We start from the raw sequence: 111,469 nt of genomic DNA, 5'->3' as shown, positions 1-111,469 counted from the left end.
ACGTTGCATCAGCGAATGCTTGGCCAGGTTGTCAAGGTAACCGGAGACCTCGAAGTACATGACCCCCATGAGGATCGCGCTCCAGGCCACGAACAGCGAACTGTACAGCGCCAGCAAGCGGCTGCTGGAGGAACGCCAACCGTCAGACGGGTTCGGCAATGACATAACCCGAGCCTCGCACCGTGCGGATCAGCGGGACATTGCCCGGCGGGTCGATCTTCTTGCGCAGGCGGCCGATGTGCACGTCGATCAGGTTGGTGCCAGGGTCGAAGTGATAGCCCCAGACTTCCTCGAAAATCATCATCCGCGACAGGATCTGGCCGCTGTTGCGCATCAGGAATTCCAGCAATTTGTACTCGGTCGGCAACAGTGTCAGCACCTGCTCGGCGCGCCGCGCTTCGTGGCTGATCAGATCGAGTTGCAGATCCGCCACCTGCAACGTGGTCGGCTGGGCGCCGTTGCTGTTCTGCCGGCGCAGCAACACTTCGACCCGGGCGGCCATTTCATCGGTGGCGAACGGTTTGGTCAGGTAGTCATCGCCGCCGGCGCGCAAGCCGCGTACACGCTCGTCGACATCGGAGAGGGCGCTGATCATCAGGATCGGCGTGGCCACGCCCATGGTGCGCAGGGTGGTGACGATGGCCAGGCCATCGAGTTCCGGCAGCATGCGGTCGAGGGTGATCAGGTCGTAGTTGCCGCTGACGGCGCGGTCCAGGCCTTCACGGCCGTTGTCGACCCAGTCCACGTCGAGGCCGTGGCTGCTCAATTCGGCGACAATTTCCCGGGCGGTCACGGCGTCGTCTTCGATGGTGAGGATGCGAGTCATGGTGGGCCTGCTGGTCTGTTCAAACGCAATGGCAGCATTTTGCCAAGATTTTGCTCGGACGCTTTAAATTAACTTTCATGTTTTAGCGGATACAAACCCTACGACCGGGCTTTTGTGCCAATGCATAAAACCCGCTGTTATCGACCCGTTGTTGCAAATTGCATGGTCCTGGGAAGTTCAGACTTTTTAACTGATTGAATTCAAACGATTTATTTAATGTTGGCGACTGGCACGGTCACTGCAATTCCTCTGATGACGAGTTGTAACACCATTTTTCATGCCTGGAGCACTACAACAATGAATAGATCCTCTGATGGGTTTTATCCTGCCTACGAAGGAGAGTCGAGCAACGTCTCGGGGGTGTCCTGGGGCGCGATCTTCGCAGGGGCTGCCGCTGCGGCGGCACTGTCGCTGATTCTCGTGCTGCTGGGCTTCGGTCTGGGCTTCTCCGCCGTTTCACCGTGGGCCGGGGAGGGCGTTAGCGCAAAGGGCCTGGGCATTTCCACCATTATCTGGCTGGCTGCCACGCAAATCATTGCTTCGGGGCTCGGCGGCTACATCGCTGGTCGCTTGCGAGTGAAGTGGGCCAACATGCACGGTGACGAAGTGTATTTCCGCGACACCGCCCATGGCTTCCTTTCCTGGTGTGTAGCGACGCTGGTCACCGCAACGCTGGTGGTCGGCTCGGTCAGCAGCATCGTCAGCGGCGGCGTGCAGGCCGGTGCGAGTGTTGTCGGCGGCGCGGCCGGTGCCATGACGCAAGCGGCCGGTACGGCGGCCGGCAACACCGACAGTGACCAGTACGGCTACTTCGTCGACAGCCTGTTCCGCGACGATCGTCCCGCCGCCGTCAGCGATGACGCCGCCCGTGGCACCGTGACCCGGATCTTCGCCCAGAGTCTGGCCAACGGTCAGCTCAGCGCCGAAGACCGCACCTACCTCGCCCAACTCGTGGCCCAACGTACCAACCTGACCCAGGCCGATGCCGAACGTCGGGTTGATGAAATCTACGCCCGCACCCAGAAGGCAATCGCCGACGCGAAAGTGAAAGCGCAACAAGCCGCCGACACTGCCGCCAAAGTCGCTGCCTGGACCACGCTGTGGATGTTCATCGCACTGTTGGCCGGTGCGTTCTTCGCCAGCCTCTCGGCCACCTTCGGCGGTCGCCGCCGGGATGCAGTCGAGTACGTCGAAGTCGAAACCTACACCACGACCACGCTGCCGCCAGTCCGTTAATCAAGGAGAATCACCATGCGCTCACTACTGCTGTTTTTCCTCGGCGTTCCAATCCCGATCATCATCCTGATCGCCCTGTTCGTGCACTGATTCCTTGAGGCACATGCCTTGGCCGCTTCCACCTTCGGGTTGAAGCGGCTTTTTGCTTTCTACGCGGGGCCGAAGGCGCAGAACCGTACAGTCATTTCCATGGCCTGGATCAATATTCGTCGGCGCAATATCCCCTAACGTGAAATTTCCAGGCCCTTGCCGCTGGATCGACTACATTGCTTGCGCGCACTCTGCTGCGCGAGCAAAACCCGCCTGCCGGCCCGATAGAGAGCGATAAACCCCACGAGCCGGCGAGGTGTAGTGCAGCAAGGAGCTGTTTCAACCTCACCTGAACTTTTCACGGATGATTATCGCAATGCACTGCCTAGAAAGAACCTTCGATATCCAGCCTTTGGCGCAGGCGGATATGACTGTCCACATCAACGGCCAGCCGGTCACTGCCGCTATTGGCGAAACCGTGCTCAGCGTCATTCAGTCCCTCGGCGTGCGCCAGGTCGCGCGCAACGATCACAACCAGATCAGCGGCGCCTATTGCGGCATGGGCGTGTGCCAGTGCTGCCTGGTGAAAATCAACGGCCGGCACAAGCGCCGCGCCTGCCAGACCGTAGTGCGCGACGGCATGTTGATCGAAACCCGGGTCAACCGCATTCACGGGCAGGAGGTGCTATGAGCCAGAATCCGGTGATCGTCGGAGGTGGTCCGGCGGGAATGGCGGCGGCCATCGAACTGGCCCTGCACGGGGTGCGCTGCACCTTGTTCGAAGAAGCATCGCGCCTGGGTGGCGTGGTCTATCGCGGGCCGCTGCGTGACGGTGTGCAGCTGGACTATCTGGGGCCGCGTTATTCCGAGGCGTTGGGCAAACTGCACGGTGATTTTCAGGAGCAGTCCGGGCTGATCGACGTGCGCCTCAATCATCGCGTGGTCGGCACCGAAGGCACACGCTCGCTGGTGGTGCTGGACGGCGACGAGCGTCTGCACGAAATCGAATACCCACAGTTGCTGCTGGCCGCCGGTTGCCACGAACGCAGCGTGCCGTTTCCCGGCTGGACCTTGCCCGGCGTGATCATGCTCGGTGGCCTGCAATTGCAGATCAAAAGCGGGGTGGTCAAACCGCAGGGGCCGGTAGTGATCGCCGGCACCGGGCCGCTGTTGCCGCTGGTGGCGACCCAGTTGCACGCGTCGGGGGTAAGTGTGGCGGGGGTCTACGAGGCTTGCGCATTCGGCAAGATCGCCAAGGAAAGCCTGGCGCTGCTGAACAAGCCGCAGCTGTTCCTCGATGGTTTAAGCATGCTCGCCTATCTGAAATTGCATGGCATCCCGATGAACTACGGCTGGGGCGTGGTCGAAGCGCACGGCGACGGCGAACTGAAAAGCGTCAGCGTGGCGCCGTACTCGGCAACGTGGGAGCCGGACATGAGCCGCGTCGAACGCTTCGAAGCGAAGACCCTCGCGGTCGGCTACGGCTTCATTCCGCGCACCCAGTTGAGCCAGCAAATGGGCCTGGACCACGGCTTCAGCGACGACGGTTACCTGCGCGCCAACGCCAACATCTGGCAGCAAAGCAGCGAGCCCCACGTACACCTGGCCGGTGACATGGGCGGGATTCGCGGCGGCGAAGCGGCGATGCTCGCCGGCAAGATCGCCGCCACTTCGATCCTGCTGCAACGCGGCGTGCTGGAAGAAGAGCTGGCGCGGGTCCGTCGCGACCGCTACTTGGGCAAACTCAAAGCCATCGTGCGTTTCCGCGCAGCGGTGGACCGTTACACCGAACGCGGCGTCGGGCAAACCGCATTGCCAGCCGCCGACACGGTGATCTGCCGCTGCGAACACGCGACCCGCGCCGACATCGACCGGGCGCTGGAGCAGGGCGTGCAAGACATCGCCAGCCTGAAAATGCGCACCCGCGTGAGCATGGGCGACTGTCAGGGGCGGATGTGCGTCGGCTATTGCAGCGACCGCTTGCGTCAGGCCACCGGGCGCAAGGATGTCGGCTGGCTGCGACCGCGTTTCCCGATCGATCCGATTCCTTTTTCCGCGTTCCAGTCCCTCGGCACGGAGGCCGTTTCCCATGAGTAAGTTCTATGACGTGGTCATCGCCGGCGGCGGTGTGATCGGCGCCTCCATCGCCTATCAGTTGTCCAAACGCAAGGGCTTCAAGGTTGCGCTGATCGACGCCAAGCGTCCGGGCAACGCGACCCGCGCTTCGGCCGGTGGCTTGTGGGCGATTGGCGAGTCGGTGGGGCTGGGCTGCGGGGTGATTTTCTTCCGCATGATGTCGGCCAACCGCAAGCGTGAAACCCAGGGCGCGGCGGTGGCGGTGGACGCCAGCACGCCGCACATTCTGCCGCCGTCGTTTTTCGATTTCGCCTTGCAGTCCAACGCGCTGTACCCGGCGCTGCACCGCGAACTGCGCGACAACCACGGGATGGATTTCAAGTTCGAAAAGACTGGGCTCAAATTCGTGATCTATGACGATGAAGACCGGTTGTACGCCGAGCACATCGTCGGCTGCATTCCGCACCTGGCCGATCAGGTGCGCTGGCTGGATCAGGCGGCGTTGCGCGAGTCCGAGCCGAGCGTCAGCCATGAAGCGCGCGGGGCGCTGGAGTTTCTCTGCGACCATCAGGTCAGCCCGTTCCGCTTGGCCGACGCCTACACCGAAGGCGCCCGACAGAATGGCGTGGACATGTACGTCAACACCAACATCACCGGCGTGCTGCATCACGGCACCCGGGTGACTGGCGTGCAGACGGCCGAAGCCGGGGTGTTCCACTGCAAAACCCTGATCAACGCCGCTGGCGCCTGGGCGGCGGACTTGAGCGAATGGGCCACGGGCATCCGTATTCCGGTGAAACCGGTGAAAGGCCAGATCCTGCTGACCGAACGTCTGCCGAAAATCCTCAACGGTTGCCTGACCACCAGCGATTGCTACATGGCGCAGAAGGACAACGGCGAAATCCTGATCGGCAGCACCACCGAGGACAAGGGCTTCGACGTCACCACCACCTGGCCGGAAATCGCCGGGCTGGTGCAGGGCGCGGTGCGTTGTTTGCCGGAACTGGCGGACATCAACCTCAAACGCACCTGGGCCGGATTGCGGCCGGGCTCGCCGGACGAGTTGCCGATTCTCGGGCCGATGGCCGGGGTCGACGGTTACCTCAACGCCTGCGGGCATTTCCGCACCGGGGTGCTGACGTCGGCGATCACCGGGGTGTTGCTGGACAAACTGGTCAACGATGAACCGCTGCCGCTGGACATCACGCCGTTTCTGGCGGACCGGTTTGCAGTGGCGCCCCTGAAGGAGGAGCGGGCGCTGGAGATGGCCTGACTGTAAATCTGAGCTGCTTCTCTGTGGGAGCGAGCTTGCTCGCGAATGCGATCTGTCAGCGACGAATAAGCTGCATGACACTCCGCTATCGCGAGCAAGCTCGCTCCCACAGGTTTACAGGGGCTCAGGACTTGCCCGATTGTTCTTCCAGTTGATCCGACTCGAACAATCGGGCCAGTTCCGCCCGCGCTTCCTGGGCGGTCTGCAGGACTTTGGCCGCGTCGTCGTACACCGCGTGTTGAGCCTCGAGCACCTGTTCGTCATGGTGCTTGAAGCGCTTGATCCGCGCATCGGCCTGGGCCTGGGTCAAGCCGAGGCCAACCAGGGTGCGGCGGCTCATTTCCAGGCTTGAGTAATAGGTCTCCCGAATCGGATCGGCCCCCACATCCACCAACCGATGAACATGCTGCCGGTTACGTGCCCGGGCGATGATCTTCATGTCTGGGTAGAGCTTGCGCACGATCTCGGCAGTCTTGATGTTGGTCTCCGGATCGTCCGTGGCAATCACGAAATACTCCGCTTCCCCGACCTTGGCGGCGCTGAGGATTTCCGGACGCATCGGGTCACCGTAGAACACCGGTACGCCACCAAAACTGCGCGACAGTTCGATGGTTTCCACCGAGGTGTCCAGCGCGACGAACTTGATGTTCTGCGCCCGCAGAATTCGCGCCACGATCTGACCCATCCGACCCATACCGGCAATCACCACCCGTGGCGATTCGGTCTCGATCTGACGGAATTTCTCCGGCACTTCCACCGGCTGCACCTTCGGGCTGACCAGTCGTGCGCAGACCAACAGCAACAGCGGCGTCACCGCCATCGACAGGGTGATGGTCAGTACCAGCAGATCGTACAGACGCGGTTCGAACAGACCCTGATCACGGCCGATCTTGAACACCACAAACGCAAATTCACCGCCCGCCGCCAGCACGATGCCGAGGCGAATCGCACTGACTTTGCTCAACCCGCCTGCCAGACGCCCGACCACAAACAGCAACGGCAACTTCAGGGCGATCAGCAACAGCGTCAGCCCCAGCACCGTGATCGGCGCGCTGAGCAGCAGACTGAGGTTGGCGCCCATGCCGACACTGATGAAAAACAGCCCCAGCAGCAGACCCTTGAACGGCTCGATCTGCGCTTCCAGCTCATGGCGATATTCCGAATCCGCCAGCAGCAACCCGGCGAGAAACGCGCCCAACGCCATCGACACACCGACCATGTCCATCAGCCATGCGGTGCCGATCACCACCAGCAACGCGGTGGCAGTGGAGACTTCCGGCAGACCGGTTTTCGCCACGATGCGGAACACTGGACGCAACAGATAACGTCCGCCGATCACCACCACCGCGATACCGCCAAGCACCTGCAAACTGTGGCGCACATCGTCGGCGGTGCTGGTGTGGTGATCGACCCCCGCGAGCATCGGCACCAGCGCGATCAGCGGGATCGCGGCGATGTCCTGGAACAGCAGAATCGCAAACGCCAGCCGCCCGTGGGGGCTGGTCAGTTCCTTGCGCTCGGCAAGGCTTTGCAGGCCGAACGCGGTGGACGACAGCGCCAGACCGAGGCCCAGAACAATCGCGCTGTTCAATGGCTGGCCAAACACCGACAGTGCCAGCACACCGATTACCGAACCGGTCAGCAGCACCTGCGCCAGACCCACGCCGAACACCGATTTGCGCATCACCCACAAACGTCGCGGCGACAGCTCCAAACCGATGATGAACAACAGCAGCACCACGCCCAGTTCCGAAATATGGCTGACACTTTGCGGATTGCCGATCAGGCCGAGCACCGATGGGCCGATGATCACCCCGGCGAACAGATAACCGAGCACTGCGCCCAGTTGCAGACGCTTGGCCAAGGGAACGGTGAGCACGGCGGCGAAGAGAAAGACGACGGCGGCTTGTAACAGATTGCCTTCATGGGGCATGAGCGGAACTCCAGTAACGCGGTACGGCGGGGGGCGACAAGGATAAAGGTTGCAACGATGGCAGATCTACCGCCGGCCCCGCTTGAGCAGATGTGCTTCTGTAATAATTTGCATCAATTGGTTACATTTATAACCTCAACGAATCAATTCCTTTGAGTCTTCCATGGCCATCAACTTCGACCTCAACGACCTGCAAGCCTTTCGCGCGGTGGTCGAGCAGGGCAGTTTCCGCAAGGCCGCCGACACCGTGCGCCTGTCGCAACCGGCCCTGAGCCGGCGCATCGAAAAGCTCGAAGACGCTCTCGGCGTGAAGCTGTTCGAGCGCACCACGCGCAAGGTCAGCCTGACCCAGGCCGGACGCGGTTTCATGCCCAGCGTCGAACGCTTGCTCGACGATCTGGACGTCGCGTTGCTCGGCATCAGTGAGGTCGCCTCGAATCGGCAGGGCCACGTGACCGTCGCTTGCGTGCCGTCGGCGGCGTACTACTTCATGCCGAGCGTCGTCGCCCGTTATCACCGGCAGTTTCCGCGAATCAAAGTCAAAGTCCTCGATTCCAGCGCCCACGACGTGCTGAGCGCAGTGGTCAATGGCGAGGCGGATTTCGGTCTGAGTTTCATGGGCACCCAGGAGGCGGGCGTGGATTTCGAACCGCTGGTGCAGGAGAGCTACGTGGTTGCCTGTCGCCGCGACCACCCGCTGGCCGGGCGTAGCAGCGTGACCTGGGACGAGTTCTACCGGCAGGATTACATCTCGCTGGACAAGACTTCGGGCAACCGTTTTCTGCTGGATCAGGCCCTGGCCAAAGTGGTGCCGCAGCGCCCGAGCATCTGCGAGACGCGGCATGTGACGACCATGATCGGTCTGGTGGAGGCGGGTTTGGGGGTGGCGGCGGTGCCGTTGATGGCGATGCCGGCGGCGGATCATCCGATCCTGACGCGGGTGCCGCTGACCGAACCGCAAGTGATGCGCAGCGTTGGCATCATCAAACGCCGGGGTCGTACGCTGACCCCGGCGGCACTGGAACTGGAGCGGCTGGTGGTGGAAATGAAAGTCCAGCCGCCGACGGTCAGCGCTTGACCGAATCCAGACCGGTAGCCTGCACGTCAGGCTGGGCGGCGGGTGCGGCCAGATAAGCGAGCAACGCCTTGGCTTCCTGCGGGTGCTGCGCGCTCACTGGAATGCCCGCTGCAAATCGGGTCACCGACTGCACCGACTCCGGAATCTTTGCCACAAAACTCACCCCCGGCACCGGCAGCAATTCGCTGACCTGCTGGAAGCCCAGCTGATAGTCGCCAGTGGCGACCACCGAACCCACCGGGATTTTCGGGATCATCTTCGCCTTCGGTTTCAGTTGATCTTCGATACCCAGTTTCTTGAACAATTGCTGCTCGATGTACACGCCGCTGGCGCTGTCGGAGTAGGCCACCGATTTTGCATCCAGCAGGGTCTTCTTCAGGGCATCGACGTTGCTGATGTCCGGTTTTGGCGCGCCCTCGCGCACCACCAGGCCGATCCGCGAATCCGCCAGTTCCACTCACGAAGCCGGGTCGACCTTGCCTTGTTTGATCAAGTCGTCGAGGGCGTAACCGACCATGATCACCACGTCGGCCTTTTCACCACGGGCGAGGCGATTGGGAATTGCCTCCGGCGCCTTGCCCATCGACGGGCCGAGCTGGGTGTCCAGCGTGTTGCCGGTGGCGGCGGCGAATTTTGGTCCGAGGATCTTGTAGGCGGCGGTGAAGCCGCCGGAGGTCATGACCCGCAGTTCTTCGGCCTGGGCCGCAACGTTGAACGCAAGACCGGCGAGCAGGGCGGTAACGGTAAACAGTTTTTTCATGGTGATGTTCTCAGGCAGTAACAGGTTGCAGACGACCGCCGGCCCGGCGATACAGATAAAGCGTCGCGCCCAATGCGCAGAGCGCGCCAATGCTCATCCAGTAACCCGGTGCGGCTTTGTCTCCGGTGTACTGGATCAGGAAGGTCGACATCGCTGGAGTGAACCCGCCGAACACGGCAGTGGCGAGGCTATAGGCCAGGGAGAAACCGGCCACTCGCACTTCCACCGGCATGATCTCGGTCAGCGCCGGAATCATCGCGCCGTTGTACAAACCGTAGATGAACGACAGCCACAATAGCGACAGCAGCATGTGACTGAAGCTCGGCGCCTGCACCAGGTACGACAGCGCCGGATACGTGGTGGCCAGGGCCAGCAGCGACATGGCGATCAGCACCGGACGGCGTCCGACGCGATCGGACAATGCACCGCCAATCGGCAGCCAGAAGAAGTTGGAAACGCCCACCAGCAGCGTCACCAGCAACGCATCGGAAGTGCTCAGGTGCAGCACGGTTTTGCCGAAGGTCGGTGCGTATACGGTGATCAAGTAAAACGCGGTGGTGGTCAGGGCAACCATTAGCATCCCGCCCAGCACCACGCCCCAGTTCTGACCGAGGGTGCGGAACACTTCCTTCATGCTTGGACGATGTTTGCGAGCGGCAAACTCTTCGGTTTCCGCCAGATTGCGCCGCAGAAAGAAGATGAACGGAACGATCATGCAGCCGACGAAAAACGGAATCCGCCAGCCCCAATCGGCGACCGCTTCCGGCGCCATCCACTGGTTCAAACCGTAACCGAGCGCGGCGGCGACGACGATGGCCACCTGCTGACTGGCCGACTGCCAGGCGGTGAAAAAGCCTTTGCGACCGGGCGTGGCGATCTCCGAGAGATACACCGAAACCCCGCCCAGTTCGGCACCGGCGGAGAAGCCTTGCAACAGGCGCCCGATCAACACCAACGCCGGGGCAAACAGACCGATGGTTTCGTATCCAGGCACCAGCACAATCAAGATCGTGCCGCTGGCCATGATCGAAAGGGTGACAATCAAACCTTTGCGCCGACCGACGTCATCGATGTACGCGCCGAGCACGATGGCCCCCAGCGGACGCATCAAAAAGCCTGCGCCGAACACTGCAAAAGTCATCATCAGGGACGCGAACTCACTGCTCGCCGGAAAGAACACCGCCGCGATCTGCGTGGCGTAGAAGCCGAACAGAAAGAAGTCGAACTGTTCGAGGAAGTTACCCGAGGTCACCCGGAAAATGGCGCCGGCCCGCGAGCCGCCGTGTGGGATTGAGGCTGTCATCGAAAAATACTCCACCGCTTTTATGACGTGCGCGACGGGGAGGCGGCGCACGGTTCTTATTGGGGCGGATAGTGGCGCGCAGGGATCGATTTGTTAATTGCATTGTTGGCATGGATTGATGCGTATGTCGGATTAATCGGTGACTTTGTGGTGGCTGGCAGGCAAGTGATGGTGTGTCAGACAGTGCAAGTTTTGAATGTGCCGGCCCTATCGCTGGCAAGCCAGCTCCCACAGTTTTGATGGTGTGCTCAGCGATTCTGTAAACACTACAACCATTGGGGGAGCTGGCTTGCCAGCGATGGCGGAATGGTCGGCGACTGCAATCTCCCAGACAGTCCGGGCAAAAAATACAAGGAATGATTCCAGAACCCCGCAGTCGGAGTTCAGGTATCACACATCTGAAGGAGGTTCACCGATGAACAACAAGACCCTAATCGCCAGCCTGGCCCTCGTCGCCAGCATCGCCGGGATCAGCCCACTCGTTCAAGCGGCGCAAACCTCGAACGACACTGTCGAACAATCACCGACCGGCAACCGCGAACTGAACGTCAACGACCGCGCCCCGGATATCTACCAGCGCAGCGAAAAAGCCATCAAAAACTGGAAACAGAAAGGCCTCAAACAGCCAGAGCCACAGGCGCAGTGGGTACAGATCAACGATAAATACGTGATGGTGATGATCACCAACGGGACGATTGTGGCGATTCAGCCGGTGGAGAAATAGCGCCGAGTTTAATCAGCCCTGCCATGACTCAGCGCCTGCCCGCCCCCCAATCGATATTGATTGTTCCCGCTGCGTTTGGCCTCGTACATCGCCAGATCCGCAATGTGCAGCAACCGATCCATGGTCGGTGCGTGGTCCGGGAAGACGGCGACGCCGAGGCTGGTGCCGATGTGGCGTTGTTCGTTGCCGATGGGAATTGGCGGGGACAGTTCGATAAAGATTTTCTGACAGATGCTGCGGGCTTCGTCCTGCAGGTTCAGTCCGGGGGCGAGGCCTTGCAGGATGACTACGAATTCGTCGCCGCCGATGCGCGCGACGGTATCGCTGACCCGCAGGATGCGTTTCAGGCGCGTAGCGGTGGTGATCAGAACGCGGTCGCCGGCGGCGTGGCCGTAGCGGTCGTTGATCGCTTTGAATCCGTTGAGATCGATAAACACCAACGCTACCCGCGTCTCGGTCACGCGCGCATGTTCCAGTGCTTCCGATAGCCGTTCTTCCAGCACCAGCCGATTGGGCAGGCCGGTCAGCGGGTCGAAGTGGGCCAGGTGCTGGAGGTAGCTGGCCGAGGCCTTTTCTTCGGTGATGTCGCGCACCACCCCCATCATCTTGATCACCGCATCGTGATCGTTGCGCACTACATTGCCGGTTTCTCGCAGCCAGCGGATTGTGCCGTCGGGCCAGACCACGCGGTACTCCTCGTCGTGGTTTTCGCCGGTCTCCAGGCATCGCAATTCCCCGGCGCGCACCCTGGCGCGGTCATCGGGGTGTACGCAGGAACAGAACAGCGCGTAGGAGGGCGTCACTTCGCCGATCTTGAACCCGAACATGCCGAAGATCGCGTCGGACCAATATAGCCGATCGGTGTCGACCTCCCAGTCCCAGGTGCCGATCCGGGCGAAATACTGGCTGCGTTTGAATCGGTCGGCGTCACCATCCTGACGGATGTTCTGGCCCTCGGCGGCGCGGGTGAGCAGATCGCGATATTCGGCGAGTTGCTGACGAAGCGCGCGCACTCGGCGGATCAGAACGGCGATCACGACCAACAGCACAACGACAATGGCGAAGCTGATCCAGAGTTGAGTCATTCAAGCGTCGCTGACATAGCGTATCGATCGGGCTTGGTAGCGGGTGGCCATCATCCATCACGGCCAACGTGGGGTCAAACGGTTGCCAATGTCCGGCATTTCTGGGAAAACGGCGGCCAGCGGAACAATAGAGTGAATGTTATGAATGATGAACTGCAGATAATCGATCTTCAGCCCGGCGACGGAAAAGCCGCCGTCAAAGGCGCATTGATCACCACCCAATACACCGGTTGGCTGGAAGACGGCACCGAATTCGATTCGTCCTGGAGCCGGGGCAAACCGTTTCAGTGCGTGATCGGCACGGGCCGGGTGATCAAGGGTTGGGATCAGGGGATCATGGGCATGCAGGTGGGTGGCAAGCGCAAGCTGCTGGTGCCGGCGCATCTGGGTTATGGCGAGCGGACGATGGGCAAGATTCCGCCGAATTCGAATCTGGTGTTCGAGATTGAGTTGCTAGAGGTTTTGACGCGGGAGGATTGATTGCCCGTTTCATCGCTGAAGTCATAACACCCGCTGTCTCTCTTCACGGAGCCAGCGGGTTTTTTCTTGCCTTTTACCTGAGGTGTTACGCAGCCATTGCCATCTCATCCAGCGTTGCGGCAACCGTGCTGGTCAGGCTTGGAAATCTGCGCTTTACGCTGGTGAGTGCCGGCAGCAGGCGATTGCGATCCAGTTCGGCATGGTCACGGGCGAGTTGGGTGAGGGCGGTGAGGGCGGCGCTGACGATGGATTTCCGTTCACTCTCGAGCAGCAGCAGGCAGGCTTTCTGGGCCCATTGGCTGTCTTTCTCGTTGAGGCCGATGGAGATCAGGGCGGCGACGATGTGTGCATCGGATTTGCTTTCCATGGGTGTTCCTCAGGTCGTGGCATCGAGAGTGTCCAGCGCCCGGTTCACGGCGAGTTCGCCACACATCACCACTTGGGCGATGCCCAGCACGGTGCTGCGGTAGGGCGGGTCCAGCAGCGCGGCGAAGTCGCTGAGCATCACGCTGGCCGAAGTCATCGATTCGCAGGCGTGGGCCAGCAGGGCATGTTGATCAAGGTCGGGGGCGACGAGGAACATGCGGCCGGGGCAGTGTTGTTTCGGGGCGGTGGGTTTCAGGTAATGGTCGAGGGCGCGCTCGGCGGCTTCGTGGAGTTTTTTTGAGTCGGTTGTGGAGTAGGGGGAAGTTGGGTCGGATTCGGACGGTGAGTCTGTTTCCGGTGGATTAGGCGTTGGCTTGATCATTTGCTCAGAGTCTCCAGTAATGCTGGCTCCCATTTCGCGACTAAACGATTGGGTGGCAGCTATGCGCAGGTTAGTCGACCGGGACTCCAAGCTTTACCGGCGCACCCGAAGGCGCCCTGCGCACAGCTACCATTGAGCGCAGGCACAAAAGCACCTGACTGAATGACTGCATGCGAAGTTGGAGAACACCGAGCGACTAAACCCGTTCACTGACCATTCAGTGATGCGAATCAAGTTACGGGCAGGCTCCAAACCGCACAAGCCGGCGGATTCTGGCGTAGTTGTAGGCAAAGGCGCAAGGCAATGTAGCCTCCCGGATGGGGGCAAAATGATGCGTCATTTTTCAGTCCGCCATCGCGAGCAGGCTCGCTCCCACAGGGTTCTGTGTCGGCTTATCAAGTGTGCCGACTCGCGAATTTCTGCTTTGTGCTACCAAATGTCAGATAAGCCAATTCAAACTTGATTTATATCGATTTCGATATAATCTGCTGGTATGTGATCGCTGCCATTCCTTGCAACACACCGCCGCGACACGATTCCGTCCGGGCTATTACGCTTTTCCTTCGAACACAGGAGAAGCCAATGCCAAGACACAAGGACGTGGTATTTGTCGGGAGTGCGCTCAAGGATCTGAGAGCTTTTCCCCTCGATGCTCGCAGAGCTGCCGGATTCCAATTGGATCTGTTGCAGCAGGGTGACGAACCCTTTGACTGGCGCCCCATGAAGACCGTCGGGCGGGGCGTCAATGAAATCAGAATCACCGAGGATTCAGGAGCGTTTCGAGTGTTTTATGTGGTCAACCGGCCTGACGCGATTTATGTGCTGCACGCCCTGCAAAAGACCACGCGCAAAACCGAGACGCGAGACATAGAACTGGCACGGGCCAGATACCAGGAAATAGGTTGAACCATGACGGATCATCAAAACTCTTCCCAGCGTTTCGCAAGCGTCTGGGATGCACTGGAAGACACGCCGCAGGAAGCGGCCAACATGCGCCTGCGGGCCAAGCTGATGCGCACGTTGTGCGAAACGATTCGTGCCTGGGAGCTTCCGCAGAAGGAGGCGGCCAAGCGTCTAGGCATCACCCAGCCGCGCCTCAACGACGTACTCAACGGCAAAATCGACAAGTTCTCTCTGGATGCGCTGGTCAACCTGTCGGCTGCAGCGCAACTGGACGTAGACCTCTGCTTCTCGTCGTCCTCGCCACTGCAATGGGCCTGACAGACGAGGGTTCCCAACGATCCTGCCTCTGAAACACCTTCCAGAGGCGGTTGCCGACTGACGCTCCGCCTCAATCCTTTCACGTCAAAAATTCAAGCTGCGACGGATGGTCGAAAACAGGCCTTGCCCCTCTCGATCGGAACAGCGACCATGCTCGCCATATAGGGGTAGGGGGTATAGGTATGTCACACACACATGAACACAAAGGCGAGTTGCTCAACCGGGTTCGGCGCATTGCCGGGCAGGTTCAGGCTGTTGAAAAAGCGCTGGAATCCGAGGCCGATTGTGCCAAGACGTTGCACCTGATGGCGGCGACTCGCGGCGCGGTCAATGGCTTGATGGAGCAGTTCATCGAGGCCCACGCCCGCGAGCATGTCGCCCGTCCCGACCTCAGTGATGAAGCCCGCGCCCAGGGCGTGGAAGAGTTGCTGCAAGCCATCCGTCGTTATTCCAAGTGAGCCCCCACACCATGAATCTGACGACGCGCTCTAAAGACTTTTCCCACGACCACCAGTTTCTCGGTGCTTCGCACGATGAAAACGCCCGCCGCACCCTGTGGGTGGTGGTGCTGACCTTCGTGATGATGATCGGCGAAATTGCCGCCGGTTATCTCACCGGTTCCATGGCATTGCTGGCCGACGGTTTCCACATGGCGACCCACGCCGGCGCCTTGGGCATCGCGGCGGCAGCCTATGGTTTTGCCCGGCGTAACGCCAACAACCGACGCTACAGTTTCGGCACCGGCAAGGTCGGTGATCTGGCGGGTTTTGCCTCGGCGATGGTGTTGGGGCTGGTGTCGCTGGGGATTGCCGGGGAATCGGTTTTCCGTCTGTTCCAGCCAACCAGTGTGGCGTTCGGAGAAGCAACCTTGATCGCCGTGGTCGGCCTCGGCGTCAACCTGCTCAGCGCCTTTCTGCTGGCCGGTCATCATGGTCATCATGACCACGGCCATAGCCACAGCCACAGCCACAGCCGCGATCATGGCCATCACCACCATCACGACAACAACCTGCGTTCAGCCTACGTGCACGTATTGGCGGACGCGTTGACGTCGGTGCTGGCGATTGCCGCGCTGCTGGCCGGTCGCTATCTGGGCTGGGTGTGGATGGATCCGGTGATGGGCATCGTCGGTTCCATCGTCATCGCCAGATGGGCCTGGAACCTGATGCGTGACAGCGCCGCCGTGTTGCTCGACACCACCGATGAACCCGTGGCCGAGGAGATCCGCGAACTGCTGGAAACCTCCGATGATGTGCGCATCAGCGATTTGCACGTCTGGCAGGTCGGCCCGCAGGCGCGGGCGGCGATTGTCAGTGTGGTCGCGGTGGCGGGCGTGACTGCCGACGCGATCCGTGAGCGCCTGGCGCCGGTGCATGAGCTTTCGCACCTGACCATCGAATTGCGCAACGCTTAAGGCTGTGCCTCGCTGAACATCGGAATTCGTCCATTCAGCGAAGGCCGGTAGTGCCAGGTGAATCTTCCCGGATCAATGTCGCGGGCGAGGATTTCAGTGAGCGTGGCGCTGGCAATCGTCATCGCCAGCATCTGTCCGGGACATTGATGCCGACCGTTGCCGAACGTGAAACTGCGGCGATTCGGGCGAACCGGCATAAAGCAATCCGGGTTTTCATTCGGTGCCGGGTCTCGATTGGCCGAGGCCAGCAGCACCAGAATTACGTCGCCTGCTTCCAGCCGCACGCCGTCGATTTCGCAGCTGTTTGCCACAAATCGACGGGTGTTCTGTACCGACGGATCGAAGCGCTGGACTTCAGCCAGCAACGAATCCACCGAAGCCGCGCGTAACTCAGGCTGCCGCTGTAGCGCCACCAGCGCATTGCCAATCAACCCGGCGGTAGCCTCGAACGTCTGCGAACAGAGGCCGATCAGGTTGGCGAGCAACACGTCCACATCGCCGACAAAACGCTGGCGAATGTCGGCGAGAAACAGATTCGGATCCGCCAGCAATTCGATGAAATACCCGCGCAATTGCTCCGCCGCACGATGTGCTGCTGCCAGTTGCAAGTCATTGCTCAGCGGCGACAGGCATGCCGCGAAATCCGCCGTCAGTTCACTGATGACCCGCGCCTGCGCCGGGGTGAACCCGAGCAGCGATGCAACCACGCACACCGGGCCGCGAAACATGGCTTTATAGAGCCCGTCGGCATCGTTCGTTATCAACCGCGCGGACACCAGAGCGCTGACTTCTTCCCGATCAATCAACCCCAGCGGTGGCTCGATGGCCGAGCGCGGGCAGCGCTGAGCTTCACCGTCATTCATGCGCATCAATTGGCTGAATACCTTACCCGCCATGCCATCGGCGATCGCCTTGGGCACCGGCTCCTGCACCGGACGTACCCGGCAATCCGCATGCGCCAGCACCGCGCACACCGCCCGGGCGTTGCTGGCGACCCACAGTTTCAGTCCGTGATGAAAAGTCAGCCCGCCCGCCGCGCGCAGTTCTGCGTAATAGGGGGAGGGGTCGGCGTGAGTCGCCGCGATGATCGGGTCCATGGATCGCAACCTTGTCGGTGGGGAAAGTGTTGCTACTATCTCCAGTCCTTGAGGGCGATGATTCGTCCGGGAGCGAAATATGCACGCAGGACATCAAGACATCGGCGTCTCGCAAGTGGCCGCCGCCATCGCGGAACCGGCGCGGACCAAAATGCTGTGCTCGCTGATGGACGGCCACGCCCGCACCGCCACAGAGCTGGCAACCCTCGCCGACGTCAGCCCATCGACCGCCAGCGCGCACCTGGCCAAGCTCAAGGACCTGGCGCTGGTGCGCCTGCACGTGCAGGGCCGCCATCGTTATTACAGCCTTGCCGACAAGCGCGTGGCCCAGGCGCTGGAAGCGCTGATGGTGATCGGCCAGAACCCCGCGCCGACCTTCAAGCCGCACACCCCGGATCGCCTGCAATTCGCCCGCACCTGTTACGACCACATGGCGGGAACGCTGGCGGTGTTGCTGCATGACCGCCTGCTTGAGGCGGGATGGCTGGTGGAAACCGATGAGCAGGTTTATCGCCTCAGTGAAAGTGGCGAGGCGTTTTTTGAAGGGTTGGGCATTGAGATCAAGGAACTGTCGACGATGCGCCGCCGCTTTGCCTGCCCGTGCCTGGACTGGAGCATGCGCCGACCGCATCTGGGCGGTGCGCTCGGGGCCGCGTTGTTGCAGACCGCGCTGAAGCGCAAATGGGTGACCCAGGATCTCGACAGCCGGGCGCTGACATTGACGGTGCAGGGGCGCCGGGAACTGGCGTCGCGCTGGGGACTGGTTTTGCCCGAGTCCGGGCGGGATTCGTCAGCTCGTCTGCTGAAGAATTCCACGCCCGGATCGCTGCATGCGCGTTAGCTTAAGGTGTATCCGCTATCGACCACCCAATCCTGACCGATGACGCCGCGAGCACCATTGCCCAGCTGGAACAGAATGACGTCGGCCACTGCCGCAGGTTCGAGGAATTGTCCGCCCAACAGTCGTTTGTTGACGCCTTGGGCCACGTCGCCGAGCGCTTCATCACTCAGGCCCAGCGTTGACCAGATCGGCGTTGCGGTCGGGCCGGGGGAGACACAATTGATGCGCACGCCATGGGGTGCCAGCTCGACCGCAAGGGTTCGGGCATGGGCGATCAACGCTGCTTTTGATGCGATATAGGCGGCCAGTCCCGCGAAACTGATTTCGGCCAGAAAAGTACCGATGAACACCACTGACGCCTTGTCTGCAAGGTGCGGGCGCAGGGCGGCCAAGGTGTTCAGGGCGCCGGCGCCGTTCACTGCCCATTGGCGATCGAACGCCGAGCTGTCGAGCCCGTCAGCGAGCTCCGCAATACCGGCGTTAGGGATTACGAAATTCACCGGACCGAGGCGTGCAGCCTGTTCGGCCAAAGCGTTCAGGTCGGAAGCTTGAGTGACATCGCCGGGTTTCCACACCAGTTGCTGCGGATACCGCTCAAGCAGTTCGGCCAGTGGGCCGAGCTTTCGCGACATGGCCAACACGCGTGCGCCTTGATCCAGCAGTCGTTCGGTAGCGGCCAGGCCTATACCCGAACTGGCACCGGTGAGGACGGCAAGCTTGCCCTGAAAAACTTGATCCATGTTCAACTCCCGTTTTTGGTCTTCAGCCAAATGGCTGCCGGAAGTCAGTCAATTTTCGGGCCATGCCGGACAGCCTTTGATATCAAGGGCTGCGCAGGGTTGATAGTCATTATGACGCTTGTGGGATCGAGTCAATCTGACTGCTGCTGGGTCAAATTGACCTGACTGCTGCGGCGCGACATTCCGACGAAGAGCGGCATTGCACCTTGTGTGAGCCAATCGCCCTCTATACTGTATATGCGAACAGTATCGAGTCCGTGCCATGCAAATCATCGACAAACTCAGCATCCTCGCCGACGCCGCCAAGTACGACGCTTCCTGCGCCAGCAGCGGCGCGCCCAAGCGTAGTTCCGAAGGCAAGACCGGGCTGGGTTCGACCGATGGCATGGGCATCTGCCACAGCTACACGCCGGACGGGCGTTGCGTATCGTTGCTCAAGATTCTGCTGACCAATTTCTGTCTCTACGACTGCCAATACTGCGTGAACCGCCGTTCCAGTGACGTGCCCCGTGCGCGTTTCACGCCCGAGGAAGTGGTGACGCTGACCCTGGATTTCTACCGGCGCAATTGCGTCAGCGGGTTGTTTCTCAGTTCGGGGATCATTCGTTCGTCGGACTACACCATGGAGCAACTGGTGCGCGTCGCGAAGCTGTTGCGCGAAGAGCACGAGTTCCGTGGCTACATTCATCTCAAGACCATTCCCGATGCGGATCCCGCGCTGATCGAAGAAGCCGGACGTTACGCCGACCGCTTGAGCGTCAACATCGAATTGCCCACCGATGCCAGCCTGCAAACCCTGGCGCCGGAGAAGCACATCGGTTCGATCAAGCAGGCGATGAACACCATCTATACCGGTGTCCAGACCGTACTCAACGAACCCCGCGCGCCAAAGTTCGCCCCGGCCGGGCAGAGCACGCAGATGATCGTCGGTGCCGATGACACCGACGACAGCACCATCCTGCACAGCGCTCAGGCGCTCTACGGCAACTTCCGACTGCGCCGGGTCTATTACTCGGCCTTCAGCCCGATTCCCGACAGCCCGAAAAGCGTGCCGTTGGCCGCACCGCCACTGATGCGCGAGCACCGCTTGTATCAGGCGGATTTTCTGCTGCGCGGTTATGGCTACACCGCCGGTGAATTGCTTCAGGGGCCGGGCAATCTGGCGTTGGATATCGATCCGAAACTGGCCTGGGCGTTGCAGAATCGCGAGGTGTTTCCGCTGGATCTCAATCGCGCCGAACCGGCGTTGATTTCACGCATCCCCGGTATTGGCCTGCGCACCACCGAACGTCTGGTGGAGCTGCGTCGACAGCGGCGCATCCGCTACGAAGACGTGGCGCGCATGCGCTGTGTGCTCGCCAAAGCCAAGCCCTTCATCATCACCAGCGATTACCACCCTCAGCAGGCCGAGGTCACCAGCCAGATGCTTTATCAGCAATTGCGCGACCGACCAATGCCGCAACAGATGGGGTTGTGGGGATGATCAACCTCGATTGCAACGATCTGTTCGACACCTGGCGCCAACAGGCGCGCTGGCTGCTCAGCCATGAAATCGATCCGAGTCTGGTGAGCTGGGCGTCGGAAGGCGTGAGTGATCTGTTTGCCAGTGACGTGTCGGTGCCCGAGGGGCAGGGGCCGTTTCAGGCACGTATTCCGCGAACGTTGCTCGACACTCTGGAACAAGCTTCGCGCTACCGTGGCGATCAACGCTGGAGTCTGTTGTATGAAGTGCTGTGGCGGGTCAGCCATGGCGACCGCACGGCAATGATGGCCGGCGACAAGCTGGGCAGCGAATTGCAGCGGCGGATCAAGCAGGTGCAGCGCGAAGCCCATCATCTGCATGCGTTCGTGCGTTTCATCGAGCGTCCGGCAGAGCTGCCGGGCCCGCAATACGTGGCGTGGCACGAACCGGCCCACGACATCCTGCACAGTGCAAGCGAACACTTCGTCGGGCGCATGGGCCGGCATTGCTGGCTGATCGCCACGCCCCGCGACGGGGTTTATTACGATGGTGAACAACTGATCCATGAACGTCAGTGTCCGCTGGAGTGGCAGCAATTGGCGCAGAACGTCGACGATCCCCACGGTGATTTATGGCTGACGTACTACAGCCACATCTTCAACCCGGCGCGGTTGAACGAGAAAGTCATGCAGGGGCATTTGCCAACGCGGTTCTGGAAGAACCTGCCGGAGGGGGAGCTGATTCCCGGATTGATTACCCAGGCACGCATGGGTAAGCAGCAGAACGGACAGGCGAGCGGGATTGCCGGTCGCGCGGGCAAGCGGATTGCCACGAAGGCCACCGAGCCAAACGAATAAAAAAGCCCCCATCGATCACTCGATGGGGGCTTTTGTGCATCTGGCCGTCAGATCAAACCTTGACGATCCAGCCTGCTGGCGCTTCGACGTCGCCGGTCTGCACGCCGGTCAGCTCTTTGTAGAGATTCTGGGTCACAGGGCCGACTTCTGTTTCGCTGTGGAATACGTGCAGGTGGTCGTTGTAGCTGATGCCACCGATCGGGGTGATCACGGCAGCGGTACCGCAAGCACCGGCCTCTTTGAAGTCCGACAGCTTGTCGATGAACACGTCGCCTTCGACCACTTCCAGGCCCAGACGGGACTTGGCCAGTTCGATCAGCGAAAGACGGGTGATGCCCGGCAGTACCGACGGCGAGTTCGGGGTCACGAACTTGTTGTCGTGGGTGATCCCGAAGAAGTTGGCCGAACCGACTTCCTCGATCTTCTTGTGGGTCAGCGGATCCAGGTAGATGGCGTCAGCGAAGTGCGCTTTCTTGGCCTGGGAGCCCGGCATCAGGCTGGCAGCGTAGTTGCCACCGACCTTGGCGGCACCGGTGCCTTGTGGCGCGGCGCGGTCGAAGCTGGAGATCTGGAAGTTGTGCGGGGTCAGGCCGCCCTTGAAGTAGGCGCCGACCGGGATCGCGAACACCGAGAAGATGAACTCCGGTGCGGTACGCACGCCGATGTTGTCACCCACGCCGATCACGAACGGGCGCAGGTACAGCGCGCCGCCGGTGCCGTAAGGCGGGATGAAGCGCTCGTTGGCGCGTACCACTTCCTTGCACGCTTCGATGAACTGCTCGGTGGACACATGCGGCATCAGCAGGCGGGCGCAGCTGCGTTGCATGCGCGCGGCATTCTGGTCGGGACGGAACAGGTTGATCGAGCCGTCCTTGCAACGATAGGCCTTCAGGCCTTCGAAGCATTGCTGGCCATAGTGAAGAGCAGTGGAGCCTTCGCTGATGTGCAGCACGTTGTCTTCGGTCAGGGTGCCTTTGTCCCACTCGCCATTGCGAAAGTACGACAGATAGCGTTTGTCGGTCTTGATGTAGTCAAAACCCAGCTTGTCCCAGTTGATGCTTTCGTTACCCATGACACCCTCTATCACTGAACAACCGCCGAAGCGGTTCAAGGCTTCTGACGTTTTTTTGGATGGGCACAACAATACTTCATTCTTGAGCGGTTTCGCAGCCCGGGCGATGGGGGGAGCAGCAGATTTATTAGCCTGCTTATGAAAAAACTCCCCCGTGTCGGGTTTTTACAGGTGCAACGCGTGTCCAAGCGCACGCAACGCCGCTTCCTGCACCGCTTCACCCAGCGTCGGGTGCGCATGGATGGTGCCGCCGATGTCTTCCAGTCGCGCGCCCATTTCCAGGCTTTGCGCGAACGCGGTCGACAATTCAGAGACCCCAACACCGACCGCCTGCCAGCCGACAATCACATGATTGTCCCGACGAGCGACCACCCGCACGAAACCGGTTTTCGATTCCAGGGTCATCGCCCGGCCATTGGCCGCGAACGGGAAGTTCGACACGATGCAGTCAAGTCCCGCCGCCTTGGCCTCGTCCGGCGTCTTGCCGACGACCACCAGTTCCGGGTCGGTAAAGCACACGGCAGCGATGGCGGTCGGGTTGAATTCGCGGGTTTTGCCGCTGACCAGCTCGGCGACCATTTCGCCCTGGGCCATGGCGCGGTGGGCCAGCATCGGCTCGCCGCTCAGGTCGCCGATGGCGTAGACGTTGCGCATGCTGGTCTGGCAGCGGCTGTCGATCTTGATCGCCGAACCGTTCATGTCCAGGTTCAGCGCTTCAAGGTTCCAGCCCTGGGTATTGGGTTTGCGACCGACGGCCACCAGCACCTGATCGGTTTCCAGATTCAGCGTGTCGCCGTTCGGATCGCGCACCTGCAACGTACCGTCGAAGCCCAGCACGCTGTGCTTGAGGTAGAGCTTCACGCCCAGTTGCTTCAGCGCGTCGTGCACCGGTTGAGTCAGTTCGGCGTCGTAGGCCGGCAGGATCCGATCCTGCGCCTCGACCACACTGACCTCGGCGCCGAGCTTGCGATAGGCAATGCCCAGCTCCAGACCGATGTAACCACCGCCAACCACGATCAGACGTTTCGGCACGGACTTCGGCGCCAGCGCTTCGGTGGACGAAATGATCGGCCCGCCGATCGGCAGGATCGGCAAATTAACGCTTTTCGAGCCGGTGGCCAGCACCAGATGCTCGCACTGGATGCGGGTGTCGCCGACTTCCACGGTCTTGCCGTCGATGACCTTGGCCCAGCCGTTGATGACCTGAACCTTGTTCTTCTTCAGCAGCGCGGCGACGCCGGTGGTCAGGCGATCAACGATACCGTCCTTCCACTCGACGCTTTTAGTGATGTCGAGGGTCGGCGCCGAAACGCTGATGCCCAGCGCCGAATGCTGGTTGTGATGTTGAGTCTGGTGAAACTGCTCGGCCACGTGGATCAGCGCTTTCGACGGAATACAGCCGATGTTCAGGCAGGTACCGCCCAGCGATTCACCCTCTACCAGAATGGTCGAAATGCCCAGTTGCCCGGCACGAATGGCCGTCACGTAACCGCCAGGACCGCCGCCGATGATCAGCAGCGTGGTGTTCAGAGATTGCATGCCATCACTCCACAAACAGGGTCGCGGGTTGTTCGAGCAGGCCACGAATGGCCTGGATGAAGAGCGCCGCGTCCATGCCGTCGACCACGCGGTGATCGAAGGAGCTGGAGAGGTTCATCATCTTGCGGATCACCACCTGGCCTTTGACGACCATCGGACGTTCGACGATTTTGTTCACGCCGACGATGGCCACTTCCGGCAGGTTCAGCACCGGGGTACTGACGATGCCGCCAAGGGCGCCGAGGCTGGTCAGGGTGATGGTCGAGCCGGACAGTTCATCGCGGCTGGCCTTGCCATTGCGGGCGGCGTTGGCCAGGCGGGAGATTTCCGCCGCGCTGTCCCACAGGCTGCGCGCCTCGGCGTGACGCACCACCGGCACCATCAGGCCGACATCGCTTTGGGTGGCGACGCCGACATGCACGGCACCGAGGCGGGTGATGACCTGGGCTTCGTCGTCGTAACGGGCGTTCATCTGCGGGAAGTCGCGCAGGGCGACGACCAGTGCGCGCATCAGGAACGGCAGCAAGGTCAGCTTGCCACGGCTCGCACCGTGTTTTTCGTTCAGGTGGGCACGCAGTTCTTCAATCGCGGTGACGTCGATTTCTTCTACATAACTGAAGTGCGCAGCACGCTGAGTGGCGTCCTGCATGCGTTGGGCAATCTTGCGGCGCATGCCGATCACTTGAATCTGTTCTTCATCGTTACGCCGGGTGTACGCAGCGGCGACCGGCGCCGAAGCATTCGACTGACCCTGCGCCATATAGGCGTCGAGGTCTTCGTGCAACACGCGACCGGCCGGACCGGAACCGCGCACCAGACGTAATTGAATGCCCAGATCCAGCGCGTGTTTGCGCACGGCCGGCGAGGCCAGCGGGCGCTCATTGGCTTCGCGGGCAACCATAGGGCCCTGGCAAACCGGAGCCGTTCGGGGCGCGACGGGTTTGCTTTCAACGACAGCTTCAACTTTTGGTGCGACAGGTGTTTCTTTTGTCGCGACAGGAGCCGGTTTGTCGGACTCCTTCAGGTTACCGGCGCCTTCGACTTCGATGCTGATCAGCACACTGCCGACCGCCATCACTTCGCCCGGCTGACCGCCGAGTGCAATCACCTTGCCGTGGACCGGCGACGGAATGTCGACCATCGCCTTGTCGGTCATCACGTCCGCCAGCACCTGATCTTCAACGACCAGGTCGCCGACCTTGACGTGCCACTGCGACAGTTCTACTTCTGCGATGCCTTCGCCAATGTCCGGCATCTTGATAACGTGCGTGCCCATTCAGACCTCCATGACCCGTTTCAGCGCCGCGCCCACTCGGGACGGCCCAGGGAAATACGCCCACTCCTGCGCGTGCGGGTAGGGGGTGTCCCAACCGGTGACGCGCTCGATCGGCGCTTCCAGGTGATGGAAGCAATGCTCTTGCACCAGCGACACCAGTTCGGCGCCGAATCCGCAGGTGCGGGTGGCTTCGTGAACCACGACGCAACGGCCGGTTTTCTTCACGGATTTGACGATGGTTTCCAGGTCCAGCGGCCACAGGCTGCGCAGGTCGATGACTTCAGCGTCAACGCCGCTTTCTTCAGCAGCGACTTGCGACACGTACACGGTAGTGCCGTAGGTCAGCACGGTCACGTCCTTGCCCGGACGAGTGATCGCGGCAACGTCCAGCGGCACGGTGTAGTAACCGTCCGGCACTTGTGCGGCGGGGTGCTTCGACCACGGGGTTACCGGGCGGTCGTGGTGGCCGTCGAACGGGCCGTTGTACAGGCGTTTCGGCTCGAGGAAGATCACCGGATCATCGTTCTCGATGGAGGCGATCAGCAGGCCTTTGGCGTCGTACGGGTTGGAAGGCATGACGGTGCGCAGACCACAGACCTGAGTGAACATCGCCTCGATGCTCTGGCTGTGGGTCTGGCCGCCGTAGATGCCGCCGCCGCAAGGCATGCGCAGGGTCATCGGCGCGGTGAATTCGCCGGCCGAGCGATAACGCAGGCGGGCGGCTTCGGAAATGATCTGGTCGGACGCCGGGTATACGTAGTCGGCGAACTGAATCTCGGCCACCGGACGCAAGCCATAAGCGCCCATGCCCACGGCGACACCGACAATGCCGCTCTCGGAGATCGGTGCGTCGAACACCCGCGAGGTGCCGTACTTGGTCTGCAGGCCTTCGGTGCAACGGAACACGCCGCCGAAGTAGCCGACGTCCTGGCCGAACACCACCACGTTGTCGTCACGTTCAAGCATCACATCCATGGCCGAGCGCAGGGCCTGGATCATGGTCATGGTGGTCGTGGTCATGGCGGTTTCCAACTGAATATTGTTGTTGTGATCGTTCATGTCAGATCCCCAACTGCTGACGCTGGCGCTTCAAGTGCTCCGGCATCTCTTTGTAGACGTCTTCGAACATGGTCGCGGCGCTTGGAATCTGGCCGCCGGCCAGGGTGCCGTACTGCTCGGCCTGTTTCTGTGCAGCAATCACTTCGGCTTCCAGCTCGGCGCTGACAGCGGCGTGCTCTTCTTCCGACCAGTGGCCGACTTTGATCAGGTGCTGTTTCAGGCGGGCAATCGGGTCGCCCAGCGGGAAGTGGCTCCAGTCGTCGGCAGGACGGTATTTGGACGGATCGTCGGAGGTCGAGTGCGGGCCGGCGCGGTAGGTGACCCATTCGATCATGGTCGGGCCGAGGCCGCGACGGGCGCGTTCTGCAGCCCAGGCGGAGGCGGCGTAGACCGCGTAGAAATCGTTGCCGTCAACCCGCAGCGAGGCGATGCCGCAACCAACGCCGCGTCCGGCGAAGGTGGTAGCTTCACCACCGGCGATGGCCTGGAACGTCGAGATCGCCCACTGGTTGTTGACCACGTTGAGGATCACCGGCGCACGATAGACGTGAGCGAAGGTGAGGGCGGTGTGGAAGTCCGATTCGGCGGTGGCGCCGTCGCCGATCCAGGCCGAGGCGATTTTGGTGTCGCCCTTGATCGCCGAGGCCATGCCCCAGCCCACGCCTTGAATGAACTGGGTGGCGAGATTGCCGGAAATAGTGAAGAAACCGGCGTCCTTGACCGAATACATGATCGGCAGCTGACGGCCCTTGAGCGGGTCGCGCTCGTTGGATAGAAGTTGGCAGATCAGGTCGACCAGTGGCACGTCGCGAGCCATCAGAATGCTTTGCTGGCGGTAGGTCGGGAAGCACATGTCGTCGATGTTCAAGGCCAGGGCCTGGGCACTGCCGATGGCTTCTTCACCAAGGCTTTGCATGTAGAACGACATTTTTTTCTGCCGCTGGGCAACCACCATGCGGTTGTCGTAGATCCGGGTCTTGAGCATGGCGCGCATGCCTTTGCGCAGGATCTCGACCGGCACGTTTTCAGCCCATGGGCCGAGGGCGTTGCCCTGGTCGTCGAGCACGCGAATCAGGCCACGGGCCAGGTCGGCGGTGTCGGCGGGTTCAACGTCGATGGAAGGTTTACGCACCGTGCCGGCATCGGTCAGATGCAGGTAGGAGAAATCGGTTTTGCAGCCTGGGCGGCCCGAGGGTTCAGGGACGTGCAGACGCAGCGGTTCATACGCTTGGGTCATGGCTTCTACGCTCGATCTTGTGAATTTCTTGTAGTGAGCTGACAGTCATTCTTCGATAAAAGAAATCTTGTCCTACAACAATCATAGGCCCGGGCAAGAAGAATATTTCTCTCTGTTTCGTTGCGCTGAAGATCATTTGCAGATAGAAATTCTGCATAAACATAAAAAGCAGGTGGTTTTGTCTCATGCGCAAACTGGACCGTACCGACATCGGCATTCTCAACAGCCTTCAGGAGAACGCGCGCATCACCAACGCCGACCTGGCCCGTTCGGTCAATCTGTCGCCGACACCGTGCTTCAACCGGGTCAAGGCGATGGAAGAGCTGGGGCTGATCCGCGAGCAGGTGACCCTGCTCGATGCCGACCTTCTGGGACTGCACGTCAACGTATTTATCCACGTCAGTCTCGAGAAGCAGGTAGAGGAAGCGCTGCAGCATTTCGAAGAAGCCATTTCCGATCGTCCCGAAGTCATGGAGTGCTACCTGATGGCCGGCGACCCTGACTACTTGATCCGGGTGCTGGTGCCGACCATTCAGTCGCTCGAACGCTTCATGATGGACTTTCTGACCAAGGTGCCGGGCGTGGCCAACATTCGGTCAAGTTTTGCGCTCAAGCAGGTGCGCTATAAGACGGCATTGCCGCTGCCGGCGAACGGTTTGACGCTGGGCAACTGAATCCGGTGCCGTTCACAGGTATTCATATCGATAACCCAGTTCTTCGGTAAAAAGAGTCTGCTCAATGGTGAAGTTTTGAGGCCACGGAGCGAGTTCGTTTTCGGGGTGAAAGACCAGTGTCGAGTGGCTCAGTTCCTCCTGCGGGAAAGAGGGAACGTTCGGATGCTGGTGTTTCCAGCGTTCCCAGAGCAGATCCAGATAACAATGATGCAGGAAGAATATCGGGTCATTGGGAGAGGATGCCTCCATCATGTTGCCTCCGATCCAGGCATGCACGGGATTGTGCAGTTCACGTTCGGAAAAGTTTTCCCAACCGCCCGGCTCCATCCAATAGGACGTTCTGTTCAGGGCCGAGATGACGGTTTCTGGTGACGGCAAGGCGCCGGCAGCCCCGAGATTGCGACGCAAGCCCGCGTCACCGACGCCCTCGTCCCATACCGAGACAATGAATGGCGACTGGTTATTGGAAAAGGGTCCGCTGGTTACCAGCTGATTCTGGGTGTTGTCACCGTTGCCGCCCATGAAGTCCGAGGTGAATGGATTGTCGGCGCCGCCGATTTGCCAGTTCCAGTAGGGCAGTGTGATGCGAGGGTCATCGGCGGCGGCCTGCAGCGCCAGTTCGAACTGGCGGATCAGGACCCGGTGCCACGGATAAAACAAGGGGCTTTGATGAGGGCTGGGTGCGAGCGGATTGCCACGTCCCATTGAGTTTTTGTGGATCTGAACGAAGTCATCGTAACGGCTTTGCTGACCGGGACGCAGCACGCTGTTGACGTTGTTTTTCAGCCTCAGGACTGCGTTGATGAAGGCGGATTTCTCTTCCCGGGACAGATCCCGGTGGTTACGGCGAATATCCATATTGCCAAGTCTCCATGGGTTGATTACCCCATGAAGTCTGCCTGTCGGCCGAGATTACGCCCAGTTCATGGGATCCGACGTGACAGGTACGAATCCCCTTGATTCGAATTACTTCACTGATCTTTTCTTACACGGAGTTGATCGGAATCTTCAGGTAAACAACGCCATTGCCTTCTGCCGGTGGCAAATTTCCCGCCCGCACATTCACCTGAATCGCCGGCAACAACAGTGTCGGCATTCCAAGTCCGGCATCCCGTTTGGTACGCATCTCGACAAACGCGGCTTCGTCGACGCCGTCATGCACATGGATATTGCTTTTACGCTGTTCACCCACGGTGGTCTGGCACTGCGAGTCGCGGCCTTGCGGCGGATAGTCGTGGCAGACGTAGAGCTTCACGCTGGCAGGGAAGGCCAGCAGCTTTTGAATTGAATTGAACAACTGATGAGCATTGCCACCGGGGAAGTCGCAACGGGCGGTGCCGACGTCGGGCATGAACAGCGTGTCGCCGACCAGGATCTGTTCGCCATCGATCAAGTAGGCCATGTCCGCCGGTGTGTGGCCGGGGACATGCAGGGCGGTGGCCTTGAGATTGCCGATCCGGAATGACTCGTTGGGTGCGAACAGGTGATCGAATTGCGAACCATCGACGCGAAATTCCGGTTCCAGGTTGAACAGCGCCTTGAACACGTTCTGCACTTTGCTGATCGATTCGCCAATGGCGATTTTCCCGCCCAGTTCCCGGCGCAGGTAGGGCGCGGCGGACAGGTGGTCGGCGTGGGCATGGGTTTCCAGCAGCCATTGCACTTGCAAGTGATGGGCACGCACGAAGGCGATGATCCTGTCCGCCTGAGCCGTGCAGGTGCGGCCGGCGGCGCTGTCGTAATCAAGCACCGGATCGACGATTGCGCACTGCCCGCCGTCGGCCTCGTAGACCACGTAGCTGTAGGTCGAAGAGGCGGGGTCGAGGAAAGCTTCAATCAGCGCGGGCATGGACGCGGTCCTGTGCAGGAAGGTGAAAAGTCAGGTTGCAACACTTTATGTAAACACATAATGTCCGCAGCTTAAGTGACGTTGAAGGCATCCTGCAAATGCAATCCAGTCTGACCGAATGTGAAGTGGCGCAACTGCGCGCCTCGGCCTCCAAGGCCTGTTCGCTGCTCAAGGCCCTGGCCAACGAGGATCGACTGTTGATCCTGTGCCAGTTGACCCAGGGCGAGCGCAACGTCGGCGAACTGGAGAAAATGACCGGCGTGCGTCAGCCGACCCTGTCCCAGCAACTGGGCATCCTGCGCGATGAAGGGCTGGTCGCGACCCGTCGTGAAGGCAAGTACATTTTTTACGGTCTCGCCAGTCACGAAGTGATCCAGGTGATGAAAACCCTCTCGGGACTCTACTGCGGAGCCGTGCTCAAAAGCTGGGCGCAATAGACCCGGCTATCCTTGCGTGCAGCCATAAGGAACAAACAATGAACGATCAACACTGGGGCCCATCCATCAGTGCGGACATCGTGGTCATCGGCGGCGGCACTGCCGGCATCGGTTTTGTCGCGAGCCTGCTCAAGCGCGATCCCGGCCTTAAAATCACGGTGATCGAGCCGAGCACCCTGCATTACTACCAACCGGCGTGGACGCTGGTCGGCGGTGGCGCCTATGACGCCAAAGACACCGCCCGACCGATGAATAAAGTGATGCCGCGCCAGGCCACCTGGATTCAGGCCGCCGTGACCGGCATCGACCCCGACCAGCGCCGTCTCATCCTCAACGATCAACGCACGGTCACCTATCAGAACCTGATCGTCTGTCCCGGCCTGCGCGTGGCGTGGGAGAAGATCGAAGGCCTGCAGGACAGCCTCGGCCAGCACGGCGTCACCTCCAATTACAGCTATCAGCACGCGCAATACACCTGGGATCAGGTGCAGAAACTGGGCGGCGGCAAAGCGCTGTTCACCCAGCCGCCGATTCCGATCAAGTGTGCCGGCGCGCCGCAAAAGGCGCTGTACCTGTCCTGCGATCACTGGCTCAAGCGCAACGTGCTGAGCAAGGTCGATGTCGAGTTCAACCTGGCCGGTGCCGCGCTGTTTGGCGTGCCGACCTTCGTACCGCCGCTGATGAAGTACATCGAGAAATACAACGCACGGCTGGCATTCAATTCCAATCTGGTGAAGGTCGACGGCCCGGCGAAAACCGCCTGGTTCGACGTCAAGGATGCGGACGGCAACGTTACCCGTCAGGCCAAGACTTTCGATTTGTTGCACGTCGTCCCGCCGCAGGTTTCACCGGATTTCATCGCACAAAGTCCGCTGGCCGACGCCGCTGGCTGGTGCGAGGTCAACCCGCACACGCTACAACACCCGCGTTATCCCGAAGTGTTTGCCCTGGGCGATATCTGCGGCACCACCAACGCGAAAACCGCCGCGGCAGTGCGCAAGCAGGTCGTGGTGGTGGCGGAAAACCTGCTGGCCCTGCGCAAGGAACTGGCGCTGCCGCTGAAGTACGACGGCTACGGCTCCTGCCCGCTGACGGTGGAGAAGGGCAAGGTGATCCTCGCCGAGTTCGGCTATGGCGGAAAATTGCTGCCGACCTTTCCGCTCGACCCGACCGTGCCGCGCCGCTCCGCGTGGTGGCTGAAGGCGACGCTGCTGCCGTGGTTCTACTGGAACGGCATGCTCAAGGGCCGCGAATGGCTGACAAGCCTGTCCAGGGTTGACTGAGAACACACTATGTTGCTGGCAAGCCTGTTTGGCGTGGTGATGGGGTTGATCCTCGGTCTGACCGGGGCCGGCGGCGGGATCCTCGCCGTACCGGCACTGGTACTCGGGCTGGGCTGGACGATGACGCAGGCAGCGCCCGTGGCGTTGTTTGCGGTGGGCAGCGCGGCGGCAGTCGGCGCGATTGATGGTTTGCGCCACGGTCTGGTGCGCTATCGCGCGGCGCTGCTGATTGCGGCGCTCGGTGCGGTGTTTTCGCCGGTAGGGATCTACTTTGCCCATCAGTTGCCGGAAAAGGTCCTGATGATCCTGTTCAGCCTGCTGATGGTGATGGTGGCGTGGCGCATGCTGCGCCGCGAACGCCAGCAAGAGGGGCCGAGCGACCATGGCCACGCCAGTTGGGGCCAGAAGAACTGCATGCTCAATGAACAGACCGGCCGTTTCGACTGGACCGCCAAATGCACCGCGACTCTCGCGGCACTGGGCGCGGTCACCGGCGTGGTGTCCGGTTTGCTGGGCGTTGGCGGCGGGTTCCTGATCGTGCCGGCGTTCAAGCAACTGACCGATGTGCAGATGCGCGGGATCGTCGCCACTTCACTGATGGTCATCAGCCTGATTTCCGCTATCGGCGTGATCGGTGCGTTCCATGCCGGGGTGCGGATCGATCATCTGGGTGCGTCGTTCATCGTAGCGAGCATCGTCGGCATGATCATCGGCCGCAAACTCTGTGCGCGAGTGCCGGCGAGGACGTTGCAGGTGGGGTTTGCCAGTGTGTGCCTGGTGGTCGCCGCTTACATGTTGCTGCGTGCGTGAGACAAAACCTGTGGCGAGGACCAGGCGTCCTCGCCACGGCGTCAGCGTCACAACACCAGATGCGGTAACCACAGCGACAGCGCCGGAACGTAGGTCACCAGCATCAGCACCAGGAACAGCACGGCGTAGAACGGCAGCAGCGCCTTCACCGTGCTTTCGATACTGACTTTGCCCACCGCCGAACCCACGAACAGCACGGCTCCCACGGGCGGCGTTATCAGGCCGATACCGAGGTTGACCAGCATGATCATGCCGAACTGAACCGGGTCGACGCCGATACCGAGGATCACCGGCATCAGGATCGGTGTGAGGATCAGGATCAGCGGTGCCATGTCCATCACGGTGCCGAGCAACAGCAGCATGACGTTGATGCACATCAGGATCACGTAGCGGTTGTCGGACAGGGTCAGGAACAGCGTGGTGATCTTCGCCGGGATCTGCATCAGGGTCATGATGTAGCCGAAGCTGGCGGCGAAGCCGATCAGGATCATCACGATGGAAATGGTGCGCACCGTGCGATGCATCAGTTTCGGCAGTTCACTCCATTTGTAGTCGCGGTAGATGAACATGGTGACGAAAAACGACCACAGCACGGCGATGGCCGCCGACTCGGTGGCCGTGAAGATCCCCGAGAGAATGCCGCCGAGAATGATCACCATCGCCATCAGTCCCCACAAGGCTTCACCACAGATCTTCAGGGCTTCACGCAGCGGGATCACTTCACCTTTGGGATAGTCGCGTTTGCGCGCGAAAATCAGGCACAGCACCATCAGGCACGCGCTCATCAGCAGGCCCGGCACCACGCCGGCCATGAACAGCGACGCAATGGAAACGGTGCCACCGGCCGCCAGCGAGTAGAGCACCGAGTTGTGACTCGGCGGGGTCAGCAGGGCCTGTACCGAGCCGCTGACGGTGACCGCTGTGGAGAATTCCCGAGGGTAGCCCTTGCGCTCCATTTCCGGGATCAGCACCGAACCCACCGACGCGGTGTCGGCCACCGACGAGCCGGAAATCGCGCCGAAGAAGGTCGAGGCCATGATGTTGACCAGCGACAGCCCGCCACGCACGAAGCCCACCAAGACCCCGGCGAACGCCACCAACCGCCGAGACATGCCGCCCTCGGCCATGATCGCGCCGGCCAGCACGAAGAACGGAATCGCCAGCAGCGAGAATTTGTTCACCCCGCCCGCCACCTGAATCATCAAGGCCTGGAACGGGATGTCGATCCACCACGCGCCGATCAGCGCCGACAGTCCGAGGGCATAGGCAACCGGCATGCCGATCAGGATCAGTGCGATAAAACTGCCCAGCAGAATCAATGCGTCCATCAGGCAGCCCCTTCGTTTTCTTCAACCAGGTCGAATCGCACCACGCGGCGATTGCTTTGATCGCCGAGCAAGAGTTTTTCCAGTACGAATACCAGCGTCAGCGCACCGCCAACCGGGATCGGCATGTAAGTGATGCCGACCCGCAATGTCGGCAGGGCGCTCATGAACTGGTTCCACGTCGACAGGCACAGCTTGGTGCCCCAGATGGTCATGAACAGGCAGATGGTGCCCATGAGCACTTGCGAAACGATGCTCATGGTTTGGCGCATCTTCGGTTGCAGGCGGTCGGTGACCATCGCCACCGCCATGTGCGCGCCGGCGCGATAGCTGGCGGCGGCGCCGATGAAGGTGAAGACCATCATCAGCAGAATGGCGGTGGGCTCCGGCCAACTCGAACCTGTGCCGAGGACGTAACGGGCGAACACGCCCCAGGGGATGATCAGGGAAATGGTCAGCACCGACAGACCGGCGACCCAGATGCAGGCCATGTAGATCCGGTCATTGATGCGCAGCAGCAAATTCTTCATCGGGTTCCACCGTAACCGGGCACGCGCGGACGTCAGGCGACGTCAGCGCTGCCGGGCCTTTTGCAGAGGGCTGGGAGGTTTACTGAACGGCTTCGATGCGCTTGATCAGGTCGGCATAGGGGGCGCCGTATTTTTCACGGATCGAGGCGGTGGCCTCGTAGAAGGGTTTCTTGTCGACGGTGATGAACTCGACGCCGGCCGCCTTGAGTTTTTCCTCGCTGCTGACGGACTTGGCGTCCCACAGCGTGCGCTCCTGAGCCTGTGCAGCCTTGGCGGCTTTTTTCACCAGCGTCTGCTGATCGGGGGTGAGTTTGTCCCAAGTGATTTTCGACATCACGATCGGCTCGGGCAGGATCAGGTGCCCGGTCAGGCTGTAGAACTTGGCGTTCTGGTAGTGGTTGTGTTCAAGCAGGGTCGGTGGGTTGTTTTCCGCGCCGTCGATGACGCCGGTCTGCAGCGCACTGAAGATTTCGCCGGTGTCCATGGCGATCCCGTTGCCGCCCATGGCGTTGATGGTTTCGATGAACATCGGGTTGCCCTGCACACGGATTTTCATGCCCTTGAGGTCTTCAAGGCTGCGCACCGGTTTCTTGGTGTAAATGTTGCGCGTGCCGCCGTCCATCCACGCCAGAGCGACGAGGTTGAATTCGGATTGAGTGATCTTGTCGAGGATCTCGTCACCGATTTCACCGTCGATGATCTTGCGCATGTGCGCCTGGTCACGGAACACGAACGGCATGTTGAACACGTTCACGTCCGGCACCACCGGGCCGACGATGCCGAGGCTGACGCGGGCCATTTGAATGGCGCCGACCTGAGCCTGCTCGACCACTTCCTTTTCCGAGCCGAGCACGCCGCCGGGAAACATTTTGAAGGTCAGCTTGCCGTCACTTTCGGCAACCAGGGTCTTGCCCAACTGTTCTTCGGCGACCACGGTCGGATACCCGGCGGGGTGGATGTCGGCGAATTTGATTTCCAGCGCCTGGGCGGCGCTGCCGAAGGTGAGCGCGAGGGGGAGAGCGGCGGCGAGCAACGTGCGTTTGAAGTCCATGAGGGGTTCTCCAGTCTTGTTATTTTTGTGTTCAAGGCACAGCGATGCAGCAGGGGGGTTACAGCAGGTCGTCGAACAATGGCTCCGGCAGGCCTTTGACGCCGGGGTTGAGGGCGAACACGCCGCCGGCCAGGGAGTGGGGATCCTGGTCGTCGACGGGGCGGATCGAGGTCACGAACAAGGTGTCCATCCGGCTGCCACCGAAGGCGCACATGGTGGGTTTTTTCACCGGTACCGGCAGTGAGCGGTCAAGGCGACCTTCCGGCGTGAACCGGTGGATCAGGCCGACATCGTTGGCGCAGATCCAGTAGCAGCCATCGGCATCCACGGCAGCGCCGTCGGGACGGCCGTAAAAATGGTTCATGTCCACGAACACCCTGCGGTTGGAGGGTGTGCCTGTCTCGGTGTCGTAATCGAAAGCCCAGATCAGTTGCACGCTCGGGTGCGAGTCCGACAGGTACATGGTTTTGCCGTCCGGGCTGAAGCCCAGACCATTGGGCACGATGAAGCCATCAAGCTGTGCCTCTATCACGCCTGTTTGCCCGGCAGCGTAACGATAGAGCCGGCCCTCGGGCAGATTCAGGCCCATGTTCAGCACCATGCTGCCGGCCCAGAACCGGCCCTGACGGTCGCAGCGGCCGTCGTTCAGGCGCATGTCCTGGCGACTGTGTTCCACGGTCGCGAGCAGGTCGCTGTCAAGGCTGCCATCGCTGTGGGGGCGCAGTTGAAAGAACCCGCTCTCCATGCCGGCCACCCAGCCGCCCCGGCTGTGTCGGGCGAGGCAGGCGAGCATCTCGGGAGCCTTCCAGGCGTGAACATGGCCAGTGTCGGCATCCCAGCGTTGCAGGCCACCGTTGGGGATATCGACCCAGTACAAGGCGTTTTCCTGCGGCACCCACACCGGGTTTTCACCCACCGCGTTGCGGGCGTCGACGATCAATTCGGCTTGCATACTCATTCCCTTGGTTTTGTTGGAGAGGTGAAACGCGCCGGTCAATCGCCGAACGGGCCCGCCGCGACAAAGGCCCCGCCCTGATAGATCCGCGCCGGGTCATCGCTGGCGGGCATCGGCTGCGCTTCGACCTTGTCGCGAAACACTTCGGAGGTGTCCTTGGCCTCGAAGCCGAGGTGGCTGGCGAAGCGGTTGTCCCACCACACATCCTTGTTGGCGGACATGCCATAAACCACGGTGTGGCCGACGTTGGGGGTGTACAGCGAACGCTCGAGCAATTGGGTGAGGTCGTCGAAGCTCAGCCAGGTGTGCATCATTCGGCGGTTCTGCGGTTCGGGAAATGACGAGCCGATGCGGATGCTGACGGTTTCGATGCCATAGCGATCGAAGTAGAAACTGGCCATGTCTTCGCCGTAGGACTTGGACAGACCGTAGTAGCCATCGGGGCGGCGAGCGGAGCTGGCGTCGAGATGCTCATTCTGTTTGTAGAAACCGATGACATGGTTGGAACTGGCGAAGATCACCCGTTTGACGCCATGCCGGCGTGCCGCTTCATAGATATGGAACACACCGCAGATATTGGCACCAAGGATTTCTTCGAAGGGGCGCTCCACTGAAACGCCACCGAAATGCAGGATCGCATCCACGCCTTCGACCAGTTGATGCACGGCGGTTTTGTCGGCGAGGTCGCAGAGCACGATTTCTTCCCGGTCATCGATGGCTGGGGCGAGGGCGGCGATGTCCGACAGGCGCAGCACGTTGGCGTAGGGGCGCAGACGTTCGCGCAAGACTTTGCCCAGGCCACCGGCGGCGCCGGTCAGCAGCAGGCGATTGAACGGAGTTGGGGCGGTGGAGGTGAACGTCATGGCAATCCCTTACACGTTGTTATTAGGTTTGTTGTAGGTTGTCGTATGACTGCGTTGAAGTATCGGTAGGGTTTCCGGAACTTGTCAACGCGACTTTCGGTGTAAATGACGGAAGGCGGATTCACCTTCCGCTCACGCCATGTTCGGGTTTACAGCAAGGAAATCGGGTAACTGATGAAGATCCGGTTCTCGTCGAATTCATTGGTGCTGAAGTCCCGGCGAATCGTCGCGTTGCGCCATTTGACGTTGAGGTTCTTCAGCGGGCCGCTCTGCACGGTGTAGGCCAGTTCCGATTCGCGACCCCATTCCTTGCCGTCGGTGGTGGTGCCGGTGTGCACGTTGTCGCCGCTGATGTAGCGGTTCATCAGCGTCAAGCCGGGGACGCCGAGGACGACGAAGTTGTAGTCGTGGCGAATCTGCCACGAGCGCTCCTTCGCGTTGTCGTAACTGGCGTTGTAGCTGTCGTTGGCCAGGGTGCCGCCGCTGGTGCCGTTGACACGCATCCAGGCATCGTCGCCGCTGAGCTTTTGCAAGCCGATGTAGAACGTGTTGCCGCCGTATCTGGCCGAAAGCATGGCGAACGCGGTTTTGTTGTCGAGGTCGCCGGCCTGGGCGCTGCCGTCCTCCTTGCCGGTGAAGAAACCGAGGTTGGCGCCGAGTGTCCAGTCGCCCAGTGGCTGGCTGTGGCTGAGGTTGAAATACTGCTGTTGGTAGATGTCGCTGAGTTCGGCGTACCACACACCGACAAGCGTGCGTTTGTCGTTGAAGGTGTATTCGCCGCCGCCGAAGTTGAAACGGTCGGAGGTGAAGGCGCCGCGGCCGTTCATCGACATGTCTTCCATGCTGGCATCGTTGCGCGGGCTGTTGCCCCGGAACTGACCACCGTAAAGGGTCAGGCCATTGATTTCGGTGGACGTGATCTGGCCGCCGCGAAACGTCTGGGGCAGGGAGCGGCCATCATCCGAGCGCAGAATGGGCAGCACCGGCATCCATTCACCCACCTTCAATTCGGTCTTCGACACCTTGGCCTTGAGCGCCACGCCCAAGCGCCCGAAATTGTCCGCCGGGCGCCCGTCATCGTGGATCGGTAGCAGTTGCGTACCGCCGGTGCCTTTGCCGCCATCGAGCTTCTGCGAATACATGCCCAGCACGTCCAGGCCAAACCCGACGGTGCCCTGAGTGAAACCGGATTTGGCGTCGAGGATGAAGTTCTGTGTCCACTCTTCAGCCTTGCCCTGCGGGTAGTTGGGGTTGACGAAGTTGCGATTGAAGTAGGCGTTGCGCAGGTTCAGCGTGGCTTTACTGTCTTCGATGAAGCCCTCGGCATCGGCGCTCATCGGCAAGAAGATAGCCAGACTGCTGCAACCGATCAGGCTCAGGGTGGAACGCGGGCGGGGGATAGAAAAACGGGACGTGCGGACGGAATTGCAGACGAGTGTGCTCACTGTGACGCTCCCTGTTTCATTTGTTGTTTTTATTATTTGTTATACGTCGTCGTACAACATGGTTGCGGATATTTGCGAGGTTTTCCGGAAATGTCAACAGGGCGTCGTACGATGACTTTGGGTGAGCGGGCAGCCCTCAAAGCGCTGTGAAGAGGGCTGCTTTCGGCACATTTACTGGTTGTAGAGCGCTTCAGTGTTATCGATCAGGGAATTTTTTTCGGTCAGCACGATCTGCGCGATCTGATCCTTGCGCATGAAGCTCACCTTCGGATGCGACTGGGCGTACCGGATGAAACGCTCCATGGCCTCGACCATCGCCGGAGTACCGCCGATGCGATCGTGCAGACTCACCGACATCATCCGCCGCTTGCTCGCGCCTTCGGCGTAGAGGCGATCGAATTCCAGCACCAGTTGCTGGTAGAACTGCTCGGCGGAGAAATGCCGGCCCTCGACCAGCACGATGTCGTTGTTGCGCAGGGTGTACGGCACCACGGCGAATTTACGCCCGCGAACCATGGTCACGAACGGCTCGTCACGGCTGACGTCGTCAATGTGGTAGGTGAAATTCAGATCCTGCAGCACCTTCAGCGTATTGGGGCTGCGGCGCAGCCAGTTGGCGTTGTAGCCGACCGAGCGCTGGCCGGCGATTTTTTCCACCGCAGCGACGCCATCACCGATGAACTGTTTTTCCTGGGCGTAGTTCATGTTGTACGAATCGGCCCAGCGCATGCCGTGGGCCGCCAGTTCATGGCCGCGTTCGGCGATGGCTTTGGCGAGTTCCGGGTGCTTGAGCGCCGCTTCGCCGACCACGTGGGAGGTGACTTTGATGCCGGTGCGATCCCACAGATCGAGCATGCGCCACAGGCCTTCCTTGTAGCCGTAATCGAACCAGGTCTGCGCCGGCAGGTCCGGATAACCTTTTGGCAGCGGTGTGCCGGAGAACGGACTTTCGGCGCCCTCGGGCTGACCGCCGGTTTCGAATTGCATCGACACCGAAATCACCAGTTGCGAGCCATCCGGCCACGGGCGTTCCTGGGCGAAGGCGAGGGCGGGCAGCATCAGCGCGGCGGCCAGCAGGTTTTTCAGCAGACGCGGGGAGCGTTGCCAGCGGGGAGTGGTCATATCGGGCACCTTGCAGGTTGAGAAGTGCTGCAAGGTTGGCATCCGCTACGCTTGGGAAAAATCCGCTGCGGGCGAGATGACCTTTAAACAATATTTACGAATCCACTCCGGATCCGGGGGAGCAGAATCCCACAGGGATATGGGTTTGGCTGCAGTTTTGCGGCACACTCAAGCCATCACCGCACAAGGCCTTTCAATGGATCAATACGCCCCGCGCAACTGGCAGCCGCACGAGAAGCCCAGTCTGCCCGGTTCCCCCTCGACGCCGCTGCATTCCAACCCCAAGCGCCTGGCTTATGCGCTGGTGGGCGTGCTTGTCGCGGTGACCGGTGGTCTGGGCAATGCGCTGGTGGTCGCCAACCTGCCTTACCTGCAAGGCGCGCTCGGGGCGACCACGGCGGAGATGGCCTGGCTGCCGGCGGCGTATGTGATGACCAACGTGTCGATGAACCTGCTGCTGGTGAAGTTTCGCCAGCAGTTCGGCCTGCGGGCGTTCACCGAGGTGTTTCTGGTGCTGTATGCGCTGGTGACCTTCGGCCATCTGTTCGTCAACGACCTGAATTCTGCGATCGCGGTGCGTGCAGCCCACGGCATGGTCGGCGCGGCGCTCAGTTCACTGGGCCTGTATTACATGGTGCAGGCGTTCCCGGCCAAATGGCGGATGAAGGCGCTGGTGTTGGGCCTCGGCACCTCACAGCTGGCCTTGCCGCTGGCGCGATTGTTTTCCGAAGACCTGTTGCAGATCGCCGAATGGCGCGGCCTGTACCTGTTTGAATTGGGCATGGCACTGCTGTCGCTGGGCTGCGTCTTGTTGCTCAAACTGCCGCCAGGTGACCGCTTCAAGACCTTCGAACCCCTTGATTTCCTCACCTTCGCGATCCTCGCCAGCGGCGTGGCTTTGCTGTGCGCCGTGTTGTCCCTGGGCCGGATCGACTGGTGGCTGGAGGCCGACTGGATCGGTATCGCCCTGGCCGCGTCGATTGCCCTGATTCTCGCGGGGCTGGCCATCGAACATAACCGCAGCAACCCGATGCTGATGACCCGCTGGCTCGGCAGCGGGGTGATGATCCGTCTGGCGTTGGCAGTGATCCTGATTCGCATGGTGACCTCGGAGCAATCCACCGGCGCCGTGGGCTTCATGCAAAACCTGAACATGAGCAGCCAGCAGCTTCATAGCCTGTATGTGGTGATGCTGATCGGCAGCGTCGCCGGGCTGCTGACCAGTGCGCTGACCATCGACCCGAAACACCTGCTGATGCCGCTGATCGTTTCGCTGGCGTTGATGGCCAGCGGCTCGATCATGGACAGCTCATCGAACAACCTGACCCGCCCCGGCAATCTGTATTTCAGCCAGTTCCTGCTGGCGTTCGGCAGTACCTTCTTCCTCGGCCCGACCATGGTGCTGGGCACGCGCAACGTGCTGACCAATCCGCGCAACCTTGTGAGTTTTTCGGTGTTGTTCGGGATCTGCAACAACCTCGGCGGCCTGATCGGCGCGGCGTTGCTGGGGACGTTCCAGATCGTGCGCGAGAAGTTCCATTCCAGTCACATCGTCGAGCAACTGGTGATGTCCGATCCCAGGGTCGCCGCCCGGGTTCAGAGCGGCGGTTCAGCAGTCGGCTCCGTGATTGCCGACCCGAGCCTGCGCAATCTGCAAGGCATTCGCAGCCTGGCCAACGCCGCCACCCGCGAAGCGAACGTGCTGGCTTACAACGATGTGTTCATGCTGATCGCGGTGATCGCGATCCTGACCATGATCTGGATTTCCATCCGTGCGCTGTGGCTGATCAGCACCACCCGAGCCGTCGCCCCGACATCTTCCGTACCTTCCAGCGGTGCCACCTCTTCATGACCGAACCGACCACCACAACCACCAATGCCATCGCCGCCACCCCTGAAGGCGTGGCGCCGCCGTCATCACCGAACACCGAGCCGCGCTCGTTGCGGGTGCGGATCATCTCGTCGCTGGGGTTTGCCGCGATTGCCATCGTCGGCGTGTTGATCGTGCTTTACGCCTGGCAGTTGCCGCCGTTCAGCAGCGCAGTTGAGACCACCGAAAACGCCTTGGTGCGCGGTCAGGTGACAATCATCGGCCCGCAGCTCAGCGGCTACGTGTTTGAAGTGCCGGTACAGGACTTCCAGTTTGTGAAGGAAGGGGATTTGCTGGTGCGTCTTGATGACCGCATTTATCAGCAACGCCTCGACCAGTCGCTGGCGCAACTGGCGGTGCAGAAGGCTTCGCTGGCCAACGTGGTGCAGCAGCGCAACAGCGCCGAAGCCACGATCAAACTGCGGCAGGCGGTGGTGGCCGACAGCGAAGCGCAGTTACGTAAAAGCGAGGCGGATCTGCGTCGCAACAAGGCGCTGGTCAATGACGGTTCGGTGTCCAAGCGTGAGATGGACGTGGCGCTGGCTGCCAATGCGCAAAGCATTGCGGCGGTGGCGCAGGCCAAAGCCAATCTGGAAATCGCCCGACAGGATCTGCAAACGGTGATCGTCAATCGCGGTTCGCTGGAGGCGGCGGTGGCCAGTGCGGAGGCGGCGGTGCAGCTGGCACGGATCGACTTGTCCAACACCCGGATCATCGCCCCGCGCGACGGTCAGCTCGGGCAGATCGGCGTGCGCCTCGGCGCCTACGTCAACTCCGGGGCGCAGTTGATGGCGCTGGTGCCGAACCAGAAATGGGTAATCGCCAACCTCAAGGAAACCCAGATGGACAACGTGCGCGTCGGGCAACCGGCGAGCTTTACCGTCGATGCCTTGAACCACCGTAAATTCACCGGCCACGTTCAGCACATCTCGCCGGGCACCGGTTCCGAATTCGCGTTGTTGCAGGCCGACAACGCCACCGGCAACTTCGTGAAGATCGCCCAGCGGGTGCCGGTGCGCATCACCATCGATCCGGATCAGCAGGAGAGCGAGCGCTTGCGGCCGGGGATGTCGGTGGTGGTCAGCATTGATACTGCCGCCGGTGATACACAACCTCACTGATCAACATATCAATTTGTGGGAGCCTTCAGGCAGCGATCATCGGCGGCAGGGTGCCGAGCACGGACACCGCCGCCACGGCGCCGATGCCCAGCAGCCATTCGAGCATGACGCTGCGCTTGAGGGTGTCGATCCGCTGTTCGCAATCGTTGATCCGCAGGCGATTGAACAGCGCGAGTGCAAGCATGCCGGACACCAGCAGCGCCTTGATCAACAGGATCAGGGCGAATCCCGAGAACAGCGGTGTCGGCCACCACTGGCCGGTGAGCACGCGCACGTTGATCAACCCGGTGATCAGCAAGCCGGCGACCAGCCCGTAACCGAGCCCGCTGAATCGCCGCAGGATTTCGCGAATGTTTTTGTCAGGTTGGCGCAGGATCATCACCAGCATCAGCAACCCGCCAAGCCAGGCGCCGACGCACGTCAGGTGAATGACCTGATTGAGGATCAGCATCTGCCCGCTGAAACCATCGAGCATCGCGCCGTGACCGACCGGTGCCAGCGTCATCAGCAACAGTGCGCTCAGGCCCAGCCGCAATGGCCGGTTTGAACGCCAAGGCGTAAACAGCAAGGCCAGCAACAAGGCGTTGATCAACAGATGCCAGCGCCAGACCTGACCGAAAAACGTGTGCCCCAGCACTAGCTCGACGGTGGCCGGATCAAACGCCGCAGCCGCCGAACCGGCCATGCTGGCAGTAATCAACAACGCCCAGATGGCGCCGCTGAACAGAGCAATTGCCGCCAGCCAGCGCACCATCCGCGCCAAGTGCCGATCCAGCAACGGCGCTTCACCCTTGAGCAGCAGCGGCCGGAACAGCCAGGCCCCGAACAGCATCAACACCACGATGAAATGCAGGAACCGGCACAGCACCAGCGCTTCGCTCATGAATTACTGGCCAACCTTGAACTGATAGGCGCCTTCGCTCTTGTGCGTGTCGACCGACACCGCATGCCATTCGACCTTGTATTCGCCAGCGTTCAGCGGTGCTTCGGGGGTGACGATCAGGGTTTTCTTGTCACCTTCGGTGGTCAGCGGTTTGACCGCCACAGGCTTGCCATCACGGGTCACGGTAACTTTGGTGAAGCTGGCTTCGACGCCTTCGGAAAACACCAGACGCAGATCTGCCGATGCCGCGACGGTGCTGTCGGCGGCCGGAGTCTGGCTTTTCAGATGGGCATGGGCGAACGCCTGGGAAGTGACGATCAGCGAGGCCAGCAGCGCGCCAGCGGTGAGCAGGTTTTTCAGCTTCATGGGAAATCCCTTTTCAGTGAGTGACGGTCGACAGTATAGGGCGTGCCATGCACGTTACCTTGAGTGAGGTCAGGTCGGCGGGGCGATCCTAAACCAGAAAAAAGCCCAGGTGTGTGAAGAATCGTTCGCGGCTGTCGCCCCATGCCCAGAGCGGATGCTAGTCTTCAACAACGTTGTCTTCAGGGAGCCCTCATGGGCAATCACAAGATCGAAATCCGCCGCACCAACGTCGACAAGATCCTGCTGGCGGCGGAAAAAGTCTTCGCCGAAAAAGGTTTCGGCGGCACCGCCATGGCGGACATCGCCGCTGAAGTGCAGCTGCCGCGTTCCAACCTGCATTACTACTTCTCGACCAAGAGCGAGCTGTACAGCGCGGTGCTGTTCGACCTGCTGGAAGTGTGGAAGCAGGACGCGCTGTGCTTCGAAATGTTTGACGATCCGCGCGTGGTGCTCAGCAGCTACATCCGCGCCAAGATGAACCACTCGCGCAGCCGGCCTTACGGCTCGAAAGTCTGGGCCAACGAAATCATCCACGGCGCGCCAACCCTCGGCGAGGCGCTGGATGTGAGCCTGTATGACTGGGCCAAGATGAAAGAGGCGAAGATCCGCCAGTGGGTCGAGGACAAGCGGATTCTGCCGGTGGAGCCGTCGAGCCTGCTGTACATGATCTGGGCGTCGACGCAGCACTATGCGGACTTTGATCATCAGGTGAATATTCTGAATGAGCATCAGCCGCTGTCGGACATGCAGTTCGAGCGGGCGGTGCAGACGGTGACGAGTGTGATTTTGCGGGGGATCGGATTAGAACCTTGAAAGTCAAAAGCTGGCCCTCACCCCAGCCCTCTCCCGGAGGGAGAGGGGGCCTACCGAGGTGTCTTGCGAGCTACATCGACCTGCAAGACCGGGTCGATTATGGATTCAAAGCGCAGCTCTAGCAGCTTCGGTTATGGATTCAACGCAAGACTTTCACGTCGGTGTAATTCATCAATATCCCCCAATCAGTCCCCTCTCCCTCGGGGAGAGGGTTAGGCGGGCGGCGTTCCGATGAGGGGACTTCTGGATCAGCAGGCAATCTAAACAGCAACGTGATACGGATTCCTCGGATCATGATTCCAGTCCAGAAACGGCTTGCCCGTCTCCATCGGCACCATCTCGATGCAATCCGCCACCGGACAAGTGATCTGGCACAGATTGCACCCCACACACTCATCATCGATCACTTCATATTTATGGGTGCCATCGGCCTGCTTGAGGCTGCTGATCGCCTGGTGTGACGTGTCTTCGCAGGCAATGTGGCAACGCCCGCAACCGATGCACGCCTCCTGATCAATCTTCGCAATCACCTGATAGTTGATGTCCAGGTACTTCCAGTCGGTCGTATTGCCGACCGCGCGCCCGGAAAACTCGGCAATGCTGGCGTAACCCTGACTGTCCATCCACCGCGACAAGCCGTCCTTCATCTCCTCGACAATCCGAAAACCGTGGAGCATCGCCGCCGTACACACCTGCACCGCACCGCTGCCCAAAGCTATGAACTCCGCCGCATCGCGCCAGCTGCCAATGCCGCCAATGCCGCAGATCGGCAGGCCCTGGGTCTGTGGATCACGGGCGATTTCCGCGACCATGTTCAGCGCGATCGGCTTCACTGCCGAGCCGCAATAACCGCCGTGGGTGCTTTTGCTGCCGACGGTGGGCAGGGCGACCATGTGTTCGAGGTCGACGCTGGTGATCGAGTTGATGGTGTTGATCAGCGACACCGCATCGGCGCCGCCACGGTGTGCAGCGCGGGCGGCGACGCGGATATCGGTGATGTTCGGTGTGAGTTTGACGATCACCGGCAGCGAGCAATAGGTCTTGCACCAGCGCGTAACCTGCTCGACATACTCCGGTACCTGACCAACCGCCGCGCCCATGCCGCGTTCCGGCATGCCGTGGGGGCAGCCGAAATTCAGTTCGATGCCATCGGCGCCGGTGGCTTCCACCAGCGGCAGGATGTGTTTCCACGACTCTTCGACGCACGGCACCATCAGCGACACGATCAGCGCGCGATCCGGCCAGTCCTTTTTCACCTGAGTGATTTCCCGCAGGTTGATTTCCAGCGAGCGGTCGGTGATCAGTTCGATGTTGTTGATGCCCAGCACTTCGCGGTTGGCGCCGTAATGCGCCGAATAACGCGACGACACGTTGACCGCCGCCGGGTCTTCACCCAGGGTTTTCCAGACCACGCCACCCCAGCCGGCCTCGAAGGCGCGTACCACGTTGTAGGCCTTGTCGGTGGGCGGCGCGGAGGCCAGCCAGAACGGATTGGGGGCTTTGATACCGGCGAAGACAATCGAGAGATCGGCCATTTACGCAGCCTCCACGTTGAGCATCAGTTGAGCGTTGATCGCCTCGGCGGCGCGCTTGCCGTGTTGCACCGCTTGCACGGTCAGGTCCTGATCGAGGCTGGTGCAGTCACCGCCGGCATACACGCCGGGGATGCTGGTGCGCAGGTTTTCATCGACCTGGATGCGTTCGCCCTGACGCTTGAGTTCGCGGGCCAGCGGATCGGCGAGGGCGCTGCCGTCGAAGGCCTGGCCGATGGCCTTGAAGATCGCATCGGCGGCCAGTTCGAACGTCCCGCCAGTGGTTTGCAGGCGACCGTCCACCAGATGGGTGCGGGCGAAACGCATGCCGCGCACCTTGCCTTGCGCGTCGAGCAGCACTTCGTCCGGTTGCGCCCAGGTCAGCAGTCGCACCTGATTGGCCTTGGCGATGTCCTGTTCATGGCCGGTGGCGCCCATGTCTGCCGCGCCACGGCGATAGACCAGATTGACGTCGCGGGCGCCGAGGCGGGCCATTTGCACGGCCATGTCGATGGCGGTATTGCCGGCACCGAGGACGATGCAATGTTCGGCCAACGGCAGTTGCGACAGGTCATCGGCCTGGCGCAGTTCGCGGATGTAGTCGGTGGCAGCGAGCAGGCCGGGGGCGTCTTCGTGGGGCAGGCCGAGTTGCTTGCTGGCGTTCAGGCCGAGGCCGAGGAACACCGCGTCGAACTGTTGATGCAGTTCGCTGAGGGTCAGATTCTCACCGAGTTTCTGGCCGTGACGGATTTCGATGCCGCCGATCTGCAGGAGGAAATCCAGCTCCTTCTGCGCGTAGTCGTCGACCAGTTTGTACTTGGCGATTCCGTATTCGTTGAGCCCGCCAGCCTTCTCCCGCGCTTCGAAAATCACCACGTCATGCCCGTGCATGGCGCTGCGATGCGCGCAGGACAAACCCGCCGGACCGGCACCGACCACCGCGATGCGTTTGCCCGTCGCGGCGGCGCGCTGGAATGGATGTTCGGTGAAGTTCGCGTTATCCACGGCATAACGCTGCAGCAGGCCGATCAGCACCGGCGCGCATTCGTGGGCGTTGTTGCGCACGCAGGCTTGCTGGCAAAGGATCTCGGTCGGACAGACCCGGGCGCAACTGCCGCCGAGGATGTTCGCCGAGAGGATTTTCTGCGCCGCGCCGGGCACGTTGTCCTGATGGATATTGCGGATGAACGACGGAATGTCGATCTCGCTCGGGCATGCATTCACGCACGGCGCGTCGTAGCAATACAGGCAGCGCGAGGCTTCCAGATGCGCCTGGCGGTCGTTGAGCGGCGGTGCCAGATCGGTGAAATGGCCGGCGAGGGCGGCGGCACTTTCGTGCGGGTGCGGGAGATGGTTCAGGGTCTCGATCACGGTTTTTTGCCTCACGGTTAATTGAGGTTTTCTGCCTCTGTCGGGCAGTGGTTTTTTGTGGTGTCTGAACTGGCCTCATCGCTGGCAAGCCAGCTCCCACAGGGATCTATGGCGCGCATAAAAACCTGTGGGAGCGGGCTTGCCCGCGATGAGGCCGAAGGCCGCTTTCAGCGTTTCACAGCAGTAGGCTTGTGTTGCTCAGCCCGCTTGCTCAGCAAATCAAACACCGCCGGATACGCCGGCCGTTCGATATACCGGCCCGCCCCACGCTCGGCGCGCAGCTCTCCGTCGGCCCAGACCACACGGCCCTGGCTGACGGTATGGCTTGGCACACCGGTCACGGTCTTGCCTTCGAAGATGTTGAAGTCCACCTGCTGATGGTGGGTCTTGGCGGAGATGGTGCGGGTGCCTTGCGGGTCCCACAGCACCAGGTCGGCATCGGCGCCGACGCGGATCGCGCCCTTGCGCGGGTAGAGGTTGAAGATCTTTGCAGTGTTGGTGGAGGTGAGGGCGACGAAGTCCTGCATCGACAACCGCCCCGAATTCACCCCTTCATCCCACAACACCGCCATGCGGTCTTCGATGCCGGCGGTGCCGTTGGGGATCTTGCTGAAGTCGTCACGGCCGGCGGCTTTCTGCTCGGCGCAGAAGCAGCAGTGGTCGGTGGCGGTGGTGTGCAGGTTGCCGCTCTGCAAGCCATGCCACAGCGCATCCTGATGCCCGCGCGGACGGAACGGCGGGCTCATCACGTAACCGGCGGCGGTCTGCCAGTCCGGGTGCTGATAGACGCTGTCGTCCAGCAGCAGATGCCCGGCCAGCACTTCGCCGTAGACCGGTTGGCCCTTGCTGCGGGCATAGGTGATTTCGTCGAGGGCCTCTTTGGTCGAAACATGCACCAGGTACAGCGGCGTGCCGATGGTTTCTGCGATACGGATCGCCCGGCTCGCCGCTTCACCTTCGACCTGCGAGGGGCGTGACAGCGGATGCGCTTCCGGACCGGTGATGCCCTGGGCCATCAACTTGCGTTGCAGGTGATAAACCAGCTCACCGTTTTCCGCGTGCACGGTCGGCACCGCGCCGAGTTCCAGGCAGCGCTCGAAGCTCGCCACCAGCGTGTCGTCGGCGGCCATGATCGCGTTTTTGTAGGCCATGAAATGCTTGAAGCTGTTGATCCCGTGATGGCTGACCAGCTCGGCCATTTCCTCACGCACCTGCTCACTCCACCAAGTGATCGCGACGTGGAAGCCGTAGTCGGAGGCGGACTTTTCCGCCCAGCCGCGCCACTGGTGAAATGCTTCAAGCAGCGACTGCTGCGGATTGGGAATCACGAAATCGATGATTGACGTAGTGCCGCCGGCCAGGCCAGCAGCGGTGCCGCTGTAGAAGTCTTCGCTGGCCACGGTGCCCATGAACGGGAGTTGCATGTGGGTGTGCGGATCGATGCCGCCGGGCATCAGGTATTGACCGCTGCCGTCGAGCACTTCGGCGCCGGCGGGAATATCCAGGTTTTCACCAATGGCTTTGATCACGCCGTCAGCGCAATAGACATCGGCGCGGTAACTTTCATCATGGGTAACAACGGTGGCGCCACGGATCAACAAAGACATTCCGAGTTCCTCGCAGGCATGACCGACTTGTGCCGGTTCTAGTGTTTTATTGCTTGCAGCGCCAAGTGCGTAATCTTGTCAGCGCTGTCAGGAATAGACGCTAGTCGCAGTTCTGCAATTGATCAAGATTATTTTTTATAAGCTTATGGCTGTTTTAAGTAATTGAAAAATAACGATAAAAATACAGAATCACCAAAATGGTGAGGCGCTTCACCATTTTGACGCACTTGACAGGTTGGAAATATGAGCAAGATTTCCTATGTGAAATCAGCCGCTTGAAGTTGAGCGGAGAATGAGGCGTCCTGAAGAAAAATAATGCAGTGCACCAGATTGAGTCCTGACAGTTCGGACAACTTGCCTGGCATTTGGCCTGAGTGTTCAGTCAAGTTTTCGCGGCCTCACCAAGTGAATAATTAAAACTGATAAACATCAGTAAGTTGCAGGAAATAGAAAGCACGGCCCGATGCGCAAGCGGGGCACTCGGCACGTTTATTGATGCCGCCGCTGACACCATGGCCGGTGCATGAAAGTTGTCAGTTCCTCCGGCCATCGTTCGGCTCGCACCTGCGTGTGCAGTCGCCTGATGAGCAAAAAAATAATCAGAAGAACAGTGGAGCGGCCATGCAACAGAACAGATCGCAAGTGACCGAGCGCGACGGCTTGTTCGAACTCGAAGCCGGCAGCGACGTCCTCGACAGTCCCCGTTACAACCACGACATGGCACCGACCAAGGTGCGCGAACGAACCTGGAACAAATGGCACATCACCGCGCTGTGGGTCGGCATGTCGATCTGCGTGCCGACTTACACGCTCGGCGGTGTGCTCACCGCGTATTTCGGCCTGAGCGTCGGCGAAGCCTTGCTGGCGATTCTGTTTGCCAACGTCATCGTCCTGATTCCCCTCACACTCAATGCGTTTCCCGGCACCAAGTACGGGATTCCGTTTCCGGTGCTGCTGCGCTCGTCGTTCGGGATTCTCGGCTCCAACGTGCCGTGCCTGATCCGCGCGCTGGTGGCGTGCGGCTGGTTCGGCATCCAGACCATGTTCGGCGGACTGGCGATTCACCTGTTTCTCGGCTCGGTGTTCGAGGGCTGGAAATCCCTCGGCGGCACGGGGGAGGTGATCGGTTTCATGATCTTCTGGGCGCTGAACCTGTGGGTGGTGATCCGTGGCGCCGAGTCGATCAAATGGCTGGAAACCCTGTCGGCGCCGCTGCTGGTGGCGGTCGGCATCGGGTTGCTGGTATGGGCCATGCCGAATGTGTCGATGACCGAGTTGCTGGCGATTCCGCCGAAGCGTCCCGAAGGTGCGAGCGTGGTCAGCTACTTCGCCGCCGGGCTGACGGCGATGGTCGGTTTCTGGGCCACGTTGTCGCTGAACATTCCTGACTTCAGCCGGTATGCCCGCAGCCAGAAGGATCAGATCCTCGGGCAGATTTTCGGTCTGCCGCTGACCATGTTCCTGTTCGCCGCACTGGGCGTGGTGATGACCGCCGCCTCGGTGAAACTGGTGGGCGTCAGCGTCTCCGATCCGGTGACGTTGATCGGCCATATCCAGAGTCCGGTGTGGGTCGCGGTGGCCATGGCGCTGATCATCATCGCCACGCTGTCGACCAACACCGCCGCCAACATCGTTTCGCCAACCAACGACTTCCAGAACATCGCGCCCAAAGTCATCAACCGCACCAAAGCGGTGATTCTCACCGGGTTCGTCGGGCTGGCGCTGATGGGCCATGAACTGCTGAAAAAACTCGGCCTGATCGTCTCCGATGTCAGCCTGGAAACCGTGTATTCGAACTGGCTGCTGGGCTATTCCAGTCTGCTCGGGCCGATTGCCGGGATCATGGTGGTGGACTATTTCCTGATCAAGAAACAGCAACTGGACCTGGCCGGCCTGTACCGCGATGACGTGTATCCGGCGTGGAACCTGGCCGGATTCACCGCTTTCGGCGTGCCGGTGGTGCTGACCCTGCTGTCGCTGGGCAGCAGCGCATTCAGCTGGTTCTACAGCTACGGCTGGTTCACCGGCTCGGCGCTGGGCGGGTTGATCTATTACGGGTTGTGCGCGATGCGTGCGCAGCCCTCTGCCGTGAAAACAGCGGTGTAGCGACAGGCCTCATCGCTGGCTTGCCAGCGATAGCGGTCTACCAGACACCACAGCGACATCCATAAGAACAGCAGCCTGAGGAGATCCCCATGAACGCAGCCGTAGACGTTCTGCAATCGACCCATCAGCACATCAACCGCGACCGCTTATGGACGTCGCTCATGGAGCTGGCCAAACTCGGCGCCACGGTCAAGGGCGGAGTCTGTCGCCTGGCCCTGACCGACCTCGACCGCCAGGCCCGCGACCTGTTCGTGCAGTGGTGCAAGGACGCCGGATGCAGCGTCACGGTCGATGAAGTCGGCAACATCTTCGCCCGTCGCGCCGGCCGCAACCCGAACCTGCCACCGGTAATGACCGGCAGCCACATCGACACCCAGCCCACCGGCGGCAAGTTCGACGGCTGCTTCGGCGTGCTGGCCGGGGTCGAAGTGCTGCGCACCCTTAACGACCTCGGCGTGGAAACCGAGGCACCGCTGGAAGTGGTGGTCTGGACCAACGAAGAAGGCTCGCGGTTCGCCCCGTGCATGATGGGCTCCGGCGTGTTCGCGGAAAAATTCACCCTCGAAGAAACCCTGGCCAAGGTCGATGCCGACGGCGTGACGGTCGGCGAAGCGCTGAACGCCATCGGCTACGCCGGGCCGCGCAAAGTCAGTGGCCACAAAGTTGGCGCCTACTTTGAAGCACACATTGAGCAAGGCCCGATCCTTGAGGACGAACAGAAAACCATCGGCGTGGTGCTCGGCGCACTGGGGCAGAAGTGGTTCGACCTGAAACTGCGCGGCGTCGAAGCCCACGCCGGCCCGACCCCGATGCACCTGCGCAAGGACGCCCTGGTTGGCGCCTCGGTGATTGTCGGTGCAGTCAATCGTGCAGCGCTCGGTCATCAACCCCACGCCTGCGGCACGGTCGGTTGCCTGCAAGCCTATCCCGGTTCGCGCAACGTCATTCCTGGCGAAGTGCGCATGACCCTCGACTTCCGGCACCTGGAACCGGCGCGCCTCGACTCGATGATCGCCGAGGTCAAGCAAGTCATCGAAGCGACCTGCGAAGAACACGGCCTGACCTACGAGTTGACCCCGACCGCCGACTTCCCGCCGCTTTACTTCGAAAAGGGCTGCGTCGAAGCCGTGCGCGGCGCCGCCAAGGGGCTGGGCCTGTCGCACATGGACATCGTCAGCGGCGCCGGCCACGACGCGATTTTCCTCGCCGAACTGGGCCCGGCCGGGATGATCTTCGTGCCGTGCGAAGGCGGCATCAGCCACAACGAAATCGAGAACGCCGCGCCGGACGATCTGGCGGCGGGCTGTGCGGTGTTGTTGCGGGCGATGCTGGCGGCTTCGGCGGCGGTGGCGGGAGGACAGCGGGCCGCGTGAGTCGGTCATAAAAATGGGGCGCATGGCTGAAATCAGAATGCGCCCCAGCAGTCACCGCTCAGACATCGGAATCCATTTTAACTGTCACATTTTCGTAATGAGAGTGTGCGATTTTGCCCCTGCCTGAAACATGATGTAACAGGTGGTGACGGGGCCAAGGCTCTGTTTTGAAAGTGGAAAATGGATTCTAAGGAAGAGTGATGTCGACGTTTTGCCAGATTATGGATAAGTCTGAGAGTGGTGGATGCGGATGCAAGATCCCATCTAGTGTATTAACCAAAATCCTGTCGGAAACAGCCTCCGCCAATACCGTCTCGGATGACAGAGTTGTATTGGGATTCGAGTCCTCCGACGATTGCGCGGTCTATGACAACGGCGACAACTACCTGTTGTTCACCACCGATTACTTCTCCCCGATCGTCAATGATCCCTATGTGTTCGGCCAGTTGGCTGCCAGCAACGCGGTGAGCGATATTTTTGCTTCGGGCGGCTATCCGTTGATTGCCAACTCGATCATGGCGTTCGATCCGGAGCAAGTACCGGTCGAGCAGGTGACTCAGATGATCCTCGGCGCGCAGTCGGTGATGAACAGGTTCAATGTCAGCATCGTGGGTGGGCACACAATCAAGAACAGCCAGCCGCTTTACGGCTTCTCGATTATTGGAGAAGTGGAAAAACACCGTCTGAAGAAGAACAACACCGCCAGGGCGGGTGATGTCTTGGTCATGACCCGGCCGATAGGTGTCGGAATTCTTGCAAGTGCGCTGAAAGCGGGGATTCTCGAACAGTCGGACCTTTCTGCACAGACATTGGAGCGGATTACCGGCGACAACGAATTCGGTCGTACCCTGAGTGCAAGTGCCGAGGTGAGTAGCCTGACCGACATCACCGGGTTCGGTCTCATCGGCCACATCAGCGAAATGGTGGGGCTGGGGCAGCTGGATGTCGTGCTCGACACCGACGCGCTGGCGTTCTATGACGACGCACAAGCCCTTGCAGTGGCGGTGACCTCCGCTGACAGCGGCGTTTTTGCCAATATCAAAAAATACACCCAACACGTCGAATACCTCAGCGATCTTTCCCTGGCCAAGAAGTTTCTGCTACACGATCCGCAAACCAACGGAGGGTTGCTGTTCACCGTGAGCGAAGCGTGCCTGGCGGATAACCGTGAGGCCTGGCAGGCGCTGTGCCCCGACTTGATGGTGATCGGGCGCGTGACGCAAGGCGCGGGCAAGATCAAGGTTCGCTGACATGGCCGCCATGACGTTCTACCCGGTCATGACCGGTGTGGGGGTGATGGCCGGGTTCATGTCGGGGCTGTTCGGTATTGGTGGAGGCATCATTGTGACGCCTCTGTTGGTGCTGATCTATCCGATGCTGTCCGGTCAGAAACTGCCGATCGAAGTGGTGACCGGTCTGTCCTCCGCGCAGGGTTTTTTCTCCTCGCTTGTTTCGTTCGCGCTGCACCGTGTGCGGTTCCAGCCGGATTGGCGAGTGATCAGAAACTTCGCGGTGCCGATGGCGATTGCCAATTTTTTCGCATCGGTGCATGCCGATGCGTTCAGCGAGAACTTCATTCTCTTCGTGTTTGGATTGCTGGGATTGTTATCGCTATTGGTGACGTATCTGTTCCGCAAGCCAGTCGCCCTGTTGTGCAACCACCCGGCGCTGTCATTGCCGCTGACAGGCCTGGTGCTCGGCGTGTTGTGCGGTCTGGTCGGGCAGGGCGGCGGGTTCATCTACCTACCGGTTCTGATCAGCCTGTTCGGCTTGCCAATCAAGCAGGCCATATCGACCTCTGCGCTGATCGGCATCATCGGAGCCAGTGGTGCGCTATTTGGACGGATGGGTACGGCGGGAGACTTTCTCGGTTACACCGGTGAACTGGTGATCGGGATTTTACTGGGTGGCTTCCTGGGGGCTGCCTTGTCCCATCGGCTGGATGCCAAACACCTCAAACGAGCACTCAACGCTTTTGTTCTGTTGTGCTCGATCCAACTGATGGCGCGTTTGATTATCTAGAAACAGAACGATTGTCCGTCTTTTGCGGGCAGCATCCTGAACGACATAAAACAGAAAACTGGACGTGTTTGAAATGGATATCACTGTGGATGCAATTTATGCCGACGTATGCGGTTCGGCCCCCATATCGAAGGGTGTCAGCAGCATGCTTCAAACGTTGTTTTCGGCCCGCCAATGCGCCAATCCGAACGCCAATCATGCCCTCGGAATTCAATTGCTCGAGAGGGTTGAGCGGGCGCGGGGCAACATTGCCCGACTGTTGAACGTCGATACGCAATGCCTGATTTTCAACAGTGGCTCCAGCGAGGGTTGCGCGCAGGTTTTTCATGATTTTTTCGAGCGTCACAAACACGAGCATCCCGTGGTGCTCTACTCGGCGATCGAGCACGCCTGCACACTGCAAAACATCAAACGCTACTGCCTGGATGGTTTGTGCGCCGTTGCGATCGGCCACCACCAGGACGGCCTGCTCGACACCGATCAATTACAGCAGTCGCTGCAAGCCCATGCCGGGCGACCGATCCTGGTTTGCGTCATGGCCGTGCATAACGAAACCGGTGTGATCCAACCGATCGAAGCGATCGCCCGGCAGGTAAAAGCCCATGGGGGATTACTGTTTTCGGACATGACGCAAGCCATTGGTAAAATCCCGGTGGATTTACAGGCATGCGGCGTGGATTTTGCCATTGCCTCGGGTCACAAGTTCGGCGCGTTACCGGGTGCGGGTTTTCTCTATGCCAGAGACCGTTTTGGCTTGTCGCCGTTGATTGCCGGTGGGGGGCAGGAAGGCGGCCTGCGCGGCGGTACGCAAAATTATCCGGGCATTCTTTCGATTGAAACGGCGTTGCAGGAAAAACACATCAAGTACGCTGCTAACCAGCGCTCGGTGCAGTCGGCGCGGGAACATTTCGAAACCCGGTTGCAAACCATGCTTGGTGAAGTGGTGGTGTTCGGCCAGAGGGCACCACGTGCGCCATGTGTCAGTTTTATCGCGCTGCCGGGGATCAATACCAAGAAACTGCAGTGGTCGCTGAACACTCAAGCGATCTACATCACGGGTGGTTCGGCGTGTTCCGACAAGAAAAACAACGTGTCCAATACCGTCATGCAACTGGGTTTTTCGGAGCGGGTCGCCGGGAGCACCGTGCGTATTTCGATCGAAGAGGAGGGCTGCGGAGTGGCCTATGAGCGAATTCTTGCAGGCATTGCTCGGGCGCTGGATCTGCCGTCGAATGCTCCCGCCCACCCGGCGCTGGAGCCGGTCTGATGCGGGTCGTGACGTCGGGAGGTGCCTATCTCGACATCGATGCGTACGCGTGTTGCATTGCGTACGCTGAACTGTTGAACCGCCAGGGCATTCAGGCCAGGGCGGTCAGCAGCGCGCCGCTCAACGCGAGCATCACCGACAATGTGCTGAAAGGAGCCTCGTCGCTCGACGACTACCTGCCGCAACCGGATGACGAGTTTGTGTTGGTGGATGTTTGCGACTACCACCATTTCGACCCGATTGTGGTACTCGATCAGGTGGTGGAAGTCATCGACCATCACCCAGGCTTTGAACAGTACTGGGCGCAAAGGCTCGGGCCTTCAGCTGATATCCGAGCGATTGGTGCAGCGGCAACCCAGGTCTTTGAACGCTGGGAGGCGGCAGGTCAGTTGCCGCTGATCAGCGAACACAGTGCATTGTTGTTGGCCACGGCCATTCTGGACAACACGTTGAACTTTACCGGGCAGATGATTACTGCTGCGGACGTTCGCGCGTATGACGTACTGGCTCGTCGAACAAGGCTCGGGGCGGATTGGCCCGAGCAATATTTCCTCGAATGCCAGACCGCTATCGAGTCAGACATCTGCGCCGCATTGGCAGCGGACTTGAAACGGATGAAACCCGACAGCCTCCTGCCGCAGGTCTTCGCTCAAATGACGGTGTGGGATGCTGATGCCTTGCTCGAAAGGCATCGCTCGGCGATCAACGATTGGATGGCCGGGGAGGGCAAAGACTGGTTGTTGAACCTCATCAGCATCCGCGACCGCAAAAGCTGTCTGCTGGCCAAACCCTTGGTCTCCCAACAGAAGCTGAGCCATTTGTTGTCACTCGACTGGCACGCTGGAGTCGCGTTTCTAGAGCCCTCAATGCTGCGCAAAGAACTGGTGAGGCTTTCTTTACAGACCCCACGTCACAAACCCGAAAGCTGAATCGTCATCCCGTTGAATCCCTCAAACACGGAGCAACGCGATGTCGTTCAACACCCAAGCCGTCAACCTGCAACAAACCATGCCGCAAGTGTTCGGGTGTCGAGGCACTGATCGATGAACTTCGCTGAAAAAACCGTCGCTGTGTTCGAGCAGCGACGACCCTTTCTGCTGGGGCTGGCGTACCGCATTCTGGGTTCCCGCGCGGAAGCCGAGGATGCGGTGCAAGAGCTGTTTATCAAATGGCTGGAGGCCGATCAGGCCTCCATCACCACACCGGCCGCGTGGCTGACCACCGCTTGCATCCGCCACTGCATCGACCTGTTGCGCTCGGCGCACAAGTCCCGTGTCGACTATGTCGGCACCTGGCTGCCGGAACCGATTCACACCACTCACCACCAGTCGCCCGAACACATGCATGAACTCAGTGCGTCGCTGTCCACCGCGTTTTTACTGATACTCGAACGGCTGATCAATGGGGCGCAAGGCGTGGTTATCAAGGCGGACGGCCTCATCACCGCTTCGATGACGTTCGGGTTCGATGGAGCAGGGCGGGTGAACCGGATCTTCATCATGCGTAACCCTGACAAGCTGGCAGGGTTGCAGGCTTCGGCCAATATCCTGTAGCCGGGCACCTGCGGGAGCGAGCCGCTCCCACAGTTTTTTGTACCGGCCGGGGAGGTGTTATTCCTTTATCGCCGAACCCTTGCGACGGTTACTGCCGTTCGGGTTGCCAACGTCCAGCAATCGTCTTTCCACCAGCACATTCTCGAGCGCCTGACGTTCGGCCGGCGCCATCTCGTGCTCGCGCTTTTTCAGCTCCAGCAGGATGGGGCTGGACCAGCTGCGATAGGTCTGTTCGATGAGGCGGCGGGATGTCATCAGTCTCTCCTTGATCAAGAGCCCGGTGTGGCTGGCAGGGGCTCAATCCGATGAGGTAATGACGTTAGTCGAGAAACCGTCGGCGCGCGAATGTCCGCGCACCCTTACGGATCACAGAGATTGCGGCGTGTCCGAGATTGTCGGCACGATCACAACGGCCTGCGGTCGTAAACTTCACATGCGCGAACTTGTGGAGAACCAATGAGCCGGGACGTCCTGACCACCGAAACCAATCGCCGCCAGTTGCAGCAGATCATTGCCGGCCTGTCCGACGGGGTGATTCTGCTGGAGCTCGACCAGACAATTCTCTGGGCCAACGAAGCCGCGCTGGCGATGCATGGCGTCAGCCGGATCGGCGAGCTTGGCAACAACGCCGGGGAGTACGTCGAGCGCTTCAATTTGCGTTATCGCAACAACCACACGTTGACGCCGGAGCAATACCCGATCAGCCGTGTGGCGACCGGTGAAACGTTCAGTGATGTGCTGGTGGAGGTTTCCCCGCGCAGCGATGAAGAACGCACCTGGGTGCACAGCGTGCGCAGCATGGTGCTGACCGATCGGGACGGCGACATCGAGTCGTTGGTGCTGATCATGAGTGACGTCACCGATTGGGCCAACGCGGAGCAGCGTTTCGAAAAGACCTTCAATGCTAACCCGGCGCCGGCGGTGATCTGCCGCCTCAGCGACCTGCGCTACATCAAGGTCAATCCGGGGTTTCTGGAAATGACCGGCTACACCCGCGATCAGGTGATCGGCGCCTCGACCTATGAGCTGGATATTCTCGAACAGGCCGAGCGCAAGGACCTGGCGATCCAGCGCCTGCGCGATGTAGCGACGATCCCGCAGATGCAGGCGGAGCTGCGATTGCCGGACGGTGGCAGTAAACAGGTGATCGTCGCGGGGCAGCCATTGGTGCTCAATGACGAGGATTGCATGCTGTTTTCGTTCGTCGACATGGAGCTCAGGCATAAGGCCGAAGTCGCCCTGCGCCAGAGTGAAGAGCGGTTCGCCAAGGCCTTTCGCCTGACGCCGGTACCGATCCTGATTTGCAGCGCCGATGAGCAGCGGCTGATCGACGTCAATCAAGCCTTTCTCGATACCCTGGCTTACGAGAGCGACGACGTGCTCGGCAAGACCGTCGCGCAACTGGACTTTATCGATGAACCGGCGGAACGCGCCCGGTTACTGGCGGCACTGGAGAAAACCGGCCGGGTTGACCGCGTCGATATGCGGATCCGCAGGAAAGACGCCGAGCTGTTGGAGTGCGCGGTGTCCGCCGACACGGTCAACATCCAGGACGCGGAGTGCTATCTGCTGGTGCTGATGGACATCACCGAGCGCAAGCGCACCGAGCTTGAGCTGGTGGCGGCGATTGAAGAGGTGATGAAGGATGCATCCTGGTTCAGTCGGACGTTGATCGAAAAACTGGCCAATGTGAAGAAGGTCAACTCGCCGCAGCTGCCGAGCGTGTCGTTCACCGATCTGACGGCCCGGGAGCGTGATGTGCTGGCGCTGATTTGTGAGGGGCTGGCGGACAAGGAGATTGCTGCGCGGCTGAAGCTGGCGCCGAACACGGTGCGTAATCATGTAGCGACGGTGTATTCGAAGCTCGATGTGCACAGTCGAAGCGAGGCGATTGTCTGGGCTCGCGAGCGTGGGTTGTTCTCGGGCAGCAGCCGGGGACAGCGGTAAGGTGCAAATGCACTAGTTCATGGGGTGCAAATTCGGGTGTCTGGCGGAGCGGGCTGTTCTTAGTCTGGTGGAGTGCGATGCGGGTTTTGTTCGTGATCGTGTCCCCTCCGTCGTTGTTAATGGATTTGACCATGAATGTGTTGTTTGTCATTGAACCTGGCGTGTTGCGTCGATTGTCGGAGCTGGCGCGATGATTTATCTGGCGCAGTTGCGGGCTCGGCTTGAGCGCAGTTTTTCGCCGTTGGCTTGTGAGTGTGTGGTGGATGGGGATCATTCGCTGACTGTGAAGCTGTATCACCCGGCTTCAGGGCAGGTTGATCTGGTGATCAGTGGTTTGAGTCTGGATGCCTTGCGTACGGATGAGGCGGTGGATGCTTTGATTGGTGAGTTGCGGTATGAGCTTGAGAGTAATTCTCTGCGTTCGCCCAGTTGAACTTGGCGGCCTTTGGGCCGACCAGGTTCTTGTTCGGTTTGGGTGAATATCCGTTTCTTCGGGTGCAGCCGCTGGCGGTTTCGCCCTTACGGCGAGTCACCTTTTCCAAACGCCGGAGTGCCGGCCCAGCGAAAAGGTAACCCAAAAGGCTTTACCCTGACGTACGGCCCTCGCTGTGGCTCGGGTTCCTTCGCTCCGGGATTGATCCGGGGGCATCGCCTACGGTTTGCTTCGCTGCACCTCCTCTCGATGTGTTTGGCTTCGCCAAACGGTCGCTGCGCTCCCACCCCCGGATCAATCCCTCCACTCAGCCTGCCGACGGGGCCAGCACGTCAAAAGCCTTACTCGAGCTAACGCTCATCGTGTTGAGTGGTGAGGAGCGCGAAGCCGACTTGTGTGTTCTTCAAAGCTTGAGTTCGCCTCGATGGTTCAGGTCGATGTAACTCGAATGAACAACTCCGTAGGCTCCCTCTCCCTCCGGGAGAGGGCTGGGGTGAGGGCTGGCATCTTGAGGCTTTCCCCGATTTGTCGGAACCCACGATCCATTCTGTAAACCCACCCCAAAATCGACAGCCAATTCCCCCCAAACCCACCATTTCACTGGCACTCACCCCCCACTGGTCTATAAGGAATGAGTGGTTCGGTTTCCATAACCGGGTGTTGTCCTGCTCGGCGACGGGAGTTTTCTTCCATTCATCGCGGGTCATCCTATGAACAATCCTGGGAAACGCGAGTGTTCTTCACTGCTGTCGGCTTTCGGTCTGGTGCTGCTCAGTGGTTGTGCCAGTCCTCCACCGCCTCCGCCAGCCGCGCCGCCTCCGCCACCTGAGCGGACTTGTCAGGTCATGGAAAATACCGAGGTCGCCGGTGATGCGTATGCCGACGGGCAAGTGACTCGACACATCACCAAGACCCGTTGCGTCACTCAATAAGCCGGGCGCCGTTGAAGGCGCGGGTCGAGTGGATTGTGCTGGTGGCCGACCTGGTCGGTACGGCGGTGTTTGCGGTTGAAGGCGCAATTGCGGCGATGCGCAGTCAGCTCGATCTGCTCGGGGTGATGGTGATTGCGTTCATCGTTGCGCTCGGTGGCGGGGTGACCCGTGATCTGCTGATCGGCGCGACGCCGCCCAAGGCTGTGGCGGACTGGCGTTATCCGGCGCTGGCGTTTGCCATGGGCGGGGTGGCGTTTGTTTTTCATGAACAAGTGCTGGGCTGGTCCGGTTCGACGCTGATCGTGCTGGATGCGGCGGGGTTGGCGTTGTTTGCCGTGGCCGGGGCGCAGAAGGCCTTGAATTTCGGCATCTCGCCGTTTGTGGCCATGCTGATGGGCACGATTACCGGGGTCGGTGGCGGGGTGCTGCGTGACATTGTGCTGGCGCGAGTGCCAGTGGTGTTGCAGGCGGACTTGTATGCCAGTTCGGCGTTTGTTGGCGCGGCGGTGTTGATTGTCGGGCGCAGGCTGGGTGTTCCGCCGGTGGCAGCGGCGCTGCTGGCCGGGGCGGGGTGTTTGTTGTTGCGGTTGTTGTCGGTGCATTTCGGCTGGCAGTTGCCGAAGGTGCTGGGGGCATGAAAAAGGCAGCCCTTGGGCTGCCTTTTGTTTTGCCTCAGAAGCGGATCAGGACAGGAAACCGCCGTCCACGTTCAGCGATACGCCGGTGGTGTAGCTCGAGGCATCGCTCGCCAGGTACAGCACGGCGCCGGCCATTTCGCTCGGGTCGGCTACGCGTTTGAGCGGGATCTGCGTCAGCGCTTGCTTCAGGATCGCGTCGTTCTTCACCAGCGCCGAGGCGAATTTGGTGTCGGTCAGGCCCGGCAGCAGGGCGTTGCAGCGGATGCCGAACTGCGCGCATTCCTTGGCGAAGACCTTGGTCATGTTGATCACGGCGGCTTTGGTCACCGAGTAGATGCCCTGGAAGATCCCCGGCGAAATGCCGTTGATCGAGGCCACGTTGATGATGCTGCCGCCGCCGTTTTCGCGCATCAGCTTGCCGGCTTCCACCGACATGAAGAAGTAGCCGCGGATGTTCACGTCGACGGTTTTCTGGAAGGCGCCGAGGTCGGTGTCCAGCACGTTGCAGAACTGCGGGTTGGTCGCGGCGTTGTTGACCAGGATGTCCAGGCGCCCGAACTGTTCCTTGATGCCGGCGAAGACCTGGCTGATCTGTTCCATTTCGCCGATGTGGCAGGCGATGGCGGTGGCCTTGCCGCCGGCGGCGATGATGGCGTCGGCCACATGTTGGCAGCCTTCGAGTTTGCGGCTCGAAACGATGACGTGGGCGCCTTGCTGGGCCAGCAGTTTGGCGATGGCTTCACCGATGCCACGGCTGGCGCCGGAGACGAAAGCGATTTTGCCGTCGAGGTCGAACAACTGAGTCTTGGACATGGGATTCCCTTGTAGTAAGCCTTGTTATAACGCCGTCATCAGAGGCTGGATTTGGCAATGACCTGCAGGCTCATCTGCTCCAGCAGTTTGTTCATGTGAATGAACTGCGCGAAGCGTTTGTCCTGGGTCTGGCCATGGAAGAAGCGGTAGTAAATCTGCTGCACGATGCCGGCCAGACGGAACAGGCCATAGGTGTAGTAGAAGTCGAAATTGTCGATCTGGACGCCCGAACGCTCGGCGTAGTAATCGACGAATTCGCGGCGCGTCAGCATCCCCGGGGCGTGGCTCGGCTGGCGGCGCATCAGTTGCACCGGTGCCGGGTCGTCGGCCTGGATCCAGTAGGCGAGGGTGTTGCCCAGGTCCATCAATGGATCGCCGAGGGTGGTCAGTTCCCAGTCGAGCACGCCGATGATCTGCATCGGGTTGCTCGGGTCGAGGATGACGTTGTCGAAGCGGTAGTCGTTGTGGACGACGCTGGAGGTCGGGTGGTCGGCCGGCATCTTGTCGTTGAGCCAGGCTTTGACCTGTTCCCAGTGCGGTGCGTCCGGGGTCAGGGCTTTCTCGTAGCGTTCGCTCCAGCCTTTGATCTGGCGGGCGACGTAGCCTTCCGGCTTGCCCAGGTCGCCGAGACCGCAGGCTTGGTAGTCGACCCGATGCAGCTCGACGAAACGGTCGATGAAACTCTTGCACAGGGCTTCGGTTTTGGTCGCGTCCAGGCCCAGTTCCGGCGGCAGGTCCGAGCGCAGGATGATCCCCTTGACCCGTTCCATCACGTAGAACTCGGCGCCGATCACCGAATCGTCGGTGCAGTGCACATAGGCTTTCGGGCAATACGGGAAGCCGTCGCGCAACTGGTTGAGGATGCGAAATTCGCGGCCCATGTCGTGGGCGGATTTGGCTTTGTGGCCGAACGGCGGACGGCGCAGGACGAATTCCTGGTCCGGGTATTCCAGCAGGTAGGTCAGGTTCGACGCGCCGCCGGGAAACTGGCTGATCTGCGGGGTGCCGGTCAGGCCCGGAATGTGCGCCTTGAGGTACGGATCGATCAGGCTGGCATCGAGTTCTTCGCCCGAGCGGATACGGGTGGACTGGTCAGTAAGCGCCATGCTTATCCCTTCTGCTTATTTTGGAGGCCAGACATCATTGGCTAATCTAATGGCGCGCTCAGGCGGTCACAAGCGCGGCTCGGTCTTATAGGTTAGCGTGTTGGACGGTAATCAACTTTGGGAATGGGCGTGTCAGGCCGCCGCCCAACGCCGCCACGTCTGGCATGATTTCGGCAGACGTCGAATCCCGGCGTCTTGAATGTTGCCCGGCGTGCTTCAGTGCACGCGCTGATTGTTCAGTTTCGGCGGCAACTGGAGCGGCGTCAGCACCGGTTGCCCGGAAAAGAACGCCACCAGATTTTTGCCCACCAGTTCCACGGTGCCTTGGGTGGCTTCCGGTGACAGGCCGGCGACGTGCGGGGTCAGAAGCACATTGCTCAGATTCTTCAGCGCATCGGGCACTTGCGGCTCGTGGTCGAAGACATCGAGGGCCGCCCCGGCGATTCGACGTTGCTCCAGTGCGCTGATCAGGTCGGCAGTGGCAATCACACTGGCGCGGGCAATGTTGACGATAAAGCCGTTTGGCCCCAAGGCGTCCAGCACCGGGCGAGTCACCAGATGCTGGCTGCCGATGCCACCGGGTGTCGAGACCACCAAAAAATCCGATGCCCGGGCCAGTTCGGTCGGCGTTGAACAAAACGCGTAAGGCACATCACTGCGCACCTGGCGATTGTGATAGCTGATCTCCATGTCGAAGCCCAGGCCCGCGCGTTTGGCAATCGCCATCCCCACTGCGCCCAGCCCGAGAATGCCCAGGCGCTTGCCGGCCAGCGAAGGGCGCATGATCTTCGGCCACTCGCCCCGACGCACCGCCGCATCGCAGCGCGGGATGTCGCGCACCAGCGCCAACAGCATCGCCATGGCGTGGTCGGCCACCGACGAAGCGTTGACGCCGGCGCCGTTGGTCACGGTCAGCCCACGGTCGCTGGCGGCTTGCAGGTCGACCTGCTCGTAACCGGCGCCGATCACGCAGATGATTTTCAGCGCGGGCAATGCTGCCATTTCTTCGGCGTATAAGCCCAGCGGGCCACGGGTCAGTACCGCGTCGATCCGTGCCCCGTGGGTGGCAATGGCTTGCGCGCGTTCGGCTGGGGTCGGCGCGAGAATCAGATGAAAACCCTGTCGTTCGAGAATCGGCAAATAATCATTGATGGTTTCAACCAGTACCAGAACGGTGGCGGGCATTGCTCGGCTCCTGTGATCGTCGGTCTTCGGGCGCAAAAGTCGGTTCAGAGTGCTGATTCCAGAGCGGTTTGGCAATGGCTGGCGCGGCCCCGCATCAGGCAGTGTAGGAGCTGATGCGGGGAGCGCGCGGGTGGTTCGTCAGAAGATGATGTCGGCGCTCGCAGTCACAGAATCAGGTCACGTACTGGGCGATGCCGTTGCCGAATGACCAGTTCTCTTTTTTCACTTCGACCAGATTGATGAACACGTCTTCCTGACGCACGGCCAGCTGCTGGTTCAGGTTGCGCGCGATGGTCTGGAACAGCCGTTGTTTCATTTCCACGGTGCGGCCTTCGCTGATGGTCAGCTGGATGAACACGATGCCATCGCTGCGCTGGATCCCCAGGTATTGCGGGTCATAGACGAAGTGCTGGTCGTCGTGCTCGGCCAGCACCTGGAAATTGTCGTGTTCCGGCACATTGATCTCGCTGCGCAGGGCGGCGTAGATCACTTCGCCAATGCGTTTGGCGAACGTCGGGTCCGGGTTTTTCTTGATGTCGACGCGGACGAGAGGCATGGGATGGCTCCACAGGCGAGGGGACTGGACGGGTATGTCAGTCAATTCGCCATTGGGTATAGCCGAAAAATGCCAGTCGGTGAGGTTGTTTAAAAACGTTAGGAAATGGACGCACCGTCCTGCGGGATTTACGGATGTTGCCTACGAGTGTCGCCGGACTCATCCGCTATACGGCGGGGGAGAAGCGCGGAACCATAGAGAGCATGACGTGATGCGCTCTTCAGGACGGAGCGGCAACCCGGACGGAAATTGCCATCAGCCAAGGAAGGCGAATGCTTCAGAACAACCGTGAAAACCTGGAACTCGACAGGCTGCATAACGAAACGCGATAGCTGGTGGCTGAAAGGCAAAAGCTTTTGGCGGAAGAAAAGAAGCTGAGGTGGGAGACGTATTTTTATCCAGTCGCAGTTGTGGCCGGCGTGTTGACGGCAAGCGCGGCATTGGCGGGCGTCTTCTTCAAGTTTTGAGCATTCGTTTTCGCAATCTTCAGACACATGACCCAAAAGGAAATCAACATGAGCACCTATGACGCCAAAGCCAGAATGGAACAATTGGAACGGGAACACGATGAGTGGGCCGAAAAAATACGCATCAAAAACAGGAAAGAAATGCGCCCGATCTGGGCGTTGATGGGTCTGGGCATCTTTTGCATGTTCCTCGGCTTCATATTGGCCCGATCGATCTGATCGGGTTTTCCCATGGCACATTCGGCGCCTGCGCATGCCATAAAACGACATGTGGCGTATCTGGCGCCGACAGGCTTTTTCCCAAAAACGACAAGCCTCCGATCTGCTCCGCATAACCATTCCTCAGCTAAGTCTTTGCTTCTGCTCATTTATCGCGGAGAATCGCGCCCCTGTTTCGGCCGGAGCATGTCTGTCGGTTTTTTCCGACGCGTCCTGACCGAGTGGCAAGTGACCGGAATGCGGAGATCCGACCGGATGAATGATCAGGCCAATAGCGTCGAACAACGCTTTGAAGCGGCAGCACCAGCCGAACTGTCGAGCTGGAATCGCCATGACACTACCTGGATGTTGGGACTGTTCGGGACCGCCATCGGCGCCGGTACCCTGTTTTTGCCGATCAACGCAGGTCTGGGTGGTTTCTGGCCTCTGGTGATCCTCGCGCTGCTGGCGTTCCCGATGACGTTCTACGCACACCGCGGTCTGACCCGCTTCGTGCTCTCCGGTCGCGAAGGCGCCGACATCACTGACGTGGTGGAGCAGCATTTCGGCATCAAGGCCGGCGCGCTGATCACGTTGCTGTACTTCTTCGCAATCTTCCCGATCCTGCTGATCTACAGCGTAGGCCTGACCAACACGGTCGCCAGTTTCCTCGAACACCAACTGCACATCACGCCGCCGCCGCGCGCGCTGCTGTCGTTCGTGCTGATCCTCGGCCTGCTGGCCGTGGTGCGCTGCGGCGAGCAAGTGATCGTCAAGGCCATGAGCCTGATGGTGTATCCGTTCATCGTTGCGCTGCTGTTCCTGGCGGTGTACCTGATCCCGCACTGGAACGGCGGCATCCTGACCACCGCTTCGCAAGTGCCTGCACCGTCGGCGCTGCTGCACACGTTGTGGCTGGCGATTCCGGTGATGGTGTTCTCGTTCAACCACTCGCCGATCATCTCGGCATTTGCGGTGGATCAGAAGCGCCGTTACGGCGTCCACGCTGACGAGCGCAGCTCGCAGATCCTGTCCCGCGCGCACCTGCTGATGGTGGCTATGGTGCTGTTCTTCGTGTTCAGTTGCGTGCTGACCCTGTCGCCGGAACAACTGGCGCAAGCCAAGGCGCAGAACCTGTCGATCCTGTCTTACCTGGCCAACCACTTCAGCAACCCGACCATCGCGTTCGCGGCACCGCTGATTGCGTTTGTGGCGATCTCCAAGTCGTTCCTCGGCCATTACATCGGTGCCAGCGAAGGCCTGAAGGGCTTGATCGTCAAGAGTGGCAAGCGTCCTGGCGCCAAGGCGCTGGACCGCATCGTGGCGGCGTTCATGCTGGTGGTGTGCTGGATCGTGGCGACCCTGAACCCGAGCATCCTCGGCATGATTGAAACCATCGGTGGCCCGGTCATCGCGGCGATCCTGTTCCTGATGCCGATGTACGCGATCCGCAAAGTGCCGGCGATGGCCCGTTATCGTGGGCAGATGTCGAACGTGTTTGTCTCCGCAGTGGGTCTGGTGGCGATTTCGGCGTTGATCTACTCGCTGACTGCCTGATTCCAGTCCGGCAGTACCAGACGGGGGCGAGCCATGCGCTCCCGTTTTCTGCAAATCCTCCCCGATGCCTGATCCAGGGCACACTTCTCAAGGCATAAACGGCTACGCTTGAAAGGCACTTTTCCCGGAGATGCCTCATGCCCCGAGCCCGACCGCAACTGATCAGCGCCAAACTGGAAAAACTCCATCCCACGCAGCTTACGGTGGGCCTCGCTGAAGTCGCCGACAAGCGTCAGGAATGGAAGAAGCTCAAACGCAAGGAGCGGGCGGCAGCGCTGGATAATCACTGGTTCCCCAGTGTGCTTGGGCCTGAAGGCGTCTACTACATCGTTGATCACCATCACTTTGGTCTTGCGCTGATTGAGGAAGAGGTCAAAAAGGCTTCGCTGCTGGTGCTCAAGGATCTTTCGTTTGTCGACACGGTAACCTTCTGGAACGTGATGAACTTCAACCAGTGGGCGCACCCCTACGACGGTCGGGGCGTCAGGCGCACCTTTGAAGCCATTCCCAAGTCCATTGCCGATCTGCAGGACGACCCTTATCGCAGCCTCGCCGGACGTTTGCGGCGGGCCGGTGGCTACGCCAAGGACGCCACGCCCTACAGCGAGTTTCTCTGGGCGGATTTCTTTCGCAGCCGCATCGCCAGCGATCAGATCAGCGACCTCAGTCCCAAATTGCAGACCAAAGCCATGAACCTGGCGCGCAGCCAGGAGGCTCGGTATCTGCCAGGGTGGGTGGGGCCGATTGTCAACTGAACCGCTGAGTACCGCTTCCCGGCCCGAAGTACCCAGTCGCAGTCAGGACCTGCTGGCCGGGCTGTCGATTGCCGGTCTGTTGCTGCCTGAAGCGGTGGCGTATTCCAGCATTGCCGCTCTGCCACCCCAGGCCGGAGTGATCGCGTTGTTCGCGGGGCTGCTGTGTTACGCGTTGATGGGCACCAGCCGCTTTGCCGTGGTCTCGGCGACGTCGTCATCGGCGGCGGTGCTGGCGGCTGCGACGGCTTCGCTGGCTGGCGGGGATCCGGCATTGCGCCTGAGCCTGGCGGTCGGTCTGGTGATGATGACCGGTGTGCTGTTTCTGCTGGCGGGGTTATTCAAGCTCGGCAGTGTGACGTCCTTCATCGCCAAACCGGTGTTGCGCGGCTTTGCCCTGGGGTTGGCGGTGACGATCATCCTCAAACAGGTAGCGAGCGTCGTCGATATCCACCTCACGGACAGCAACCTGATCCGTTTCCTGCCGCAACTGATCGAGCAGTGGCCAAAATGGAACCTGGCCGGTGCTGTAGTAGCGCTGGTGGCGTTGCTGGTGCTGATGGCCTGCGCCCGCTTTCGTCGGGTGCCGGGTGGGCTGATCGTCGTGGCGCTGGGCGTTGCCGCCAGCCAATGGCTGAACCTGCCGGCCTATGAGGTGAAGCTGATCGGAGTCATCGACCTGGCGCTGGAGATGCCACAGCTGCCGAACATGCCGTTTGCCGATTGGCTGCGCCTCGGCGAGCTGGCGTTTGCCATGGTGATGATCCTGTACGCCGAGTCCTATGGGTCGATCAGCTCGTTTGCCCTGAAGCACGGTGACCGGGTTTCCTCGAACCGCGATCTGCTGGCTCTTGGCGCGTCCAATCTATTATCGGGCCTGTTTCACGGCATGCCCGCCGGGGCCGGGTATTCGGCGACTTCGGCCAATGAAGCGGCGGGCGCTACATCGCGGTTGGCGGGCGTTGTCGCCGCGGCAGTGGTGTTGCTGATCGTGTTGACCGTGCTGCCGTACATCGCCCTGACCCCGGAACCTGTGCTGGCCGCGATCGTGATTCACGCCCTGGGACGAGCGTTGAGCCTGCAACCGCTGGGCCGCTACTTCATCTGGCGCCGTGATCGCTTGCTGGTGATCTGCGCGGTGGCAGCGGTGCTGGTGCTGGGCGTGCTCGACGGCTTGCTGCTGGCGGTGGCGATCAGCGTGGTGCTGATGCTGAAGCAGATGTCTTCGGCGGAAATTCAGGTGCTGGGGCAAATGGGCGGCGGTCACGATTATGTCGATCTGCAACGTCATCCGGATGCCCGGGAAATCCCCGGCGTGCTGATCGTGCGGCCGAGTGAAGCGCTGTTCTTTGCCAACGTGGAACGGATTCTCGGCGGCGCGCTGCGGTTGGCTCGTCATGCGCCGGCGGCGGTGCACACGATCATCCTGAGTCTGGAGGAGTCACCGGACCTGGACGGCACCAGCATCGAAGCGCTGGAAGCGTTCTTCCTGCAAGTGCGGGCCGAGGACAAACTGTTGATTCTGGCGCGCCTCAAAGATCAGGCGCAGATCGTGCTGGCGCAATTGCCAGAGTTGGAACGCGAGCAGGTGCTGTTGAGCGGTTTGAGTGTGGATGAGGCGGTTCAGCAGGCACTCAAGCTCAATGCCTGAATGTCAGAGGGCATAAAAAAACGCCGCTCATCTCGCGATGGGCGGCGTTTTTCATTGCGTTGCAGCGTTAGGCTTGAACGACAGGGATCTTGGCGTTCGCAGCAGCTTCACGGAACTCGGCAATCTGGTCGAAGGACAGGTAGCGGTAAACGTCGGCCGCCATGCTGTCGATCTTGCCAGCGTATTCCATGTACTCCTCGACGGTCGGCAGGCGACCCAGGATCGAAGCAACGGACGCCAGCTCGGCCGAGGCCAGGTAGACGTTCGCGCCGTCGCCCAGACGGTTCGGGAAGTTACGGGTCGATGTCGACACCACGGTGCTGTTCGGCTCAACGCGTGCCTGGTTACCCATGCACAGCGAGCAGCCTGGCATTTCCATGCGGGCGCCGGCCTTGCCGTAGATGCCGTAGTAGCCTTCTTCGGTCAGTTGGTGAGCGTCCATCTTGGTCGGTGGCGACAGCCACAGACGGGTTGGCAGCTGACCCTTGACCTGATCCAGCAGTTTACCGGCAGCGCGGAAGTGACCGATGTTGGTCATGCACGAACCGATGAACACTTCGTCGATTTTCTCGCCAGCAACGCTGGACAGCAGACGGGCGTCGTCCGGGTCGTTCGGCGCGCACAGTACAGGCTCGCTGATGTCGGCCAGATCGATTTCGATGACTTCGGCGTATTCGGCGTCGGCATCGGCTTCCATCAGTTGCGGGTTGGCGATCCAGGCTTCCATCGCTTGGGCACGACGCTCCAGGGTACGCGCATCGCCGTAGCCTTCGCCGATCATCCAGCGCAGCAGGGTGATGTTGGACTGCAGGTACTCGGTGATCGACTCTTTCGACAGCTTGATGGTGCAACCGGCAGCCGAACGTTCGGCCGAGGCGTCGGACAGTTCGAACGCCTGTTCCAGGGTCAGACCTTCCAGGCCTTCGATTTCCAGGATGCGGCCGGAGAAGGCGTTTTTCTTGCCTTTCTTCTCGACGGTCAGCAGACCGTTCTGGATGGCGAAGTAAGGGATGGCATGAACCAGGTCACGCAGGGTGATGCCAGGTTTCATTTTGCCTTTGAAGCGCACCAGGATCGATTCCGGCATGTCCAGCGGCATGACGCCGGTGGCAGCGGCGAACGCGACCAGACCGGAACCGGCCGGGAACGAGATGCCCATCGGGAAACGGGTGTGCGAGTCACCACCGGTACCGACGGTATCCGGCAGCAGCATGCGGTTCAGCCACGAGTGGATGATGCCGTCGCCCGGACGCAGGGAAACACCGCCGCGGGTCATGATGAAGTCAGGCAGGGTGTGGTGGGTGGTCACGTCGATCGGCTTTGGATAAGCCGCGGTGTGGCAGAAGGACTGCATCACCAGATCAGCGGAGAAGCCCAGGCACGCCAGGTCTTTCAGTTCGTCACGGGTCATTGGACCGGTGGTGTCCTGAGAACCTACGGTGGTCATCTTCGGTTCGCAGTAGGTGCCAGGACGAACGCCTTTGCCTTCTGGCAGACCGCAAGCCTTGCCGACCATTTTCTGCGCCAGGGTGAAGCCCTTGGTGCTTTCGGCCGGTGCTTCCGGCTTCTTGAACAGATCGAACGCTGGCAGACCCAGTTCGGCGCGAGCCTTCTCGGTCAGGCCACGGCCGATGATCAGCGGGATACGGCCGCCGGCACGGACTTCGTCCAGCAGGACCGGGGTCTTCATTTCGAAGGTGGTGATGACTTCGTCGGTACCGTGCTTGCAGACTTTGCCAGCGTGCGGGTACAGGTCGATCACGTCGCCCATGTTCATGTTCGATACGTCGAACTCGATTGGCAGTGCGCCGGCATCTTCCATGGTGTTGTAGAAGATCGGAGCGATTTTGCTGCCGAAGCAGAAACCGCCAGCGCGCTTGTTCGGCACGTAAGGGATGTCGTCGCCGAAGAACCACAGTACCGAGTTGGTCGCCGATTTACGCGAGGAACCGGTACCGACCACGTCACCGACGTAGGCGATAGGGAAGCCCTGGCCGCGCATTTCTTCGATCTGCTTCATCGGGCCGGTCTTGCCTTGCTCGTCCGGAACGATGCCGTCACGGGCCATTTTCAGCATGGCCAGGGCGTGCAGCGGGATGTCTGGACGCGACCAGGCGTCCGGGGCAGGGGACAGGTCATCGGTGTTGGTTTCGCCGGTGACCTTGAAGACGCGCAGGCTGATCTTGTCGGCCAGTACAGGGCGCTTCTTGAACCACTCGCCGTCAGCCCAGGATTGCAGCACGGCCTTGGCGTGAACGTTGCCGTTCTTGGCTTTTTCAGCCACGTCGTGGAAGGCATCGAACATCAGCAGGGTGTGCTTGAGTTCCTCGGCGGCCACTGGCGCCAGCTCGGCGTCGTCCAGCAGTTCAACCAGGGTCACGATGTTGTAGCCGCCCTGCATGGTGCCGAGCAGTTCTACAGCGCGCTTCTTGTCCAGCAGAGGGGAGGAGACTTCGCCCTTGGCCAGTGCGGAGAGGAAACCGGCCTTGACGTAGGCGGCTTCGTCCACTCCTGGTGGTACGCGATTGGTGATCAGGTCAACGAGGAAAGCTTCTTCGCCAGCCGGAGGATTCTTCAGCAGCTCGACCAGGCCTGCAGTTTGTTCGGCGTTAAGCGGCTGGGGAACGATACCCAGGGCTGCACGCTCTTCGATATGTTTGCGGTAGGCTTCAAGCACAGTTATTACCCTCATCAGTGGTCCCAAATGGGTGTCCGGGACGCTCATCCCGAAATGCTCGTACTCATGCGCCGCGTGGCGTTGTGGGCCGCTTAGCCAGAATTACCGGGCATTCCTTACAGAAGCTGCTTTCAAAGTTTTACGCCTGCAGAACGGGGAGCTGATGAGGGTTGGCGTTGGGCTTTTCCCCGCTGGAAAAACCCTACGCCAACACCGCTCTGAAGGAACGACTGTGCTCGTGACGCTTTGAAAACAGCTTCTAACGGACATTGGCGCCTAAAAAGGCTGGCTGATTCTACGGCAAAAAAAATTTAAAGGTAAGTCGCGCTCTATTGGACTTTGGTTGCGTTGTGCGCGGCAGCGGCAAACCCTGATCCAGCGCTTGCCCCTGATGTTTGAGGGGTGATGAATGGCGGACAAAGGGCTAACATGCCGCCCTGTTCCGCGTTTCAAGTGTCTTGCCCATTTATGCCCAATCAGACCATCAAGACCCCCTGCGTCGGCCTCTGCTCCACCGTTTACGGTGATCTGGTGTGCCGTGGCTGCAAGCGTTTCCACCACGAAGTGATCCATTGGAACGGTTACAACGAGGAAGAAAAGCGCGCGGTCTGGCTGCGTCTTGAACAATTGCTGTCACAAGTGATGGCGAGCAAGGTCGAGGTCTTCGACCCGGCGCGCCTGCGCCTGCAACTGGAACAGCGCAAGATCCGCTTCGTACCGCATCAATCGGAATATTGCTGGGCGTATCAGCTGATCGCCCGGGGCGCGCGGGTGATCATTAATCTGGAAGCCTACGGAATGGTATTGCTGCCGGAGTTTCGCGACTGGAACCTGCCGGAACTGCGCGATGCCATTGATCGGGAATTTTTCCTGCTGTCGGAAGCGCACTATCAGCGCTACATCGCACCCGGTTTCCTCAAGGACGCCCTCGGCGACTGATCTATTGCTATCGCTGGCAAGCCAGCTCCCACAATGATGGTCTAAAGCTCTCCATGGAGTGCACACCTAAGTCCCTGTGGGAGCTGGCTTGCCAGCGATGACGGCCTTGCAGGCGCCCCAATACTTAATGCTTCACCGCCAACTCCACCAAATGGTCTTCAACCTCCTGCGGTTTGAGCACCAGCACATCACTCTCCAATTGATCCAGCACCTGCTCTGCCGTATTGCCGATCAACGCCCCGGATACCCCGCTGCGCGCCACGGTACCGATCACCGTCACCGCCGCCTGCAGCTTGTGCGCCATGAACGGAATCAACACGTCCGCCGGGCCTTCCTCGACATGCAAATGCTCGTCATCGATGTCGAACTCAGCCTGAAACGCCCGGCATTGCTCGCGATAACGCGCCTCGATGGTTTCCTTGAGCTGGAACGTAGGGTCGGCCGCCGACAGCATCGGTGACGGATGGGCGGTAATCACGTGCAGATGCCCCTTGGCCAGGCTGGCGATGTCGAAGCCGTGGTCGATGATCGTGGTGTGCAGATGACGATGTTCGCCATCGGCATTGCCCACGTCGACCGCCGCCAGAATCACCTTGTCCTTCCACGAACCGGCGGTTTTCACCAGCAGCACCGGGGTAGGGCAGTGGCGCAGCAGTTTCCAGTCCGCCGGGGTCAGCAGGGCCTTTTTCAACGGGCTGTCGGGGAAGTGCTGCTTGATCACCAGCCCGCAGCCTTCGGCCTGCTGCACATCGATGATGGTTTCGTGCAGGCTCTCGTTCCACGCCTGTTCGGTGGTGACGCTGTAGCCGTCCGCCAGCAGCGCAGCCTTGAGCACGCTGAGCATGCCGGCGTGATCGTGCCTCTTGTCACAGACCAGCAGGTGCAGATGGGCCTGGGTCACCCCGGCGATCAGCTTGGCGCGCTTGAGCGCCAGGCTTTCCGCGTGTTCGGGTTCGATGACTACCAGAATGCTGCGAATGGCTTGCATGAGCGGAGTCTCCAGCAATGAAAAGGCACGGCGTTGCACAACTATAGTTGTTGCTGCCGTGCCTGCGACTTGATGCATATCAACGCAGGCCGCTGGTGGTCTGCGGGCAGGCCGGTATAATCGGCGCCCTTCGCTCGAACACCTTTTGACCGTGAGCCCCATGATCCTTCCCGAAATCCACGAATTCCTTGGTTGCCGCACGCCTGACGCCTGGGTCCAGGCCGCGCTGGCCGATCAGGAAACCCTGCTGATCGACCACAAGAACTGCGAGTTCAAGGCCGCCAGCACCGCGTTGAGCCTGATCGCCAAGTACCATTCCCATGTCGATCTGATCAACATGATGTCGCGTCTGGCCCGGGAAGAGCTGGTGCACCACGAGCAGGTGATGCGCATCATGAAGCGACGCAAGATCGAACTGCGCCAGCTGCATGCCGGCCGTTATGCTTCCAGCCTGCGCAAAGTGGTGCGCAGCCATGAACCGGTGAAACTGGTCGACACCCTGGTGGTCGGCGCCTTTATCGAAGCGCGCAGTTGCGAGCGATTCGAAGCGCTGGTGCCGCATCTGGACGAAGAACTCGGCAAGTTCTACTTCGGCCTGCTGAAAAGCGAGGCCCGGCATTTCCAGGGTTACCTGAAACTGGCCTACCAGTACGGTGACGCCAAGGACATCGCCCAGGTGATCGAGAGAGTCCGCGCCGCCGAGCAGGACCTGATCGAGTCGCCGGACGAGGAATTCCGTTTCCACAGTGGTGTGCCCGTCGCGGCATGAATTGTTAAAAACTCTTAAGAGTATGAAACATCAACGAAAACCGGCCCAAGTGGCCGGTTTTTGCTGCCCGCAATAAGCGTCTCGCCTGTGAATGCCGCCATAATGTCGCCCACTTCACTGAGGGTTGGCGGCGGTTGTTATGGATAACCTGGGTTTTGGCAGAGTCCTGCTGGTGGAAGACGATGAGCGCCTGGCCGCGCTGATCGCCCACTTTCTCGAACAACACGGCTACGAGGTGCACACGGTGCATCGCGGCGATCTGGCCGTGGCCGCGTTTCTTGAATTCAAGCCCAAAGTCGTGGTGCTCGACCTGATGCTGCCGGGGCAGAGCGGCCTGCAAGTATGCCGGGAAATCCGCAGCGTGTCGGACACGCCGATTGTTATCCTGACGGCCAAGGAAGATGACCTTGACCATATTCTGGGCCTGGAGTCCGGCGCCGACGACTACGTGATCAAACCGATCAAGCCGCCTGTTCTGCTCGCACGCCTGCGCGCGCTGCAACGTCGGCAGGTGCCGGACAGCGGTGTGGTCAGCTCGCTGGAATTCGGCAATCTGCTCATCGACCGCAGTTGCCGCGAAGTGCGTCTGGCGGGCGAGCTGATCGAACTGACCACCATGGAATTCGAACTGCTGTGGCTGCTGGCCAGCGCTGCCGGCAAGATCCTGTCGCGCGATGACATTCTCAACCGCATGCGCGGCATCGCCTTCGATGGCCTCAACCGCAGCGTCGACGTGTACATCAGTAAATTGCGCAACAAACTCAAGGACAACCCTCGCGAACCGGTGTGCATCAAGACCGTGTGGGGCAAGGGTTACCTGTTCAATCCGTTCGCGTGGGAGTTGTAGATGCTGCGGTTATTTCTCGGGCTGTTTCTGGTGATGACCGTCGGGCTGGTAGCGGCGCTGCAAACCGTCGAACACACCTTCAACGCGTTGCTCGACAACCAGATGCAGGCCTACAACCGCGAGGCGGTGCGCGGTCAGGCCTGGTCGCTGATCGAACACATGCGCGACCAGCAGGGGGCGGCGCGCGAGGCGCAACTGGAGGCCTTGCGGCCGCACTACGGGCTGACGTTGAGCCTGGTCGAGGCTGATCAACTGAACCTCAACGATCAGGAAAAAGCCGAGCTGGCTCAGGATCTGTTGGTGATCCGCGACGACTACACCCAGTTCATCAGCAACATCGACGGTGGTTCGCAGTTGCTCAGCATCAAGCTGCCGCCCGAGCCGAGCCTGATGCCGTTCTACATTGCCGGGGCCTACCTGATGCTGGCCGTGTTGCTGGGCATCGTCCTGTACTTCTGGGTTCGCCCGCACTGGCGCGATCTGGAAAAACTGCGCCTCGCCGCCGAGCGTTTCGGCGACAACGACCTCTCGGTACGGATCCAGCTGTCCAAACGCTCGAACATCCGCGACCTGGCCGGCCACTTCAACCTGATGGCGGCGCGCATCGAAGGGCTGATCGCCAATCAGCGCGAACTCACCAACGCCGTCTCCCACGAACTGCGCACGCCGATTGCCCGGTTGTCGTTCGAGCTCGACCAGCTCAAGCAGCAACCGGACGCCAGCCAGAACCGCGAACTGATCGCCGATATGTACGCCGACCTCGGCGAGCTGGAAGAAATGGTCTCCGAACTGCTGACCTACGCCAGCCTCGAACGCGGCGCGACAGTGATCACCCGCGAAAACATCCAGGCCGCCAACTGGCTGGACAGCGTGGTCGGCAGCGTGGCGCTGGAAGCCGAGGCGGTCGGGGTGCAGCTGTTGATCGTAGATTGCCGGGTCGACGAAGTGCGGATCGAACCGCGTTTCATGGCGCGGGCGGTGATCAATCTGCTGCGCAATGCCATCCGATATGCCGAGCAGCGGGTCGAGGTGTCGCTGGTGCGCATCGGCGATCAATACGAAGTTCAGGTCAACGACGACGGGCCGGGTGTGCCACTGGCAGGGCGGGAGAAAATCTTCGAACCGTTCTCGCGTCTGGACGCCAGCCGCGACCGCCGCACGGGCGGCTTCGGCCTGGGCCTGGCGCTGGTGCGACGGGTGTCGCAATCCCATGGCGGGCAGGTCGAGGTCGGCGACTCGCCGTGGGGCGGGGCGTCGTTTCGCATGACCTGGGCGCATCTGGATTAATTGAATTTCCTCCCCCTAAGGGGGAGGCGTCGGATCAACTCAGCACGTAGTCCACCGGTTTCAGCGCCGGCGGCAAAGGCTCGGTGCCCAGCTCCGAGAGAATATCCCGCTCGATACCCCGCACCAGCGCATCGGTCGGCAAATCGTTTTCATCCCGGCCGAACGGGTCTTCCAGTTCATCGGCAATCGCATCCAGGCCGAAGAAGGTGTAGCTGACAATCGCCGTGAACAGCGGCGTCAGCCACCCCAGCGGTTCGGCCATGGCGAACGGCAGCAGGATGCAGAACAGGTAAATCGTGCGGTGCAGCAGCAGGGTGTAAGGGAAGGGCAGCGGCGTGTTCTTGATCCGCTCGCACACCGCCTGCGCCTGGGTCAGGCTGGTCAGGTGATTGGCCAGCAGCATGTAGCGCCATTCACTGAGATCGCCCGCCTCATGCAGATCGGAACATTGCTGACCCACCGTCTGCAGGATCCGCCCGCTGTAGTCCGGCACCTGCGCATCGTGCTGCGGGGTGATCCACTCGGCGCTGGCGGCGGCTTCGTCTTCCCGGCGCAAGCGCGCATTCAGCGCGTGGGCGAAACCAGCGAGGTTGAGCAGCAATAACCGACGCTGGGCCGATTCGCGGATCACATGGGTTTCGCGGATCACCGAACGCACATGCACGATCACTTCGCCCCAGGCCTTGCGCGCCTCGTACCAGCGGTCGTAGCAGGCGTTGTTGCGAAAATTCATGAAGATCGACAGCGACAGACCAAGCAAGGTGAACGGCGTGGCGTTGACCTTGGTGAAGTTGCTCGGGTGGAGCATTTCCACCAGCACGATGGCCGACGCCAGCAGCGTCACCATCAGGGCGCGCAGGGCGATGCGCTTGGCAATCGAGCCCTTGAGGGTGAAGAGAATGGCGAATTGATTGACCTTGGGTCGGATGATCATGCGGCTCTCTGCCTTGCAAACGTGGCGGATCAACCGCCGGTCATGTTCATGAAGCGCACCACTTGCACGTCGTCGTTCACTTCAAAATTGTGCCGGTAAGGCTTGAGTTTCATCGCTTCGATGATGGCTTTCTCCAGCCGTTCCGGTTGGCCTGGATGAGCGCGCAGCACCGCTTTCAGATCCACCGAATGCTCGTTCCCCAGACACAGTAGCAAACGCCCCTCGACGGTCAGCCGCACCCGATTGCAGGTGCCGCAGAAGTTGTGGCTGTGGGGCGAAATGAACCCCAACCGAATGTGCGGCGCTTCGGCCAGCCGCCAGTAGCGCGACGGGCCCTGGGTCGATTCGGCGGAGTCGATCAGGGTGTAGCGCTCGGCGATCTTTTCGCGCACCTGGTGGCTTGCGAAGAACGACTCGGCGCGGCTGTGTTCACTGATGATCCCCAGCGGCATTTCCTCGATAAAGGAAATGTCCAGATCGCGCTCGATGGCGAACTGCACCAGATCGTTGATCTCGTGATCGTTGCGGCCCTGCATCACCACGCAGTTGAGTTTAGTGCGGGTAAATCCGGCGGCGCGTGCGGCGTCGATGCCGTCGATCACCTGGGCCAGGTCACCGGTGCGGGTCATCTGCTTGAAGCGCTCGGCATCAAGGCTGTCGAGGCTGACGTTGAGGCGTTTGACCCCGGCGTCGAACAGCGGACTGGCGAGTTTGCCGAGCTGCGAGCCGTTGGTGGTCAGGCACAGTTCGCGCAGGCCGGGCAGGGCGGCGATCTGCTTGCACAAGCCGACGACGCCGGGACGAATCAGCGGCTCGCCGCCAGTCAGGCGAATCTTGCGGGTGCCCAATGCAACGAAGCTCTGCGCCAGTTGATAGATTTCCTCCAGCGTCAGCACCCGTTGGCGCGGCAGGAACTGCATGTCTTCAGCCATGCAATACACGCAGCGAAAGTCGCAGCGGTCGGTGACCGACATGCGCAGATAGTCGACGCGGCGGTTGTAACCATCGATCAAGACGCGCTCTGACATGACAGCCTCGCTTGGGTGAGATCCGCTATTGAAGGGGTCGGGTCGGTGCAGGTTATGAGCAACTTGAGACAGCGTCCAATCACTCTTAATGACCGGCCGATTGATGCTGTCGATGATGAAATAATTATTGCGGATTTATCGCTTCCTGATTTTGCAAGTGCCCGAATTTAAAGGGTTTAAGTCCGTGATAGATGCTTTCGATAACGCAGTCATTAATAGCGATTAGACAAGTTTTTGCAGCGGTTCCTATCCTTGGCCCCGTCAAACGAAACGACCGCTTTTTTAACTTGAAAGTCAGTCGTCGCTGTTTAAACCCGATCAGGTTTTTGCCTGTGTGCATCGTCATGGAGAAGTCCCATGTCACAAGTCGACCGTTACAAACCCTACAAGGGCGCCGCTGCGGGTTGGGGCGCTGTGATCAGCCTCACCAAGAACTGGCTGGGCAGTGAAAACGCCCTGAAAAACATCCGCGCCATGCTCAAGACCAACCAGAACGGCGGCTTCGACTGCCCCGGTTGTGCCTGGGGTGAAGCACCCGGCGCGAGCATGCTGAAGTTCTGTGAGAACGGCGCCAAAGCAGTGAACTGGGAAGCCACCGGGCGCCTGGTCGATCCGGCGTTCTTCAACAAGTACACAGTCTCGACCCTGGCCGAGCAAAGCGATTACTGGCTTGAGTATCAGGGCCGGATCACCCATCCGATGCGTTACGACGCGCGGGTCGACCGCTATGTGGAAACTACCTGGGACGATGCCTTCGCGCTGATCGCCAAACACCTCAACGGCCTGAAATCGCCCCACGAGGCCGAGTTCTACACCTCGGGTCGCGCCAGCAACGAAGCGGCGTTTCTCTATCAGTTGTTCGTCCGCGCCTACGGCACCAACAACTTCCCGGACTGCTCGAACATGTGCCACGAGGCCAGTGCGGTGAGCATGGGCGAGAGCCTGGGCGTCGGCAAAGGCACGGTGGTCTATGAAGACCTGCACCACGCCGACGCGATTTTCGTCATCGGCCAGAACCCCGGCACCAACCACCCGCGCATGCTTGAACCGCTGCGAGAAGCGGTGAAGCGCGGCGCGCAGGTGGTGTGCATCAACCCGCTGAAGGAGCGTGGGCTGGAGCGATTCCAGAATCCGCAGAACCCGATCGAAATGCTCAGCAACGGCTGGGAAGCGACCAACACCGCATACTTCCGCCCGGCACTGGGCGGCGACATGGCGATGATTCGCGGCATGGCCAAGTTCCTGCTGGAGTGGGAGCGCGAAGCCCAGGCTACCGGCGGCGAACCGGTGTTCGATCACGCCTTCATTGCCGAGCACACGTCGGGTCTCGACAGCTATCTCGCTGAAGTCGATGCCACGAGTTGGGAGCACATCGTCGAGCAGTCCGGCGTGCCGCTGCATGACATCGAACTGGCAGCGCGCATGTACGCCCGCGCCAAGCGCGTGATCATGTGCTGGGCGATGGGCCTGACCCAACACGTGCACTCGGTGCCGACCCTTCAGGAAGTCATCAACCTGCAACTGCTGCGCGGCAACGTCGGCCGTCCGGGCGCCGGGCTGTCGCCGGTGCGCGGCCACAGTAACGTGCAGGGCGACCGCACCATGGGTATCAACGAACTGGCCCCGACCGAGCTGATGGACGCCCTGGAAAAACGCTTCAACTTCAAAGTGCCACGCATGCACGGCCACAACACGGTGATGGCGATTGGTGCCATGGAGCGGGGCGAAGCCAAGGTGTTCATCGGTCTGGGTGGCAACTTCGCCCAAGCCACGCCGGATACCCCGCGCACCCATGAAGCGATGCGCAAACTCGAGCTGACCGTGCACATCTCGACCAAACTCAACCGCAGCCATCTGGTGACCGGGCGTGATGCGCTCATCCTGCCGTGCCTGGGCCGTACCGACATCGACGTCCAGGCCGAAGGCCCGCAAGGCGTGACCGTGGAAGACACTTTCAGCATGGTGCACTTGTCGTTCGGCCAACTGAAGCCGAAGTCGGCGCACCTGAAATCCGAGCCGGCAATCATTGCCGGGATCGCCGCCGCCACGCTGGGCAAACACCCGATCGACTGGGAATGGGCGGTGGGCGACTACGGGCGTATCCGCAACCTGATCGCCGACGTGATTCCGGGCTTCGAGAATTTCAATGAGAAGCTGCTGACCCCCGGTGGTTTCCACCTCGGCAACAACGCTTCCGACCGGGTCTGGAAAACCGAATCCGGCAAGGCCCAGTTCACCCCGTGCGTGCTGCCGGAGCATCTGATCAGCGAAGGCGTGCGCAACCTGCCGGTCAAACCGCATCTGATCCTGCAAACCATGCGTTCTCACGATCAGTACAACACCACGCTGTACGGCCTCGACGACCGTTATCGCGGGGTCTACGGCATGCGCGACGTGGTGTTCGCCAACGAACAGGACATCCGCCGGCTCGGTTTCGAACCGGGGCAAAAGGTCGATCTGGTGGCGCTGTGGGGCGACGAGCGCGAACGTCGGGTCAGCGGTTTTACCCTGATCGCCTACGACATTCCCGCCGGGCAGGCTGCCGCGTATTACCCGGAAACCAATCCGCTGGTGCCGTTGGAAAGCTACGGTGATCGCACTTGCACGCCGACCTCCAAATTCGTGGCGATCCGTCTCGAAGCGGCCGAGGCGAGCAACCTGATCCCGTCGTCGGTGGCGTAGCCGACCCACTCGATCCAACCCTTTTGCAATTTGACTGGCTGCAGGCGTTTACGCCTGGCGGTGGCCCGGCCGTGTGCTGTCGCTTTTCAGCCTGGATGAGGACATCATCATGTTCAACCCGGAGGCACTGGACCTGGCACGAATTCAATTCGCGTTCACGGTTTCGTTCCACATCATTTTCCCGGCGATCACCATTGGTCTCGCGAGTTTCCTGGCGGTACTCGAAGGCCTGTGGCTGAAAACCGGTAACGACACTTACCGCGATCTCTACCACTTCTGGTCGAAGATCTTCGCCGTCAACTTCGGCATGGGCGTGGTTTCCGGCCTTGTCATGGCGTACCAGTTCGGCACCAACTGGAGCGGGTTCTCTGATTTTGCCGGCAGCGTCACCGGGCCGTTGCTGACCTATGAAGTGCTGACCGCGTTCTTCCTCGAGGCCGGGTTCCTCGGGGTGATGCTGTTCGGCTGGAACCGTGTGGGCCGTGGCTTGCACTTCTTCGCCACAGTGATGGTCGCCATCGGCACGCTGATTTCGACCTTCTGGATTCTTGCCTCCAACAGCTGGATGCAGACCCCGCAGGGTTTCGAAATCGTCGACGGCCGGGTGATGCCGATTGACTGGCTGGCGATCGTGTTCAACCCGTCGTTCCCGTTCCGGCTGGCGCACATGGCGATTGCCGCGTTCGTCGCCACGGCGTTCTTCGTTGGTGCTTCGGCAGCCTGGCATTTGCTGCGCGGCAATGACACCCGACCGGTGCGCAAGATGTTTTCCATGGCGCTGTGGATGGCGCTGATCGTCGCGCCGATTCAAGCGGTGGTCGGTGACGCCCATGGCTTGAACACCCTGGAGCATCAACCGGCAAAAATCGCCGCCATCGAAGGTCACTGGGAAAACGCCGACAACGGGCCGACCCCGCTGGTGCTGTTCGGCATCCCGGACATGCAGGCGGAAAAAACCAAATACGCGATCGAGATTCCGTACCTCGGCAGCCTGATCCTCACCCACAGCCTCGACAAGCAGATCCCGGCGCTCAAGAGCTTCCCGAAAGAAGACCGGCCGAACTCGACCGTGATTTTCTGGAGCTTCCGCGTGATGGCGGGGCTGGGCATGTTGATGATCCTCGTCGGTGTGCTGGGTCTGGTGTTGCGACGCAATGGCAAGGTCTACCGGCATCGCGGCTTCCAGCGACTGGTGCTGCTGATGGGGCCGAGCGGTCTGATCGCGCTGCTGGCAGGCTGGATCACCACCGAAGTCGGCCGTCAGCCGTGGGTGGTGTATGGCCTGATGCGCACCCATGACGCCGCGTCCCATCACTCGGTGGCGCAGATGAGCACCTCGCTGGCGCTGTTCGTCGTCATCTACTGCTCAGTGTTCACCGTGGGCATCGGCTACATGATGAAACTGGTGAGCAAGGGCCCGCAGCCGCACCATGAACATCCGCCCGAAGGCACCCCGTTGCAGACTCCGCGCCGGCCACTTTCGGCGGTCACCGACAACCTCGAATCCGCGACCCGGATCCACTGAAAAAGGAGCGCTGAGTCATGGGTATTCAAGGTATCGATCTCTCGTTGATCTGGGGCGTGATTATTGCCTTCGGGGTGATGATGTACGTGATCATGGACGGCTTCGATCTGGGCCTCGGGATCCTGTTCCCGATGATCAGCGACGGGCAGGAACGCGACGTGATGATGAACACCGTCGCACCGGTCTGGGACGGCAACGAAACCTGGCTGGTGCTCGGCGGCGCGGCGTTGTACGGCGCGTTTCCGCTGGCTTACGGAGTGATTCTGGAGGCGCTGTATCTGCCGCTGATCTTCATGCTGGCGGGGTTGATTTTCCGTGGGGTGGCGTTCGAGTTTCGCTTCAAGGCGCCGGCTGAAAAACGTCATCTGTGGGACTGGGCGTTCATTGGCGGTTCGCTGCTGGCGACGTTCTCTCAGGGCGTGGTGATCGGCGCGTATGTGGCCGGGATTCCGGTGGTAGATCGTCAGTTCGCCGGTGGCGGTCTCGACTGGCTGGCGCCGTTCCCTTTGGTCTGCGGCGTCGGTCTGGTGATTGCTTACGCCTTGCTCGGCAGTACCTGGCTGCTGGTCAAGACCGAAGGCATGCTGGAGTCGCGGATGCGTCACTACAGCCGTCCGCTGGCGTGGCTGTTGCTGGCGATGGTGGTGGTGATCGGCGCGTGGACGCTGCAACTGCATCCGGAACTGGCCAGCCGCTGGTTCAACCATGCGCACCTGACCGTGTTCGCCGGGCTGGTATTGTTGGCGGTTCTGTCGCTGTTCGGTCTATTGCGCTCGCTGCGTCAGCGCCACACCCACTGGCCGTTCGTGTTCACCCTGGTGCTGATGTTCCTCGGTTACATCGGCCTGGCGCTGAGCATCTGGCCGAACATCATCCCGCCCTCGGTCAGCCTTTGGGCGGCGGCATCACCGGCCACCAGCCAGTTGTTCGCCCTGATCGGTGCGCTGTTCATCCTGCCGGTGATCCTGATGTACACCTTCTGGAACTACTACGTCTTCCGCGGCAAAGTGAGGATTGGCGATGGCTACCATTGAAATGCGTGAAGTGAAAAGTCGCTGGTACAAACGCCTGGGCTGGCTGTTGCTGATCTGGTCCGGCAGCGTGGCCTCGTTGGCGGTGGTGGCAAGCCTGTTGAAACTGGCGATGTATGCGGCGGGGATGAGAACCCACTGACCATAAAAAAACCGGAGCCTGGCTCCGGTTTTTTTGCGTCCTGAGTACACCGCATAACTTGTGGGAGCTGGCTTGCCAGCGATGACGGCGGATCAGTCAATGAAAATGTTGACTGTGCTGGCCTAATCGCTGGCAAGTCGAATCGTCGCACCGCAGCTCCCACAGGGGCCGCGATGTATTCAAGTCATCATTCGCCGCCAAACATCGCCGTCCAGTAAATCCCGGCATTGCTCTTCGGATCGACTGCGTAAGCAGCGCCCAGCTCGCGGTACTGCGGGTTCATCAGGTTGGCGCAATGGCCGGGGCTGGCGAGCCAGCCGGCGACGACTTTCTGCACCGTGTCCTGCCCGGCGGCGATGTTCTCGCCGACCTGCTGACCGCTGTAACCGGCCAGTTCCGCGCGGTCGCCGGGAGTACCGCCGTTGCGGTCCTTGTGGTCGAAATAATTGTTGTTGGCCATCTCGCGGCTGTGCTCCTGGGCAACGCCGCCGAGCACCGCGTTCCACGCCAGCGGCGCAGTCGCTGCGAAGGCCTGACCGCCGCACTGGCGCGGCTGGGCGCGGGCGGCATTGAGTTGTTCGAGGAGTTTCTGGCCTTCAGCCTGACCGTCGCCGAGGCGGGCGGACAGCAGTGGCCGGGCGAGGGTGATGCGCCAGTCACGGTCGGCGCGACTGACGCCGATATCGACGAACTGCGGATCCAGCACCACCTGACAGAAACTTTCCTGAATCGCCTTCATCGCCGACGCGGCATCCCGTGGCCCGTTCAGGGTGATCGCCTGCACGTTGACCATCGGGTAGCGCGCGCTGGACATCGCCTGCTGCAAATCCACCACGCCGCTGGCCGGCAGAATCAGACGCGGATCGGCCGACAGCGGCGGCAATTCGCTGGACGCCTGGCTGCCACAACGCTGCGGCTGGCTGCGGTAGCTGTTGATCGATTCGATCAATTGCGACTCGTCGGTGGCCATGGCCGAAGTGGCCAGCGCCAGGCCCGTGGACAACGCGGCGAGTCGCAGAACGGATGGCATGAAGCGCATGGAAATCTCCCTTGGGCTGAGTGCGCACATCATGCGCGAAAGGGCCCCGGTTCGTGCAATGTCTTTTTCTTCATAACGCGGTTTTTTCTGCGGAACGATGCCGTGAAAATTGCCGTCTACACTTCGCCAAGGCCCCGGAAACCGGGCGTCTCAACCACGTAACACTTCGCCCGCATCGGGCCCTGCCGGAAGAATGATCATGGGATTGAACGGGTTGCTTTGCTGTCTTGCGTTGACCCTGCTGAGCGGTGCTGCACTGGCCACCGATCAGGCGCCGATCAAGGAAAAAGCCGAGGCCAAAGCCGAGGTTCTGGAAGCGAAGGCCGCCGACAAACCCGACGCGCCTCCGGCACCCAAATCCGAAGCCATCACCCCGACCGAAGCGCAGGCGGTCGACCCCGCAGGTGCCGCACCGCTGGACGATCCGATCACCTGTCTGGCGCGCAGTATCTATTGGGAAGCCAAGGGCAAGGACAATGCCGACATGGAAGGTGTGGCCAGTGTGGTGATGAATCGCCTCGGGCATGACGGCTTTCCAGGCACAGTCTGCGAGGTGGTCAAGCAGGGCTCGGAAAGCAAGAGTTGCCAGTTTTCCTGGTGGTGCGACGGGCGTCCGGATCAGGTCAAGGAAGATGCCGAATACGCGCTGGCCAAGGAAATCGCCGGCAAGGCGCTGAACCGTCAACTCACCGATCGCACTCACGGCGCGCTGTATTTCCACGACCGCAACGTACATCCGAGTTGGGCCAAGGAATACAGGAAAACCGCCGAGACCAGGAAATTCCTGTTCTATAAACCCGCGGGCGGGGATGCGCGTTAGGCGCAGACTTCCCGCACGCAATTGCGCAACCAGCGATGCGCCGGGTCGGCGTCCATGCGCGGGTGCCAAAGCATCGACACGCTGATGTCCGGCATCCGCAAGGGCAGGGCGAAACTGTGCAGGCCCGTGCGCAGTTTGCTGGTGTGACGTTCCGGAACGGTGGCGATCAGGTCCGATTCACGGACCAGCGTCAGCGCTGCCGAAAATCCGCCAAATGAAGTGACGATGTCCCGCGTCAGGCCTAAGGCGAGCAGCGCTTCGTCCACTGATCCGCTGCTGCGTCCGCGCCGTGACACCAGAATGTGCTGGCCTGCAGCAAAGCGTTTGGCGCTGACCTTGCCGCTGCTCAATGGATGCCCCTCACGCACCACACCGATCCACTGATCGCGGAACAGGATGCGGCTGTGCAGCGTCGGGTCGGTGCTGTCGTCGACCACGCCGGTTTCCAGATCCACTCGGCCTACGCGCAGCAGCGTGCTGTCCTTGTCAGCCTTTTGCACAAAGCGCAGGCGCACGCCGGGCGCCTCTTCGGCGATGCGGGCGAGCAGGGCGGCAGCGAAGGTTTCGACAAAACCGTCGGTGTTGCGCAGGGTGAAGGTGCGCCGCAACTGGGCTGGATCGAGCACTTCTGCCGGGCGCAAAACCGCTTCGGCTTCCTGCACCAGATAACTGACCCGGTCGCGCAGCTCCAGCGCACGCGGGGTCGGCACCAGCCCGCGACCGGCGCGCACCAGCAGCGGATCCCCGGTGGTTTCGCGCAGCCGGGCCAACGCGCGGCTCATGGCGGAAGGGCTCAGACGCAGGCGCTCGGCGGCACGGGCGACGCTGCCTTCGCTCAGCAGCACGTCGAGAGTGATCAACAGGTTCAGATCCGGTGCATTCATGACATGGCGTTCCATGCAGGTATCAAGTGCAAAGCATGCGTCTTGCGCCCTGTATTGTCGAGGCTCAGGCTATGCCGCATGACATCTGCCCTGTGAGCCCTCCATGCACCGAGAACCCCTGAGCCCTTCAGCCCGCTGGGCGCTGACCAGTCTGGCGCTGTCGATGCTGATGCCATCGCTCGATACCAGCATCGCCAACGCCGGATTGCCCACGCTGGCGGCGGCGTTCGATGCGACGTTTCAACAAGTGCAGTGGATCGTGCTGGCCTACCTGCTGGCGATCACCACGTTGATTGTCAGCGTCGGGCGGCTCGGTGACGGCTTCGGTCGGCGGCGCTTGTTGTTGATCGGCATCGGCATCTTTACCGCCGCTTCGCTGGCTTGCGCACTGGCGCCGAGTCTGGCCTGGCTGATCGGTGCGCGGGCGGTGCAAGGTCTTGGCGCGGCAATCATGTTTGCGCTGACGGTGGCGCTGGTGGCCGATGCGGTACCCAAATCCCGGGCCGGCAGTGCGATGGGATTGCTGGCCACGATGTCGGCCACCGGCACCACCCTCGGGCCGTCGCTCGGCGGGCTGTTGATGGCGCATGTCGGCTGGCAGTCGATCTTTGAGATCAACGTGCCGTTGGGCTTGCTCAATGCGTGGCTGGTGTACCGCTATTTGCCGAAGGATCGAATCGTGCGCTCGGGTGTTGCATTTGATTATCCCGGCACCGCCGTATTGATGCTGACGCTGGCGGCCTATGCACTGGCGATGACGGTTGATGGATTCACCCCGACGTTGCTGTTGCTCAGCCTGTTGGGCGTGGGGGTGTTCATCCTGGTCGAGAAGCGGAGCAAGGCGCCGCTGATTCATCTGTCATTGTTCACCGACACGCGAATCAGCAGCAGTCTGGCGCTGACCTTATTGGTCACGACGGTGATGATGACCACGCTGGTGGTCGGGCCGTTTTACCTGAGTCGAGGTTTGGGTCTTTCCAGCACTCAGGTCGGTCTGGTGTTGTCGATCGGGCCGTTGCTGGCGGCGTTCAGCGGCGTGCCGGCCGGGCGTCTGGTGGATCGTTTCGGCGCGCGGCGGATGGTGCCGGGTGCGTTGTTCGGCCTGGCTTGCGGGTGTGGTCTGTTGGCGCTGTTGCCAATGAGTGTCGGACTTCTTGCGTATGTACTGCCGATCACGGTGGTGGCCTTGAGTTATGCGCTGTTCCAGGCCGCCAACAACACCGGGTTGATGTCCGGCGTTGCTCAGGATCAGCGCGGCGTTGTTTCGGCCATGCTCGGGCTGTCGCGCAATCTGGGCTTGATCACCGGGGCGGCGGCGATGGGCGCGGTGTTTGCACTGGCCACGGACGATCCGACTCAGGCACCGGCCGAAGTTATTGCGGCCGGCTTGCACATGACCTTCGGCGTGGCCACAGCGTTGATGTTCGCGGCGTTTGCGCTCGGCGCCTTCACGCACCTGCGTCTCGCGTCTCCCGTGCCGGAAAGAACAGTTCAAAGCAGGTAATGCCGTCGGCGCTGCTGACGCTGTAGCGGCCCTGATGCAACTGCATGATGGTCGCGACTATCGACAGGCCCAGTCCGTTGGACTGGGCGGAGCGTTCGCGTGACGGATCGACGCGGTAGAAGCGTTCGAACAGTCGCGACAGGTGTTCGGCAGGAATGGTCGTGCCCTGGTTGCGCACCCGCAGGTAGCTGCCGTCCGTTTCGGCGATGGCCTCGACCTGCAACGTCGAATCCGCCGCGCCGTACTTGATCGCGTTGGCGCACAGGTTGGCCAGGGCCCGCCGCAGCAGCATCGGCTCGGCCCAGATCACGCCGCTGCCACTGGCCTCGATGCTGATGCCGACGTCGGCGGCAAGGCCTTCGAAGTAATCAGCGATACGTTGCATCTCATCGCCGGCGTCCAGCTCCTGCCGCTGGCTCAGCGCGCTGGCCGGGTCGGTGCGGGCGAGAAACAGCATGTTGTCGAGCATCCGCGCCAGCCGTTCGAGTTCTTCGACGTTGGAGGCGAGCAACTGCTGATAAGCGTCGATGCTGCGGTTCTGCTGCAGGGCAACCTGGGTTTCGCCGAGCAGGTTGTTGATCGGCGTGCGCAGTTCGTGGGCCATGTCGGTGGAGACCTGACTCAGTTGCGCAACCCCTCGGTCGAGCCGGTCCAGCATCGCGTTGAAGGCTTCGATCATCGGCTGCAATTCCCGAGGCGTGCCTTGGCGGTCGAGGCGTTCGCCAAGGTTGGCGATGCCGATCCCGTGGGCATGTCGGGCCATCCGCCGCAACGGCAGCAGGCCGCGATACACCAGCAGACAGCCCACCAGCGCCAGCACAATCGCGGCCAATGACGCGAGGCCGTACACGCTGAGCCGGTAATTGGCGAGCATCGCCGTGCGCTCGCTCATCACCTTGGCGATGAGTACCTGCAGATTGCCCTGGTCGCCGGAGTCGATACTGGCCGCCACCGCCGAAAACGGCACGCCGTTGAGGCTCGGCAGATGCTGCACGTCGTTGAGGGCCATGACATGGTCGACCGGCACGGCGGGCACGCTAGGGAGTGCCAGGTCGCTGGGGTTGACCACGAACAAGGGCGGTTTCCCTGGCGCGCCGATGGTCAACAGCGCTTCGCGGTTGCCCAGCATGTTCTGAAACAGCGCCGGTTTGGTCTTGATCAACTCCAGCGTGTTGCTGTCGTTGAGGATGGTGCGCAACTGATCGATGCGGCTGACCAACTGGATGTCGTCGCGGCGGGTCAGTTGCTCTTCCAGCTGGTTGTAAAGCGCCGCGCCGAGGCCCGCCAGCGCGGCGAAGGCGAGCACGGCGAAGACCAGCGCCAGACGCAATGTCAGGGAGTAAGTGCCGGCGATTTTCATGGCTGGGTATCGAAGCGGTAGCCGATGCCGCGCACGCTGTGGATCAGCTTGAGCGGGAACGGATCGTCGATCTTCGCCCGCAGGCGGCGCACGGCGACATCGACCACATTGGTGTCACTGTCGAAATTCATGTCCCACACTCGCGAGGCGATCAGCGAACGTGACAGCACTTGCCCGGTGTGGGCGGCAAACAGTTGCAGCAGGGCGAACTCCTTGTTGGTCAGGGTGATCCGGTTGCCGGCGCGGCTGACCCGACGCTTGAGCACATCGATCTGCAGATCGGCCACCTGCAATTGCTCTTCCTCATGGATCGGCCCGCGCCGGGTCAGGGTGCGCAGGCGCGCGACCAGTTCGGCGAAGGAAAACGGCTTGATCAGGTAGTCGTCGGCGCCCAGTTCCAGACCCTTGACCCGGTCGGCGATGTCATCGCGGGCGGTGAGGAACAGCACCGGCGTGTCGGTTTCCTTGCGCAGCCGGCGCAGGACTTCCCAGCCATCCATTTTCGGCATCATCACGTCCAGCACGATCACGTCGAAGTCGAACTCCAGCGCCAGGTGCAGACCGTCGGCGCCGTCCCGGGCCAGGCTCACGCTGTAGCCCAGTTCCTGCAAGCCGTTGAGCAAGTAATTGCCGGCCTTGGGTTCGTCTTCGACAACAAGGATATTCATGGGCACTGCGCCTCAATGGTCATTGGTGCAGCCGCTGCCTTGCACTTGATAGTCCAGCACATGTTCACGGCCCTGGTGGTCGAGGTAGTCGAGCTGCGCGGGGATCACGCCGCAAGCCTGGGAAATATCGGTGCTGGAGAGGACTTTGTCGACATCCAGGTGCACGTAGAAGCCGTTGGTGTCGTGAATGACCGTGTGCTCAGGCATTTCAGCGGCGAACACGGAACCGGTAGCGAGGAGGGCGGTGAAGGCGAGAATCAGGGTTTTCATGATGGGTCACTCGAGTCGTTGAAGTTGATCGGCGTTCTGGCCGGGACAACTTCAAGCTACCGGGCGATCCGCTCGGCAAACCGACAACTCGATGACAAATCTGTAATAAACCGAACCTGTGGGAGCCAGCGCACTCCCACAGAGTATTCAGCTGGCGTGGGTGCTGAGAATGCTCGCGATCTGTTGTGGCTGGCAGTTGAGGTACGGCGAGGATTTCAGCCACTGCTGATCCGGGTACCAGGAGAACATGAATTGGCCATTCTTCAGGCTGTCGATCACCCGTTTGGCAACCTGCGGTCGCACGGCCGGGCAACCCTGGCTGCGGCCCAGGCGGCCGGTGCGTTTGCTCCAGAACGGGTTCACGTAATCGGCGGCGTGGATCACGATGGCGCGGTCGCGGGCCATGTCGTTGATGCCCGGCTCCAGACCGTCCATGCGCAGCGAGTAGCCGTGGGTGCCCTGGTAACTTTCCTGGGTGCGAAACAGGCCGAGGCTGGACTGGAAACTGCCTTCGCGGTTGGAGAACCGGGTGGCGAAGTTTTCCCCGGAGTTCGAACCGTGGGCGACCAGGTCGCGCAGCACCAGTTTTTTCCGGGTCAGGTCGAAGATCCACAACCGGCGCTCGGTGGACGGCTGCGAATAGTCGATGATCGCCAGATGACGGGACTGCTTCGCGCCGTTGTTGATCGCACATTGCATGGCGTTCAAGGCACCTTTCAGCGCCTGGGGATTGAGTTCCGGCGCGGCGTGCGCGAGGCTGGTGTACAGAACCGGCGAAGAGGTGCCGGCGGCAAAGGCTGGACTGGTCAGCACGCCAAGGGCGGTGGCAGTCAGCAGAAGTCGGCGCAAAAACGTCAACATTTAACGTGAGTCTCCACTTGCTACTTGTTCGGCACTTAGGCTCCTGACGTCCAGTCGTCCCCGGCAGGCCCGCGAATCGGGCCTGACTGTTCACCGCACCTGAGGTAAGGTTGACCGTCAATCAGGACGGCCATGGATTGGAGTAAAGCAGTTGTTCAAAAAGTACGCATGCTACTTGAGCATTTGTTTGCTCGCTGCGCCGTTTGTCGCTTGTGCCGAAGAGCCGTTGCCGGGACTCCCGACGCTGCCGCCCGTGCCGACGGAAATGCCCATCGAACCGCAGAGCCCGTTGCAGGCTGCGCTGATCAGCCTGCCCCAGGCGTGCCCGACGATCGGCACCAGTCTCAACGGCCCGGCGCTGGATCAGTTGCGCGCGTTCTACCAGCAGCAGGACTGGCTGCCGGTGTGGGCCGATGGCGGGCAATTGCCGGCCTTGCATGCGCAATTGCAGCTGTTGGCCGACGATGGCCTGAACCCGAAACGCTATCCGGTCGCACTTACCGCACCGCAGGATGGCGAACTGTGCGCCGACATCGAGATCAGCCGTTACTACCTGCAAGCCCTGCAGGATCTGCATTACGGCCGCCTGCTGCAATCGCACTTCGAACCGCTGTGGCATTCCGACGAAACGCCTCGCGACCGGCAGGCCGAATTGCTGGCGATCGCCGTGCCAGGCGTGCACAACGTTCCCGCCGCCTTCGATCTGGCCCGGCCGCAGTTGGCGCAGTACCGGAACCTGCGTCATCTGTATGCCGCGCAGCGCCTGCAAGCCCTGCCTCAGTGGACGTCGGTGGGCAATGGGCCGTTGCTGCGTCCGGACATGGAAGACAAACGCGTGCCGGAACTGGCCCGCCGGCTGTACAGCGAAGGTTATCTGAGCAGTGTGGTCGGCACGCCGGACAACGCTTATCACGGCGTATTGGTGGAGGCGGTGAAGAGCTTTCAGGCCAACCATTCGTTGCAGGCCGACGGGGTGGTCGGGCCGGGAACGATTGCCGAACTCAACATCAGTCCGCTGACCCGCCGCGAACAGTTGCGGGTCAACCTTGAACGTTTCCGCTGGATGGCCCAGGACATGGAACCGGACGGTCTGCTGGTCAACGTCGCCGCTGCCGAGTTGACGCTTTATCAGGGTGGCCTGCCGGTGTGGCAGACCCGCACCCAGGTCGGGCGCGCCGAACGCCAGACCCCGCTGCTCAAGTCCCGGGTCACGCGCCTGACCCTGAACCCGACCTGGACCGTGCCGCCGACCATCTGGAAGGAAGACAAGCTGCCGGAAATCCGCAAGGACCAGACCTTCCTCAGCCGCCAGAACCTGCAAGTGCTCGACGCCAACGGTCAGCCGCTGGCCGCCGCCGACATCGACTGGGATAACCCCGGCAACATCCTTCTGCGCCAGGACGCCGGGCCGCGCAACCCGCTGGGGCAGATGGTCATCCGTTTCCCTAATCCGTTCTCGGTGTACCTGCATGACACGCCGAGCAAGGCGCTGTTCGACAAGGGACCACGGGCGTTCAGCTCCGGCTGCGTGCGGGTCGAGCATCCGATGAAGCTGCGCGATTTGCTGCTCAGTCCGGCGGAGAAGGCGCGCACCGACACCTTGCTCGCCACCGGCACGACTCACGAGTTCCGGTTGAGCAATCCGGTGCCGATTCTCATGACGTACTGGACGGCCCAGGTCGACGGTCATGGTCGCGTGCTTTACGCACCGGACATCTACAGCCGGGACAGCGCGCTGTTGGCGGGACTCGACCGGGCGCATTGATCCTCAGCGGCTGGCGCGTTTCCAGAAAAACCGCGCCAGCCACGCATCCACGCTCAACTTGCCGGCACCGGCGAATACCAGCGGCACCAGCGCAGCGAGGTAGATCGCCGGCAGCTTGAAGTTGCCGAAGCCCTTGTTGGTGATCGCGTAGCCCTGGGCCAGCTCACTCAACGATGACCAGTCCGCTGGCCAGTGCACGGCAGCGGTGGCGACGACGGTCACGACAATCAGCGAAATCGCCGAAATCCGCGTGCCGAATCCGATGAGGATCGCCAGCGCGCAGATCAGCTCGGCCCACATCGACAGTTCCCAGTTCAGCGTGGCGGGCAAGTGGTCGAAGGGAAACGGGAACCGCTCCTGAATGTCTTCGAACCAGTTCTGGCCGTTGAATTTCTCCAGCCCCGATTCGAAAAATTCCCAGGCGATGAACAGGCGCAAGGTCAGCGGCGCGAGCCACTGGCCGGCGCGGTCAAGGTTCACATGCAGGCCTTTGACGGCCGACGAGAGAGCTGTGGTCATGGCAAGGCTCCATTCATTCAAAAGAAAACGGGGCACCGACGTGCCCCGCGAAAAGGCTTATTCGCCGGCGCCGCACTTGCCTTCGCCGCATTTGCCTTCCGAAGTTTTTTCCGCCGAGTCGGCCTTGGCCTGGGTCTGGCTGTAGCCGTGATCCAGTTGCTTGACGCTGAACGCTTCAGAAGCCGAAGCCGCGTTGGACAGGGCCAGGCCACCGGCAAGCAGCAGGCCGAGAGTCAGGGAGGTTTTCGAGAGCTTGGTCATGGTGAATCTCCGATGCGATAGGTGAGTTCAAAGGCTTGATCGGGGCTGCCGATCGACAGGTTCATTTGAACGTCGGGCTGTATCGCGGATGTGTCGCGAAGGGCCGGATTTGTGCGCGGGATGTGTCGGGCGTCGGGCCGTACACAGTGCGATACACAGCGCCGGTGTGATTCGATCGCCGGGCGCAGCGTCTAGCCACGGTGTCCCCGCAATCCCATGGGGCGAGACTTCGAGACCCGGCATGCAAGCGCTGTTGAACGAGATCCTTGACGCGGTTCGGCCCCTGATCGGGCAGGGCAAAGTGGCTGACTACATTCCTGCCCTCGGCACTGTGCCGGCCAATCAATTGGGCATTGCCGTATATGGCAATGACGGCGAGATGTATTGCGCCGGCGATGCCGAGACGCCGTTCTCGGTGCAGAGTATTTCCAAGGTGTTCAGCCTGGTGCAGGCCATCGAACATTCCGGCGAGGCGATCTGGGAACGCCTGGGCCACGAGCCGTCCGGCCAGCCGTTCAACTCGCTGGTGCAGCTGGAGTTCGAACGCGGTCGTCCGCGCAATCCGTTCATCAATGCCGGGGCGCTGGTGATCTGCGACATCAACCAGTCACGCTTTGCCGCACCGGCCTTGTCGATGCGCGACTTCGTGCGGCGGCTGTCGGGCAACCCGCAGGTGATGGTCGACGGCAAGGTCGCCGACTCCGAATACCAGCACCGCGCGCGCAACGCGGCGATGGCGTACCTGATGCAATCCTTCGGCAATTTCCACAATGACGTTGAGGCGGTGTTGCGCAGCTATTTCAGCCACTGCGCGTTGCGCATGAGCTGCATCGACCTGGCCCGGGCATTCTGCTTCCTGGCCAACGACGGTTTCTGCAAACACAGCGGCGAGCAGATCCTCAGCCGACGCCAGACCCAGCAAGTCAACTCGATCATGGCCACCAGCGGCCTTTACGACGAGGCCGGCAACTTCGCCTATCGTGTCGGCCTGCCGGGCAAGAGCGGCGTCGGTGGCGGCATCGTTGCAGTGGTGCCGGGGCAGTTCACGGTGTGCGTGTGGTCGCCGGAGCTGAACACGGCGGGCAACTCGCTGGCGGGGATGGCGGCGCTGGAAATGCTCAGCTCGCGGATTGGCTGGTCGGTGTTCTGAGGCCGTGTTGCTTTGAGGGAGGCCAACCTATACATTTTCCGGCCGCCCTCAATATGGTGAATCCGCTCCATGTCTCTCGCGCTCGAACGTCTCGTCGCTGGCACGCCTATCCCTTTCGCCGGTAACCGCGTCACCGTGGTCAGCCCCGAACTGGCCGAGCGTTTCCGACCCGGCGACCACCTGCTGGTGGAGCAGGTGAGCGGCGAGCTGTTGCTGATTCCGGTGGTGGATCAGCAGGCTGCATCGGTGGCGATCGAGCGTGCAGCGGCGGCGTTTACCGCTTTGTCCGCTGTGCCGGATGAGGCCATCAGTCGCTTCTTCGATCTGTTTGCCCAACGTCTGGAAAACCCGGACGCCTGGGCACTGATCGAAATCGCCAACCTCGCCGACATCGAACGGGCCAAGGCGCGCGGTCGTTCCACTACCCGGTTGCTCGCCGACGAGCGCATGCGCCGCGACATGATCGCCGGCCTGCGCGCCTGGCGTGATGCGCCGGCCACACGCGGCAAGGTAATCAGCAGCGTCGAGCACGACGGCTGGAAGGTCGAGCAGGTGGTGTCGCCATTGGGCATCGTCGCGTTCGTGTTCGAAGGTCGGCCGAACGTCTTCGCTGACGCCGCTGGCGTTCTGCGTACCGGCAACACCGCCGTGCTGCGGATTGGCAGCGATGCGCTGGGCACCGCGCAAGCCATCGTCACCCACGCCCTGAACCCGGCGCTGGCCGATGCCGGTTTGCCGGCGGGTGCGGTGTCGCTGGTGGAGAGCGTCAACCACGCCGCCGGTTGGGCGATGTTCGCCGACCGGCGTCTGTCGCTGGCGGTGGCCCGTGGTTCGGGCCGTGCGGTCAGCCAATTGGGCAGCATCGCCCAGCAGGCCGGCACCGCTGTCAGCCTGCACGGTACCGGTGGCGCGTGGCTGATCGCCGACCGCGATGCCGACGCCAAACGCTTCGCTGCTGTGGTGCGCAACTCGCTGGACCGCAAAGTCTGCAACACGTTGAACGTCTGCCTGATCCAGCGCGACCGTGCCGCCGAACTGGTGCCGCTGTTCCTCGACGCCTTGCAGCAGGCCGGCACCGCGCGTGGTCAGGGCTGCAAATTGCATATCGTCGAAGGCAGCGAACGCTACCTGCCGAGCGAATGGCAGAACGCGACGGTCGAGGTCTATCGCGCCGAGGGTTACCAGACCGAAGCCCTGGCCGAGCCGCTGCCGGAAGCGCAACTGGGCCGCGAGTGGGAATGGGAAGAAACCCCGGAAACCAGCCTGATGATCGTCGACGATCTGGATCAGGCCATCGCGTTGTTCAATCGCTACAGCCCGCAATTCACGGTGTCGTTGATCAGCGAAGATGCAGCGGTTCAGGAACGTTTCTACAGCGCGGTCAATGCGCCGTTCGTGGGCAACGGGATCACCCGTTGGGTCGATGGCCAGTACGCGCTGAACAAGCCGGAACTGGGTCTTTCGAACTGGGAAAGCGGCCGGTTGTTTGCCCGCAGCGCGATCCTCTCCGGCGACGGTGTGTTCACCGTTCGCAGCCGCATGACGCAAATCGATCTGGGCGTAAAACGCTGAACAGAACAACGCCGCGCCCGTCGCAATGACGGGCGCGGCGTTGTGTTTTCAAGCCGCATCGACTGCCTGACCGTACACCGCGCACGTCGACGGTTGCTCGGCCAGCGAGACGAAAGTGCGACGGTCGGCACTCAGCGCGTCGATCGAGCCGGTCTCGATGTCGTACACCCAGCCATGCAGATTCAGCAGGCCTTTCTCCTGGGCCAGGCGCACGCTCGGGTGAGTCTGGATGTTCGCCAGCTGCGCGATCACGTTTTCCCGCACCATCGAACTCAGTTTGGCGGCGTCATTGGCGTGCGGCCGCGATTCGTTGACCACTTTCGCCGACTCGGCGTGTTGCAGCCAGCCGCTGACGGCGGGCAGGTGATCCATGCATTTGCACTGGGCGATGGCGGTCATCGCGCCGCAATCGGAGTGGCCGCAGATCACGATGTCGGTCACGCCGAGCACGGCTACCGCGTATTCCACCGTTGCCGAGACCCCGCCCGGATGCGGGCTGTAGGACGGCACGATATTGCCGGCGTTACGGATCACGAACAGCTCGCCGGGCTCTTGCTGGGTCAGCAGTTCCGGGACGACGCGGCTGTCGGAGCAGGTGATGAACAAGGTGCCCGGGGTTTGAGTCGTCGCCAGGTGTTTGAACAGCTCGGTGCGTTGTGGAAACGCTTCGTTCTGGAACTTCAGGAAGCCTTCGATCAGGTTTTTCATGGTGTAGTCCTCTCAGTTCGAACAGCCGGTGCCGAATTCGCTGTATTGAAGAATGTGTTTTGCGCCGTGGCTGTCGAGGTAAGTCATCTCGACCGGTACTACGCCGCAGACGTCAGCGACCGGGGTGATGCTCACGACTTCAGCGATATCCAAAGACATGCCGTAGCGGTAGGCGACGGCCTCTTCATCAGCCTGGGCCTGGGCGGCAAGACCGGCGAGCAGGGCCAGGGTCAACAGAATTTTTTGCATGGGGCAGCCTCCAGACAGGTGTGGTGATGACATGGCAATTCAGGTTTGGTAAGGCCCGTACGCGGTGTACGGGCCCGGAGGGATCAGAACGGACGCAGTGGCAGGAACTTGCCGTCGAGGGTGACCACGGCGCGGGAACCACCTTCAGGGTCTTCGACTTTCTTGATGTCGAGCTTGAAGTTGATCGCGCTGATGATGCCGTCGCCGAACTGCTCGTGAACCAGCGCCTTCAGGGTGGTGCCGTAGATCTGGATCATCTCGTGGAAGCGGTAGATGGTCGGGTCGGTCGGCACACCGTCGAGGCTGCCGCGCAGCGGGATGATTTGCAGGGCGGCGACGTCTGCGGCGCTCAGCTCAAGCTTGTCGCCGACCACTTCGGCAGCAGCTTTTGGCAGTGGATGCTGGCCGAGGAGGGCGGCGGTGACGTAGGCCAGGCTCAGGCCGGTGCCGTCGGCCAGATCCTGCCACGACAGGTTCTTCTGTGCCTTGGCATCCAGGACGCGGGTGGTCAGGGCGATGCGGCTATCATTGTAGGCTTGGGATTGCATGGTGCTTCTCCTTTCGGGGTTGGCTTGCTGTGTGGGATTCATCTTCTGCCGATTGATCCATAGCGTCCAAGACCGATATACAATGCCAAGCATAAGTACTGCCTATAGATGGAGCGTCCCATGCTGCTGCGACATTTGCGATACCTGCTGGCCGTGGCCGATCACGGCGGCTTCACCCGGGCGGCCGAGGCGCTGCACGTGTCGCAGCCGACCTTGTCGCAACAGATCCGCCAACTGGAAGAAAGCCTCGGGGTGGATCTGTTCGACCGCACCTCGCGCTCGGTCAAACCCACTGACGCCGGCCAGGCCTATATCGAATGCGCACGACGGGTACTGGTGGAGCTGGAGGCGGGCAAGCGCGCGTTGCATGACGTGAAGGACCTGTCCCGAGGCTCACTGCGCCTGGCCATGACCCCGACGTTCATGGCGTATCTGGTTGGGCCGCTGGTGCGCGATTACGTGGCGCGGTATCCGGGGATTCACCTGGAGATTTTCGAGTTGTCGATGGACGACATCGAGGCCGGGCTGGCGGATGACTCGCTGGATATCGCGATTGCCTTCACGCCGGTGCGCAATCCGGACATTGAATGCATTCCGGCATTTGTCGAGACGTTGGGGGTGATGGTCGGGCGCGAGCATCCGCTGTACGACAGCTCATCGGTGCTGACCCCGGATGACATTGCGCAGCTGGATTTCGCCTTGCTGGCGCCGGATTTCATCACGCGGCTATCGATTGACGAGTATTTCCGTCAGCACGGCATCACGCCCAAGGTGCAGATCGAGGTGAATTCGGTGAGTACGTTGCTGGAAGTAATCCGGCATGCGCCGATTGCGACCATATTGCCGGAGGCGATTGCGACCGAGGACCGGGCGTTGCGCCGGTTGCATGTCGAAAGCGAGGCGCCGCAGCGGGGAGCCGCGTTATTGCGGCGCAAGAATAACTATCACAGTGCGGCGGCTGAGGCGTTCATGAAGCTCGTGCTGGAAACTCGTTCATGAGCTTTTTTTGCGAGCAATAAAAAGGGCCTGCTTCGTTTTCGAAGCAGGCCCTTTGTTTATTGAAGTTTTAACTTAGCAGAACCGATCAATCACCCGAACTTCGTTGTTGTTCTGCATCGAGTCCCACGCCTGTTTCAGCGTTTGCAGAACATTACCGATGAAGTCCTTGTCGGCCGCGGCTTTCTTGCCAACGTAGCCGTGGCCGCGGCGGTACATCTTCAGGCGGGCCAGCAGGTTCTGGTTGTTCCGGTCGAACTCTTCTTCACCAGCATGGGGCGACAGGCAGTCGATATGGACCTGACCCGACTTGCTGATCCACAGAATATGGCTGTCGTGGCTGTCTTTTTGCGCAGCGAACATACGAGCCAGTTCTTCGATAGTAGGTTGATTGTTCAGATTCATGATATTGCCCCTTGACCAGTCTGGTGATCTTTCAAAGTTGATTCGCTAATACAGGTAGCCCATCGGTTAGTTGATCCCTGGCACCGAAACCAGGACGTCAGCGGTCGCCCGTGTGAAGTACGGGGTCATGCGTCTGTTGCATGTAGTCGTGTTGAATAACTGCTACGCAATAGCGTCACAACGAGGAGAAGCAGCGAAAACCGGGAGGCTCCTTGACGACGTTTTCAGGGTCGACCACAAGCGTCTTGAGAATTTTCGCCAGCGCTTCTCGTCCTTGTACTGGACGTTCAGGCCAGGTCAGCTTCTTCAATCTGCCTTGTGGGCAGCGTGTATCCGGAAAAAACAGCTCGGCGGTCAGACGAGCTTGCTCAAGCGTGTTGCCAGTGCTCCCGATCGGGGAGACGTCTGCATCATGCAAAAGCCAAACGACGCCGTCAACGGTTTTGTAGTGATTATTTTTGGTCACTACATATTGTCGGACAAAGTCATTCTGGAATGAAAAAGGAGGTCTTCAGGCAGCGGGAGAAAGGCTGCGCAGGCAGTAGAACGTGCAGGGATAGCCGTCCACGGTTCTGGTCTGGCGGGTAAAGTCGCCGCCGCTCAGCTCGGGGATGAGCCGGGCCCAGAACCGCTGTGCAGGCAGGTTGGCATCGACATGGAAAATCTGCCATCGACCGGGCAGGTGGCTCAAGAGGGCAGAGGCGACAAACTGCGCGACGCCTTGGCCACGCCAGCGCCGGCTGACGAAGAAATAGCCGATGTTGTAGTCGGCGCCTTCGATGAGTAGGTGGTCATCCACGGTCACGAACCCCGCCAGTTCACCGTCGACGTGGATCAGGAATGGCCGGGTCGCCGGCTGGCGCCAGTAATCGTCCTTCAACTGGATCGGGAAGAAACCATGCCCGCCCAGCTTCAGCGGCAACCACTCGCTGAAGTCGTAGGTGTAGAACTGCATCAGGTTTTCGAGGGTGTCCAGTTCGTCGCGCCGGGCGACGCGCAGTTCGATGACCGACATGCCGCTGCCTCCTGACCATCACTGCTGAAACAGTAGCGTGCAACGGGCTATTTGGCCGCCGGTTTCGCTGAGCGTTTACTGGTACCGGTGGCTTTGCGCCGAGTGGACTTGCGTTTGTTCTTCCATGGCGCAGCGGCCTTGCCGGCAGGTGGCGGGCCGCTGATGGTCAGACTCAGCCCGGCACATCGGGTGACTTGCTTGCTCATCCACGCGGCCTGTTTGGTAACGAACTCTTCAAGACTCATTTCGCCGCTCTGCACCATGTCCAGCGCCTGCTCCCAGATCGCCGTGGTGCCGGGGTCGGCAATCGCGCGCGGAACGGCGTCGATCAGGCTGAACGCGGCGGGCGTGGCGGACAGCGCCTTGCCGTTCTTCACCAGATAGCCGCGATCCAGCAACCCTTGAATGATCGACGCGCGGGTAGCTTCGGTGCCGATGCCGGTGGTGTCCTTGAGTTTCTGCTTGAGCAGCGGATCCTCCACCAGTTTGGCGACGTTCTTCATCGCCTTGATCAGATCACCTTCGGTGTAGGGCTTGGGCGGTTGCGTCCACAGGTCCTTGAGCTTCACGTCTGCCACGGCGCATTCGGCACCCTGGGTCAGTGTCGGTAGTGTTTGTGGCGCGGGGGCTTCACGGCCCTTGGCCGGGGCCAGCGCTTCTGGCAACGCGCGTTTCCAGCCCGGCTCGATGATCTGCTTGCCGACGGCGCGCAAGGCTTCCCCGGCGCAATCGAAATCGGCCTGGGTGCGGTCGTATTCGTGATTGGGCAGGAACTGCGCCAGATACCGCGCGCGAATCAGCGTGTAGACCGCGCGGTGCTTGCCGGTCAGGCGCTCCAGGTTTTTCGCGGCAGCGGTCGGAATGATGCCGTGGTGAGCGCTGACCTTGGCGTCGTTCCAGGCGCGGGAGCGGCGCTGTGGCTCCAGATGCTCGCGCAGCGCTTCGAGGCTCGGGTCGGCCTGGCGCAACGCCGCGAGAATCCCCGGCGCCTCGCTGTGCTGGCTCAGGGGCAGATAGCCGCAGTCGCTGCGCGGGTAGGTGATGACTTTGTAGGTTTCGTAGAGGGCCTGGGCGATGTCGAGGGTTTCCTGGGCGCCGAGGCCGAGCTTCTTCGAGCAGACTTCCTGCAAGGTGCCCAGATCGAAGGGCAGGGGCGCCACTTCGCGCATGCGTTCGGTGCGCAGCTTGATCACCCGGGCGCTGGCAGCGCTGCTGATTGCGGCGGCTGCTTGCTGAGCGAGGGCTTGATTGAGGCAGCGGTCCTGATCGTCACAGGCATCGTTTGGCGCACGCCATTGCGCCGTGAACGGCGTGCGGTTCTGCAGCAGTTGCACGTCGATGGCCCAGTACGCGACCGGCACGAAATCGGCGATGCTGCGGTCGCGATCCACCACCAGTCGCAGAGTCGGTGTCTGCACCCGGCCCACCGGCAATACGCCTTGATAGCCCGATTGCCGGCCGAGCAGGGTGAACAGGCGACTCATGTTCATCCCGATCAGCCAGTCCGCCCTCGAGCGCCCCAATGCCGAGTGGTACAGGCTGAAGGTTTCGGCGCCCGGTTTAAGTGCCGCCAACGCCTTGCGAATCGACGCCTCGTCCAGCGCCGAGAGCCACAAGCGGCGGATCGGCCCGCGATAGCGGCAATGCTCGACCAGCTCACGGGCGATCATCTCGCCTTCACGGTCGGCGTCGGTGGCGATGATCAGTTCGCTGGCCTCGCCGAGCAGGCGCTTGACCGCCTTGTACTGGCTGGCGGTACGCGGCTTGACGGTCATTTTCCATTTGTCCGGAATGATCGGCAGATCGGCCAGCACCCAGCGCTTGTATCTGGCGTCGTAGGCGTCCGGCGGGGCGGTTTCCAGCAAGTGGCCGATGCACCAGGTCACCGTGACATCCGTTCCCAGCCAGCAGCCGTCGCCCCGACGCTTTGCGCCGAGCACGGCCGCAATGTCCTTGGCCTGGGAGGGTTTTTCACAGAGGTACAGCCGCATAACCACCGTCGTCGATTATTGCCCGAAGAGGCGCACAGGATGGCCTGACTCGGGCATTCGGGCAACTTTTATCTGTATGGATATACAGATAAAAAGATTGCCGGTCATGACAGCCACGTCGGGGCAATCCGGGACGCTATCGAGAAATTGATTAGCGCCCCCGTTGGCGGCTGTGGCAGGTTCAATCTGCCTGACAAGGCGAGTGACAGGACGATCTCGCCAGAAGATCGCCGTTTTTCTGTCTGACACTGACTCTTCAGAAACAAGGACGTACACCATGTCTCAACCTTCCTCCCAGGCCAGCAGCGCCTTCACCGCCGTCGACACTTTCAGCCACCTGTACGACCGGGGCACCGGCAGCGTCAATGGCAAACCGTCGTTCACCGCCGACCAGGCCGCTGACGAAATCCTGCGAAAGGGCATGTCGTGGCAGGACAAGAATGCCGACGGCAAGATTGATCTGACCTACACGTTCCTGACCGACAAACCGTCGAATTACAACCCGAAGCTCGGCAACTTCAGCGAGTTCAGCGCCCAGCAGAAAGCCCAGGCCGTGCTGGCGATGCAGTCGTGGTCGGACGTGGCCAACGTGACCTTCACCGAGGGCAAGGGCGGCGACGGTCACATGACCTTCGGCAACTACGACGTCAGCACGGGTGGCGCGGCGTTCGCCTACCTGCCGCAGGGCAGCAGCTACGACGGCCAGTCGTGGTACCTGATCAACGATCAATATCAGGTCAACAAGACCCCCGACACCAACAACTACGGACGTCAGACCCTGACCCACGAAATCGGCCACACCCTCGGCCTGTCGCACCCGGGCGCCTACAACGCCGGCAACGGCAACCCGACCTACGGCGACGCCAAATACGCCGAAGACACCCGTGGCTACAGCCTGATGAGCTACTGGAGCGAAGCCAACACCGACCAGAACTTCAGCAAGGACGGCAGCGGCGCCTACGCCTCGGCACCGTTGATGGACGATATCGTCGCGGTGCAGAAACTCTACGGCGCCAACTTCGAAACCCGTGCCGACAACACCGTTTACGGCTTCAACTCCAACGCCGATCGCGATTTCTACAGCGCCACCTCGAACACCTCCAAAGTGGTGTTCTCGGTGTGGGATGGCGGTGGTAACGACACCCTGGATTTCTCCGGCTTCAGCCAGAACCAGAAGATCAACCTCAACGAAGGTTCGTTCTCCGACGTCGGCGGTCTGGTGGGCAACGTGTCCATCGCCCACGGCGTGACCGTGGAAAACGCCATGGGCGGTTCGGGCAATGACCTGCTGATCGGCAACGCGGCGGCCAACGATCTGATCGGCGGTGCCGGCAACGACATCATTTACGGCGGTGGCGGCGGTGATTCGTTATGGGGCGGTGAAGGCGCAGACACCTTCGTGTTCGGCGCGGCCAGCGACTCGACCATGACTGCGCCGGACTGGATCATGGATTTCACCAGCGGCCTGGACAAGATTGACCTGTCCGGTACCGCAGGATTTGCCACTGGCGCGGCCACGCTGAACTTCGTCAGTGGTTTTACCGGGCACGCGGGCGATGCGATCCTCACCTACTTCGAACAGACCAACCAGACCAGCCTGATGATCGACCTCACGGGCCAGGGTTCGGTGGACTTCGCCGTGGGTGTGGTGGGGCAGGCCGTGGCGACCGATATCGTCGCTTGATCTGAAAACGGAAAATCTGAAACGAAAAAACCGCAGTCCTTCGCAGGCTGCGGTTTTTTTGTGAACGGAAAAGCCGTTCGGCTGCGAACCCGACGAGATTCCTCCGCATGGGTTATACCTGAACCGGTGTCTTCGCCGCCGTCAGGAGAAACCGATGAAAACGTCCGGTCCCAGTCCCGTCATCACCATCGCCGAGCAACCAGGCTGTCTGCTTGTGAAATTCCACGGCATACAGGTCGCCGCCTCAGCCCGGGCGCTGGTGCTGCTCGAAGCCAATTACCCGCCGGTCTACTACATCCCGCGCGAGGATATCGACGAAAAATACTTCGCCCGCACCGACCACACCACCTACTGCCCGTACAAGGGCGATGCCAACTATTTCAGTCTGCAAGTGCCGGGGCATGAGGGGGCGAATGCGGTGTGGACGTACGAAAATCCGAAGATTTCGGTCAGCCAGATCAAGGACTATGTGGCGTTTTATCCCGATCAGGTGAAGTTTGAGTTGCTGGAGGCGGAGGTCTGAAATTCCGCAGGGTGGCGAGGGCATTGCGCCCCCGCCACACGTCTACCAATCAGTTCTTGTCCAGATCGATATTCTTCGTCTCACGCAGACAGATCATCCCCACCACCAGGCTCACCCCGGTAATCAGCACCGGGTACCACAACCCGTAGAAAATATCCCCGGTGTACACCACCAGCGCAAACGACACGGTCGGCAGGAAACCACCGAACCAGCCGTTGCCGATGTGGTACGGCAGGGACATCGAGGTGTAGCGGATGCGGGTCGGGAACAGTTCGACCATCAGCGCCGCGAGCGGGCCGTAGCACATGGCGGAGATGATGATCAGGCCGACGATCAGGGCCACGATCATCGGTTTGTTGATCTGCTGCATGTCAGCCTGTTGCGGATAACCGGCGAGGGTGATGGCGCCGCGTAAGGCTGCTTCGTCGAAGCCGTCGAGTTTCACATCGCCGACGCTTACTTGCACCGTGCTTCCCGCCGGGGCGGCGACACTGGAGTAGGGCAGGCCTTGCTTGACCAGGAAGGTCTTGACCTTGTCGCACGGGCTGTCGAATTTGGCCTTGCCCACCGGGTCGAACTGGAAGGTGCAGGTCGCCGGGTCAGCCACCACGGTGATCGGTGCCTGACGGCTGGCGTGGTCGATGGCCGGGTTGGCGTAATGGGCCAGGGACTTGAAGATCGGGAAGTACAGCGCCGTGGCCAGCAGCAGGCCGAGCATCAGCACCGGTTTGCGTCCGACCTTGTCCGACAGCCAGCCGAAAATGATGAAGAACGGCGCGCCGATCACCACGCTGATGATCAGCAGACTGTTGGCCACCGCCGGGTCCATTTTCAGGAACTGGGTGAGGAAGAACAGCACGTAGAACTGCGCCGCGTAAAAAGTCACCGCCTGGCCGGCGTTGATGCTGAACAGCGCGATCAGCACGACCTTGAGGTTTTCCCACTTGCCGAAGGATTCGCGAATCGGCGCCTTGCTGGCCTTGCCTTCCTCTTTCATTTTCAGATAGGCCGGCGACTCGTGCAGGCTCAGGCGAATCCAGGTGGAAATGCCCAGCAGCACGATCGACAGCAGGAACGGAATGCGCCAGCCCCAGACTTCGAATTGATCGCCGGTGAAGTAGCGGCAACCGAGCACAACCAGCAGCGACAGCAGCAGACCGAGGGTCGCGGTGGATTGAATCCAGCTGGTGTGGAAACCGCGTTTGCCGATCGGCGCATGTTCTGCCACGTAAGTCGCGGCGCCGCCGTACTCGCCGCCGAGGGCCAGGCCCTGAAGCATGCGCAGCACCACCAGAATGATCGGTGCGGCGATGCCGATGCTGGCGTAGGTCGGCAGCAGGCCCACGGCGAACGTCGCAACGCCCATCAGGATGATGGTCGCCAGGAATGTGTATTTGCGCCCGATCATGTCCCCCAACCGACCGAACACCAACGCCCCGAACGGCCGCACGATGAAGCCTGCGGCGAACGCCATCAGCGCGAAGATGAACGCCGTGGTGTCGTTGACCCCGGCGAAAAACTGCTTGCTGATGACCGCCGCCAGGGCGCCGTAGAGAAAGAAGTCATACCACTCGAACACCGTCCCCAGGGACGAGGCGAAGATGACCTTTCGAGTATCGGGGCTGGCGTCCGTGCTGCGCACGGCATCCAGTGGCTGAACGTGTTCTGACATATCGGTATCCCTCACAGTGATTGTTTTTGTTGTTTCCACTGGTGTTGCGTGTCCGGGTGATGCGCGATGTCCTTGAATCAAATATGCCCCTTGTGGGAGCCAGCCTGCTGGCAATGGCGGTTAATCAGCCGACATCATTGTTGAATGTCACTCCGTCATCGCTGGCAAGCCAGCTCCCACAGGGGTTGTGTTTACAGTTGCGGGGTTGAGAATCAGCTGTGCCGCTTTCTCGGCAATCATCAGCGTAGGCGAACAGGTGTTGCCCGAGGTAATGCGCGGCATGATCGACGCATCGGCAATCCGCAGCCCCGGTACGCCGTGCACGCGCAACTGTGCGTCGACCACCGCGTCCGCATCGTTGCCCATCCGACAAGTGCCGACCGGATGGAAAATCGTCGTGCCGATCTTCGCCGCCGCTTCGTGCAGCTGTTCTTCGGTCTGCAGGCTGGCGCCCGGCAGGTACTCCACCGGGTTGAAAGCTTGCAGGGCCGGGGCGCTGACGATGCGCCGGGTCAGGCGAATCGCATCGGCGGCCACGCGCAGGTCTTCGGGATGGCTGAGGTAATTGGGTTGAATCAGCGGCGCGGTTTGTGGATCGGCGGAGCGAATCTCGACCCGCCCCCGGCTCTGCGGCCGCAAATCACACACCGACGCGGTGAACGCGGGGAAGCTGTGCAACGGTTCGCCAAAGCGCTCCAGCGACAGCGGCTGCACGTGATATTCGAGATTGGCCGAAGTCTGTTCGGGCCCCGAGCGGGCAAACGCGCCCAACTGACTCGGCGCCATCGACAACGGCCCGCTGCGGTCATACAGATAGCGCAGGCCCATGCCCATCTTGCCCCACACGCTGCCGGCGATCTGGTTGAGGGTGCGGGCGTTTTCCAGTTTGTAGATCAGGCGCAGTTGCAGGTGATCCTGCAGGTTGCCGCCGACGCCCGGCAATTCATGCACCACGCCGATGCCGAGCTTTTCCAGCAGCGGACGCGGCCCGATTCCGGAGCGTTGCAGAATGCTCGGCGAGCCCACGGAGCCGGCGCACAACACGATTTCCTTGCGCGCCTTGAAATTCTTCTGTTGACCCTGCCAACGGGCACTGACTTTCGAGGCGCGACCGTCCTCGAACAGCACTCGATCCACCTCGATGTCGGTCAACACCGTGAGATTGGCCCGATCGCGAATCGGCTTCAGAAACGCCTTTGCCGCATTCCAGCGCACACCGGCCTTCTGATTGACCTGAAAGTAGCCGCATCCCGCGTTGTCGCCCTGGTTGAAGTCATCGATGCTGGCGATGCCGCTCTGTTCGGCAGCGCTGCGGAACGCATCGAGAATCGGCCACGACAGGCGCTGGCGTTCGACCCTCCATTCACCCTTGTCGCCATGGAATTCCGCTGCGCCGGCAAAGTGGTTTTCGCTCTGCTTGAACAGCGGCAGCACGTCGTTCCAGGCCCAGCCCGGATTGCCCTCGGCAGCCCAGCCGTCGTAGTCGTTGGCCTGGCCGCGCATGTAGATCATGCCGTTGATCGACGAACAGCCGCCCAGCACCTTGCCGCGCGGATAACTCAGCGCGCGGCCGTTGAGGCCCGGTTGTTCTTCGGTCTTGAAGCACCAGTCGGTGCGCGGGTTGCCGATGCAGAACAGGTAACCCACGGGGATGTGAATCCACGGATAGTTGTCTCGCCCGCCGGCTTCCAGCAACAGCACGCGCTGCTGTGGATCGGCCGACAGCCGATTGGCCAGCAAACACCCGGCCGGCCCGGCGCCGACCACGATGTAATCGAATTCATCAAGGGAAGTCTGCATTCCCTGACCTCGCTTATTGTTTTTGTTGTCGGTCATCCTAGTTGTTAGCTTTCGTCAAAAGAATGTTAGTTTTTGCGCAGCCGCTGTGCGTTTTCAAACAGCGCTTCCTGACGATAGCCGACAAGGACAAGCCATGTTCGACTGGAACGACCTGCGGTTCTTTCTCGAGTTGCAACGCAGCGGGCGCTTGCTCACTGCCGCCCGCCGCCTGAACACCACTCACGCCACCGTGGCCCGGCACATCGAGGCCATTGAAAAAAGCCTCGGCACCGCGCTGTTCGTCCAGCACGCCCAAGGCTACGAAATGACCCCGGCGGGAGAGGCGCTGCTCAAACACGCCGAAGCCATGGAAAACGTCGCGCTGCTGGCCCAGGAGGAAATCACCCAGTCCACGGCGCCGCTGGGCAAGATCCGCGTCGGGGTCACCGAAGGCCTGGGCATCATGTTTCTCGCCAGCCGCATGATCGGGTTGTTCGAACGCTATCCGGGACTGGAAGTGGAACTGGTGGCGGTGCCGCGCTTCGTCAGCATCCTCAACCGCGAGGCGGAAATCAGCATTCACCTTGAACGGCCGGCGGCGGACATGCTGGTCACCCGCAAACTCACCGACTACCGACTCGCGCTCTATGCCAGCCGCGCCTACCTGGACAACGCGCCGCCATTGCGCAGCCGCGAGGATCTTGGCCGGCATGCGTGGATCGGCTATGTCGATGATCTGCTGTTCAGTCAGGAGCTGATGTTCCTCAACAGCTTCTGCCGCAACCCACGGGTGGTGTTTCACAGCACCAGCGTGATCGCGCAGCAGCAGGCGGCGCGCTCGGGGCTGGGGATTGCGGTGCTGCCTTGTTACATGGCGGCGTCGGATCCGGATCTGGTGGCGCTGTTGCCGGATGAGAGCATCGAGCGCAGCTACTGGATCAGCACGCGGCGCGAGTTGCACAAGTCGGTGCGGTTGCGGGTGGTCTGGGATTACGTGGTGGGGTTGTGCGAAGGCGAGCGCGAGTTGTTGATGGGCCAGTAAAGACGGCTGTTTCATGCAACTAAAACGCTTGGCAAAAGGTCATTCGATTTGCGGAGGTTGAGTCATCTCGCAGAACCTCGACAACGAAGACGTTACCCGTGGCCACTCACCTCGATCGCCGTAATAACCTGTCTCTCGACAGCCTGAATTTTTTCCTCGCCGACGTGCGTGACGGCCTGGGGCCTTATTTGGCGATTTACCTGCTGGCGGTTCACCACTGGGAGCCGGCGAGCATTGGTCTGGTCATGACCATTGCCGGGATCGCCGCGCTCATCACGCAGACCCCGGCAGGGGCGCTGGTCGACAGCACGCGGTTCAAACGGTCGCTCATTGCGATTGCCGCGCTGGTGGTCACCGCAAGCTGTCTGCTGCTGCCGTTCGTGACGTCATTCAGTCTGGTGGCCCTGACACAGGCGATCAGTGCCGCTGCCGCTTCGATCTTCGCGCCCGCCATCTGCGCGATCACGCTTGGTATCACCGGGCCGCGCGCCTTCACGCGAAGGACCGGGCGCAACGAAACCTTCAACCATGCCGGCAACGCCTGCGCTGCGTTGTTAGCCGGTTTGTCCGCGTACCTGTTCGGCCCGGTCGCCGTGTTTTATCTGATGGCGGTCATGGCGCTGGCCAGCGTGATTGCCGTCTCCTTTGTGTCGGCAGATGCGATTGACCACGATCTCGCCCGAGGTCTTTCACCCAGCGAAACGGGGCAGGGCAAGCAGCCTTCGGGCTTTTCCGTATTGCTCACCAACCGACCGTTGCTGATGTTCGCGATTTGTTGTGCGCTGTTTCATCTGGCGAACGCGGCGATGTTGCCGCTGGTGAGTCAGAAGCTGGCGCAGGCCAATCTGCAGATGGCCACGCCGCTCACGTCCGCCTGCATCGTCGCGGCACAACTGGTGATGGTGCCGGTCGCGCTGCTGGTGGGGGCGAAGGCCGATCTGTGGGGGCGCAAGCCGTTGCTGCTGGCGGGGTTTCTGATCCTGCCATTGCGCGGCGTGTTGTATGTGCTGTCGAATGATCCGTGGTGGCTGGTTTCGGTGCAGTTGCTCGATGGCATCGGCGCGGGGATTTTCGGCGCGCTGTTTCCGGTGGTGGTGAAAGACCTGACGCTGGGCACCGGACATTTCAATGTCAGCCTCGGAGCGATTTCAACGGTGTTCGGTCTGGGCGCGGCATTGAGCAACAGCCTGGCGGGGATTGTGGTTCAGGAGGCCGGTTACAGCGCTGCGTTCCTGACCCTGGCGGCGGTGGCAATGGCGGCGCTGGTGCTGCTTTGGTTGGCAGTGCCGGAGACGGTGCAGCGCTCCGATGCCGACTCGATCGCCCTGCAAGGCAAGGCGCCGCCGATGGTTGCGTCCTGACTCAACGCGCGCAAGACCTGTTCAACTGGCGGGAATCGACAACGTCGCCCGCAGGCCACCTTCGACCCGGTTTTCCAGTGTGATCCGCCCACCCAGACGGGTAGCGATGGTATTGACGATGGTCAGGCCCAGCCCGGCACCCTG

General features: G+C 61.0%; 108 protein-coding genes and 2 pseudogenes (2 of these 110 cut by a window edge). 55 read left to right on the top strand and 55 right to left on the bottom strand.

Annotated features, from left to right (window positions below; genetic code table 11):
• Both QLG12_RS12550 and QLG12_RS12545 read right to left on the bottom strand, forming a co-directional pair.
• Positions 1-165: the start of a HAMP domain-containing sensor histidine kinase gene (locus QLG12_RS12550; protein WP_236194400.1), read on the bottom strand. It extends 1,230 nt beyond the left edge of the window; only the first 165 of its 1,395 coding nucleotides appear in the window; it begins with the start codon at positions 163-165; its stop codon lies beyond the left edge, outside the window.
• The gene (locus QLG12_RS12545) at positions 143-826 is read right to left on the bottom strand and encodes a response regulator transcription factor (RefSeq protein ID WP_007952956.1); all 684 of its coding nucleotides are present in this window, start codon (positions 824-826) and stop codon (positions 143-145) included. Before QLG12_RS12545 ends, QLG12_RS12550 begins: the two co-directional genes overlap by 23 nt.
• A 297-nt stretch (positions 827-1,123) precedes the next feature.
• On the opposite strand from QLG12_RS12545, the gene QLG12_RS12540 reads away from it, so the two are divergent.
• From QLG12_RS12540 to hcnC, 4 genes are all read left to right on the top strand, one after another.
• Complete coding sequence (locus tag QLG12_RS12540; RefSeq protein WP_108562626.1) at positions 1,124-2,062, top strand: hypothetical protein; 939 nt, start codon at positions 1,124-1,126, stop codon at positions 2,060-2,062.
• A gap of 406 nt (positions 2,063-2,468) precedes the next feature.
• Positions 2,469-2,783 (top strand): cyanide-forming glycine dehydrogenase subunit HcnA, encoded by a 315-nt coding sequence (gene hcnA / locus QLG12_RS12535; RefSeq protein WP_064384070.1) that lies wholly within the window; start codon positions 2,469-2,471, stop codon positions 2,781-2,783.
• Complete coding sequence (hcnB, locus tag QLG12_RS12530) at positions 2,780-4,189, top strand: cyanide-forming glycine dehydrogenase subunit HcnB (protein WP_236194402.1); 1,410 nt, start codon at positions 2,780-2,782, stop codon at positions 4,187-4,189. The genes hcnA and hcnB overlap by 4 nt, the downstream gene beginning before the upstream one ends.
• The gene (gene hcnC, locus QLG12_RS12525; protein ID WP_282474616.1) at positions 4,182-5,441 is read left to right on the top strand and encodes a cyanide-forming glycine dehydrogenase subunit HcnC; all 1,260 of its coding nucleotides are present in this window, start codon (positions 4,182-4,184) and stop codon (positions 5,439-5,441) included. Before hcnB ends, hcnC begins: the two co-directional genes overlap by 8 nt.
• 124 nt (positions 5,442-5,565) lie before the next feature.
• On the opposite strand, the gene QLG12_RS12520 is transcribed toward hcnC, so the two are convergent.
• Positions 5,566-7,374: a monovalent cation:proton antiporter-2 (CPA2) family protein gene (locus QLG12_RS12520; protein WP_236194404.1), complete on the bottom strand. Its 1,809-nt coding sequence runs from the start codon at positions 7,372-7,374 to the stop codon at positions 5,566-5,568.
• A gap of 163 nt (positions 7,375-7,537) precedes the next feature.
• Here QLG12_RS12520 and QLG12_RS12515 point away from each other — a divergent pair, with 163 nt between their 5' ends.
• A complete protein-coding gene (locus QLG12_RS12515) occupies positions 7,538-8,452 on the top strand; it encodes a LysR family transcriptional regulator (protein WP_064597602.1) in 915 nt (304 codons plus the stop codon).
• Here the strand turns inward: QLG12_RS12515 and QLG12_RS12510 are convergent.
• Positions 8,442-9,212, bottom strand: a pseudogene (locus QLG12_RS12510) (substrate-binding domain-containing protein). The gene QLG12_RS12515 and the pseudogene QLG12_RS12510 overlap by 11 nt on opposite strands.
• 10 nt (positions 9,213-9,222) lie before the next feature.
• Complete coding sequence (locus QLG12_RS12505; protein ID WP_282474615.1) at positions 9,223-10,515, bottom strand: MFS transporter; 1,293 nt, start codon at positions 10,513-10,515, stop codon at positions 9,223-9,225.
• A gap of 415 nt (positions 10,516-10,930) precedes the next feature.
• Here QLG12_RS12505 and QLG12_RS12500 point away from each other — a divergent pair, with 415 nt between their 5' ends.
• The gene (locus tag QLG12_RS12500; protein ID WP_064380580.1) at positions 10,931-11,239 is read left to right on the top strand and encodes an RcnB family protein; all 309 of its coding nucleotides are present in this window, start codon (positions 10,931-10,933) and stop codon (positions 11,237-11,239) included.
• Positions 11,240-11,247: 8 nt separating this feature from the next.
• Here the strand turns inward: QLG12_RS12500 and QLG12_RS12495 are convergent, their stop codons facing one another.
• Positions 11,248-12,324, bottom strand: a complete 1,077-nt coding sequence (locus tag QLG12_RS12495; protein ID WP_282474614.1) for a sensor domain-containing diguanylate cyclase — start codon at positions 12,322-12,324, stop codon at positions 11,248-11,250.
• Positions 12,325-12,465: 141 nt separating this feature from the next.
• Between QLG12_RS12495 and QLG12_RS12490 the strand changes: the two genes are divergently transcribed.
• Positions 12,466-12,804, top strand: coding sequence for an FKBP-type peptidyl-prolyl cis-trans isomerase (locus QLG12_RS12490; protein WP_007952931.1), 339 nt, complete (start codon positions 12,466-12,468; stop codon positions 12,802-12,804).
• Between the two features lie 85 nt (positions 12,805-12,889).
• Here the strand turns inward: QLG12_RS12490 and QLG12_RS12485 are convergent, their stop codons facing one another.
• The gene (locus QLG12_RS12485; RefSeq protein ID WP_282474613.1) at positions 12,890-13,171 is read right to left on the bottom strand and encodes a hypothetical protein; all 282 of its coding nucleotides are present in this window, start codon (positions 13,169-13,171) and stop codon (positions 12,890-12,892) included.
• A 9-nt stretch (positions 13,172-13,180) separates the two neighbouring features.
• Positions 13,181-13,552 (bottom strand): DUF6124 family protein, encoded by a 372-nt coding sequence (locus tag QLG12_RS12480; protein WP_282474612.1) that lies wholly within the window; start codon positions 13,550-13,552, stop codon positions 13,181-13,183.
• A 582-nt stretch (positions 13,553-14,134) separates the two neighbouring features.
• On the opposite strand from QLG12_RS12480, the gene QLG12_RS12475 reads away from it, so the two are divergent.
• The 4 genes from QLG12_RS12475 (at position 14,135) to dmeF (ending at position 16,187) form a co-directional block, all read left to right on the top strand.
• Positions 14,135-14,458, top strand: coding sequence for a type II toxin-antitoxin system RelE/ParE family toxin (locus tag QLG12_RS12475; RefSeq protein WP_065258430.1), 324 nt, complete (start codon positions 14,135-14,137; stop codon positions 14,456-14,458).
• 3 nt (positions 14,459-14,461) lie between these two features.
• Positions 14,462-14,773: an XRE family transcriptional regulator gene (locus QLG12_RS12470; protein WP_096822566.1), complete on the top strand. Its 312-nt coding sequence runs from the start codon at positions 14,462-14,464 to the stop codon at positions 14,771-14,773.
• 182 nt (positions 14,774-14,955) lie between these two features.
• Positions 14,956-15,231, top strand: a complete 276-nt coding sequence (locus tag QLG12_RS12465; RefSeq protein ID WP_282474611.1) for a metal/formaldehyde-sensitive transcriptional repressor — start codon at positions 14,956-14,958, stop codon at positions 15,229-15,231.
• Between the two features lie 11 nt (positions 15,232-15,242).
• Positions 15,243-16,187 (top strand): CDF family Co(II)/Ni(II) efflux transporter DmeF, encoded by a 945-nt coding sequence (dmeF, locus tag QLG12_RS12460; protein ID WP_282474610.1) that lies wholly within the window; start codon positions 15,243-15,245, stop codon positions 16,185-16,187.
• Here the strand turns inward: dmeF and QLG12_RS12455 are convergent.
• Positions 16,184-17,284: a cytochrome P450 gene (locus tag QLG12_RS12455; protein WP_282474609.1), complete on the bottom strand. Its 1,101-nt coding sequence runs from the start codon at positions 17,282-17,284 to the stop codon at positions 16,184-16,186. The genes dmeF and QLG12_RS12455 overlap by 4 nt on opposite strands.
• A gap of 79 nt (positions 17,285-17,363) precedes the next feature.
• Here QLG12_RS12455 and QLG12_RS12450 point away from each other — a divergent pair, with 79 nt between their 5' ends.
• Positions 17,364-18,125 (top strand): helix-turn-helix transcriptional regulator, encoded by a 762-nt coding sequence (locus QLG12_RS12450; protein ID WP_197867589.1) that lies wholly within the window; start codon positions 17,364-17,366, stop codon positions 18,123-18,125.
• Here the strand turns inward: QLG12_RS12450 and QLG12_RS12445 are convergent.
• The gene (locus QLG12_RS12445) at positions 18,122-18,865 is read right to left on the bottom strand and encodes an SDR family oxidoreductase (RefSeq protein WP_282474608.1); all 744 of its coding nucleotides are present in this window, start codon (positions 18,863-18,865) and stop codon (positions 18,122-18,124) included. The genes QLG12_RS12450 and QLG12_RS12445 overlap by 4 nt on opposite strands.
• Before the next feature lie 262 nt (positions 18,866-19,127).
• Between QLG12_RS12445 and QLG12_RS12440 the strand changes: the two genes are divergently transcribed.
• Positions 19,128-20,348 (top strand): putative DNA modification/repair radical SAM protein, encoded by a 1,221-nt coding sequence (locus QLG12_RS12440; protein ID WP_236195123.1) that lies wholly within the window; start codon positions 19,128-19,130, stop codon positions 20,346-20,348.
• A complete protein-coding gene (locus tag QLG12_RS12435; RefSeq protein WP_282474607.1) occupies positions 20,345-21,184 on the top strand; it encodes a TIGR03915 family putative DNA repair protein in 840 nt (279 codons plus the stop codon). The genes QLG12_RS12440 and QLG12_RS12435 overlap by 4 nt, the downstream gene beginning before the upstream one ends.
• Before the next feature lie 52 nt (positions 21,185-21,236).
• Here QLG12_RS12435 and QLG12_RS12430 read toward each other — a convergent pair whose 3' ends face one another.
• From QLG12_RS12430 to QLG12_RS12410, 5 genes are all read right to left on the bottom strand, one after another.
• Positions 21,237-22,256 carry a branched-chain amino acid aminotransferase gene (locus QLG12_RS12430; protein ID WP_282474606.1) on the bottom strand — a complete coding sequence of 340 codons (1,020 nt, stop codon included), beginning with the start codon at positions 22,254-22,256 and terminating at the stop codon, positions 21,237-21,239.
• 165 nt (positions 22,257-22,421) lie between these two features.
• Positions 22,422-23,795 (bottom strand): dihydrolipoyl dehydrogenase, encoded by a 1,374-nt coding sequence (lpdA, locus tag QLG12_RS12425; RefSeq protein ID WP_197867594.1) that lies wholly within the window; start codon positions 23,793-23,795, stop codon positions 22,422-22,424.
• Positions 23,796-23,799: 4 nt separating this feature from the next.
• Positions 23,800-25,071 carry a dihydrolipoamide acetyltransferase family protein gene (locus QLG12_RS12420; protein WP_282474605.1) on the bottom strand — a complete coding sequence of 424 codons (1,272 nt, stop codon included), beginning with the start codon at positions 25,069-25,071 and terminating at the stop codon, positions 23,800-23,802.
• A complete protein-coding gene (locus QLG12_RS12415) occupies positions 25,072-26,130 on the bottom strand; it encodes an alpha-ketoacid dehydrogenase subunit beta (RefSeq protein WP_007952909.1) in 1,059 nt (352 codons plus the stop codon). It lies immediately after the preceding gene.
• Position 26,131: 1 nt separating this feature from the next.
• On the bottom strand, positions 26,132-27,367 hold the full coding sequence (locus QLG12_RS12410; RefSeq protein WP_007965287.1) for a 3-methyl-2-oxobutanoate dehydrogenase (2-methylpropanoyl-transferring) subunit alpha: 1,236 nt from the start codon (positions 27,365-27,367) through the stop codon (positions 26,132-26,134).
• Positions 27,368-27,552: 185 nt separating this feature from the next.
• Between QLG12_RS12410 and bkdR the strand changes: the two genes are divergently transcribed.
• On the top strand, positions 27,553-28,041 hold the full coding sequence (gene bkdR / locus QLG12_RS12405; protein ID WP_007915088.1) for a Bkd operon transcriptional regulator BkdR: 489 nt from the start codon (positions 27,553-27,555) through the stop codon (positions 28,039-28,041).
• 12 nt (positions 28,042-28,053) lie between these two features.
• On the opposite strand, the gene QLG12_RS12400 is transcribed toward bkdR, so the two are convergent.
• Positions 28,054-28,899 carry a tyrosinase family protein gene (locus QLG12_RS12400; RefSeq protein ID WP_197867596.1) on the bottom strand — a complete coding sequence of 282 codons (846 nt, stop codon included), beginning with the start codon at positions 28,897-28,899 and terminating at the stop codon, positions 28,054-28,056.
• Positions 28,900-29,026: 127 nt separating this feature from the next.
• A complete protein-coding gene (locus QLG12_RS12395) occupies positions 29,027-29,890 on the bottom strand; it encodes an MBL fold metallo-hydrolase (RefSeq protein ID WP_197867597.1) in 864 nt (287 codons plus the stop codon).
• Between the two features lie 98 nt (positions 29,891-29,988).
• On the opposite strand from QLG12_RS12395, the gene QLG12_RS12390 reads away from it, so the two are divergent.
• The 3 genes from QLG12_RS12390 to QLG12_RS12380 are packed head-to-tail and all read left to right on the top strand — an operon-like array spanning position 29,989 to position 32,420.
• Entirely contained in the window at positions 29,989-30,327 is a 339-nt protein-coding gene (locus QLG12_RS12390; RefSeq protein ID WP_007952897.1) for a metalloregulator ArsR/SmtB family transcription factor, read from the top strand.
• Between the two features lie 38 nt (positions 30,328-30,365).
• A complete protein-coding gene (locus tag QLG12_RS12385) occupies positions 30,366-31,610 on the top strand; it encodes an FAD/NAD(P)-binding oxidoreductase (protein WP_282474604.1) in 1,245 nt (414 codons plus the stop codon).
• A gap of 9 nt (positions 31,611-31,619) precedes the next feature.
• Entirely contained in the window at positions 31,620-32,420 is an 801-nt protein-coding gene (locus tag QLG12_RS12380) for a sulfite exporter TauE/SafE family protein (RefSeq protein WP_011334825.1), read from the top strand.
• A gap of 47 nt (positions 32,421-32,467) precedes the next feature.
• Here the strand turns inward: QLG12_RS12380 and QLG12_RS12375 are convergent, their stop codons facing one another.
• From QLG12_RS12375 to QLG12_RS12345, 7 genes are all read right to left on the bottom strand, one after another.
• Positions 32,468-33,748 carry a TRAP transporter large permease gene (locus QLG12_RS12375; RefSeq protein ID WP_011334824.1) on the bottom strand — a complete coding sequence of 427 codons (1,281 nt, stop codon included), beginning with the start codon at positions 33,746-33,748 and terminating at the stop codon, positions 32,468-32,470.
• Positions 33,748-34,275, bottom strand: coding sequence for a TRAP transporter small permease (locus QLG12_RS12370; protein WP_011334823.1), 528 nt, complete (start codon positions 34,273-34,275; stop codon positions 33,748-33,750). The genes QLG12_RS12375 and QLG12_RS12370 overlap by 1 nt, the downstream gene beginning before the upstream one ends.
• 79 nt (positions 34,276-34,354) lie before the next feature.
• Entirely contained in the window at positions 34,355-35,326 is a 972-nt protein-coding gene (locus QLG12_RS12365) for a TRAP transporter substrate-binding protein (RefSeq protein WP_011334822.1), read from the bottom strand.
• A gap of 58 nt (positions 35,327-35,384) precedes the next feature.
• Positions 35,385-36,278 carry an SMP-30/gluconolactonase/LRE family protein gene (locus QLG12_RS12360; protein WP_282474603.1) on the bottom strand — a complete coding sequence of 298 codons (894 nt, stop codon included), beginning with the start codon at positions 36,276-36,278 and terminating at the stop codon, positions 35,385-35,387.
• A gap of 41 nt (positions 36,279-36,319) precedes the next feature.
• The gene (locus tag QLG12_RS12355) at positions 36,320-37,144 is read right to left on the bottom strand and encodes an NAD(P)-dependent oxidoreductase (protein ID WP_197867601.1); all 825 of its coding nucleotides are present in this window, start codon (positions 37,142-37,144) and stop codon (positions 36,320-36,322) included.
• 149 nt (positions 37,145-37,293) lie between these two features.
• Positions 37,294-38,589 carry an OprD family porin gene (locus QLG12_RS12350; protein WP_236195112.1) on the bottom strand — a complete coding sequence of 432 codons (1,296 nt, stop codon included), beginning with the start codon at positions 38,587-38,589 and terminating at the stop codon, positions 37,294-37,296.
• Between the two features lie 171 nt (positions 38,590-38,760).
• Positions 38,761-39,711 carry a polysaccharide deacetylase family protein gene (locus tag QLG12_RS12345; RefSeq protein WP_282474602.1) on the bottom strand — a complete coding sequence of 317 codons (951 nt, stop codon included), beginning with the start codon at positions 39,709-39,711 and terminating at the stop codon, positions 38,761-38,763.
• 196 nt (positions 39,712-39,907) lie between these two features.
• Between QLG12_RS12345 and QLG12_RS12340 the strand changes: the two genes are divergently transcribed.
• Positions 39,908-41,563 (top strand): MFS transporter, encoded by a 1,656-nt coding sequence (locus tag QLG12_RS12340; RefSeq protein ID WP_282474601.1) that lies wholly within the window; start codon positions 39,908-39,910, stop codon positions 41,561-41,563.
• Complete coding sequence (locus tag QLG12_RS12335) at positions 41,560-42,702, top strand: HlyD family secretion protein (protein WP_064380532.1); 1,143 nt, start codon at positions 41,560-41,562, stop codon at positions 42,700-42,702. The genes QLG12_RS12340 and QLG12_RS12335 overlap by 4 nt, the downstream gene beginning before the upstream one ends.
• Before the next feature lie 25 nt (positions 42,703-42,727).
• Here QLG12_RS12335 and copD read toward each other — a convergent pair whose 3' ends face one another.
• Both copD and copC read right to left on the bottom strand, forming a co-directional pair.
• The gene (gene copD / locus QLG12_RS12330; RefSeq protein WP_197867611.1) at positions 42,728-43,585 is read right to left on the bottom strand and encodes a copper homeostasis membrane protein CopD; all 858 of its coding nucleotides are present in this window, start codon (positions 43,583-43,585) and stop codon (positions 42,728-42,730) included.
• 3 nt (positions 43,586-43,588) lie between these two features.
• Positions 43,589-43,951, bottom strand: coding sequence for a copper homeostasis periplasmic binding protein CopC (gene copC, locus QLG12_RS12325; protein ID WP_197867613.1), 363 nt, complete (start codon positions 43,949-43,951; stop codon positions 43,589-43,591).
• 192 nt (positions 43,952-44,143) lie between these two features.
• Here copC and QLG12_RS12320 point away from each other — a divergent pair, with 192 nt between their 5' ends.
• Positions 44,144-44,764: a TetR/AcrR family transcriptional regulator gene (locus QLG12_RS12320; protein WP_007952885.1), complete on the top strand. Its 621-nt coding sequence runs from the start codon at positions 44,144-44,146 to the stop codon at positions 44,762-44,764.
• A gap of 260 nt (positions 44,765-45,024) precedes the next feature.
• On the opposite strand, the gene preA is transcribed toward QLG12_RS12320, so the two are convergent.
• From preA to hydA, 3 genes are all read right to left on the bottom strand, one after another.
• The gene (gene preA / locus QLG12_RS12315; RefSeq protein ID WP_236195108.1) at positions 45,025-46,299 is read right to left on the bottom strand and encodes an NAD-dependent dihydropyrimidine dehydrogenase subunit PreA; all 1,275 of its coding nucleotides are present in this window, start codon (positions 46,297-46,299) and stop codon (positions 45,025-45,027) included.
• The gene (locus tag QLG12_RS12310; RefSeq protein ID WP_282474600.1) at positions 46,300-47,667 is read right to left on the bottom strand and encodes an NAD(P)-dependent oxidoreductase; all 1,368 of its coding nucleotides are present in this window, start codon (positions 47,665-47,667) and stop codon (positions 46,300-46,302) included.
• A gap of 167 nt (positions 47,668-47,834) precedes the next feature.
• Positions 47,835-49,274 (bottom strand): dihydropyrimidinase, encoded by a 1,440-nt coding sequence (gene hydA / locus QLG12_RS12305; protein ID WP_282474599.1) that lies wholly within the window; start codon positions 49,272-49,274, stop codon positions 47,835-47,837.
• A 621-nt stretch (positions 49,275-49,895) separates the two neighbouring features.
• Between hydA and QLG12_RS12300 the strand changes: the two genes are divergently transcribed.
• From QLG12_RS12300 to QLG12_RS12270, 7 genes are all read left to right on the top strand, one after another.
• On the top strand, positions 49,896-51,380 hold the full coding sequence (locus tag QLG12_RS12300; RefSeq protein ID WP_197867617.1) for an NCS1 family nucleobase:cation symporter-1: 1,485 nt from the start codon (positions 49,896-49,898) through the stop codon (positions 51,378-51,380).
• Positions 51,381-51,469: 89 nt separating this feature from the next.
• Positions 51,470-52,753 (top strand): Zn-dependent hydrolase, encoded by a 1,284-nt coding sequence (locus QLG12_RS12295; protein WP_282474598.1) that lies wholly within the window; start codon positions 51,470-51,472, stop codon positions 52,751-52,753.
• Between the two features lie 200 nt (positions 52,754-52,953).
• A complete protein-coding gene (selD, locus tag QLG12_RS12290; protein ID WP_197867619.1) occupies positions 52,954-54,003 on the top strand; it encodes a selenide, water dikinase SelD in 1,050 nt (349 codons plus the stop codon).
• 1 nt (position 54,004) lies between these two features.
• Complete coding sequence (locus tag QLG12_RS12285; RefSeq protein WP_197867620.1) at positions 54,005-54,775, top strand: sulfite exporter TauE/SafE family protein; 771 nt, start codon at positions 54,005-54,007, stop codon at positions 54,773-54,775.
• Positions 54,776-54,848: 73 nt separating this feature from the next.
• Positions 54,849-56,042 carry an aminotransferase class V-fold PLP-dependent enzyme gene (locus tag QLG12_RS12280; protein ID WP_236195103.1) on the top strand — a complete coding sequence of 398 codons (1,194 nt, stop codon included), beginning with the start codon at positions 54,849-54,851 and terminating at the stop codon, positions 56,040-56,042.
• Positions 56,042-56,971, top strand: a complete 930-nt coding sequence (locus QLG12_RS12275; protein ID WP_282474597.1) for a DHH family protein — start codon at positions 56,042-56,044, stop codon at positions 56,969-56,971. Before QLG12_RS12280 ends, QLG12_RS12275 begins: the two co-directional genes overlap by 1 nt.
• Before the next feature lie 114 nt (positions 56,972-57,085).
• Entirely contained in the window at positions 57,086-57,595 is a 510-nt protein-coding gene (locus QLG12_RS12270) for a sigma factor (protein WP_197867626.1), read from the top strand.
• A 57-nt stretch (positions 57,596-57,652) separates the two neighbouring features.
• Here QLG12_RS12270 and QLG12_RS12265 read toward each other — a convergent pair whose 3' ends face one another.
• Positions 57,653-57,850 carry a hypothetical protein gene (locus tag QLG12_RS12265; protein WP_282474596.1) on the bottom strand — a complete coding sequence of 66 codons (198 nt, stop codon included), beginning with the start codon at positions 57,848-57,850 and terminating at the stop codon, positions 57,653-57,655.
• Positions 57,851-58,051: 201 nt separating this feature from the next.
• Between QLG12_RS12265 and QLG12_RS12260 the strand changes: the two genes are divergently transcribed.
• The 3 genes from QLG12_RS12260 (at position 58,052) to QLG12_RS12250 (ending at position 61,545) form a co-directional block, all read left to right on the top strand.
• A complete protein-coding gene (locus tag QLG12_RS12260; RefSeq protein WP_282474595.1) occupies positions 58,052-59,542 on the top strand; it encodes a helix-turn-helix transcriptional regulator in 1,491 nt (496 codons plus the stop codon).
• 190 nt (positions 59,543-59,732) lie between these two features.
• Entirely contained in the window at positions 59,733-59,975 is a 243-nt protein-coding gene (locus QLG12_RS12255) for a DUF1652 domain-containing protein (RefSeq protein ID WP_282474594.1), read from the top strand.
• Between the two features lie 916 nt (positions 59,976-60,891).
• On the top strand, positions 60,892-61,545 hold the full coding sequence (locus QLG12_RS12250) for a trimeric intracellular cation channel family protein (RefSeq protein WP_282474593.1): 654 nt from the start codon (positions 60,892-60,894) through the stop codon (positions 61,543-61,545).
• Between the two features lie 45 nt (positions 61,546-61,590).
• Here QLG12_RS12250 and QLG12_RS12245 read toward each other — a convergent pair whose 3' ends face one another.
• The 4 genes from QLG12_RS12245 to QLG12_RS12230 all read right to left on the bottom strand — a co-directional run bounded on the left by QLG12_RS12245 (position 61,591) and on the right by QLG12_RS12230 (position 65,205).
• Entirely contained in the window at positions 61,591-62,358 is a 768-nt protein-coding gene (locus tag QLG12_RS12245) for an SDR family oxidoreductase (RefSeq protein WP_064380507.1), read from the bottom strand.
• Positions 62,359-62,396: 38 nt separating this feature from the next.
• Complete coding sequence (locus QLG12_RS12240) at positions 62,397-63,464, bottom strand: phosphotransferase family protein (protein WP_282474592.1); 1,068 nt, start codon at positions 63,462-63,464, stop codon at positions 62,397-62,399.
• A 216-nt stretch (positions 63,465-63,680) separates the two neighbouring features.
• Positions 63,681-64,649, bottom strand: coding sequence for a 2-hydroxyacid dehydrogenase (locus tag QLG12_RS12235; RefSeq protein ID WP_197867633.1), 969 nt, complete (start codon positions 64,647-64,649; stop codon positions 63,681-63,683).
• A 172-nt stretch (positions 64,650-64,821) separates the two neighbouring features.
• A complete protein-coding gene (locus QLG12_RS12230) occupies positions 64,822-65,205 on the bottom strand; it encodes a tautomerase family protein (RefSeq protein ID WP_007958838.1) in 384 nt (127 codons plus the stop codon).
• Between the two features lie 272 nt (positions 65,206-65,477).
• On the opposite strand from QLG12_RS12230, the pseudogene QLG12_RS12225 reads away from it, so the two are divergent.
• From QLG12_RS12225 to QLG12_RS12205, 5 genes and pseudogenes are all read left to right on the top strand, one after another.
• A pseudogene (locus QLG12_RS12225) lies at positions 65,478-65,672 on the top strand (hypothetical protein).
• 48 nt (positions 65,673-65,720) lie between these two features.
• On the top strand, positions 65,721-65,891 hold the full coding sequence (locus QLG12_RS12220; protein ID WP_200889791.1) for a hypothetical protein: 171 nt from the start codon (positions 65,721-65,723) through the stop codon (positions 65,889-65,891).
• A gap of 255 nt (positions 65,892-66,146) precedes the next feature.
• The gene (locus tag QLG12_RS12215; protein WP_282474682.1) at positions 66,147-67,427 is read left to right on the top strand and encodes an HAAAP family serine/threonine permease; all 1,281 of its coding nucleotides are present in this window, start codon (positions 66,147-66,149) and stop codon (positions 67,425-67,427) included.
• A 137-nt stretch (positions 67,428-67,564) separates the two neighbouring features.
• Entirely contained in the window at positions 67,565-68,182 is a 618-nt protein-coding gene (locus tag QLG12_RS12210) for a ParB-like protein (protein ID WP_119427308.1), read from the top strand.
• A complete protein-coding gene (locus tag QLG12_RS12205; RefSeq protein ID WP_282474591.1) occupies positions 68,172-69,830 on the top strand; it encodes a SulP family inorganic anion transporter in 1,659 nt (552 codons plus the stop codon). The genes QLG12_RS12210 and QLG12_RS12205 overlap by 11 nt, the downstream gene beginning before the upstream one ends.
• Positions 69,831-69,897: 67 nt before the next feature.
• Here the strand turns inward: QLG12_RS12205 and acnB are convergent, their stop codons facing one another.
• Positions 69,898-72,507, bottom strand: a complete 2,610-nt coding sequence (gene acnB, locus QLG12_RS12200) for a bifunctional aconitate hydratase 2/2-methylisocitrate dehydratase (RefSeq protein WP_108562552.1) — start codon at positions 72,505-72,507, stop codon at positions 69,898-69,900.
• Positions 72,508-72,975: 468 nt separating this feature from the next.
• Between acnB and QLG12_RS12195 the strand changes: the two genes are divergently transcribed.
• Positions 72,976-73,446 (top strand): DUF1289 domain-containing protein, encoded by a 471-nt coding sequence (locus QLG12_RS12195; protein ID WP_039767141.1) that lies wholly within the window; start codon positions 72,976-72,978, stop codon positions 73,444-73,446.
• Positions 73,447-73,570: 124 nt separating this feature from the next.
• Here the strand turns inward: QLG12_RS12195 and QLG12_RS12190 are convergent, their stop codons facing one another.
• Positions 73,571-74,434 carry a universal stress protein gene (locus QLG12_RS12190; protein ID WP_197867637.1) on the bottom strand — a complete coding sequence of 288 codons (864 nt, stop codon included), beginning with the start codon at positions 74,432-74,434 and terminating at the stop codon, positions 73,571-73,573.
• Between the two features lie 160 nt (positions 74,435-74,594).
• Between QLG12_RS12190 and miaE the strand changes: the two genes are divergently transcribed.
• The 3 genes from miaE (at position 74,595) to QLG12_RS12175 (ending at position 77,337) form a co-directional block, all read left to right on the top strand.
• A complete protein-coding gene (miaE, locus tag QLG12_RS12185) occupies positions 74,595-75,203 on the top strand; it encodes a tRNA isopentenyl-2-thiomethyl-A-37 hydroxylase MiaE (protein ID WP_011334764.1) in 609 nt (202 codons plus the stop codon).
• Between the two features lie 139 nt (positions 75,204-75,342).
• Complete coding sequence (locus tag QLG12_RS12180) at positions 75,343-76,050, top strand: response regulator (protein WP_282474590.1); 708 nt, start codon at positions 75,343-75,345, stop codon at positions 76,048-76,050.
• Positions 76,051-77,337 carry an ATP-binding protein gene (locus QLG12_RS12175; protein WP_236195091.1) on the top strand — a complete coding sequence of 429 codons (1,287 nt, stop codon included), beginning with the start codon at positions 76,051-76,053 and terminating at the stop codon, positions 77,335-77,337.
• 34 nt (positions 77,338-77,371) lie between these two features.
• Here the strand turns inward: QLG12_RS12175 and QLG12_RS12170 are convergent, their stop codons facing one another.
• Both QLG12_RS12170 and moaA read right to left on the bottom strand, forming a co-directional pair.
• Complete coding sequence (locus tag QLG12_RS12170) at positions 77,372-78,271, bottom strand: bestrophin family protein (RefSeq protein WP_236195090.1); 900 nt, start codon at positions 78,269-78,271, stop codon at positions 77,372-77,374.
• 29 nt (positions 78,272-78,300) lie between these two features.
• Positions 78,301-79,299 (bottom strand): GTP 3',8-cyclase MoaA, encoded by a 999-nt coding sequence (gene moaA / locus QLG12_RS12165; RefSeq protein WP_197867643.1) that lies wholly within the window; start codon positions 79,297-79,299, stop codon positions 78,301-78,303.
• 357 nt (positions 79,300-79,656) lie between these two features.
• Here moaA and QLG12_RS12160 point away from each other — a divergent pair, with 357 nt between their 5' ends.
• From QLG12_RS12160 to QLG12_RS12145, 4 genes are all read left to right on the top strand, one after another.
• Positions 79,657-81,981 (top strand): FdhF/YdeP family oxidoreductase, encoded by a 2,325-nt coding sequence (locus QLG12_RS12160; RefSeq protein WP_282474589.1) that lies wholly within the window; start codon positions 79,657-79,659, stop codon positions 81,979-81,981.
• Positions 81,982-82,090: 109 nt separating this feature from the next.
• Entirely contained in the window at positions 82,091-83,506 is a 1,416-nt protein-coding gene (locus tag QLG12_RS12155; RefSeq protein ID WP_282474588.1) for a cytochrome ubiquinol oxidase subunit I, read from the top strand.
• A 17-nt stretch (positions 83,507-83,523) separates the two neighbouring features.
• Positions 83,524-84,540: a cytochrome d ubiquinol oxidase subunit II gene (gene cydB / locus QLG12_RS12150; protein ID WP_282474587.1), complete on the top strand. Its 1,017-nt coding sequence runs from the start codon at positions 83,524-83,526 to the stop codon at positions 84,538-84,540.
• A complete protein-coding gene (locus QLG12_RS12145) occupies positions 84,527-84,679 on the top strand; it encodes a DUF2474 domain-containing protein (RefSeq protein WP_236195086.1) in 153 nt (50 codons plus the stop codon). The genes cydB and QLG12_RS12145 overlap by 14 nt, the downstream gene beginning before the upstream one ends.
• A 187-nt stretch (positions 84,680-84,866) precedes the next feature.
• On the opposite strand, the gene QLG12_RS12140 is transcribed toward QLG12_RS12145, so the two are convergent.
• Positions 84,867-85,718 (bottom strand): CAP domain-containing protein, encoded by an 852-nt coding sequence (locus QLG12_RS12140; RefSeq protein WP_282474586.1) that lies wholly within the window; start codon positions 85,716-85,718, stop codon positions 84,867-84,869.
• A 199-nt stretch (positions 85,719-85,917) separates the two neighbouring features.
• Between QLG12_RS12140 and QLG12_RS12135 the strand changes: the two genes are divergently transcribed.
• Positions 85,918-86,538 (top strand): cell wall hydrolase, encoded by a 621-nt coding sequence (locus QLG12_RS12135; RefSeq protein WP_282474585.1) that lies wholly within the window; start codon positions 85,918-85,920, stop codon positions 86,536-86,538.
• Here QLG12_RS12135 and QLG12_RS12130 read toward each other — a convergent pair.
• Positions 86,535-87,422, bottom strand: coding sequence for a LysR family transcriptional regulator (locus tag QLG12_RS12130; protein ID WP_197867653.1), 888 nt, complete (start codon positions 87,420-87,422; stop codon positions 86,535-86,537). The genes QLG12_RS12135 and QLG12_RS12130 overlap by 4 nt on opposite strands.
• 103 nt (positions 87,423-87,525) lie before the next feature.
• On the opposite strand from QLG12_RS12130, the gene QLG12_RS12125 reads away from it, so the two are divergent.
• Complete coding sequence (locus QLG12_RS12125; RefSeq protein ID WP_282474584.1) at positions 87,526-88,926, top strand: MFS transporter; 1,401 nt, start codon at positions 87,526-87,528, stop codon at positions 88,924-88,926.
• On the opposite strand, the gene QLG12_RS12120 is transcribed toward QLG12_RS12125, so the two are convergent.
• From QLG12_RS12120 to QLG12_RS12105, 4 genes are all read right to left on the bottom strand, one after another.
• On the bottom strand, positions 88,871-90,286 hold the full coding sequence (locus tag QLG12_RS12120) for a heavy metal sensor histidine kinase (protein WP_282474583.1): 1,416 nt from the start codon (positions 90,284-90,286) through the stop codon (positions 88,871-88,873). The genes QLG12_RS12125 and QLG12_RS12120 overlap by 56 nt on opposite strands.
• A complete protein-coding gene (locus tag QLG12_RS12115) occupies positions 90,283-90,954 on the bottom strand; it encodes a heavy metal response regulator transcription factor (RefSeq protein ID WP_236195081.1) in 672 nt (223 codons plus the stop codon). The genes QLG12_RS12120 and QLG12_RS12115 overlap by 4 nt, the downstream gene beginning before the upstream one ends.
• Before the next feature lie 12 nt (positions 90,955-90,966).
• Positions 90,967-91,224 carry a DUF2790 domain-containing protein gene (locus tag QLG12_RS12110; RefSeq protein WP_011334750.1) on the bottom strand — a complete coding sequence of 86 codons (258 nt, stop codon included), beginning with the start codon at positions 91,222-91,224 and terminating at the stop codon, positions 90,967-90,969.
• Positions 91,225-91,371: 147 nt separating this feature from the next.
• Positions 91,372-92,085: a murein L,D-transpeptidase catalytic domain family protein gene (locus tag QLG12_RS12105; RefSeq protein ID WP_011334749.1), complete on the bottom strand. Its 714-nt coding sequence runs from the start codon at positions 92,083-92,085 to the stop codon at positions 91,372-91,374.
• Positions 92,086-92,236: 151 nt separating this feature from the next.
• On the opposite strand from QLG12_RS12105, the gene QLG12_RS12100 reads away from it, so the two are divergent.
• Positions 92,237-93,850: a L,D-transpeptidase family protein gene (locus QLG12_RS12100; protein WP_282474582.1), complete on the top strand. Its 1,614-nt coding sequence runs from the start codon at positions 92,237-92,239 to the stop codon at positions 93,848-93,850.
• Between the two features lie 3 nt (positions 93,851-93,853).
• On the opposite strand, the gene QLG12_RS12095 is transcribed toward QLG12_RS12100, so the two are convergent.
• A complete protein-coding gene (locus QLG12_RS12095; RefSeq protein ID WP_236195080.1) occupies positions 93,854-94,369 on the bottom strand; it encodes a DoxX family protein in 516 nt (171 codons plus the stop codon).
• A gap of 57 nt (positions 94,370-94,426) precedes the next feature.
• Positions 94,427-94,630 (bottom strand): hypothetical protein, encoded by a 204-nt coding sequence (locus tag QLG12_RS12090; RefSeq protein ID WP_007950576.1) that lies wholly within the window; start codon positions 94,628-94,630, stop codon positions 94,427-94,429.
• Between the two features lie 241 nt (positions 94,631-94,871).
• On the opposite strand from QLG12_RS12090, the gene glsB reads away from it, so the two are divergent.
• Positions 94,872-95,780 carry a glutaminase B gene (gene glsB / locus QLG12_RS12085; RefSeq protein ID WP_064379522.1) on the top strand — a complete coding sequence of 303 codons (909 nt, stop codon included), beginning with the start codon at positions 94,872-94,874 and terminating at the stop codon, positions 95,778-95,780.
• A gap of 69 nt (positions 95,781-95,849) precedes the next feature.
• Positions 95,850-97,352, top strand: a complete 1,503-nt coding sequence (locus QLG12_RS12080; RefSeq protein WP_236195079.1) for an aldehyde dehydrogenase family protein — start codon at positions 95,850-95,852, stop codon at positions 97,350-97,352.
• Positions 97,353-97,400: 48 nt separating this feature from the next.
• On the opposite strand, the gene QLG12_RS12075 is transcribed toward QLG12_RS12080, so the two are convergent.
• From QLG12_RS12075 to cynS, 3 genes are all read right to left on the bottom strand, one after another.
• Positions 97,401-98,060 (bottom strand): carbonic anhydrase, encoded by a 660-nt coding sequence (locus QLG12_RS12075; RefSeq protein ID WP_007950573.1) that lies wholly within the window; start codon positions 98,058-98,060, stop codon positions 97,401-97,403.
• Positions 98,061-98,072: 12 nt separating this feature from the next.
• A complete protein-coding gene (locus QLG12_RS12070) occupies positions 98,073-98,309 on the bottom strand; it encodes a DUF2790 domain-containing protein (protein ID WP_085654243.1) in 237 nt (78 codons plus the stop codon).
• An 83-nt stretch (positions 98,310-98,392) separates the two neighbouring features.
• Positions 98,393-98,857: a cyanase gene (gene cynS, locus QLG12_RS12065; protein WP_236195077.1), complete on the bottom strand. Its 465-nt coding sequence runs from the start codon at positions 98,855-98,857 to the stop codon at positions 98,393-98,395.
• Positions 98,858-98,977: 120 nt separating this feature from the next.
• Here cynS and cynR point away from each other — a divergent pair, with 120 nt between their 5' ends.
• A complete protein-coding gene (cynR, locus tag QLG12_RS12060; RefSeq protein ID WP_282474581.1) occupies positions 98,978-99,856 on the top strand; it encodes a transcriptional regulator CynR in 879 nt (292 codons plus the stop codon).
• A 72-nt stretch (positions 99,857-99,928) separates the two neighbouring features.
• Here the strand turns inward: cynR and QLG12_RS12055 are convergent, their stop codons facing one another.
• Positions 99,929-100,258, bottom strand: coding sequence for a hypothetical protein (locus QLG12_RS12055; protein WP_011334739.1), 330 nt, complete (start codon positions 100,256-100,258; stop codon positions 99,929-99,931).
• A 127-nt stretch (positions 100,259-100,385) separates the two neighbouring features.
• On the opposite strand from QLG12_RS12055, the gene QLG12_RS12050 reads away from it, so the two are divergent.
• Entirely contained in the window at positions 100,386-100,757 is a 372-nt protein-coding gene (locus QLG12_RS12050; protein ID WP_248742013.1) for a hypothetical protein, read from the top strand.
• 12 nt (positions 100,758-100,769) lie between these two features.
• Here QLG12_RS12050 and QLG12_RS12045 read toward each other — a convergent pair whose 3' ends face one another.
• On the bottom strand, positions 100,770-101,273 hold the full coding sequence (locus QLG12_RS12045; RefSeq protein WP_197867666.1) for a GNAT family N-acetyltransferase: 504 nt from the start codon (positions 101,271-101,273) through the stop codon (positions 100,770-100,772).
• A 47-nt stretch (positions 101,274-101,320) separates the two neighbouring features.
• Positions 101,321-103,264 carry a DNA topoisomerase III gene (locus QLG12_RS12040; RefSeq protein ID WP_197867667.1) on the bottom strand — a complete coding sequence of 648 codons (1,944 nt, stop codon included), beginning with the start codon at positions 103,262-103,264 and terminating at the stop codon, positions 101,321-101,323.
• A 277-nt stretch (positions 103,265-103,541) separates the two neighbouring features.
• Between QLG12_RS12040 and QLG12_RS12035 the strand changes: the two genes are divergently transcribed.
• Together QLG12_RS12035 and QLG12_RS12030 are read left to right on the top strand one after the other, a co-directional pair.
• Positions 103,542-104,948 (top strand): serralysin family metalloprotease, encoded by a 1,407-nt coding sequence (locus QLG12_RS12035; protein ID WP_282474580.1) that lies wholly within the window; start codon positions 103,542-103,544, stop codon positions 104,946-104,948.
• Positions 104,949-105,102: 154 nt separating this feature from the next.
• Entirely contained in the window at positions 105,103-105,471 is a 369-nt protein-coding gene (locus tag QLG12_RS12030; protein ID WP_064379499.1) for a DUF427 domain-containing protein, read from the top strand.
• Between the two features lie 49 nt (positions 105,472-105,520).
• Here QLG12_RS12030 and QLG12_RS12025 read toward each other — a convergent pair whose 3' ends face one another.
• Both QLG12_RS12025 and QLG12_RS12020 read right to left on the bottom strand, forming a co-directional pair.
• Positions 105,521-107,143: an MFS transporter gene (locus QLG12_RS12025; protein WP_197867670.1), complete on the bottom strand. Its 1,623-nt coding sequence runs from the start codon at positions 107,141-107,143 to the stop codon at positions 105,521-105,523.
• Positions 107,144-107,290: 147 nt separating this feature from the next.
• Positions 107,291-108,943, bottom strand: coding sequence for a GMC family oxidoreductase N-terminal domain-containing protein (locus QLG12_RS12020; RefSeq protein WP_282474579.1), 1,653 nt, complete (start codon positions 108,941-108,943; stop codon positions 107,291-107,293).
• A 133-nt stretch (positions 108,944-109,076) separates the two neighbouring features.
• Here QLG12_RS12020 and QLG12_RS12015 point away from each other — a divergent pair, with 133 nt between their 5' ends.
• Positions 109,077-109,964 (top strand): LysR family transcriptional regulator, encoded by an 888-nt coding sequence (locus QLG12_RS12015; RefSeq protein WP_039767081.1) that lies wholly within the window; start codon positions 109,077-109,079, stop codon positions 109,962-109,964.
• Between the two features lie 98 nt (positions 109,965-110,062).
• Positions 110,063-111,325 (top strand): MFS transporter, encoded by a 1,263-nt coding sequence (locus tag QLG12_RS12010; protein WP_197867672.1) that lies wholly within the window; start codon positions 110,063-110,065, stop codon positions 111,323-111,325.
• Between the two features lie 21 nt (positions 111,326-111,346).
• Here QLG12_RS12010 and QLG12_RS12005 read toward each other — a convergent pair whose 3' ends face one another.
• A protein-coding gene (locus tag QLG12_RS12005) for an ATP-binding protein (protein WP_282474578.1) crosses the window boundary here: on the bottom strand, positions 111,347-111,469 show its final stretch. It continues 1,245 nt past the right edge of the window; the window shows 123 of its 1,368 coding nt (coding positions 1,246-1,368); the start codon falls outside the window, past its right edge — the gene reads right to left on this strand; the stop codon is at positions 111,347-111,349.

Source organism: Pseudomonas sp. V88_4 (assembly GCF_029967985.1).
GTDB classification, from domain to species: domain Bacteria; phylum Pseudomonadota; class Gammaproteobacteria; order Pseudomonadales; family Pseudomonadaceae; genus Aquipseudomonas; species Aquipseudomonas glycinae.
The sequence above is the reverse complement of the archived record's forward strand: the minus strand, read 5'-3'. Positions and strand labels throughout refer to the sequence as shown.

What these genes read in the sequence shown, in the direction of transcription:
- QLG12_RS12545 (WP_007952956.1), bottom strand. Translation starts at nt 826, where the DNA reads ATGACTCGCATCCTCACCATCGAAGACGACGCCGTGACCGCCCGGGAA.
- QLG12_RS12540 (WP_108562626.1), top strand. Translation starts at nt 1,124, where the DNA reads ATGAATAGATCCTCTGATGGGTTTTATCCTGCCTACGAAGGAGAGTCG.
- hcnA (WP_064384070.1), top strand. Translation starts at nt 2,469, where the DNA reads ATGCACTGCCTAGAAAGAACCTTCGATATCCAGCCTTTGGCGCAGGCG.
- hcnB (WP_236194402.1), top strand. Translation starts at nt 2,780, where the DNA reads ATGAGCCAGAATCCGGTGATCGTCGGAGGTGGTCCGGCGGGAATGGCG.
- hcnC (WP_282474616.1), top strand. Translation starts at nt 4,182, where the DNA reads ATGAGTAAGTTCTATGACGTGGTCATCGCCGGCGGCGGTGTGATCGGC.
- QLG12_RS12520 (WP_236194404.1), bottom strand. Translation starts at nt 7,374, where the DNA reads ATGCCCCATGAAGGCAATCTGTTACAAGCCGCCGTCGTCTTTCTCTTC.
- QLG12_RS12515 (WP_064597602.1), top strand. Translation starts at nt 7,538, where the DNA reads ATGGCCATCAACTTCGACCTCAACGACCTGCAAGCCTTTCGCGCGGTG.
- QLG12_RS12505 (WP_282474615.1), bottom strand. Translation starts at nt 10,515, where the DNA reads ATGACAGCCTCAATCCCACACGGCGGCTCGCGGGCCGGCGCCATTTTC.
- QLG12_RS12500 (WP_064380580.1), top strand. Translation starts at nt 10,931, where the DNA reads ATGAACAACAAGACCCTAATCGCCAGCCTGGCCCTCGTCGCCAGCATC.
- QLG12_RS12495 (WP_282474614.1), bottom strand. Translation starts at nt 12,324, where the DNA reads ATGACTCAACTCTGGATCAGCTTCGCCATTGTCGTTGTGCTGTTGGTC.
- QLG12_RS12490 (WP_007952931.1), top strand. Translation starts at nt 12,466, where the DNA reads ATGAATGATGAACTGCAGATAATCGATCTTCAGCCCGGCGACGGAAAA.
- QLG12_RS12485 (WP_282474613.1), bottom strand. Translation starts at nt 13,171, where the DNA reads ATGGAAAGCAAATCCGATGCACACATCGTCGCCGCCCTGATCTCCATC.
- QLG12_RS12480 (WP_282474612.1), bottom strand. Translation starts at nt 13,552, where the DNA reads ATGATCAAGCCAACGCCTAATCCACCGGAAACAGACTCACCGTCCGAA.
- QLG12_RS12475 (WP_065258430.1), top strand. Translation starts at nt 14,135, where the DNA reads ATGCCAAGACACAAGGACGTGGTATTTGTCGGGAGTGCGCTCAAGGAT.
- QLG12_RS12470 (WP_096822566.1), top strand. Translation starts at nt 14,462, where the DNA reads ATGACGGATCATCAAAACTCTTCCCAGCGTTTCGCAAGCGTCTGGGAT.
- QLG12_RS12465 (WP_282474611.1), top strand. Translation starts at nt 14,956, where the DNA reads ATGTCACACACACATGAACACAAAGGCGAGTTGCTCAACCGGGTTCGG.
- dmeF (WP_282474610.1), top strand. Translation starts at nt 15,243, where the DNA reads ATGAATCTGACGACGCGCTCTAAAGACTTTTCCCACGACCACCAGTTT.
- QLG12_RS12455 (WP_282474609.1), bottom strand. Translation starts at nt 17,284, where the DNA reads ATGGACCCGATCATCGCGGCGACTCACGCCGACCCCTCCCCCTATTAC.
- QLG12_RS12450 (WP_197867589.1), top strand. Translation starts at nt 17,364, where the DNA reads ATGCACGCAGGACATCAAGACATCGGCGTCTCGCAAGTGGCCGCCGCC.
- QLG12_RS12445 (WP_282474608.1), bottom strand. Translation starts at nt 18,865, where the DNA reads ATGGATCAAGTTTTTCAGGGCAAGCTTGCCGTCCTCACCGGTGCCAGT.
- QLG12_RS12440 (WP_236195123.1), top strand. Translation starts at nt 19,128, where the DNA reads ATGCAAATCATCGACAAACTCAGCATCCTCGCCGACGCCGCCAAGTAC.
- QLG12_RS12435 (WP_282474607.1), top strand. Translation starts at nt 20,345, where the DNA reads ATGATCAACCTCGATTGCAACGATCTGTTCGACACCTGGCGCCAACAG.
- QLG12_RS12430 (WP_282474606.1), bottom strand. Translation starts at nt 22,256, where the DNA reads ATGGGTAACGAAAGCATCAACTGGGACAAGCTGGGTTTTGACTACATC.
- lpdA (WP_197867594.1), bottom strand. Translation starts at nt 23,795, where the DNA reads ATGCAATCTCTGAACACCACGCTGCTGATCATCGGCGGCGGTCCTGGC.
- QLG12_RS12420 (WP_282474605.1), bottom strand. Translation starts at nt 25,071, where the DNA reads ATGGGCACGCACGTTATCAAGATGCCGGACATTGGCGAAGGCATCGCA.
- QLG12_RS12415 (WP_007952909.1), bottom strand. Translation starts at nt 26,130, where the DNA reads ATGAACGATCACAACAACAATATTCAGTTGGAAACCGCCATGACCACG.
- QLG12_RS12410 (WP_007965287.1), bottom strand. Translation starts at nt 27,367, where the DNA reads ATGACCCAAGCGTATGAACCGCTGCGTCTGCACGTCCCTGAACCCTCG.
- bkdR (WP_007915088.1), top strand. Translation starts at nt 27,553, where the DNA reads ATGCGCAAACTGGACCGTACCGACATCGGCATTCTCAACAGCCTTCAG.
- QLG12_RS12400 (WP_197867596.1), bottom strand. Translation starts at nt 28,899, where the DNA reads ATGGATATTCGCCGTAACCACCGGGATCTGTCCCGGGAAGAGAAATCC.
- QLG12_RS12395 (WP_197867597.1), bottom strand. Translation starts at nt 29,890, where the DNA reads ATGCCCGCGCTGATTGAAGCTTTCCTCGACCCCGCCTCTTCGACCTAC.
- QLG12_RS12390 (WP_007952897.1), top strand. Translation starts at nt 29,989, where the DNA reads ATGCAATCCAGTCTGACCGAATGTGAAGTGGCGCAACTGCGCGCCTCG.
- QLG12_RS12385 (WP_282474604.1), top strand. Translation starts at nt 30,366, where the DNA reads ATGAACGATCAACACTGGGGCCCATCCATCAGTGCGGACATCGTGGTC.
- QLG12_RS12380 (WP_011334825.1), top strand. Translation starts at nt 31,620, where the DNA reads ATGTTGCTGGCAAGCCTGTTTGGCGTGGTGATGGGGTTGATCCTCGGT.
- QLG12_RS12375 (WP_011334824.1), bottom strand. Translation starts at nt 33,748, where the DNA reads ATGGACGCATTGATTCTGCTGGGCAGTTTTATCGCACTGATCCTGATC.
- QLG12_RS12370 (WP_011334823.1), bottom strand. Translation starts at nt 34,275, where the DNA reads ATGAAGAATTTGCTGCTGCGCATCAATGACCGGATCTACATGGCCTGC.
- QLG12_RS12365 (WP_011334822.1), bottom strand. Translation starts at nt 35,326, where the DNA reads ATGGACTTCAAACGCACGTTGCTCGCCGCCGCTCTCCCCCTCGCGCTC.
- QLG12_RS12360 (WP_282474603.1), bottom strand. Translation starts at nt 36,278, where the DNA reads ATGCAAGCCGAATTGATCGTCGACGCCCGCAACGCGGTGGGTGAAAAC.
- QLG12_RS12355 (WP_197867601.1), bottom strand. Translation starts at nt 37,144, where the DNA reads ATGACGTTCACCTCCACCGCCCCAACTCCGTTCAATCGCCTGCTGCTG.
- QLG12_RS12345 (WP_282474602.1), bottom strand. Translation starts at nt 39,711, where the DNA reads ATGACCACTCCCCGCTGGCAACGCTCCCCGCGTCTGCTGAAAAACCTG.
- QLG12_RS12340 (WP_282474601.1), top strand. Translation starts at nt 39,908, where the DNA reads ATGGATCAATACGCCCCGCGCAACTGGCAGCCGCACGAGAAGCCCAGT.
- QLG12_RS12335 (WP_064380532.1), top strand. Translation starts at nt 41,560, where the DNA reads ATGACCGAACCGACCACCACAACCACCAATGCCATCGCCGCCACCCCT.
- copD (WP_197867611.1), bottom strand. Translation starts at nt 43,585, where the DNA reads ATGAGCGAAGCGCTGGTGCTGTGCCGGTTCCTGCATTTCATCGTGGTG.
- copC (WP_197867613.1), bottom strand. Translation starts at nt 43,951, where the DNA reads ATGAAGCTGAAAAACCTGCTCACCGCTGGCGCGCTGCTGGCCTCGCTG.
- QLG12_RS12320 (WP_007952885.1), top strand. Translation starts at nt 44,144, where the DNA reads ATGGGCAATCACAAGATCGAAATCCGCCGCACCAACGTCGACAAGATC.
- preA (WP_236195108.1), bottom strand. Translation starts at nt 46,299, where the DNA reads ATGGCCGATCTCTCGATTGTCTTCGCCGGTATCAAAGCCCCCAATCCG.
- hydA (WP_282474599.1), bottom strand. Translation starts at nt 49,274, where the DNA reads ATGTCTTTGTTGATCCGTGGCGCCACCGTTGTTACCCATGATGAAAGT.
- QLG12_RS12300 (WP_197867617.1), top strand. Translation starts at nt 49,896, where the DNA reads ATGCAACAGAACAGATCGCAAGTGACCGAGCGCGACGGCTTGTTCGAA.
- QLG12_RS12295 (WP_282474598.1), top strand. Translation starts at nt 51,470, where the DNA reads ATGAACGCAGCCGTAGACGTTCTGCAATCGACCCATCAGCACATCAAC.
- selD (WP_197867619.1), top strand. Translation starts at nt 52,954, where the DNA reads ATGTCGACGTTTTGCCAGATTATGGATAAGTCTGAGAGTGGTGGATGC.
- QLG12_RS12285 (WP_197867620.1), top strand. Translation starts at nt 54,005, where the DNA reads ATGGCCGCCATGACGTTCTACCCGGTCATGACCGGTGTGGGGGTGATG.
- QLG12_RS12280 (WP_236195103.1), top strand. Translation starts at nt 54,849, where the DNA reads ATGGATATCACTGTGGATGCAATTTATGCCGACGTATGCGGTTCGGCC.
- QLG12_RS12275 (WP_282474597.1), top strand. Translation starts at nt 56,042, where the DNA reads ATGCGGGTCGTGACGTCGGGAGGTGCCTATCTCGACATCGATGCGTAC.
- QLG12_RS12270 (WP_197867626.1), top strand. Translation starts at nt 57,086, where the DNA reads ATGAACTTCGCTGAAAAAACCGTCGCTGTGTTCGAGCAGCGACGACCC.
- QLG12_RS12265 (WP_282474596.1), bottom strand. Translation starts at nt 57,850, where the DNA reads ATGACATCCCGCCGCCTCATCGAACAGACCTATCGCAGCTGGTCCAGC.
- QLG12_RS12260 (WP_282474595.1), top strand. Translation starts at nt 58,052, where the DNA reads ATGAGCCGGGACGTCCTGACCACCGAAACCAATCGCCGCCAGTTGCAG.
- QLG12_RS12255 (WP_282474594.1), top strand. Translation starts at nt 59,733, where the DNA reads ATGATTTATCTGGCGCAGTTGCGGGCTCGGCTTGAGCGCAGTTTTTCG.
- QLG12_RS12245 (WP_064380507.1), bottom strand. Translation starts at nt 62,358, where the DNA reads ATGTCCAAGACTCAGTTGTTCGACCTCGACGGCAAAATCGCTTTCGTC.
- QLG12_RS12240 (WP_282474592.1), bottom strand. Translation starts at nt 63,464, where the DNA reads ATGGCGCTTACTGACCAGTCCACCCGTATCCGCTCGGGCGAAGAACTC.
- QLG12_RS12235 (WP_197867633.1), bottom strand. Translation starts at nt 64,649, where the DNA reads ATGCCCGCCACCGTTCTGGTACTGGTTGAAACCATCAATGATTATTTG.
- QLG12_RS12230 (WP_007958838.1), bottom strand. Translation starts at nt 65,205, where the DNA reads ATGCCTCTCGTCCGCGTCGACATCAAGAAAAACCCGGACCCGACGTTC.
- QLG12_RS12220 (WP_200889791.1), top strand. Translation starts at nt 65,721, where the DNA reads ATGAGCACCTATGACGCCAAAGCCAGAATGGAACAATTGGAACGGGAA.
- QLG12_RS12215 (WP_282474682.1), top strand. Translation starts at nt 66,147, where the DNA reads ATGAATGATCAGGCCAATAGCGTCGAACAACGCTTTGAAGCGGCAGCA.
- QLG12_RS12210 (WP_119427308.1), top strand. Translation starts at nt 67,565, where the DNA reads ATGCCCCGAGCCCGACCGCAACTGATCAGCGCCAAACTGGAAAAACTC.
- QLG12_RS12195 (WP_039767141.1), top strand. Translation starts at nt 72,976, where the DNA reads ATGCCCAATCAGACCATCAAGACCCCCTGCGTCGGCCTCTGCTCCACC.
- QLG12_RS12190 (WP_197867637.1), bottom strand. Translation starts at nt 74,434, where the DNA reads ATGCAAGCCATTCGCAGCATTCTGGTAGTCATCGAACCCGAACACGCG.
- miaE (WP_011334764.1), top strand. Translation starts at nt 74,595, where the DNA reads ATGATCCTTCCCGAAATCCACGAATTCCTTGGTTGCCGCACGCCTGAC.
- QLG12_RS12180 (WP_282474590.1), top strand. Translation starts at nt 75,343, where the DNA reads ATGGATAACCTGGGTTTTGGCAGAGTCCTGCTGGTGGAAGACGATGAG.
- QLG12_RS12175 (WP_236195091.1), top strand. Translation starts at nt 76,051, where the DNA reads ATGCTGCGGTTATTTCTCGGGCTGTTTCTGGTGATGACCGTCGGGCTG.
- QLG12_RS12170 (WP_236195090.1), bottom strand. Translation starts at nt 78,271, where the DNA reads ATGATCATCCGACCCAAGGTCAATCAATTCGCCATTCTCTTCACCCTC.
- moaA (WP_197867643.1), bottom strand. Translation starts at nt 79,299, where the DNA reads ATGTCAGAGCGCGTCTTGATCGATGGTTACAACCGCCGCGTCGACTAT.
- QLG12_RS12160 (WP_282474589.1), top strand. Translation starts at nt 79,657, where the DNA reads ATGTCACAAGTCGACCGTTACAAACCCTACAAGGGCGCCGCTGCGGGT.
- QLG12_RS12155 (WP_282474588.1), top strand. Translation starts at nt 82,091, where the DNA reads ATGTTCAACCCGGAGGCACTGGACCTGGCACGAATTCAATTCGCGTTC.
- cydB (WP_282474587.1), top strand. Translation starts at nt 83,524, where the DNA reads ATGGGTATTCAAGGTATCGATCTCTCGTTGATCTGGGGCGTGATTATT.
- QLG12_RS12145 (WP_236195086.1), top strand. Translation starts at nt 84,527, where the DNA reads ATGGCTACCATTGAAATGCGTGAAGTGAAAAGTCGCTGGTACAAACGC.
- QLG12_RS12140 (WP_282474586.1), bottom strand. Translation starts at nt 85,718, where the DNA reads ATGCGCTTCATGCCATCCGTTCTGCGACTCGCCGCGTTGTCCACGGGC.
- QLG12_RS12135 (WP_282474585.1), top strand. Translation starts at nt 85,918, where the DNA reads ATGGGATTGAACGGGTTGCTTTGCTGTCTTGCGTTGACCCTGCTGAGC.
- QLG12_RS12130 (WP_197867653.1), bottom strand. Translation starts at nt 87,422, where the DNA reads ATGAATGCACCGGATCTGAACCTGTTGATCACTCTCGACGTGCTGCTG.
- QLG12_RS12125 (WP_282474584.1), top strand. Translation starts at nt 87,526, where the DNA reads ATGCACCGAGAACCCCTGAGCCCTTCAGCCCGCTGGGCGCTGACCAGT.
- QLG12_RS12120 (WP_282474583.1), bottom strand. Translation starts at nt 90,286, where the DNA reads ATGAAAATCGCCGGCACTTACTCCCTGACATTGCGTCTGGCGCTGGTC.
- QLG12_RS12115 (WP_236195081.1), bottom strand. Translation starts at nt 90,954, where the DNA reads ATGAATATCCTTGTTGTCGAAGACGAACCCAAGGCCGGCAATTACTTG.
- QLG12_RS12110 (WP_011334750.1), bottom strand. Translation starts at nt 91,224, where the DNA reads ATGAAAACCCTGATTCTCGCCTTCACCGCCCTCCTCGCTACCGGTTCC.
- QLG12_RS12105 (WP_011334749.1), bottom strand. Translation starts at nt 92,085, where the DNA reads ATGTTGACGTTTTTGCGCCGACTTCTGCTGACTGCCACCGCCCTTGGC.
- QLG12_RS12095 (WP_236195080.1), bottom strand. Translation starts at nt 94,369, where the DNA reads ATGACCACAGCTCTCTCGTCGGCCGTCAAAGGCCTGCATGTGAACCTT.
- QLG12_RS12090 (WP_007950576.1), bottom strand. Translation starts at nt 94,630, where the DNA reads ATGACCAAGCTCTCGAAAACCTCCCTGACTCTCGGCCTGCTGCTTGCC.
- glsB (WP_064379522.1), top strand. Translation starts at nt 94,872, where the DNA reads ATGCAAGCGCTGTTGAACGAGATCCTTGACGCGGTTCGGCCCCTGATC.
- QLG12_RS12080 (WP_236195079.1), top strand. Translation starts at nt 95,850, where the DNA reads ATGTCTCTCGCGCTCGAACGTCTCGTCGCTGGCACGCCTATCCCTTTC.
- QLG12_RS12075 (WP_007950573.1), bottom strand. Translation starts at nt 98,060, where the DNA reads ATGAAAAACCTGATCGAAGGCTTCCTGAAGTTCCAGAACGAAGCGTTT.
- QLG12_RS12070 (WP_085654243.1), bottom strand. Translation starts at nt 98,309, where the DNA reads ATGCAAAAAATTCTGTTGACCCTGGCCCTGCTCGCCGGTCTTGCCGCC.
- cynS (WP_236195077.1), bottom strand. Translation starts at nt 98,857, where the DNA reads ATGCAATCCCAAGCCTACAATGATAGCCGCATCGCCCTGACCACCCGC.
- cynR (WP_282474581.1), top strand. Translation starts at nt 98,978, where the DNA reads ATGCTGCTGCGACATTTGCGATACCTGCTGGCCGTGGCCGATCACGGC.
- QLG12_RS12055 (WP_011334739.1), bottom strand. Translation starts at nt 100,258, where the DNA reads ATGAATCTGAACAATCAACCTACTATCGAAGAACTGGCTCGTATGTTC.
- QLG12_RS12050 (WP_248742013.1), top strand. Translation starts at nt 100,386, where the DNA reads ATGCGTCTGTTGCATGTAGTCGTGTTGAATAACTGCTACGCAATAGCG.
- QLG12_RS12045 (WP_197867666.1), bottom strand. Translation starts at nt 101,273, where the DNA reads ATGTCGGTCATCGAACTGCGCGTCGCCCGGCGCGACGAACTGGACACC.
- QLG12_RS12040 (WP_197867667.1), bottom strand. Translation starts at nt 103,264, where the DNA reads ATGCGGCTGTACCTCTGTGAAAAACCCTCCCAGGCCAAGGACATTGCG.
- QLG12_RS12035 (WP_282474580.1), top strand. Translation starts at nt 103,542, where the DNA reads ATGTCTCAACCTTCCTCCCAGGCCAGCAGCGCCTTCACCGCCGTCGAC.
- QLG12_RS12030 (WP_064379499.1), top strand. Translation starts at nt 105,103, where the DNA reads ATGAAAACGTCCGGTCCCAGTCCCGTCATCACCATCGCCGAGCAACCA.
- QLG12_RS12025 (WP_197867670.1), bottom strand. Translation starts at nt 107,143, where the DNA reads ATGTCAGAACACGTTCAGCCACTGGATGCCGTGCGCAGCACGGACGCC.
- QLG12_RS12020 (WP_282474579.1), bottom strand. Translation starts at nt 108,943, where the DNA reads ATGCAGACTTCCCTTGATGAATTCGATTACATCGTGGTCGGCGCCGGG.
- QLG12_RS12015 (WP_039767081.1), top strand. Translation starts at nt 109,077, where the DNA reads ATGTTCGACTGGAACGACCTGCGGTTCTTTCTCGAGTTGCAACGCAGC.